The organism is Kitasatospora sp. NPDC057904, assembly GCF_042887925.1.
GTDB lineage: Bacteria > Actinomycetota > Actinomycetes > Streptomycetales > Streptomycetaceae > Kitasatospora.
Window position 1 is genome coordinate 442,553 of record NZ_JBHVOL010000001.1, and the last position, 113,801, is coordinate 556,353.

Below are 113,801 nucleotides of genomic sequence, written 5' to 3' on the forward strand. Positions count from 1 at the left end.
TGGTGGCACTGAGGCTCACCTTACCGGGCAGTGGATCACCCCCGGCCCCGCACGGGGGCCCGGGACCGAATCCCAATGAACGCTTAATGCTCCGTTCACGCCCGATCAATCGGCGCGGCAGGCCCGGAATCCGTCCCACAAGTCTGGGATAGGAACGGCCACGGCCGCCGCCGCAGAATGACGGTGCACGTCAAACCCCTTGAGAAGGAGCCCAGTTGATGAAGCGCTTGCACCGCTCCCTGGTCGTCGGCGGCTTCGCCGCGGCCGTCGTGCTCTCGGGCGTCGGCGCCGCCCAGGCGGCAGAGGCCGCGCCGGCGGGCACGCACGCGGCGGCCCTCGCCGGCGCCGCCGACTGCGACGTCGAGTTCACCGTCACCTACTACCACTACCGCGAGAACGGGTACTCCCACGGCGGGGCGCTGCGCCGCGCCAACAAGGCGTACGCCAAGTGCATGGCGAGCTGATCGGCTGATCCGCCGGCCCGTCGGTGCCCGGACCATCGGGGGTGGGCACCGGCGGGAGGCGGGGCCGGGGGCCGGGGGGCACCCGATTGGTGCGCCCTCTGATAACGCTCCGGAGATGGCTGGGGACCTGCGCCGGCCCACGGCCGCGTGACGCGGCGGTGACCGTGGACGGCCAGGGTCGTTGGCCGGGCATGACCATTTCCAAGCGCATCACCGCCGCCGCCTTCCTCTCCGCGGTCGCCGTCTCCATGGGCGGTCCGGCCTTCGCCGCCGAGCACGCCGGGGCCGCCGGGCACCCCGCACACGTCCGGCACACCGAGCCGCCCGTCACCGCCCTGCAGTGTGAGGAGGGTGGCGGCTGGGTGGCCACCGACATCCGCGAGCGCCGGGAGTTCTGCCTCGGCGGGGAGTTCAACGACCGCTACGTCGTCTGGATCTGACCCACGGGTGAGGGCGGAGCGCCCCGGGCGACCGGGGTGCTCCGCCGTGTCACGCCGCCGGGCCGTAGGCGCCGAAGCCGCGGCAGACCAGGCCGTCGCGGAAGGTCAGGACCTCGGCGACGGCCTGGCCGCGCTCGTTGCGGTAGTTGATGACGAGGGTGTCGACCGAGGCGCGGACGTCCTCGACGGTGAAGTGTAGGTCCGGCAGGTGGTCCAGGCCCTTGGCCCAGTAGGCGCGCAGGGCGTCCTTGCCGCGCACCTCGCCGGACGGGTCGCCGATGACCTCCAGGATCCTGGGAGAGGCGAAGACGACGTCCTCGGTGTAGTGGGCGAGGATGCGCTCCAGGTCGCGGGAGTTCCAGGCGGCGGCCCAGTCCTGGGCGAAGCGGGTGGCGAATTCGAGGTCCATGGCCCCGGACGGTACGACAACCACGCTGCGGTCGCGCGCAATTCCACGATCCGGTCACCACACCACGGGCAGGTGCGACGGGCTGCGCGTCGTGCCGCCGAGCTGCCAGTCGATCGGTGCGCCGGGGTCGGCGAGGCGCAGACCGGGGAGGGCGGTGGCCAGGCGGTGGAGCGCCTCGCACATCTCCAGGCGGATCCGCCAGGCGCCCAGGCAGTAGTGCGGGCCGGCGCTGAAGGCGAGGGTGGGGGCGGCGAGCGGGGCGGCGAGGTCGGCGTCGAGGCCCCCGTCCGGGAAGACGGCGCCGTCGCGGTTGGCGCTGTTGAGGCTGACGGCGACCACCGCGCCGGCCGGGATCGGCACCCCGCCGAGCTCGACCGCCTCGACGGCGCGCCGGGTCGTGGCGTCGTCGTCGCCGAGGGGGATGTGGTGCAGGAGCCGCTCGGTGGCGCGTTCGGCGACGGCGGGGTCGGCGAGGCGGGGCCAGCAGGCGGGGCGGTCGCCGAGGAGGTGGACGAAGGCGTTGCCGAGGGCGCCGGTGATGCTCTCGTTGCCGCTGCCCGCCAGGCCGCAGACCAGGTAGACGAGCCAGGTCTCGGGGATGCCGCCGTCCTCGTCGGCGGCGCGGACCAGGCTGCTGACCAGGTCGTCGCCGGGTGCGCGGCGCCGCCGGGCGATCAAATCGGCGGCGTAGGAGGTGAATTCGTCCATTACGGAGTCGTTCCGCTGATCGCCCTCGGCCAGGAGGGCCAGGGACCAGCGGTGCAGCCGGGTCTCGTCGACGCCCTCCAGGGCCATCAGCCGACTGGTGACGGCGAACGGCACGGGCCGGGTGAAGGCGGCGACCAGGTCGGCCGGCGACCCGCCCGCCGCCTGGTCGTCCACCGCGCGTTGGACGGCCTCGGCGACCCACGGACGCCAGGATTCGACGGCGCGCGGGGTGAAGGCGCGCTGGACGGTGAGGCGCAGCCGGCGGTGGTCGGCGCCGTTCAGGTTGAAGATCGACGCCGGGTTGCCGGTCGCCTCGGCGGTGCGGCCGTCGCTGCCGACGGCGTTCAGGTCGTCGCGGGTGAAGCGCGGGTCGCTCAGCACCTTGCGGACGTCGTGGTAGCGGGTGACCAGCCAGGCGGGGGTGCCGTCGGCGAGGGTGGTCGGCCGGGGCGGCAGGGCGGGGGCGAAGGTGAGCCGGTGGAGCGGGGGGAGGGCGGGGCCAGTGGCGGTGGAAGTGATGGGAGCCTCCAGGTCCGGGTTTCTCCCAAATATGACGTACACGGAGATTCGGGGCCATTGACGCGCGCCGGTCCGTCACCTCCGCGCGGCGCCCACCGGGTCGGGCTCGTCCTCGACGGGTTCCGGCTCCCCGCGCGTCTGCCGCAGGGGCGCCGGGCGTGACAGGGCGGCGAGGCGCCGGTCGGCCTCGGCCTGGATGGCGTCCTTGTCGCCGATCTCGGCGTCCGGCAGCGCGTCCGGCAGCAGGTCCTCCAGCAGCCGCAGCGGCCGGTACGCGAGGCCGAGCAGGCCCCACACCGTCATGACCGCGCCGACCAGGACGAGCAGCAGGCCCGCGCCGCGGCCGGGGCCGGTGCCGAGCACCGGGCCGACGGAGTCGGCGAGTGCGCCGCCGGGGCGCAGCAGCGGTGCGAAGACGTGGTCGGAGAGCGGGCCCGCGGTGAGGAAGCCGAGCGGCATCATCGACATGGCCAGCATCTGGTTGGTGGCGAGGACGCGGCCCTGGAGTTCCATGCCGACCTTGGTCTGGATGAGTGCCATCCAGTGGGCGTTGAGGATGATCAGCGCGCCCCACAGCACGAACATGCCCGCCGCCGTGAGCGCGGTGTGCGGTCCGCTGCCGGCGACGACGGCGGCGAGGCCGACCACCGACGTGAAGCCGACCATGCCGACCACGCGGCGCCGGGTGCCGCCCCACAGCGCCATGACGAGGCCACCCGCCATCGCGCCGACACCGCCGACGGCGGTGATGACGCCGAGTTCCACGGACGTGCCGTCGGCCAGGACCATCGGGGTGACGAGGACGGTGGCCACCGCGAACAGGTAGTTGAACACGACGAAGAAGACGACCATCGCGACGAGGCTGTGCCGCCGGACGATGTAGCGCCAGCCGGTGACGACCTCGCGCAGCAGCGGTTCCTCCTGCTTGTCGAACATCGCGTCCGGGAAGCGGACGAGCAGCAGGCAGGTGACGCCGGTCAGGAAGGTGGCCATGTCGAAGAGGACGACGCCGTGCAGGCCGATCAGCGACACGAGCACGCCGCCGGCCAGGACGGCCATCATGTCGCCCGCGCCGGTGCCGAGTTGGGCGAGGCCGTTGGCCTGGCCGAGGTAGCGCTTGGGCACGAGCTGGGTGATCGCGGCCAGGTAGGCGGGCCGTTGGAACGCCGTGCAGACGGATCCCGTGCAGGCCACCACGTAGATGTGCCAGACGTGGAGGAGGTCCGTCCAGTGGAGCAGGCCCAGCGCGAGCATGCCCGCCGCGGCGACGGTGTCCGTCACGATCATGATCTTGCGGCGGTCCACCCGGTCGGCCACCGCTCCCGCGATCGGCAGCAGGAGGACGGCGGGCAGCACCGCGACCACCGAGATGAGCGCGAAGTCGAAGGCGGAGCCGGTCTGCTGGTAGACCCAGACGCCGAGCGCGAAGCCGGACAGGCTCGTGCCGATCATCGAGACGAACTGGCCGATCGCCACCTTGGCGAAGGTCGCGAGCTCGGCGCGGGCCGCCGGGCGCTTGGTCGCAACCTGCTCGGCCACGCCGCCCGTCGCCGCGAACCCGGCCAGGACGCGGGCGAGTTCGGCGGCCTGGTGCTTGAGGAAGTAGTGCCCGGCGCGCGGGATCACGGCGAGGTCGACGGTGGCGCCGAAGTGCTCCCACTCGGCGTACCGCTCCTCGTAGAGCTGGGTCGCGCGGTCCTTCTCCCCCACGACGCACAGGATCGGCGCGGCCATGCGCGCGGGGCGCCCGTCCCCGTACGCACGCGTGTAGAAGTCCTCGGCCTGCCGCACGTCGTGGCGCAACGCCCGGACCAGGAAGTCCTGTTCGGCCCGGTCGTAGACGTCGGTGAAGCCGCCCATCGCGCGGAGGTAGTCGAGGTAGGAGCGGTTGGAGAGCATCCGGTCGCCGGGCATGCGGCGGGCGAACCACTCGGCGAAGCGGCCGGGCAGGCGGGCCGCCGGGAACGTCCCGCCGAGGGCGAGGCCGCGCAGGTCGACGCCGGCCGCCTCCAGGCGGGAGCCCAGGGCGGTGGCCAGCGCGCCGCCGAGGCAGTGGCCGTACAGGAGCACCGGGCCCTCGATCCGCTCGGCGACCTCGGCGGCCAACCGGTCGGCGAGGCCGTCGAGTTCGGCGAGCTCGTCGTGCGGGCGGCTCGGGTCGTGGCCGGGCAGCTCGACGGCGTAGAGCCGGTGCCCGGCGGGCAGGGCGTCGGCGAGCGGCTGGAACGTGATCGGGCTGCCGCCGCCGTACGGGACGCAGACGACGGTGACCCCGGCCGCCTCGCTGCCGCGCGTGAGCTTGTGCAGCAGGCGGCGCGGACCGTCCTGGGCCGGGCCGCCGCCGGCCCGGGCGTCGAGCAGGGCGGCCAGGGCGCGGACGGTCGGCTGCTGGAACAGGTCGATCACCGACAGGCCGCGGCCGATCAGCCGGACGGTGCGCACGGCGGAGAAGGAGTCCCCGCCGAGGGCGAAGAAGTCGTCCGCCGGGCCGACGTCCTCGACGTCGAGCACCTGCCGGTAGACGGCGGCCACGGCGTGCTCGGCCTCCGTCTCCAACTCTCCCCCGCCGGAGACCTGTTGGACCGGCGACGGCTCCGGCAGCGCGTGCCGGTCCACCTTGCCGTTGGCGTTCAGCGGCAGCGCCTCCAGCAGCACCACGGCCGCCGGCACCATGTAGTCGGGCAGCCGGGTGCGCAGCGCGGCCCGCAGGTCCCCCGGGTCGGGGACGGCGGGCACGACGTACGCGACGAGGCTGCGGGCGGCGCCCTCGCCGCGCGCGACCACGACCGCCTCGCGGACCTCGGGGCGGGCGGTCAGCTCGGCCTCGACCTCGCCGGTCTCCACCCGGAAGCCGCGGATCTTCACCTGGTGGTCGATCCGGCCGAGGAACTCGATCGCGCCGTCGGGGCGGCGGCGCACGAGGTCCCCGGTGCGGTAGCAGCGCCGGCCGTCGACGGTGACGAACCGTTCCGCCGTCAGGTCGTCGCGGCCCAGGTAGCCGCGCGCCACGCCGCCGCCCGACACGTAGAGCTCACCGGGCACGCCCACCGGCACCGGGCGCCGCCGGGCGTCGAGGACGTGGGCGCCGACGTTGCCGAACGGCAGGCCCAGCGGGACAGCGGCATCGGGCTCGGCCGGGACGGGCGCGCCGAGCATCGAGACGGTCGTCTCGGTGGGCCCGTAGTGGTTGTGCAGCGGGAGGTCCGGCCGGGCGGCGCGGATGCGCGCCACCAGGTCGGGGCGCAGCGCCTCGCCCGCGCAGATCAGCAGGCGTGCGGGCAGCACGCCCGCGAGGCCGTCGCCGTGCGCGGCCAGGCCCTCCAGGTGGCTGGGGACGAGCTTCATCGCGTCGATCCGGTGCTCGGCCGCGTACCGGGCGAAGGCGGCCGGGTCGGTGGCCTGTTCTCGCGTGAGCAGGTGCAGGCAGCCGCCGCCGGTGAGGGCGCCGAACACGTTGGTGGTGCCGAGGTCGGCGGCGAAGGTGGAGACCAGCGCCCAGTTCCAGCTCTCGCTGCCGGGGCCGATCCGCTCGCGCAGGCCGTGCAGGTAGTTGCGGTAGTTGCGGTGCTCGACGGCGACGCCCTTGGGGGCGCCGGTGGAGCCGGAGGTGAAGATCAGGTAGCACAGGTGCTCGGGGCGGACGTCCACCTCGGGCGGCCCCTCGCACGGCTCCGCCGGGGTGGTGAGCGGCGGGACGACGACGGCCTCGCCCGGTACGCGGGCGCGGAGGTCGTCGGTGGTGACCACCGCGGCGGTGCCGGCGGCGGTGAGGAGTGCGGCGATGCGTTCGTCCGGGTAGACGGGGTCCAGCGGCAGGTAGGCGCCGCCCGCCTTGAGGATGCCGAGCATGCCGACGACTAGGGCGGCCGAGCGCTCGGCGAGCAGGCCGACCGGGCGGTCCGGGCCGACGCCGAGGGCGCGCAGCCGGTGGGCCAGCGCGTTGGCGCGCCGGTCGAGCTCGGCGTAGGTGAGGACGCCGTCGGTGCCCCGGACCGCCGGCGCGTGCGGGGTGCGGCGGGCCTGTTCCTCGACCAGGCCGTGCAGGGTGCCGGTGAGGTCCCAGGTGCGCGCGGTGTCGTCCCAGGCGTCGAGGCGGCGCCGCTCGGACGGGGTGAGCAGCGGCAGTTCGGCGAGCGGGCGGTCCGGGTCGGCGGCCATCGCGTCGAGGACGGTGGTGAGGTGGCCGAAGAACCGGCGGACCGTCGGCTCGTCGTACAGCTCGGCGCGCCACACGAGGTCGGCGAGCAGGGCGTCGTCCTCGTCCACCACGGCGACGGAGAGGTCGAACTTGGCGGTGTCGGTGCCGACCGGGTGCCAGGCCACGTCCAGGCCGGGCAGCTCGGGCCTGGCCCGGTCCTGGTTGTGGACGTTGAGCAGGACCTGGAAGAGCGGGGTGTGGGAGAGCTCGCGCTCGGGCGCGAGGGCGTCCACCAGCCGCTCGAAGGGCAGGTCCTGACGGGCTAACGCGCCCAGGGCGCCCTCGCGGACGCGGTCGAGGAGCGCGCGGACGGTCGGCTCCCCGGAAAGGTCGGTGCGCATCGCGAGCGTGTTGACGAAGCAGCCGACCAGCGCCTCCGTCTCGCTGCGGGTCCGCCCGGCGACGGGCGTGCCGACCACGACGTCGTCGCTGCCGGTGTAACGGCCGAGGACGGTCTGGAGGGCGGCCAGCAGCACCATGTACGGGGTCGTGGCGGTGCGTTCCGCGAGGGTGCGGATGCGATGGGAGCGCTCGGCGCCGAACTCGGCGGTGATCCGCGCGCCGCGGGTGCCGGCGACGGCCGGGCGGGGCCGGTCGGTGGGCACGGTGACGGTGGTGGCGGCGCCGCGCAGCCGCTCCAGCCACCACGTCTCCTGCGCGGCGAGTTCGGCGGCCTGCTCGGTGCGCTGCCAGTGCGCGACGTCCGCGTACTGGACGGGCAGCGGCGCCCACGCGGGCGCCCGGCCCTCGCGGCGGGCCGCGTAGGCGGCGCCGAGGTCGGCGAACAGCACCCCGAGGGACCAGCCGTCGGCGGCGATGTGGTGCAGGACGAGGCTGAGCACGAAGCCCTCGCCCGTGCGCAGCAGGACGGCCCGCAGCGGCGGGTCGGCGGCGAGGTCGAAGGGCCGGGCGGCCTCCTCGGCGAGCCGGGCGTCCACGGCGGCGGCCGGGACGTCGGCGGTGGCGAGGGCGAAGGCGCCCGCCGCGAGCGGTTCGGGCCGGACCTCGCCCTCGGACGCCGGGTAGACGGTGCGCAGCACCTCGTGCCGGTCGACGACGTCCGCGAGGGCGGCGGCCAGGGCCGCCTCGTCGAGTTCTCCGGCGATGCGCAGCGCGAGCGGGATGTGGTAGGCGGCGCTGTCGGGCTCGTACTGGGCGAGGAACCACATCCGCCGCTGCGCGGAGGAGAGCGGCATCGGCTCGTCGGCGGGGCGCGGCGCGATGGCCGCCCTGGCCGGCGCCGCTGCGGCTCTGGCGGCTTTCGCCTTGGCGAGGCGCTGCCGCAGCAGTTCCTGGCGCCGGGCGTCGGCGGCGCCTTCTCTTGGTCGGTCGGTCATGCGTCGTCCCCCATGGTGGTGTCCCCCACTGCGTGCTCGCCCGCTGCGTGATCGCCCGCCGCGTCGCTTCCGAGTGCGGCGAGCTCGTCGTCGAGGTCGGCGAGCAGCAGGTCTTCGATGCGGCGGGCCATGGCGGCCAGGGTGCGGTCGCCGAAGACCGCGCGCAGGGGCACCTCGATGTCGAAGGTGTCCCGGATGCGGGCGGTCAGCCGGGTGGCGAGCAGCGAGTGGCCGCCGATGGCGAAGAAGTCGTCGTGGCGGGAGACCCGGACGGCGCCCAGGACCTCCTGCCACACCTCGGCGAGGATCTCCTCGCAGTCGCCCTCGGGCGGTGCGCCGAGGCCGCCCAGTTCCGGAGCCGGCAGCGCGGCCCGGTCGACCTTTCCGCTGGGCGTCAGCGGGAGGGCGTCGAGCAGCAGGAGCCCCGCGGGGACCATGTAGTCGGGCAGGCGGGCGGCCAGGGCGAGGCGCACGTCGTCCTCGGTGAGCGTGCCGTCCGTGACGGCGTACCCGGCGAGGACCGGGCCCGCGGGCGTGTCGACGAGCCGGGCGGCGCCCGCCGTCACGCCGTCCACGGAGGTCAACGCGGCCTCGATCTCGCCGAGTTCGATCCGGAAGCCGCGCAGCTTCACCTGGGCGTCCGCGCGGCCGTGGTACTCCAGCCGGCCGTCGTGGCGGCGGCAGGCGAGGTCGCCGGTGCGGTACATCGGCGCGCCGTCGGGGCGGCCGGGTTCGGCGACGAAGCGGTCGGCGGTGAGGTCGGGCCGGCCGTGGTAGCCGAGGGCCACGCCGGCTCCGGCGATGGCGAGTTCGCCGATGCCGTTGACCGGGACGGGCCGGCCGGCGGCGTCGAGGAGGTGCAGGCGGGTGTTGGCGATCGGCTCGCCGAGGGCCACCACGCCGTCGTGGGCGGCGAGTTCGGGGGTGACGCGCAGGGCGGTGGACCAGACGGTCGTCTCGGTCGGTCCGTACAGGTTCCAGAGCGTCCGGGTGCGGGTGAGCAGGGCGCGGGCGAGGTCGGTGGTGAGCGCCTCGCCGCCGCACAGGGCGGTGAGTCCCGGATGGCCGGTCCAGCCGGCCTCCAGGAGCATGCGCCAGGTGGCGGGGGTGGCCTGGAGGTGGGTGACGCCGGTGCGCTCCAGCCAGGCGGCGAGGGCGGCGCCGTCGGTGGCGGTGGCCCGGTCGGCGATCTCGACCCGGGCGCCGACGGTGAGCGGCAGCCACAGTTCGAGGCCGGCGATGTCGAAGGTGACGGTCGTGACGGCGGCCATGACGTCCTGCCCGTCGAGGCCGACGAGGTCCTCCATCGCCCGCAGGAAGTTGACGATCGCCCGGTGCGGCACCGCGACGCCCTTGGGCGTGCCGGTCGAGCCGGAGGTGTACAGCAGGTAGGCCGGGTCCTCGGGGCCGACGGCGACGGGCGGGGCGACCGGGGCCGCGTCCACGTCCTGGCCGTCGGCCGCCACGACCGTCCGGCCCGCGAACAATTCGTCGTGCCGGTCGGCCTGTTCGGCCAGGACCAGCGAGACGCCGGCGCCGTCCAGCACGGCCCGGTTGCGGGCGAGCGGCTGGTCGAGGTCCAGCGGCAGGTACGCGGCGCCGCTGCGCAGCACGGCCAGCAGGGCGGCGGGCAGCAGGCGCCCGCGGCGGACGGCCACCGCGACCAGCCCGCCGGGTCCGGCGCCGGCGGCGGCCAGGACGGACGCCAGCCTGCCTGCGGTCAGGCCGAGTTCGCCGTAGGTCAGACTGCCGTCGGCGGCCGACACGGCGACGGCCGAAGGGTCCCACCCGGCGTACAGCTCGTGCAGGCGCAGGTCGGCCACCGGGGTGTCCGCCCGGACCAGGCCGTCCTCGGCGGCGGCGATCTCCGCGGCCGACAGCATCGCCAACTCCGAGAGCGGGCGGTCCGGTTCGGCGATCCCGGCGGCGAGCACGGCGAGCAGGTGGTCGAAGACGGCGCGCACCGAACGCTCGTCGTAGCGCGAGGTCCGGTACTCGGCGGACAGCAGCGGCCCCTCCGCCGGGAACTCCAGGAACAGCGACAGGTCCGTCTTCGCCGTCCCGTTGCACACCTCGGAGACGAACTCCAGGCTCAGGCCCGGGAGTTCGGCCCCGGCCACCGGGTGGTTCTGCACCGCGACCAGCACCTGCGAGACCGGGGACGAGGCCCGCCCGGACGCACCGGCCGTCCGGCGCGCGTGCTCGACGAACGGCAGCACGCTGTGCTCGGCCGCGTCGAGCGCCGCCGGACGCACCCGCCCGACCAGCTGCCGGAAGGTGTCCGCCCCCGCGACGCCGAAGCGCAGCGCCACGGTGTTGATCAGTGAGCCGAGCACCCCCTCCAGCTCCGGCACCGGCCGGACGGCGAACGGGCTGAGCACGGCGACGTCGGTGCGCCCGGTGTAGCGGTGCAGCACCCCGCCGAGCGCGGCGACCACCGCCATGTAGAGGCTCGCGCCCTCCTCCGCCGCCCACCGCTCGGCGGCGCGCAGCAGCTCGGCCGGGACCCGGCGCTCGATGCGGCGGCCCGCGTAGTCCTGCGGGTCGGGGTGCGGGCGGTCGCCGGGCAGGTGCTGCTCGTGGTCGAGGCCGAGGAGGCCCTCGCCCCAGCGCAGCGCGTCCTCGCGGGCGGCGGCGTGGGCGCGCCGCTCCCAGCGGGCGACGTCGGACAACTGGAGCTCGGGCTCCGGGAGTTCGCCGTCCCGGTAGGCGCGGTCGAGCTCGGCGAGGAGCAGCCCGGTGGCCCAGCCGTCCATCGCCGCGTGGTGCACGGTGATCAGCAGTTCGTGGGCGTCCTCGCCGGTGCGCAGCGCGAGCACGCGCAGCAGGCGCCCGGTGGCGAGGTCGAGCGGGCGGGCCGCCTCGGCGCGGAGCGCGGCGTCCAGCAGCGCCTCGTCGGCGCCGGTGAGGTCGTGCACGGGCACGTCGACGGCGTAGGGCGGGCGGACCTCGACGGCGGGTTCGCCGGCGCGGCCGATCACGGCGGTGCGCAGCGCCTCGTGGCGGCGGACGACCTCGGTGAAGGCGCGGCCGAGCGCGGCGGCGTCCAGGGTGCCGGTCGCGCGGACGCGCAGCGGGACGTTGTAGAGCGACGTGCCGGCTTCGACGTTCTCCTGGAGCCACAGGTCGCGCTGGAACGCCGTCGGTTCGGCGGGCAGTCCGGGCTCGCGGACGGGCGGCGCGACCGAGGGGCGCCCGCCGCCGTGCGCGACGCGCAGGGCCAGGGCGGCGACGGTCGGCGCGGCGAAGAACTCGGCGAGCGGCACCCGGACGCCGTACGCGCGCTCGACCCGGGCGAGGACGCCCGCGGCGAGCAGCGAGTGGCCGCCGAGGTCGAGGAAGACGTCGTGCACGCCGACCCTGGGCATGCCGAGGAGCTCCTGCCACAGCCCGGCGACGCGCTCCTCGACGGGGGTGCGCGGCGCGACGAACACGCCGTGGCCGTCCCGCCCGCGCGCCACCGCGGGCAGGGCCGCGCGGTCGGTCTTGCCGTTGGGGGTGAGCGGCAGGCGCTCCAGCACGCCGATCGCGAGCGGCACCATGTAGCCGGGCAGCGCGGCGGCGCAGTGGGCGCGCAGCCCGCCGGGCGCGAGCTCCCGGGAGGACTGGACGAAGGCGGCCAGGTAGGCGCCCGCGTCGTCGTGCTGGACGACGGCCACCGCCGCCTCCACCGCCGGGTGCGCGGTGAGCACGGCCTCGATCTCGCCGAGCTCGACGCGGAAGCCGCGCACCTTCACCTGGTGGTCGGCCCGCCCGTGGTACTCCAGGCTGCCGTCCGCGCGCCGCCGGACGAGGTCGCCGGTGCGGTAGCAGCGCTCGCCGCCGACGGTCACGAACCGCTCCTCGGTGAGGTCCGGGCGGCCGTGGTAGCCGTGCGCCAGACCCTCGCCCGCCAGGTACAGCTCGCCGATCCCGCCGTCCGGCACGGGCGCGCGCCGCTCGTCCAGGACGTGCGCCGTCGTGCCGTCGACCGGGCGGCCGATCAGCGGTTCGCCGGTCTCGTCCCGGCCGACCAGGGCCCAGGTGGAGTAGACGGTGTCCTCGGTGGGCCCGTACAGGTTGTAGAGCCGCTCGACGCCGGGCTGCGCGTGGACCTGGTCGGCGAGCCGGCGCGGCAGCGCCTCCCCGGCCAGGTTGACGACGCGGACGCCGGCGGGCAGGCCGCCGCCGCGCAGCAGGGCCGCCATGGCGCTGGGGACGGTGTTGACGAGGGTGACCGCGTCGCGCGCGGGCAGGTCGGGCAGGGCGAGGGCGTTCTCGGCGACGACGACCGTGCCGCCGACGGCGAGCGGGAAGAAGACCTCGTACACCGAGATGTCGAAGCAGACCGACGTGGCGAACAGCACGCCCGCCACGTCCTCGGGCCGGTAGGTGGCGGCGGCCCAGCGCAGCAGGGCGTTCACGCCGCGCTGCGGGACGACGACGCCCTTGGGGCGGCCGGTGGAGCCGGAGGTGTACAGGACGTACGCCGCCGCGTCGGTGCTGCCCACCGGCGCGACGGGAGCGGTCGGACCCTGCTCGTCCGAACCCTGCTCGTCCGGACCCTGCTCCTCCGGACCCGCGTACAGGACGGCGGCCCCGGCCCCCGCCACGAGGTGCTCGTGCGCCCGGTCGGTGAGCACGACCGGCGCCCGCGCGTCGCCGATCACCAGCTCCAGCCGGTCCTGGGGGTAGGCCGGGTCCAGCGGCACGTACGCGCCGCCGGCCCGGAGCACCGCGAGCAGGGCCACGACCAGATCGGCCGAACGCGGCAGGCACACGCCGACCAGCGTCCCGGGGCCGACCCCTGCCCCGGCGAGGCGGGCGGCGGTGGAGGTCAAGCGCTCGCCAAGTTCGCGGTAGGTCAGGCGGCGCTCGCCGTCGATCACGGCGACGGCGTCCGGCGTGCGTCTCACCTGGGCCTCGATCAGGCCGGCGAGGGTGGCCGTGGGATCCAGTGCGGGGAATTCCGTCGAACTCATCCACTACTCCTGAGGGGTGGCCCGCGCACCGGCTCGTGGCCGGTGCGGATGGGCGGTGTACCTCCGGAGATGATGGGGTAAAGATGTTCGCACTACCAGCACAATTCCACCACGTGTTCGATATGCCGGAAAGGTCACCTCCGATTCGACCCTGAGCGGTGCGGGATCATGACGCGGCGTCGTTCCTCTACTTACGGAACGTCAACAGCCGTGCAGTGCAGGTCAGTTGACATGCACACTTGGCGCCGGGCGCTCCCAGGGGCGGGAGCTGCCCGGCGTGAACCCGGCGTCCCGGGCGTTGTCGAGCGCGTCGGCGAGGTTCAGCCGCCCCGGCTCCTCCAGGAAGCCCAGGACGGGGGCGAGCTCACGCTCGGTCAGGCGCTGCTCCCTGGCCGCCTCGACCAGCTCCTCCAGCTTCCGCGTGAACTCGTCCAGGTACGCGTCCTCGTCCACCTCTTCGTCGTCCTCGTCCTCCGGCTCCGGGATCCGCTCCATCACCCGGTCGGTCAGGAGGGACTCCACCCGGTCCAGCGAGTCCGTGATCCCCACGCCGCGGTCGTCCTCGACGGGAGCGCAGTCCCACGCGCCGGCGCCGCTCTCCCACCAGTAGCAGAAGGCGATCCGGTCGGTGAGCCCGGACCACCGCAGCGGCAGCCAGTCGGGCGCGCCCTGCAGCAGTTCGTCGAGTTCGCGCTCGGTGCTGTAGTCGACGTCGAAGCCGGTGAGCACCGCGCGGCCGCCGTCGACCCAGCGGAGCTGCCAGCGGTTGCTGCTGCCGTCGTCGTGGCTGAGCTCGTCCTCGCCCGCCCAGTAGCCGAGCTGGACGTCGATGCCGGTCTGCAGGACCGACATCACCCCGCCCATCAGCCAGGACTCCTCGGGGTTCGGCGGGCAGTACGACATGAACGCTCCTTCATCGCGTGATCGTTACCGGACGACAGACGCCCCGGCCCCCGCGAAGGTTCCCCGGGTGCGGACGCCCGTCACGGCCGCGTCACGCGACGCGTTCCGCGCCGTGCGGCCGCGGTGACGCCGCCGTGATGGCCGACCCGGACGCTGGGCGGTGTCCGCGGGCGCAGCCGTTGCCCTCGCGAAGGGAGCCACGATGCCCATCAGCCCCACCTATCCGGGCGTGTACATCGACGAGCTGCCGAGCGCCGTGCGCACGATCGTCGGCGTGCCGACGTCGATCGCCGCGTTCGTCGGGACGGCGCCGCGCGGGTCGGTGACGGACCCGGTGCACATCACCAGCTGGGCCGACTACGAGCGGGAGTTCGGCGGCCTCGACCGCACCTCCGACCTGAGCTACGCGGTCTACCAGTTCTTCCAGAACGGCGGCGCCGAGGCCGAGATCGTCCGGATCACCGCCGTGAAGCCGAAGAACCCGCCGGCCGACGGGCCCAGCTACCCCGCGCCCGCCACGCTCGTCCTGCCCGCCGCCTCCGGCGCCGCCGCCGACGCGGTCACGCTCACCGCCGTCAGCCCCGGCGACTGGGGCAACCACCTGCGGGCCCGGGTCGACCACCAGACCCGCGACAAGGCCGCGAGCGCCGCCGACCAGAAGAGCTTCAACCTCACCCTGCGCGACGCCGTCACCGGCGTGACCGAGAGCTACCTCAACGTCAGCTCGCTGCCCGGCAGCCCCGACCGGCTGAGCGTCGCCCTCGCCGCCTCCGCCCTCGTCACCGTCCCGGCCTCGGCGGACGGCAGGCTGCTCGCGGCCGACACCGATGTCCCGCCCGGCCAGGACCCGTTCCCGGACGGCAAGGGCCCCGGCCAGGGCAACTGGTACGTCACCGCCGGCGGCGGCCTGGACGGGACGGCGACCCCGGTCGCCGCCGACTACCTGGGCGACAGCTCCCCGGTCAAGGACGGCAAGCAGGGCATCTACCAGCTGCTCAAGACCGACATCTTCAACATCCTCTGCCTGCCCGGGCCGCCCGGCCAGAACGGCCCGGCCGGGATCCTCCCCCAGGCCGCCAGGCTCTGCCTGGACCGCCGGGCGATGCTCGTCGTCGACCCGCCGGACGCGTGGCACAGCGTGGCCGACGTCACCAAGGCCGCCGCCCCCGGCGGCACCGGCCTGCCGCTCGCCGGCGACCCGGGCGCCCGCAACGCCGCCGTGTACTTCCCGCGCGTCCTGCTCGCCGACACCGAACAGCAGAACCACGTCCGCGACTTCCCGCCCTGCGGCGCCGTCGCCGGGGTGTGGGCCCGCACGGACGTCGCGCGCGGCGTGTGGAAGGCCCCGGCGGGCACCGACGCGGGCCTCGCCGGCGTCGTCGCGCCGCTCGTGCCGATGACCGACCCGGAGAACGGCATCCTCAACCCGTACGGCGTCAACTGCCTGCGCCGGCGGCCGGTGTTCGGCAACCTCGTGTGGGGCGCGCGGACGCTGGTCGGCGCCGACGTCCTCGCCGACCAGTGGAAGTACGTCCCGGTGCGCCGGACCGCCCTGTTCATCGAGGAGAGCCTGTTCCGCGGCACCCAGTGGGTGGTGTTCGAACCCAACGACGAACCGCTGTGGTCCTCGATCCGGCTCAACGTCGGCGCGTTCATGAACACGCTGTTCCGCCAGGGCGCCTTCCAGGGCCGCACGCCCAGGGACGCCTACCAGGTGGTGTGCGACGCGACGAACAACCCGCAGAACGACATCGACCGCGGGATCGTCAACATCCAGGTCGGCTTCGCCCCGCTCAAGCCCGCCGAGTTCGTGATCATCCACATCCAGCAGCTCGCTGGCCAGATCCAGGTCTGAGCGCACCCTCACGGAGAGGCAGGCCATGGCCGACAGCAGGACGAAGCGCCGCGACCCGTACAAGAACTTCCGCTTCCGGGTGAAGTTCGGCGGCGGCACCGACTACATCGCGGGCGTCAGCAAGGTCACCGGGTTCAAGCGCAGCACCGAGGTGATCAAGCACCGCAGCGGCGGCGACCCGGCCACCAGCACCAAGCTGCCGGGGCGCACCGAGTACGACGCGATCACCCTGGAGCGCGGGGTCACGAGCGACAAGGTGTTCGAGCAGTGGGCGAACCGGGTCTGGAGCCTGACCAACGCGAGCGGCGGGCTGGAGTCCTCGCTCAAGGACTTCCGGCGGGACATCATCGTCGACGTCTTCAACGAGGCCGGCCAGAAGGTGCTCTCCTACCAGGTGTTCAACTGCTGGGTCTCGGAGTACCAGCCGGTCTCCGACCTCGACGCCAACGCCAACGCGGTCGCCATCCAGCACATCAAGCTGGAGAACGAGGGCTGGGTGCGCGAGGACCTGCCCGAGCCGGTCGAGCCGTCCTTCGAGGACCCGGCCTGACGATGGACGAACTCACCGGAGCCCCAGCCGATGTCACCGCGCTGACGGAGGAGGGCCTGCTCGCCGTCTGGGAGGCCGGGCGCGGGCAGGACCCGGTCCGGCGCGCCCTGGTGCTCGCCGCGGCGGGCGGCGGCGATCCGGCGGCCGTCGCGGACCTGGCCGTCGGGCGGCGCGAGGAGCTGGTGCTGGGCCTGCGCGTGCGGTGCTTCGGCCCCGGCCTGCCGTGCGCCGTCACCTGCCCGTCCTGCCGGACGGAGCTGGAACTCGAACTGACCGCGCAGGACGTGACCGCCGCGGCGCCGGAGGGCGAACGCGTCGTGCGGGCCGGGGGTTTCGAGCTCGCGTTCCGTCCGGTCACCACCCGGGACCTGCTCGCCGTCCGGGGCGCGCCGCGCGCCTCCGCCCGGCGGGCCCTGCTCCGGCGGGTGCTGACCTCGGCGGTCGCGGACGGACGGCCGGTCGCCGCCGACGCGCTCCCGGCGGACGTCCTGGAGGCCGTGGCGGGCGCCCTGGCCGGGCGGGATCCGCAGGCGGACGTCCGGCTGGACCTCGACTGCGCGGAGTGCGGCCACGCCTGGACGTCGCCCTTCGACGCCTCCGGCTACCTGTGGGCCGAACTCGACGCCCACGCCAGGCGGTTGCTCCACGACGTGCACGCGCTCGCCACCGCCTACGGCTGGACGGAGGCCGAGGTGCTCGCGGTCGGGCCCGAACGACGGCAGCTGTACCTGGAGTTGGTGACGGCATGAACGACTTCGTGAGCCGCCTGCTCGGCGGCGCGGACGGGCCACCGGTCCGCCCGCTGATCGGGTCGCTCTTCGAGCCCCGGCGGAGGACGCAGCCGTGGCTTCCGTTCACCGAACCTTCCCCTCTCCCCGCGGAGTCGGAGGTCGCTGACGCCAACCCTCCGGCCGCCCAGCAGGAGCTGCCCGTCGGCGCGCCGCCCGGTCTCCCCCTGGCACAGCGCGCCTCCACCGGGCGCGCACCCGAACCTCCGCAGGCCGTCCGGGCGGAGCCCCCCACCGGCCCCGGACGGCCTGCGGAACCCACCGCCTTCGCCCTCCCGAAACCCCGCCGTGCGGACGCCCCGCCCGGGGAACCCGCGCAGGAGGAGGGCCCGTCGGAGCAGCACGCCACACCCGAGGAGCACGCGGAGGACGCCCCGGCGGCGCCCGCACCCGACCCCGTCCGCGCGCGCCCCGTGCCGTCCTCCCCCATCGACGCGTCGCTCGTCGACCCGCTCCTCACGTCCCGGCGCGAGCGCGCCGCCGCGGTGCCGACCGTGCGCATCACCATCGGCCGCGTCGAGGTCCGCACCGGCCGCCAGCCGCCCGTCCCGCAGCCGCCGCGCCGGATCCCCGGGCGGCGCCCGGCGATGAGCCTGGAGGACTACCTGCGCACCCGCTCCGAGGGGGGCGGCGGGAGGTGAGCGACGAAGAGGCCATCGCCGCCGTCACCAAGACCCTGAGCGGACTCGTGCTCGGCGCCCTGGCCGACGTGCCCGGCGCGGGCGTGGACACCCGTCCCCTGGACGAACTCGTCGACGGCACCCGCGACAAGCTCGTCAACCTCTACCTCTTCCAGGCCGACGTGGACGACGCCCTGCGCAACGCCGGCCAGCCCGACCTCGCCCCCGGCGAGAGCGGCGGTCCGCCGTTCCCGCTCACCCTGCACTACCTCGTCACGCCGTTCGTCAAGCGCGACCCCGGCCTCGACGCCCAGCGGCTGCTCGCCCGCGCCGTCCGCGTCCTGAACGACAACCCGGTGCTCCAGCGCGGCGAACTGGCCGCGTTCGCGCCGGAGAGCGACGTCGCCAAGCAGCTCGACCGGATCCGGATCACCTGGCAGCCGTTCGGCGAGAAGGACATCTACTCGCTCTGGACGGCGTTCCAGACCCCGTACCGGATGTCGGTCGCCTACGAGGTCGGCGTGGTGCTGATCGACGGCCACCGCCCGCCGACCGTCCCCGTGCCGGTGCTCACCCGGGGCGCGGACGACCGCGGGCCCGTCGCGCAGGGCTTCCTCCCGCTCGGCCTGCCGGCCCTCGACGCCGCCGTGCCGCCGGGCGGGCAGCCCGCCGTCCGGGGCGGTGAGACGGCGGTGCTGCGCGGCAGCGGGCTCGCGGCCCCGGCCGAGGTGCGGCTGAGCCATCCGCTGCTCCCGGCGCCGGTCGCCGTCGCCCCGGACCACGTCACCGGTACCCAGGTGCAGTTCACCGTCCCCGTCGGCACGGCCGCCGGGCTCTGGTCGGCCGGGCTCTCCCTCGCCGGGCAGCTCACCAACGAGGTCCCGCTCGCCGTCGCGCCCCGGATCACGCACCTGCCCGCGCAGGTCGGGCGGCACGCCGACGGGAGCGCACAGATCGACGTCCGCTACTCCCCCGCCGCCCTGCCCGGACAACCGGTGCTGCTGGTCCTCGACGGCCGCGCCGTCCCACCCGACCCGCTGCCGCACGGCGTGCCGCGCCCGCCCGGCCACGCGCGGTTCACCGTGCCGGACGCGGCCCCCGGGCGGCACCTGGTGCGGTTGCGGGTCGCGGGCGTGGACAGCCTCCTGGTCGACCGCTCGGGCACCCGGCCGGTGTTCGACCCGAGCCAGGCGGTGACGGTCCTGTGAGCGGCGGGACGGGCGAGGAGAAGGAAGCCGCCAACGGCCGGTTCCTCGCCGCGTCGCTCGCGTGGTTGCGGCTGCTGCTGCACCGGGCGATCGCGGACGGTCCGGCGCGGACGGAACTCCCGCGCACCCGGGGGTTCCGCCGCGCCGCGGCCACTCCGACCGTCACGAAAGTGACCGATCGTCAACTCGCTTCAGCTGCAATGAAGATCAGCGATGTCGAGGCCGTCGCCACCCCACCCCTCGCCGAACTCGCCGGCCGCCTCGGCCTCACCCGCTTCGAGCGCGACACCCTGTTCCTGTGCGCGGCCGTCGAACTGGACCCCTCCATCACCCGCCTCTACGCCCTCGCCCAGGGCGACGAACGCCTCACCCACCCCACCTTCGGCCTCGCCCTCGCCGTCCTCCCCGACCCCGCGTGGGACGTCGTCTCCCCGCAAGGCGGCCTGCGCTACTGGCAGTTGGTCGAGATCGCCCGCCCGCCCGGACAGAGCCTGGTCGGCAGCGTCCTGCGCGCGGACGAGCGGATCGTCAACCACCTCAAGGGCCTGAACGACCTCGACGACCGCCTCACCCCGCTCGTCGAGCGCTTCCGCCCCGGCTCCCCCGCCGACCTGCCGCCCTCCCAGCAGGCCGTCGCCGACGAGATCGCCCGCACCTGGCGGCGGCCCGGCGCACCCGTCGTCCAGCTCGTCGGCGCCGACGCCCCCGGCAAGCGGCTCGTCGCCGCCCGCGCCGCCGCCGAGAGCGGACTGCTCGTCTGCCGCCTGCCCGCCGCGCTGCTGCCCGCCGAACCCGCCGCACTCGACCACTTCGCCCGGCTCTGGCGCCGCGAGGCCGCCCTCCTGCCGCTCGCGCTCTACCTCGACGCCGAGGACACCGACCCCGCGGACCCGCTGCCCGAACGCTTCCTCGCCCGGGCCGGCGGCGCCCGCCTGCTCGCCGCCCGCGAGGGCCGCCCCGACCCGGACGGCGAGGCACTGCTCCTCGACGTCGCGCCGCCGACCCCGGCCGAACGGGCCCGCGCCTGGCGGGACTTCTACGGCCCGGTGCCCGAAACGGACGCGCTCGCCGCGCAGTTCGGGCTGGAGCTGCCCGCCATCCGCGCGGCCGCCGCCGTCGCCGACGGGGACCCGGCGGCCGCCTGGCGGGCCTGCCGGATCCGCACCCGGCCCCGCCTGGACTCCCTCGCCCAGCGCCTCGAACCCAAGGTCACCTGGGACGACATCGTGCTGCCCGAGGCCGGCCGGCGCGCGCTGGAGCGGATCGCCGACCAGGTGGCGCACCGCACCACGATCTACGAGACCTGGGGCTTCGGGGAGCGCATCACCCGGGGCCTCGGCGTGGCCGCGCTGTTCGCCGGCCCGAGCGGCTCCGGCAAGACGATGGCCGCCGAGGTGCTCGCCCACCACCTGCGCCTCGACCTGTACCGGATCGACCTGTCCGCCGTCGTCAGCAAGTACGTCGGGGAGACGGAGAAGAACCTGCGCCGCCTGTTCGACGCGGCCGAGGACGGCGGCGCGATCCTGTTCTTCGACGAGGCGGACGCGCTGTTCGGCAAGCGCAGCGAGGTGCGGGACGCGCACGACCGCTACGCCAACATCGAGGTCAACTACCTGCTCCAGCGCATGGAGGCCTACCGGGGCCTCGCCGTGCTGGCCACCAACCTGCGCTCGGCGCTGGACGGCGCGTTCCTGCGGCGGCTGCGGTTCGTCGTCGAGTTCGAGTTCCCCGGCCCCGAGCAGCGCCAGGCGATCTGGGCGAAGGCGTTCCCGGACCCGGCCCCGCGGGGCGGTCTCGACCTCGACCGGCTCGCCCGGCTCCAGGCGAGCGGCGGCATGATCCGCAACATCGCCGTCAACGCCGCCTTCCTGGCCGCCGCCGCGGGCACGCCGATCACCATGCCGCACGTCCTGTCGGCCGCCCGCAGCGAGTTCGAGAAGCTCGAACTGCCCATGACCGAGCGGGACTTCGCCTGGGAAGGAGAGCGGCCGTGACGATCGAGCTGCACATCGACCACCTTGTTCTCGACGGCCTCGACGGCTTGGACGGCCTGGACGGTCCCGACGGCCCGGACGGCTCGCGCGGCGCCACGGAGGCGATCGCCGCCGCCCTGCGCACCGAGCTCGCCCGCCTCCTCTCCTCCGCCCCGGCGGCGACGTGGCGCCCCGCCCGGGCCGGCGTGCTGCGCGGTCCCGAGGTGACCGTCGGCGGCGCCGAGTCGACCGGACGCGAGCTCGCCGGATCCGTCTTCCGGGCGGTGCGCGATGGGCGCTGAACACGTCCACCGTCCGGCCGACCGGGCCCGGGGGAAGGCCGAGAACGCCGGCGCGCCCCTGCCCGCGCCCACCGCCGAGCGGATGGGCGCCGCCCTCGGCCAGGACTTCAGCGAGGTCCGTGTCCACACCGGTGCCGACGCCGACCGGGCGGCCCGCGCGGCCGACGCCCAGGCGTTCACCGTCGGCCACGACGTCGTGTTCGCCAACGGCGACTTCGCCCCGGGCACCGAGCACGGCGACCGGCTCCTCGCCCACGAACTCGGCCACGTCGTCGAGCAGCGCACCACCGGCCCCCGGCTCGCCCGCCAACCCGCCGGGCAGCCGGTCGCCCCGCCGGAGACCGACCGGGGGCTCTTCGTCGACGAGGCGACCCGGTTCCTGCGCGGCGCCGCCGAGTACTACGGCCTCTCCGGCCCGCCGGGCCCCGGTGGAGGGCCGCTGGTGCGGGTCCAGCCCGCCGCCGTCCCCGGCCGGCTGAAGGACTTCCTGCGGATCCGTGACGACGCCTCGACCGCGATCACCGCGGTGCTGGGCGGCGACCCGACGCGCACCGGCACCCTCCGCAGGGCCTACGCCGACGCCGTCCGCACCCTGCTCACCGCGGCGGCCGCCGCCTCCCCCGGCACGACCACCGACGCGCTCTACCTCCGGCACCAGCAGCTCATCCACGCCTGGGGCTGGCCCGAGACCCGCCCCGACCCGCAGCGGAACGTCCTCCTGGACGCCCTGCCCGCCGCCGAACGGACCCGGATCCGGGTCACCACCGACGACGTGACCCTCGCGGGGATCGCCACGGTCTTCGGCCCCAATCCGCCCATCCGCCCGCTGCCGCCGGACACCGCCGTGACGCTCGCACCCACCATCCCCGCCGGACAGCGGACGGGCCTCGCCAACCTGGCCCGCTACCTCGTCACCGACACCCCGCCGCTCCTCGCGCCGAACCGGAGCACCACGCTGCGCCTCGACCTCACCGCCCAGGGCGGCGGCCGGGGCACCTACCGGTTCACCGAGGTCGAGCACCCCGGCCCGCCCGTCCGGCGCGAGGTGCTCGTGGAGCACCTCGCGACCCTCGGGCCGGAGCGCGACCAGGGCCAACCACGGCCGGGCGGCGACGAGTTGTTCACCCGGCACCGGTTCGTCCGCGGCACCGCCTGGACCGACGGCGAGTACGCCCAGCTCCTCGGCGCGCTGGCCGCCGTCCCCGACGGCGTCCTCGGCCGGATCGAGCAGATCACGTTCGTCCGCGTGGCCTCCCTGCCCTCGGGACACGACGCCGAGTACTCGCTCGCGGACCACACCGTGTCCGTCGCCGACAGCGCCTTCCAGGGACGGGCCGGCTCCCTGCGCGCCTTCCAGGGCCCCGACCAGCCGGGGAGCGGCTTCCAGCGGCTGATCGCGCACGAGCTCGGGCACGCGTACGACTGGGCGGCCCTGCGCGCCGCGCAGACCGCCGCCGCCCAGGCCACCACGGCGCGCAACACCTTCCTCCAGCAGAACGGGCGGCCCCGGCGCGGCGGACGGTTCTCCATCCCGCCCGGCCAGACCGCCGCCTGGGACCGGGTCCGGCACGCCGACGACGACGCCCGGGCCGCCGTCGGCACGGCCCGCGGCGGGTCCGGCGCCCGCTTCGTGCGCGACCCGCGCACCGGGACGAACACCCTCACCGACGCCCTCCCCACGGGCGAGGCCGCCGCCTTCCGCACCGCCGCCGCCCAGGACGGCGACACCCGGATCACCACCTACGCCGACCGCAACTGGCGCGAGTTCTACGCCGAGTCCTTCGCCCTCTACCTCACCGACCCGGAGACCTTCCAGCGCCTGCGCCCCCACCTGTACCGGCACTTCGCCGACCGCCTGCCCGCCCCGGGGAGGCAGCCGTGACCGCCCGCGAAGTCGCCGAACCCGCCGACCGCACGCCCGTCCTCCGGCGCTGCGGCACCGAGGCCTGCGGGTGCGAGACCGACGAACCGCAGCTGCGGCGCCACGCCACCGGCGAAGGCCCGGCGCTGGCACCGCCGGAGGTCCGCGCGGTGCTCGGCTCCCAGGGGGCGCCGCTCGACGCGGAGGCCCGCGAGCTGCTCGAACCGCGCTTCGGCCAGGACTTCAGCAGTGTGCGGGTGCACACCGACGACCGCGCGGCGGCGTCGGCGGAGGCCGTCCGCGCGCGGGCCTACACGGTCGGCACGGACATCGTCTTCGCGTCCGGCCGCTACGCGCCGCACACCACCGAGGGCCGTCACCTGCTGGCCCACGAGCTCGCGCACGTCGTCCAGCAGCGGCAGGCCGCCCCCGGGCTCGCCGCCGCGCCGCTGGAGGTGGGCGCGGCGGACGCTCCGGCCGAGCGCGAGGCCGAGCAGGTGGCGCGCTCCGTCACCGCCGGGGCGGCCACGCCGGTCCTGGCCACCGCGCGCACCAGCGGGGTGGTGGCGCGCCAGACGCCGCCCGGCGGTCCGGCCCCGGCCCGCGTCGTCTTCCTCGACCCGAGCGTGTTCGACCAGATCGCCCGCGGCAACACCGGGGCCGCGAACGCCCTGCGGTCGATGCTGTCGTCCGGGGTCAGGGTGCTGGTGTCGGACCAGGCCTACCAGGAGCTGATCGTCAACCGCGCGATCCCCCGCCAGGCCGTCGCCAATCAGCTGCTCCTCGACGAACTGGGCATCGGCCGCGCCCCCGCGCTCCCCGCCGGGGGCGCGCAGTCCTTCCTCCAGCAGGTGAAGGCCGCCAAGGTCCCGATCGCACCCGCCGACGCCATCATCGCGGGCGAGGCGGTGGCGGGCGGGGGCGAGTTGTGGAGCTTCGACCGCGTGGTGCGGAACAACCCGGGCAACCTCAAGCCCGTCGGGGTCCGCGTCGCGCCCGAGAGCACCAGCGTGCCCCTGGTGGCCGGCACCAAGGACTACCGGGTGGCGCGTCAGCTGCTGAACCTCCGGCCCGTGGACATCTCCCTCACCGGGACGATCACCCGCGGACCGGGCGGCGGGCCGGGCGGCGGAACGCCACCGCCGGGCGGCACACCCCCGCCCGGCGGCGCGGCGCCTCCGGCCCCTGGCGCCCCTCCCGCCGGTGGAGCGCCTCCCCCCGCCGCCGGCGGGCCCACCGCGGCCGCCCGCGCCGTCCCCGCGACCACCGCCGGTCGCGTGCCGCCGACGGGCCGTGCGGCGACGGCCCCGTCCGCCGAGGCCCTCGAACTCGCCGCCGAGACCGGCCGGGCCGCCCGCACCAACCTGCGCCTGCTGGCCGCCGCCCGGGTCTTCGTGATCGCCACCCAGGTGCTCCAGGTCAAAGGCGCGCTCGACCTCCTGGACAAGTTCACCGCCATCGCCCAGCGCGGACTCTCCGGTCAGGGCCTCGTCCTTCCCGACGAGGTGGCCGCCGCGGCCAGGATGGCCACCGAGGCGGAGGCCTGGCGGGACGCGGCCGCCGACTTCTCCGGCCGCTTCCAGGGCGAGTCCTTCCGGCTGCTCGGCGCCGCGGCCGATCCCGTCTCGGCGGGCCGCACGGCCGGCCGGCTCTCCGAGCGCGTGGACCAGCTCACCTCGTCCCGCTGGGACCTGCCCGCCCGGATCGCGAAGGTCGAGGGCGCCCTGACCGCCGTCCGGGCCAAGCACCGGGCCGCGATGGCGATCCTGGAGTCGCAGTCGGCCCGCGTCGCCATCGCGACCGCGACCCAGGGCACCGGCGAGCTCGCCGAGCTCTTCGCCGCCTCCGTGGACCTCGAACGGATCAGGAACTCCCTGGAGAACACGCTCACCGCCCTGCGCGCCGTCGACGCGACGGTCTCCGCCGACATCGCCTTCGGCACCGCCTGGAGTGACGCCCTGTTCGACACCTGCGTCCGCGGCGGGGCCTGTTCCCGGGCCACGCTGGAGATCCCGTTCGTCGGCACGTCCAGGATCCGTTTCCTGCCAGGAGAGGAGGGGCCGTGACCGCGTTCCCCGAGGCGTTCAACCCGGTGCGCGGCGGGTTCGTGCTGGTCGACCCCGACCGCGGCACCGTACAGCGCACGATCCCGTTCCAGTACAACCCGGACACGCTCACCCGCACGCTCACCCCACAGGGCATCGGCAGCGAGCCCGGCGACCGGCTGGAGGTGCTGCGGCTCAAGGGGCCGGCGCACGAGCAGTTCCGGTTCGACGCCGAGTTCGACGCCGCCGACGCCCCGGAGAAGTACCCGGACGGGCTCCACCCGGTGCTCTCCGCCCTGGAGTTGAGCATGTACCCGACGGTCGAGCAGCTGCGCCACGAGGACGCCCTCGCGCGGGCCGGGCAGATCGAGGTGGCGCCGATGGAGTCGCCGCTGCTGGTCCTGGTGCTCGGTCCCAAGCGGGTGGTGCCGGTGCGGATCACCGAGTTCACCGTCACCGAGGAGTTCTTCGACCAGGCACTCAACCCGGTGCGGGCGAAGGTCGGGGTCGGCGTGCGGGTGCTCACCGTGGACGACCTCGGCCACCAGCACCACGGCGGGGTGCTCTACCTGACCTACCAGGGCCGCAAGGAGGGCTTCGCGCAGTCCGTCCGCAATCCGGTCTCCGACGTCGGCACGCCGCGCGTCTGACGATCCCGCGCGTCCGACCGACCCCGCGCGTCCGACCGACCCCACGAGGAGACAGCCGTGTTCGCCCTCACCAGCCGCTACCGCGCCCTGCCGACCGCCACCCACCGCCTGCCGGACGGGCGGACGGTGACGTACGTCCGCCGGCGCTTCCTGCCGCACCCGGAGGACCTCACCCTCCTGCGCGAACACGTCGTCGCCGCGGGCGAGCGGGCGGACCGGATCGCCTTCGCCGAACTGGGCGACGCCGAGCTCGCCTGGCAGCTCGCGGACGCCAACCGGGCCGACGACCCGGACGAACTCGCCGTCACCGGGCGGCGGTTGCGCGTGACACTGCCCGCCGTGCCGGGGCCGGGCGCCGCCTCGCTGCTCGTCCCCGGAGCGCTCCATGGCTAGGAGCGTCCAACTCCTGCTCCGGATCGGCGACATCGTCACCGCGCCCGCGCCGCAGCCGCTCATGGACGCGCTGCAGTCCGTGCAGGTGACGTCGAGCGCCGGGGCCCGCAGCGGCTTCCAGCTCACCTTCGCCGTCAGCAAGAAGTCCGTCATCACGCGGACGCTGCTGCCGGCCGGCCTGCTCGACCCGCCCGCCCGGGTGGTGATCGCCGCGATCGTCGCCGGTTCCACCGAGGTGCTGATGGACGGCGTGATCACCCGGCACGAGCTCAACCCCGGCGACGCGCCCGGCACCGGCACGCTCACCGTCACCGGCGAGGACCTCACCCTCCTCATGGACCTGCGCACCGAGCACGCCTGCTACCCGGCCATGCCGCACAACGTCCGCGCCACGCTCGTCCTGCTCAAGTACGCGCTGTACGGGGTCGTTCCGGTCGCCGTCCCGCCGATCGTCCCGACCGTCCCGAACCCGCTCGACCAGATCCCCGTCCAGTCGTCCACCGACCTCGCGTACCTGCGCAGCCTCGGCCAGGAGGTCGGGTACACCTTCTACCTCGTGCCGGGACCGGCGCCCGGCACGAGCATCGCCTACTGGGGCCCGGAGGTGCGCATCGGCGTGCCGCAGCCCGCGCTGACCGTCAACTCCGGTGCGGCGGACAACGTCGAGCACCTGTCCTTCTCCTTCGACGGGCTCGCGCGCACGCAGTACACCGTCCGCATCACCGAACCCACCACCAAGATCGGCATCTCGGTGCCGATCCCCAGCCTCAGTCTCCTCAAGCCGCCGCTCGCCGCCCGCCCGGCCGTCGCCCTGCGCGAGGAGCCGCTCGTCAAGGTCACCGACCGCTCGCTCACCGACGCGATGCTGCGCGCCGTCAGCGTCACGTCCCAGGCCGCCGACGCCGTGTCCGGGCAGGGCAAGCTCGACGTCCTGCGCTACGGCCGCGTGCTCGCCGCGCGCGGCCTCGTCGGCGTGCGCGGCGCGGGCCCCGCGTACGACGGCCTGTACTACGTCGGCAGCGTCACCCACGACATCAAGCGCGGCGAGTACACCCAGAGCTTCACCCTCGCCCGGGACGGCTTCGTCCCCTTCACCGACCGGGTGGCCCCGTGACAGCGCCCAGCGCCAACCAGCAACCCGACTTCCGCGACCTCTACCGCGGCGTCGTCGTCTCCAACTTCGACCCGCTGCAACAGAACCGCGTCATGGTCCGGGTCGACGACGTCCTGGGCAACGACCCGTGCATCTGGGCCGTCCCGCAGTACGCGACCGCCGGGATGCACGTCGTGCCGGCCGTGCAATCCGGCGTGTGGGTCAAGTTCGAGGACGGCGACGTCAACCGGGCCGTGTGGACCGGGTTCTGGCGCGGCGGGACGATCGAGCAGCCGCCGGTCGCCGCGCTCGTGCCGCCCGAGGTGCCGCAGGTCGTGCTCAGCACCCCGGGCGGCACCTACGTGCTGCTCACCGACGCCACCGAGCCCACCGGCGGCATCCGGCTCCAACTGCACGGCGCCGCAGGGCCGTACATCAAGCTCAGCGAGGCCGGGATCGAACTCTCCTGCGGGCCCGGCCTCGCGAGCATCCGCCTCGTCGGCACCTCCGTGATCATCAACAACGGCACGCTCGTCGTACCGCAATAGCGCTTGGGGGACCACATGCCCGGCCTCGCCCTCCACACCGGAGCGACCATGACCTGCCCGCACGGCGGCACCGTGACCATCCTGCCCGCCGGGCCGCCCGGGGCGCTGGTCCAGGGGATGCCGGTCGCGACCAGCGCCGGCCGGCTCGTGATCGCGGGCTGCGCCGTGACGCCGCCGTGCGCGACCGTGCAGTGGGCGAACGTGTCCTCCGTGCTCGTCAACGGCGCGCCGCTGCTGGTGCAGGCGCCGCCGCCGACCCCGCCGCCCGTGCCCGGCGGCGGGGTGTGCATCGGGTCGCCGACTCCCGCTCCTCCGCTGGTCCTTGCGATGCAGACCCTCGTCACGGGGCTGTGAGCCATGGACCCGGCCTTCCCCTTCCGCATCGACGGCCGCGGCCGCACCGCCGAGGCCGCCTACCCGGACCACGTGCGCGACATGATCGAGCAGCTCCTGTTCACCACCCCCGGCGAGCGCGTCAACCGCCCCGACTTCGGCTGCGGCCTGCTCGACCTCGTCTTCGAGCCCGACAGCGTCGAACTCGCCGCCGCCCTCCAGGTCTCCGCCGAGGGCGCCCTGCACCGCTGGCTCGGCGACGTCATCGTCGTCGACTCGCTCCGGGTGACGGCCGAGGAGAGCACCCTGCGCATCGAGCTGCGCTACCTGCTCATCGCCACCGGCGAGGTCCGCACCGACGTCCTCGAAGGGAGCGTGGCGCCGTGAGCGAGCGCAGCGAGCGAACCATCAAGAGGTGCCCATGGGTCACAGCCTCTGCCGAGCGTAGCGAGGTGGGGGCATGACCTGCTCCGACGAGCGGCGGCGCGCCAAGCTGCGCTCCTCCGACCTCAACGGCATCGACAGCGTGGACGTCCTCGACGACGCCCTCGTCGTCGTCCTCTTCGGCAAGGCGCCCGCGGGCCTCACGCCCGCCAACTTCCGCATCGACGGCGGCGAGCGGATCACCGGCATCACCGTCACGGCGGTGCGCCGGGAGGCCGACGCGGAACGGGAGTTGGCCGACCGGCTGGTCCTCGCCGTCGACCGGCCCGGCGATCTCTCCGCCTACCGTCTGAGCGTCGTCCGCGCCGACCCGCACGGCAGGCCGAGCACCGACCCATACCCCGGATTCGACCCCCGGCACGCGAGCGCCGCGTTCACCTTCCGGCCCGAATGCGCGACGCTCGACTGCGCCCCCGCCGACACCTGCGCGCCCGCGCACCCGCCCGCGCCCGAGATCGACTACCTCGCCAAGGACTACGCGAGCTTCCGCCAACTCCTGCTCGACCGGCTCTCGTTGACCATGCCCGCCTGGACCGAGCGGCACGTCCCCGACCTCGTCATCACCCTCGTCGAACTCCTCGCCTACGAGGCCGACCGCCTCGGCTACCGCCAGGACGCCGCCGCCACCGAGGCCTACCTCGACACCGCCCGCCACCGCGTCTCCGTGCGCCGCCACGCCCGGCTCGTCGACTACGCCATGCACGACGGCTGCGCCGCCCGCGCCTGGGTCTGCCTGGAGACCGACGAGGAACTCACCCTGCCCGCCGGGGACTTCCGCTTCCTCACGCTCGCCCCCACCGTCCTGCCCGAGCTCGGCCCCGCCCTGCTCGCCGCCGACCTCCAGCAGCGCCGCCACCTGCCGCCGTACCAGGTCTTCGAACCCGTCCACGCCGAACCCGTGCCGCTGCGCCCCGCCCACAACCTGATCCACGTGTGGACGTGGGGCGACGCCGAGTGCTGCCTCCCGGCCGGTGCCACCTCGGCCTCCCTCGCCGACGGTTCACCGGACCGCCGGGCCCTGTGCCTGCGCCCCGGCGACGTCCTGGTCTTCGAGGAGGTCCTCGGCGCCAGGACGGGCGCCCCCGCCGACGCCGACCGCACCCACCGCCAGGCCGTCCGCCTCGTCTCCGTCACCGAGGACCTCGACCGGCTCTACGACCAGCCCCTCCTGAACGTCACCTGGGCCCACGAGGACGCGCTGGCCTTCCCGCTCTGCGTCAGCGCGCGCGGCGGCCCCGACTGCACGGACCTGGAGGTCGGCGTCGCGCGCGGCAACACCGTGCTCGTCGAGCACGGCGCGAGCATCGACTGGTGCCGCCAGCCGGCGGAGCCGATCGACGTGCCGGTCGCGCCGGCGCAGGAACCCGGCTGTCCTTCGTGCTGCGCAGACGACACCGTCGGCCGGCCGGCCTACCCGCCGCTGCCCGTCCGCTTCTCCCCCGCGCTGCGCCTGCTCCCCGTGACGCAGAGCGCCCCCTTCCCCACCGACGCCGTCATCGCCGCCGCCCAGGCCGCGCGCCTCCTCGGCCTGCCCGACCGCGCCCGGCAGCGCCTCACCGCCATCTGGCACCGCCTGCCCCCGCACGACGGCACGCTCACTCCCGCCGAACGCGCCTATCTGGTCGTGCTGTTCGGCGAGGCCGTCCTCCAGCGCCTCGGTGCCGACGACCACCCGCGCGAGGCGCTGCGCACCCTGCTCGCCCGCTTCGACGACCTCCTCGCGGCCAAGCTCGCCCGCCTGCGCGAGCTCGTCCGCCGGGCGAGGGCCGGCCAGGTGCTCCGGCACGACGCCGAGGGCTGGGAGCTCGGGCAGAGCTGGGGCGAGGACGAGGCCGCGCACCTCCGCGAGGACGACCCCGCGTTCCGCGGCCCGGCCGCCCTTGCCACCACCCCCGACCCCCGCGCCGCGCTGCCCGCCGTCTGCCTCACCGACCAGGACGGCCACGACTGGCACCCCCGCCGTGACCTCCTCGACAGCGGCCCGGCGGACCGCGACTTCGTCGGCGAGACGGACGACGACGGCGTCCTGCTGCTGCGCTTCGGCGACGGCCTGAACGGCGCGGCGTTCCCCCTCGCCGACGCCCCAGGCGCGCAGTGCGCCGCCCGCTACCGCGTCGGCAACGGCACGCCCGGCAACGTCGGCCCCGAGGCGATCAGCCGGATCGTCCTCTGCGCCACCCACCAGCACGGCATCCGCGCAGTCCGCAACCCACTGCCCGCCGCCGGCGGCGTCGATCCCGAGCCCGTCGACGACGTCCGCCGCCTCGCGCCGGTCGTGCCGACCACCCGGCTCCTGCGCGCGATCACCGCGGACGACTACGCGGCGCTGGCCGCCGCCGTCCCGGGCGTCCGCCGGGCGGCGGCGGACCTCCGCTGGACGGGCAGCTGGTACGAGGCGCAGGTGGCCGTCGAGGCCTTCGGCACCGAGACGGCCCCCGACGCGCTGCTCGACGCCGTCCGGGCGGCGCTGTTCCGCTACCGCCGGATCGGCCACGACCTCGCGGAGTCCACCGCGACGCTCGTCCCGCTCGACGTCGCGCTCCACGTGCGGGTCGAGCCCGACCACGTCGCCGGGCACGTCCGCGCCGGGCTGCTGGCCGCCTTCGCCGCGCTCTTCGCCCCGGACGCGCTCGTCTTCGGCGACCCCGTCCGGGTCAGCCGGCTGGTCGCGGCGGCAGCGGCCGTCCCCGGCGTGCAGCACGCCGAAGTCACCCGCCTGCACCGCCTGTTCGCCGATCCGGCCGACCGCGGCGACGCGCTCACCAGCGGGGTGCTGCCGATCGGGCCGCTGGAGGTCGCGCAGCTCGACAACGACCCGTCCCGGCCCGAACACGGCCGCCTCGCGCTCGACTTGGAGGGCGGCCGATGACCTGCACGTCCGGCTCCTGCGCCGACACCTGCTGTACAGGCGTGGAGGCCGTCACGCCGACACCCGTCTTCAACCCGCCCGGGCAGCCCGCGCTCGCCTACCGCGCGGGCACCTACGCGACCTTCCGCGCGTCCATGCTCGCCCGGCTCTCCAGCCGCCGCGCCCTCGACCCGCTCACCACCCGCGAACCGGACGACCCCGCGATCGCCCTGCTCGACTGCTGGGCGGTGGTCGGCGAGGTGCTCACCTTCTACCAGGAGCGCATCGCCGACGAGGGCTACCTGCGCACCGCCACCGAGCCGGAGTCCCTCGACCACCTCGGCCTGCTCGCCGGCCACCGCCCCCGCCCGCCGCTCGGGTCGAGCACCCACCTCGCGTACACGCTCGACCCGGGGGCGCACACCCTCGTCCCGGCCGGGTCCGGGGTGAAGAGCCAAGCGGCGGCCGGGCAGCTGCCGCAGACCTTCGAGACGAGCGAGGACCTCGTCGCCCGCGCCGAGTGGAACACCCTCGCCGTCCGCCTCGCCGACCCGCCGGACATCACGCGCGAGAACATCGACTCGGCGCTCGTCACCTTCGCCGTGGACGGGACGACCGCCAACCTCCGCAAGGGGGACCGGCTGCTGTTCACGTTCGCCCCGACCGGCCTCGCCCCCGACGTCCACGCCCGGACGGTCGCCGAGTCCGCCGTCGACTTCACCGCCGGACGGACCGAGGTCACGCTCGTCTCCGCCACCACACCGCTCGGCGCGTTCACCGCCGCCGTCGCCGCCCTCGCCGACGCCGTGCGCACCGCCACCGGGGACGCCGTGACCCGTACCGACCCGGTGGCGGCACGCATCGTCAGCGACATCCTCACCCCGCTGGCGGCCCTGCTCCTGCCCACGCTCACCCCGGCCGGCGCCCTGTTCGAGGTCGCCCCCGAGCTCCAACGGCTCACGGAGGCCGTCGCGTTGGCGGCCCGCGGCGCGAGCTGCGCCCTCGCCGACTGGCTCGGGTCCGACTCCACCACCACCCCGAGCGCCGTCGCCACCGTCCGGAGCGACGGCGCCGCCCTGCTCGTCCTCGCCGCCCGACTGGCCCGCCGGACGGACCCCGAGCTCACCGGACTGCGCTCGCTCGCCCGCTCGCTGGTCTGCCCGGTGAGCTGCGAAGCCGACCCCACGGACGGCGGCGACGACTGCCCCGACCCCTACCAGGCCGTCGGGCTGGTCGCGTTGACGCCCGTCCTGCCGGCCCTGCGCCGCCCGCCGTCCCGCCCGCCGACGTCGGCGCGCGCCCTGGACACGTCCGTCCGGCAGCTGTTCCGGCCCGACGCGGACGCCCACCTGCGGCTGCTCGCCGCCGCCGACCCCCGGCTCAGCGGGCTGTACGACGCGTGGCGGCGCGAGCGGATCACCGACCCGCCGCCGCTCGCCGGGCTCGTGGTCCTGCGGGTCCGCGCCGCCGTCGCGCTGGCCCGGCGGAAGACGCCCGCCTCCGACAACCGCGTCGACCAGGTCCTCCTCGATTCCGTCCACGACACGGTCCTCCCCGGGCGCCCGGTCCTCGTCGGCACCGGCGACGGCACGGACACGCTCGTCCTCTTCCCCGACCGCGTCCTGCCCGCCCAGCTCGACGTGACCGACCCGAGCGGCCGGAAGATCGGTGAAGTCACCGTCACCATGCTGGAGTTCGACACCCCGGTCGAGGCGTCGAAGCTCGCCAGGGGCACCCCGCTGTGGGCCCAGGGCGAGCCGCTCACCCCCGTCGGCCCGCCGATCCCCGACGACGTCGGCGCCGCCGCGATCGACCTCGCCCAGTGCTACGACGGCCTCAAGCCCGGCCGCTGGATCGTCGTCTCCGGCGAACGCACCGACGTCCCGCACACCAGCGGCGTGCAGGCCGCCGAACTCGCCATGATCGCCGGCGTCGGCCAGCGGCTGGACCGGACGGTCGACGGCGAGCCGGTGCTCCAGCGCGGCCAGGGCCCGCAGACCCGCCTCCTGCTGGCCAACGACCTCGCCTACACCTACCGCCGGTCCAGCGTCACGGTCTTCGGCAACGTCGTCGCCGCCACCCAGGGCGAGACCCGCGACGACGTCCTCGGCAGCGGCGACGCGAGCGTGCCGGGCCAGGCGTTCCCGCTGCACTTCGTCTCCGACTCCACCCCGCTCACCTGGACCGCCGCCGACAACCCCCTCGGCGCGCAGAACTCCCTCACCCCCCGCGTCAACGGCGTCGCCTGGCACGAGACCCCCGCCCTCGCACTCAACGGCCCCAACGACCACGCCTACGAACTGCGCGGCGCCACCGTCGCGTTCGGCGACGGCGTGCACGGCGCCCGGCTCCCCACCGGCACGCAGAACGTCACCGCCCGCTACCGCACCGGCGCGGGCGCCTCCGGCAACCTCCCCGCCGGCAAGGTCAACCAGCTCGCCGCCCGCCCGCTCGGCGTCAGCGCCGTCACCAACCCGCTGCCCGCCACCGGCGGCGCCGACGGCGACGGCCCCGACGACGCGCGCACCGTCATTCCGCTGCGGCTGCGGGCGCTCGACCGGCTGGTGTCCGTCCAGGACTACGAGGACTTCACCCGGGCCCGGGCGGGCATCGGCAAGGCGAGCGCCGCCAAGCTCTTCGACGGCACCCGGGAGGTGGTGCACGTGACCGTCGCGGCGGTCGGGGACGCGCCGGTCGACCCGCTGTCCGACCTGTTCACCACGCTCGAACGCTCGCTGGTGGACTTCGGGGACATCGGCGTCCCGGTCCGGGTGGCCGCGCGGGAGCTGCGGCTGATCGTGCTGGACGCCGGCGTCAAGGTGCTGCCCGACTACGCGTGGGAGCTCGTGGAACCCGCCGTCCGGGCGGCGCTGGCGGCCCGGTTCGGCTTCGCCGCGCGGACGCTCGGGCGGCCCTCGTACCTGAGCGAGGCGATCGCGACGATCCAGGGCGTCGAGGGCGTGGACTACACGGACGTGCACGTCTTCGCGGACGTGCCCGGCGACGTCACCCCGATCCAACTGGCGCAGCTGGCCGACGGATTGACCACGGCCAGCGCCTGCCTCCCGGCACTGCCGGCCCACTTCGAGCAGATCCGGCACCGGATCGTCCGCGGCGACACGCTGACCACGGTCGCCCAGCGGTACGGCCTCGACCTCGCCGAACTCGCCGCGCTCAACCCGGCGTTGGACTCGCCGAAGCTCGACATCGGCCGCCACCTCACGGTGTACCGCGGCATCCGCCCCGCCCAACTCGCCGTCCTCCCGGCCGACGTCCCCGAGGCCCTCACCCTCCGGAGGCTCCCGTGATCGCCGACCGCCTGTACGACCTCCTCCCCGCCGTCGTCCGCACCCGGGACGCCGAACAGGGCTGGCCGCTCCGGGCGTTGATCGGCGTCATCCAGGAGCAGGCCGACGTCATCGAGGCCGACATCGACCAGCTCGCCGACGACTGGTTCATCGAGACCTGCCAGGCCTGGGTGGCCCCCTACCTCGGCGAGCTCGTCGGCTACCGCGTCCTGCCCGGCTCCGCCGAGGCCCTGACCACCCCGCCCGGCGGCACCCCCACCGAGGCCGCCCGCCGCCTCCTCGCCGCCGTCGCCGGCCGCCGCGACGTCGCCCACACCGTCGCCAACCGCCGCCGCAAGGGCACCCTCGCCCTCCTGGAGCAGCTCGCCGCCGACGTCGCCGCCTGGCCCGCGCACGCCGTCGAGTTCCGCACCCTCCTCGGCCTCACCCAGCCCGTCCGCCTCCTCGGCCGCGACCCCCGTGCCGACCGCCGCCGGCTCGCCCGCGGCCGCACGGCCGACCTCCACGCCGTCGACGAACTCGACCGCCTGGGCGGCCCGTTCGAGCGCACCGCCCGAACCGTCGACGTCCGCCGCATCGACTCGGCCCGCACCCAGGGCCGTTACAACATCCCCGAGGTCGGCCTGTTCCTCTGGCGGCTGCGCCCGTACCCCGTCACCCGCGCGCCCGCCCACTGCGACGACCGCGCCCGCACCCGCTTCACCTTCAGCGTGCTCGGCAACAGCGCGCCGCTGATCGTCAGCCCGGTCAACGCCCCCGGGGCGCGCCTCGCCGACGAGAGCGCCGTGCCCGCGTTCATCCGCCGCCGCGCCTTCGCCGAGCGCACCGCGCAGTTCTACGGCCCCGGCAAGAGCCTGTGCGTCTACGTCGGCGACGAGCCCGTGCCCCTGCACCGGATCGTGCCCGCCGACCTCACCGGCTGGCGCCACCACCCCGCCAACGACCAGGTCGCGGTCGACCCCGTCCTCGGCCGGATCGCCTTCCCCGCCCGCCACGCACCCACCGAGGGCGTGTGGGTGGACTACCACTACGGCTTCAGCGCCGACCTCGGCGGCGGCGAGTACGTCCGCCCGGTCGATCTGCGCCGCCCGCCCGCGTTCTACCCGGTCGGCAAGGGCCACCAGCTCACCGGCATCGACGCCGCGCTGCGCCGCTGGCAGGCCGACAAGGCCGCCGACCCGGGCGGCAGGCACGAGGCCGTCATCGAGATCACCGACAACGGGGACTACCTGGAGCACCTCGCCGTCACCCTCGACCCCGGCGACCGCCTCACCATCCGCGCCGCCCAGCGGACCCGGCCGCTCGTGCGCATCCTCGACTGGAGCAGCAACCGCCCCGACGCCCTGCACGTCATCGGCCCCGGCCCTGCGCCAGGTGGGAAGCCCCCGTGCATCACCTTCGACGGCCTCCTCATCGCCGGCCGCGGCCTGCGCGTCTCCGGCGGCGTCGGCGCGGTCACCGTCCGCCACTGCACGCTCGTGCCCGGCTGGTCGCTCGACCAGGAGTGCAACCCCGAGCACGTCGAGGAGGCGAGCGTCGAACTCGCCGACACCCCGGCCTGTCTGCGGATCGAGCACAGCATCCTGGGCCCGGTCGTCGTCAACGCCGACGAGGTCCACGCCGAGCCCAACCGCGTCTCGCTGCGCGACAGCGTCCTCGACGCCACCGCCCACGGCCTCGCGGCCCTGTCCGCCCCGGACCGCCGCCCGGCGCACGCCGTCGTCGACCTGCGCCGCACGACCGTCCTCGGCTCGGTCCTCACCCACGCCGTCGGCCTGGTCGAGAACACCATCGTCACGGGCTGCCTGCACGTCGACCACCGCCAGTCCGGCTGCGTCCGCTTCACCCGGCTCGGCCCCGGCTCCCGCACGCCCCGCCGGTTCCACTGCGTCGACGGCCCGCCCCTCCCCCGCTTCACCAGCACCCGCTACGGCACCCCCGGCTACGCCCAACTCGCCCAGGACTGCCCCGACGTGATCCGGCGCGGCGCCGACGACGGTTCCGAGATGGGCGCCTTCCACGACCTCTTCCAGCCCCAGCGCGAGGACAACCTGCGGCTGCGCCTGGCCGAGTACACCCCCGCCGGCTGCGACGCCGGCCTCGTGATCGTCACGTGACCGCCCCTTAGGAGCCCGTCCATGCAAGGCGACTTCTCCCGCACCACCTTCGACCCGGGCAAGCACTACTCCGCCGTCCTCACCCAGCAGGGCCGCGTCCAGCTCGACGCCGACCTGAACGAACAGGGCGCCCTCCTCCTGCACCAGCTGCGCACGACGATCGCCGACCTCCTCGGCCCCGCCGTCGCACCCGCCGTCGGCGGCGGCTTCGCGATCGACGCGGTCACGGGCAGGAAGCCCCAGGAGGACCTGAAGATCCCGGCGGGCCGGATGTACGTGGACGGCATCCTGGTCGAGAACGAGCTCGACACCACCTACTGGACCCAGCCGGACCTGCGCCTCGACCCGACCGACCCCACCGCCCAACTCCCCCAGGACAAGCCCTTCGTGGTGTACCTGCGGGTGTGGGAGCGGCTGATCACCTCCCTCCAGGACCCGGCGATCCGCGAGGTCGCCCTCGGCGACCCCGGACCGGACACGGCGGCCCGCGCGAAGACCGTCTGGCAGGTCGCCGCACTCCCGGTGGCCGCCGCCACGACCGCCGACGCGCTGACCGAGTTCGCCACCCGCCTCGCCGCCTTCCGCCCCACCGGGCAGCTGCGCGCCAGCGCCAAGCAGCCGCCGACCGTCTCCGAGGACCGCTGCGAACTGCCGCCGGACAGCCGGTTCCGCGGCCCGGAGAACCAGCTCTACCGCATCGAGGTGCACACCGGCGGCCCCGCCTGGCCCGCCACCACCGGCCCGAAGTCACGCCGCGGCTTCCTCCCCGGCGCCACCTTCAAGTGGTCCCGGGAGAACGCCTCCGTGGTGTTCCCGGTCACCGCCCTCCACGGCGCGGTCGCCACCGTCTCGGCACTCGGCCGGGACGGCAAGCTCGGCCTGGAGGTGGGCGACTGGGTCGAACTCGTCGACGACACCACCACCGGGCACGTCGCCGACGACACCGTCATCACCGACCCGCCCCGGCCCGCGCCCCGCCTGCGCCAGGTCCTCGCGATCGACGCCGTCGACCTCCTCGTCACCCTCGACCGGCAGGACGGCGACAACGACTGCGGCCTCGGCCCCCACCCGTTCCTGCGCCGCTGGGACCACCTCGCGGCGGCGGACGACGGCGCACTCCCCCTGGTCGAGAACACCTGGCTCGACCTGGAGGACGGGGTCCAGGTCCGGTTCCAGCCCGCCCCGGGCGCCAAGGCCGGCACCTACCGCCGAGGCGACCACTGGCTGGTCCCCGCCCGCACCGCCATCGGCGACGTCCTGTGGCCCCAAGGCGCCGACGGCCCCGCCGCCCAGGCCCCGACCGGCGTGCAGTACCACTACGCGCCGCTCGCCTACGTCAACGGCGCCACCATCGACGCGTCCCCCCGCAAGACCTTCCGCCCCCTGGGCAGTTGAGCCCTGCCGACCGGCAGTCCCGGACGCACCGGCGAGTGGGCCGGCAGCCGGTCGAGGGCTGTCGGCCCACTCACCGCACAGGGGCCTCGCGGCTCACAGGGCCTTGAGGGTCACAGGGCCATGAGGGTCACAGGGCCTTGAGGGTCACAGGGCCTTGAGGCCGCTCAGCAGGGCCGTGCCGACCGGGCTGCCGAATCCGGTGCAGGCGTCCCAGCCGGGCCCGGCATCGTAGGCGCCGTTGCTGCCCTGGGTGATGTCGCGCAGGATGCCGGTGGAGAGCTTCGTGTAGAGCAGCGGGTTGAGGAAGCCGACCGGTGCGCTGAGGCCCTCGTTGACGCGGCTGAGCAGCGCGGCCCAGAGCGGTGCGGCGGCGCTCGTCCCGCCGATCGGGTAGAGGCCCTGGCCGTCGACGGCCGGGATGACGACGCCGGTCACCAGGTCGGCGTCGGCGGCGACGTCCGGGACACCGCGGCCGGCGCTGTGCGGCGGGTTGGCCGAGTGCGGCACGTGGGCGCCGGACTGCCACGGCGGCACGGGGAACCAGCGGCTCACGCCGCCTCCCGTGGCGAACCCGGGGCCCTGGTCCCAGACCGTCTCGCTGGCGATGCCGCCCGTGTTCGCCACCAGGCTGGTGCCGCCGACACCGAGCACGTGCGGGCTGGACGCCGGGAAGTCGGCGTGGGCCTTCAGGTCGTTCGCGTCGTCCCTGGTGCCGTCGTCGCCGGAGGCGCAGCAGATGCTGATGTTGCGGGCGCCGGCCTGGGCGAAGGCCTGGTCGGCGGAGGTGATGGCCATCCGTGTCCACGCCGAGTTGGCGGAGTCCTCGGGGTTGCCGTAGCTGCAGGAGATCACGGTGGGCTTGTTGACGGTGTCGGTCACGATGGTGTGGATCGCGTCGACCCAGCCCTGCTCGGTGAAGACCGTGAAGTAGACGACGATCTTCGCCCCGGGGGCCAGGCCGCCGACCATCGCGAGGTCGAGCATGATCTCGGGCGTGCTGTCGGCCGGGTCGCTGCCGTCGTCGCTCCCGAGGTCGTTGCCGGGGCCGGCCACCACCACGTCGGTGATGTCCGGCATCGGGTTGCCGAGCACGTTCACGAAGTAGTTGCGCAGGGCGTCGAGGCTGTAGCCGCCGGAGGGCCGGCCGGGCTGGGTCATGCCGTTGAAGGCGAGCACGGCGATGCACTGGCCGGCGCCGGTGGTGCCCGCGGGGAACGAGTAGTGGCGGCCGAGCTCGGTCGGCAGGAAGGTGCCGGCCGGGATGCGGGCGCCGGCGACGGCCGGGATCGTCGTACGGGCGGCGGTGGCCTGGCGGGTGCGCAGGTCGGCGCCGATCGGGCGGTTGTCCAGGCCGAGGACGCCGGTGACGATCCCTTCGAGTTCGGCGGGTACGTGGACGGCGCCTTCGCGGCCGCGGTAGGTGTGCCACCGGCTGTCGCGGCCCTGGTAGCGGTAGCGGGCCAGGGTCACCTGGAACGCGTTCGAGATCTGTTCCACGGTGCCGGTCAGCTGCACGCTGCGGGCCGGCTCGTTGACCGTGCCGAGCGTCAGCCCGTGGTCGAGGGCGAAGGCCTTGACGGCGGTGATGTCGGCCGGGGCGGCCCGGTAGGCCCGGTCGACCTCGCCGTGGTCGGCGGGCTTGCGCTTGGCCGGTGGTGTGAGCGCGAATTCGAGGAGGTCGGGCGGGGCCGGCGCGGCCGGGTCGCGGCGCAAGTAGACGGTGACGGTGAGTGGTTCGGAGAGGTTGGCCGGGCCGACGACGCTCGCCCCGGCGCGCGGGGTGCGGTCACTGTCCGGGATGGGGAGGTACGGGCTGCGCGGCATGATCGCCTCCAGATGCTTCCACACGGAGCTCTGTACGTGTATCGCGCATATGTACTTTGTATACCCAGCTTCATCCTCGCCCGCATCAGGCGTCAAGCGTTCCCGCCAGGGAGTCCGGCCGGGATAGGCCGGATGTTTACCCCGTATCCCTACCGTGCATTCTCCCGCGCCGTGCCCCCGGTACAGGCCCCACAGGATCAGCGGAGCCGGGCGCGCGCGATCCCGTCGTCCGCGCCCGGGGCCGCCTGCACCGCCGCGTCCAGCAGGCGCCGCATCCCCGGAGAGGGGTTCACCCCCAACTCCCTTTGGAGCAACAGGCGGTAGGCGTGGTAGGTGTGGATCGCCTCGCTGTAGTTGCCCTCGGCGAGGTGGATCTCCAGCAGCAGCCGGTGCGGACTCTCCCGCAGGGGCTCGGCGCGCAGCGCGGCGTGGACGGCTTCGAGGGCGCCGCCGTAGTCGCCGGCGCGGAGGTCGCGCAGGGCGAGCTTCTCCATGGTGTGGAGGTAGAGCTGGCGCAGCCGTTCGCGCTCCAGCAGCACCCAGTCGTCGTACCAGCCGGGCAGGAGCTCGCGCGGGCCGCCGGCGAGCAGTACGCGCGGGTCGCCCGTCCCGGACTCTCCGATGCCGCCGAGCAGTTCGTCGACGTCGAGGCGCACCGAGGCGTGCAGCCGCAGCGTCTCGCCGGCGGCGGCGAGCACCGGGGCGGCGAGCACGGGCGCGCCGGACTGCTGGAGGCGCCACAGCGCCGTCCGCAGCCGGCCGGAGGCCTTGGCCTCGTCGGACTCCGGCCACAGCGTGCCGGCCACGAGGGCGCGGTGGGCCTCGCGGCGCAGGGCGACGAAGGCGAGGAGGCGTTGGAGCGTCCTGGTCAGGTGGACGGGTTTCGCCCCGCAGTCGAGCGCGAAGCCGTCGAGCAGCCTCAGCCGAGCGGAAACAGCCATACACCCGCCCCCTCATGCCCTCATGGATGTCCGCGTACGATCATGCCCCGCTGCGGCGCCCTCACCCCGAACGTCACGAATTCACCCTTTCGAGCGATTCCGTCACTCCGGGCTGACGTCGGGCCCGCGCCGGGCCCGCGCCTCGCCGTACGCGGCCAGGACCCCGAGGTAGCGGCGGCGGACGTCGTCCCGGTCGGTGGCCTCGGCCACCGACTCCTGGTTGAGGCGTTCGATCATCTCGGCCTGGGCGATGAGCACCCGGCACTGCTGCTCGGTCCTGGTCTCGGTCATGATCTCGGCGAGCGCGTCGAGCTGGCGGATCAGGACGGCCGGCATGCCGGGGGCGGCCTGGCGGATCTTCTCGAAGCTCCGCTGCACGAGCCGCTCGTAGCTGACGGGGACGGTCATCACCCGGATGTAGCCGTCCTCGTCCCGGTGGACGGGGTTCGGGCTCCAGTGGGCGGCGATCCGGCACAGGCCCTCGCCGAGCCAGTCGATGCAGGTCAGGGCCGTGAAGGTGTCGTTGACGGCGGTGGACAGCGCCCGGATGGCGATCTCCACGAGCTGGTCGACGGCGAAGGCGATGTCCTGGGCGAGGGTGCGGGTCGAGCCGGTGATGTGGGCGCGGGCGAAGCTGCGGGCCACCTCGGGCGCCGCCTCGGCGGGCCAGACGGTGGCGAGCTGGTGCCCCTGCACGAGGAAGTGCCCGGGCCGGTGGTCCAGCCGGATGACGGCGTCCAGTCCGGCCGCCATCCGCACGAGCGTGCGGTGCCGGACGAACTGGAGGTACCCGCTGGCGGGCGCCGGGACGGCGGCCCCCGAGGTGTCCAGCCGGACGTTCAGCTCCTCGACCGTCGGCCCCTTCGCCGCGACCCCCGCCGCCGGCCCCGGCCCGCCCGCACTCGCCTCGATGGCCTCGGACAGCTCCGTCGCGATGCTGGCGATCACCCGGGGCAGCTGGATCGACGTCGCGATGTGGTGGATGAAGAAGATCAGCACGGCGAGGTCCGCCATGACGAGCACCATGCACACGGTGATCGACAGGTGCGGCACGAAGTCCCCGTGCGTCCCGGGCCCGATGACGACGAGCGCGAGGATCGCGTACACGAACGTCCCGACGAAGGTCCCGAGGGTGAGCTGCGTGGTCCGGTCCCGGATGAAGGTGCGCAGCATGCGCGGCCCGAACTGGGTGGAGGCCAGCGTCAGCGTCACGATCATGATGGAGAACACCACGCCGACGACGGTGATCAGGGCGGCCGCGATGGCCGCGAGGATCTGCCGTGCCGCGTCCGCGGTCCCGCTGATCACCCAGGTGGGAAGCCCCAGGTCCCCCCGGTAGGCGGCCTTGTCCAGCGCGAGCGTGACCACGAACAGCACCCCGGCGAGGCCGACCTCCAGGATCGGCACGACCCACAGGTTCGTCCGCAGGGCCTCCCGCCGCCACTGCGCCTCCAGGTGGACGCCGCGGATCACCTCGCCCACCTCCCGACACCCGGCCCAGCGGAACATTTCCACCCTAAAGTGAACGGACCGGGAGCACAGCGCCGAGACCGCCCCGGAGCTCACGCCCCGGGCGGCCCGACCCGACCGTCCGCGTCAGCGGTACCAGGTCCGGATCACGGCGGCGATCTCGCGGATGTCGGCCTGCCCGTCCCGGATGCGGGCGGCGAGTTCGGCCGCGGACTTCGGTTCCACGGTGACGATCACGCCGGAGGCGCTCAGGTAGGCGGCGGCGACGACGGCCGCGAAGTGCTCGTTGGCGAACTCCAGCGGCGGGACCCGGATGAGCTGGTGCATGAGCGCGGCCGCGCGCTGGTGCGCGCCCGCGTAGACCGGCACCTCCATGACCTCGTCGACGTGGCGAGCCACAGCGGCGGCGAGGGTCCCGTAGTCGGTGACATCCGGATCCGCCGGGAGGAAATGGTGGGCGATGTCCAACAGCCACGCCCGGTCGATGCGCAGGATCACGCCGCGTCCGCCGTGCCGGGTCGGCGCGCAACGCTCTCGGGGTAGGGGCCGAACTCGGCCTCGAAGGCCGGCGCCCAGGCCTGGGAGAAGTGCGCGGCGGCGGTCAGGAAGCGCTCGCGCTGCTCGTCGGCCTCCTCCGCCAGAACCTTGCGGGCGTAGTCCGGCAGGCTCATCCCCGCCGCTTCCGCCCGCCGTTCGAGCGCTTCGTGGACCTGGTCGTCCAGCCGGACGTTCAGCTGCTTCATGCCGGACAGCGTAGCGATCCGTACAAGGCGCTACAAGCGGTGCGCCCGCTACGCCACGCGCCGGACGGCTCCCTCCCGGCGCGAACCGGGAGGGAGCTGTCGTCAGACAATGACACCTATCACTAGGGCAGTTGGCGCTTCAGGAGGAAGTTCCAGCGGTCACCGGAGTAGGGGTTCACGGGGGCGACCACCTCCCAGCCCTCCTTGCCCAGCTTCTCCAGGTCGCCGACGTTCTTGCCGCCGGGCTGGGCGATGGCCCAGCGGTACTCCCAGTGCGGGGTGGCCACCTGCGGCTTGGCCGTGGCCGCCGGGGTGGTGTCGGCGGTGGCCGCCACCGTGCCGGCCGCGGCGAGCAGCACGGTGGCCGCGGCGCCGATGGCGGCCCGGCCGAGGTAGCGGCGGGGCAGGCGGTTGACTGTTGCGTTCACGTGGTTCGGGGCTCCTAGGCGATGGTGATCGAGAAGGCGACCTGGGCCTTGGTGCCCGCGCTCGCGGTGACCAGGTCCGGCCCGGCGTGGCCCGCGGCGGTCAGCTGGGGAGCGGTGGCGTAGCCGTCCTGGTCGGTCGTGACGGCGGCGTCGTCCTTGCCGTCGGGGAACTTGAGACCGGGGCCGGGGGTGGAGAAGGCGATGGTCGCGCCCTTGACCGGCTTGCGGTCCTTGTCGACGGCCCGGACCTTGAGGCGCACCGGCACCTGCTGGCCACTGGGCACCTTCTGGTCGTCGCCGTCGACGGCCCACAGGCGTTCCACCTTGGCGGTGGTGGCGTCCACGCCGCCGGCACGGACGCTGGGGGCGGATGGGGCGGGCGCGGACTGGGCGGCCTGGCCGGCGGTGGCGGTCAGGACGACCCCGAGCACGGCGGTGGCCACGGCCGCCGCCGTGCGCTTGAGGGGCAGGCTCACGAGCGTTCCTCCTTTGAGGAGTCGGACGGGTCCGGGGTCAGCACGGCTTGAACGACTTCAGCGCGTCGTTGGGCTTGATGTGGTCTTCCTTGCCGAGGGACGCGAACTCGTGCGAGGCGCCCGTGAATCCGGCTCCCTCGTACCAGCAGTAGTGCACCGGGGAGTTGTTGACCCAGGACGAGACTCCCTCGCCCCCGGTGAAGGACCTGCCGTTGGTGAACTTGATCCGCTCGATGTTCTCGACCTGACTGCCGGGCAGGACGGCGATCGCGCCCCACGTGTAGTCGAAGCCGCCGTAGATGCAGAGCCACCCCGCCGGACACGGCGTCGCCTTGCTCTCCTTCATCTCCGGGTTCAGCAGGTGCACGCCGGGCGGGTTGGCGGTCTGCGGCCCGTCCGCGGCGGCTGCCGTTCCGCAGGTGAGTGCCGCGGCGCCGGCCAGGGCGAGGGCGGCCCTGGCCAGGCGGGCGCCCCGGCGGTTGACGGTCATGACGGTCATCTGGCTGGTCCTCACTTCGAGTCGGGCAGGGTCTCGGTCCACACGGCCTTGCCCTTGAGCGGCGCCTCCTCCATGACCGGTCCGATCCGCTGGTAACGCTGGGACTTCTTGTCGCAGTCCAGAATCCGCTCGTAGTAGCCGGTGACCTGCACGGTCTCGATGCCGACGTACCGGGTGTAGCCGACGCCGGGGCCGGCGACCAGCCGGATCTCGGTCTCCTTCTCCACCGAGTTGGTCTCGGCGAAGGCGAAGCCGTAGGAGGCGGAGAACTTGCTCTGCACGCTGGCCGAGAAGATCCCGAAGCTGGCGCTGGCCTCGGTGCTGATCTCGTAGCCGAGGTCGACCTTGTGGGAGAACTTCTTGGTCACCGACTCCTTGGTCTTGACCGTCTCGTCCAGCGGCTCGGGGCCCTTGCGGTTGTCGAGCGTGAACTTGTCGGCGATCTCGCGCTTGAACACCGGGTCGCCGACCGGCTCGAAGTGCCACTTGCCGTCGCACTCGACGGTGGGCTGCTGCGCGACTGCCGCCTGGGGCACCGCGAGCAGTGGGACGGAGGTGGCGAGCAGCGCGGCGGCGAGGGCGGCCGCGCGGGAGCGGTTCAGGAATTCCACGGCGTCCCCAGGAGCTTCATGTCGGTGGCCTTGTCGGTGCCGTCGGCGGTCCACCAGACCTGGGCGTTGGAGCCCTTCTGGATGTCGAAGTCGGCGTGGACGCTCTCCTTCGACTTGACCTGCCGCCACTCGATGTCGTTCATCCCCTTCATCGACGCGGCGCACTTCTTGAGGTCGGCCGAAGTACCCTTTCCGCCGTCGCAGTTGTAGACGACGAGCGACAGGTCGCGGTACGCGCGGCCGGTGTTGGTGAAGGTCAGCCGGCCGCCCGCGGCGGTCGGGCACCACGTGACGGTGCCGCCGGTGACCTGCATGTCAGACCCCGCCGCACCGGTGCAGGCCGGTTCGGCGGTCGGGGTCTGGGCGCCGACCGCCGGGGCGCCGGCCGAGATGGCGAAGACGGCTGCGGCTCCGGCCGCCGCGGCGATGATGCGGCCGCGGCGGGCGGGCGCGGGTGGTGAGTGGAACACGGTCCTCCCAAGTCACAAGTGATCCCCGGAACTTGGCTCCCGGGGTCGAGCACCGTGCCTAAGTGGGAGGAGCTGCTCGGAGTAACGGATGATCACCCTCCCGGTGATCATCGGACGAACCGATGTTCCCGTCGATCTTGGCCGACCTGCCGCTTTGTGATCTTCGTCGAATGCGCGTCCGAGACCTTGGAGTCGTCTCCGTCGGACCACTCACCCCCCGACCTCCGCCAGCCGTCGCCGGAGGTAGCGCCGCTCGGCCGCGCTCGCCGTCAGGCCGAGCGCCTCGCGGTACGCCGCCGCGGCCTCCGGCCGGCGGCCCAGCCGGCGCAGGAGGTCGGCCCGCGTCGCCGGCAGCAGGTGGTACCCGGCCAGCCGGGGGTCCTCGGCCAGCCGCCCCACCAGGTCGAGGCCGACCGCCGGGCCCTCGGCCATCGCCCGCGCCACGGCCTGGTTCAGCGCGACCACCGGCGAGGACGTGAGCTCCGCGAGCAGCCCGTACAGCCGTGCGATCAGCGCCCAGTCGGTGTCCGCGGCCGTGGGGGCGGTCGCGTGGCAGGCGGCGATCGCCGCCTGGAGCTGGTAGAAGCCCGGCCGGGCGGCCCGGCGCGCGGCCGTGTCGAGGACGGCGCAGCCCTCCGCCACCGACGCGGCGTCCCACCGACGGCGGTCCTGTTCCTCCAGCGGCACGAGCTCCCCGGCCGCGTTGACCCGGCCCGCGCGGCGGGCGTCGTGCAGCAGCATGAGCGCGAGCAGGGCGAGGGTCTCCGGCTCGTCGGGCATGAGTGCGGACAGCAGGCGGGCCAGCCGGATCGCCTCGGCGCAGAGGCCGGTGCGGATCAGTTCGGCGCCCTCGGTCGCGCTGTAGCCCTCGTTGAACAGCAGGTACAGGACGGCGAGGACGCCGGCGGTGCGCTCGGGCAGGAGGGGGCCGGGCGGCACCCGGTACGGGATGCCGGCGTCGCGGATCTTGGCCTTGGCGCGGACGAGCCGTTTGGCCATGGTCTGCTCGGAGACCAGGAAGGCGCGGGCGATCTCGGCGGTCGTCAGCCCGGCGAGGGTGCGCAGGGTGAGCGCGACGCGGGCCTCCAGGGGCAGCGCCGGGTGGCAGCAGGTGAAGATCAGCCGCAGCCGGTCGTCGGCGATGCCGCTCTCGTCCGCCTCGTCCGCGCCGCCGCCATCCACCGGGGCCGGCCCGGGGTCCGGGTCCATGGCGACCTCCCGGAGTTTGGCGGCCTCGGTGCGGGCGCGGCGCAGCCGGTCGACGGCCCGGTTGCGGGCCGTCGTGATCAGCCAGGCGCGCGGGTTGTCGGGGACGCCGTCGCGGCCCCAGCGCTCCAGCGCCTTGGTGAAGGCGTCCTGGGCGCACTCCTCGGCGAGGTCCCAGTCCCCGGTCCAGCGGATCAGGACGGCGACGATGCGGCCCCACTCGGAGCGGAAGGTCTCGGCGACGGCGTCCGCCGCGCGGTCGGTCAGCGCTCCCAGATCGGTCTCACCTCGATCGTCCCGTGCCGGGCACCGGGGATCTTGGAGGCGATCTCGATCGCCTCGTCGAGGTCCCGGGCGTCGACCATGTAGTAGCCGCCGACCTGCTCCTTCGTCTCCGCGAAGGGGCCGTCGGCCACCAGCACGTCGCCGTCGCGCACGCGGACGGTGGTGGCGTCGGCGGTCGGCCGCAGGCGCTCGCCGCCGAGGAGGACGCCGCGGCGGCCCATCTCCTCGCCGAAGGCGGTGTACTCGGCGAGCATCGCCGCGCCCTCGTCGGGGCCGAGGGCGCCGATGGCGTTCTCGTCGGTGCAGATGATCAGCAGGTATCGCATGTCGTCCTCCTCGCAACAGTCCTTGGACCGAGTGGACCGGAGTCCCGAAATCGGTCGGTCACAGATGGGACGAACGGGACGAAGCCGGATGGACCACTCCATCCTCCGACGTCACCGCGCACCCGGCCATCGCTGTCCTCCGGACGCGTTCCCGTTCGTCCCACCCGTGCAAGCCACCCACCCCGAGGAGGTGCGTCCCGATGACCACCGCCACCGCACAAGCCGCCCCCGCGCGGCCGGCCCGGCAGGCCTGGACCCTGGTCCTCGCCTCGCTGGGCGTCTTCATGACCGCCCTCGACACCCTCGTCGTCACGACCGCCCTGCCCGCGCTGCGGATCTCCCTGCACGGCGGCCTGTCCGACCTGGAGTGGACGGTCAACGCCTACAACCTGTGCTTCGCCTGCGCGCTGCTCACCGGCGCCGCGCTGGGCGACAGATTCGGCCGGCGGCGGATGTACGCCGTCGGGCTGGCCGTGTTCACGGCGGCCTCGGCCGCGGCCGCGCTCTCCCCGACGGTCGGCGCGCTGATCGCCGCCCGGGCCGTGCAGGGCGCGGGTGCGGCGCTGGTGATGCCGCTGACGCTCACCCTGATCAGCGCGGCGTTCCCGGCCGGGAAGCGCGGCATGGCGATCGGCCTGTGGGGCGGCATCGCCGGGCTGGCGGTGGCGGCCGGTCCGGTGGTCGGCGGCGCGGTCGTGCAGGGGATCAGCTGGCACTGGATCTTCTGGCTGAACGTGCCGATCGGCCTCGCCCTGATCCCGCTCGCGGCGACCCGCCTGCGCGAGAGCTTCGGTCCGCGGCCGCGCCTGGACGTACCCGGGTTGCTGCTCGCCGGGGCCGGGTTCTTCGGCCTCACGTGGGGGCTGGTCCGTTCGAACACCGTCGGCTGGGCGAGCGGCGAGGTGCTCGGGTCGCTGCTCGCGGGCGCGGCCGTCGTCGGCGCGTTCCTGTGGTGGGAGCGGCGGGCCCCGGCGCCGATGCTGCCGCTCGCGATGTTCCGGCGCCGCAGCTTCTCCGCGGCCAACGGCGTGAGCTTCTTCCTCTACGCGGGCCTGTTCGGCGCGCTGTTCCTGATGGCGCAGTTCTTCCAGACGGCGCAGGGCCTCACCCCGATGCAGGCGGGCCTGCGCCTGCTCGCCTGGACGGCGGCGCCGGTGGTGGTCGCGCCGCTCGCCGGACGGCTGGCCGACCGCTACGGGAACCGGCCGTTCATCGTCCTCGGCCTGCTGCTCCAGGCCGGCGGGCTCGCCTGGGTCGCCGGGATCGCCCAGCCGGCCTCCGGCTTCGCCGCGCTGGGCGTCGCCCTGGCGATCGCCGGGACCGGCACCTCCCTGGTGTTCCCGACCGTGGCCAACGCCGTCGTCGAGTCGGTCGACGACCGGGACGTCGGCATGGCGGCCGGCGCCAACAGCGCGATGCGCGAGCTCGGCGGCGTCTTCGGCGTGGCCGTCCTGGCCTCCGTCTTCGCCCGCCCCGGCGCGTACTCCTCGCCCGCCGTGTTCGTCGACGGCTTCACCACGGCGCTGTGGGTGGGCGTCGGATTCTCCGCCGTCGGCGTCCTGGTCGGCCTGTTCGGCCTCAAGGGCAAGGCCCCCGCGCCTACTCGGCGTGGATCACCGACAGCGCGTGTTCCCGCGCGCCCGTACTCAGCATCGCGTTGAGCTCGTCGAACAGGGCGCCGGCGCTGACCCCGTTCCAGCCCGGGGGGAGCAGCGAGAGCGGCAGGCCGGGGTCCCGGTACGGGAGGCGACGCCACTGGGTGAGCATCGGGACGTAGACCCGGAAGGCCTCCAGCGGGGTGACGCCGGAGGTCTTCACCCGGTCCAGGACCGGGCGGTGGCGGGCGAGGAACTCTGCGTACAGCTCGGCGAGTTCGTCGAGGTCCCACCAGCTGCGCACCTTGGAGCGCAGGTCGCCGAAGGCGTAGTGCTCGCCGCTGAAGATGTCGACGTAGGCGGCGAGCCCGCGGCGCTCCAGGGTGCGGCGGGTCTCGGCGGCGAGGTTGCCCGGCGCCACCCAGACGCCGGGCGCCGCGGTGCCGAGGCCGAGCCGGGTGAGGCTGGTGCGCAGCTCGTGGCGCTTCTGGCGCTCGGACTCGGGGACGGAGAAGACGACGACGATCCAGCCGTCCTCGGGCACGGCGCGCACGCGCTCGAAGATGCGGGCGTCGCCCTCGGCGAGCGTCTCCAGCACCGACGGGACGAGCGCGTACCCGGCGGCGCCCCCGTGCCGCCCGCTCTCCAGGACGCCACGCCGCTTGAGGCGGGAGATGGACGAGCGGACGGCGGGCGGCTCGACGCCGAGGTCGCCCATCAGGCGGACCACCGACGCGACGGAGAGCCAGTTCTCCTCACCGCGCGCGTACAGGCCGAAGGTGGTCGTGATCAGGGGGCCGTGCCGCGCGTCGCGGCCGGCCGCGGGGGACTCCTCGTGCCCGGCCGTCACAGGTGCGCTCTCCTCGTCTCGGGCCGGCATCGTGGATCAAGCCCGGTGTTGATCAAGCTCGGCCGCGGGCAGCCTATCGCCTCTGCGGGTCATCACATCAGCGACGTCCGCACGACCCGGTTGCGCAGCTCGCCGAGCCCGTCGACGCGCGTGACGACGACGTCCCCGTCGCGCAGGAAGACCTGCGGGTCGCGGGCGCTGCCGATGCCGCTCGGGGTGCCGGTGAGCAGGACGTCGCCGGCGCGCAGCGTCATCCCCAGGCTCAGCTCGGCGATCAACCGGGCGATCGGGAAGGCCATCCGGGCGCTGGTGGCGTCCTGGCGCGGCTCGCCGTTGACCTCGCAGCGCACGCGCAGGGCGCCCGGGTCGGGCACCTCGTCGGCGGTGGTGAGCCAGGGGCCGAGGGGCATGGTGGCGTCGATGCTCTTGCCCTTGAGCCACTGGCCGCCGTGGGCGCGCTGGAGGTCGCGCTGGGAGACGTCGTTGGCGACGAGGTAGCCGAAGACGTGGCCGAGGGCCTCGGACTCCGGGATCGACCGGCCGTCGCGGCCGATGACGAGGGCGATCTCGGCCTCGTAGTCCCACTGGGCGGAGAGTTCCGGGTCGTAGGCGATGTCGTCGGCCGGGCCGATGACGGTGTCCGGGCCCTTGGTGAAGAAGGTGGGCCGGTCGGGCCGCCCGGCCGGGTCCTGGCCGCCGCGCTTGCCGCGGGACTCCTCGAAGTGGTCCCAGTAGTTCCACCCGGTGCACAGGATGTCGCGGTTGAAGTGCTGCAACGGCGACTCCAGTCGGACGTCCGCGAGCGCGACGACCGGCGCGTGCGCCACCGCGGCCCGCGCCGCCGCCAGGCCCTCCGGCCCGCCGCGCACGAGGACGTCGACCGTGCCGAGCCACTCGGGCAGCAGGGCCAGGGCCTTCGCGTCCTCGTCGACGGCCCCTGCGCGCGGCCGGCCGTCGACCGTCAGGGCTGCGAGCTTCATCGTTGCGGTACCTCCGTTGCGACCGTCAGGGAAGATCGATCCACCGTGCACTCGTCACGGCGCCCGGTTCAGGTGCCCGATTCACGGCGATCCACTCGCGCTGCCCGATGCGCGGTGCTCCACCCCCGCAGATCGGCTCACGCCGCGGGCCGCACCAGCCGCTCGTCCGGGATCACCGCGACCCCGAGGATCTCGATCAGCGCCTCCGGCTGCCACAGCGCGGTGCAGCCGATGCCCGCCATCGCCGGGTAGACCGGGCCGGCCAGTTCGCGCCAGACCTCGCCGATCTCCTTGCCGTGCGCCTGGTAGTCGGGGATGTCGGTCAGGTAGATCGTCACGCTGACCAGGTCCTGCGGCTCGCCGCCCGCCTCGCGCAGGGTGGCGAGGACGTTGCCGAATGCCTGCCGGAACTGCTCCACGATGCCGCCCGGCACGATCCGCATGCCGGCGTCGAGGGCGGTCTGTCCGCCGAGGTGGAGGATGTTGCCGGCCAGCGTCCCGTGCGAGTAACCGCTCGGTTTCGGCAGGGAGCTCGGGTTGACGGGCACCGGCGTCATGCGGCCTCCATCGTGTGTCGGGGCGAGATGTATTGACACTAGATGACGGTCGTGAAAAAAACGAGATACCGATCCCGAGAAACGGAGCCGTCCGCATGGAGCCCGATCTCAGCAAGTACCAACTCGACGGCGACAATTCGATGTACCGCCTCCCGAGCGGTCTGGTCGCCCCCGTCGTCACGCGCCGCGGCATGGAGGACCCGGGCACCGCCGACTCCGGCGGCGCCGTGCGGATCTCGGGCGTGAGCATCCAGCACACCCCCGCCCGCCGGCTCTGGTTCGGCCAGGTCAGCAACGAGCCCGGCTACCGCTCGGTGACCCACCACCACGGCGAGGCCGAGACCGGCGGCTACGTCCTGGAGGGCCGCGGCCGCATCTACTTCGGCGAACGGTTCGAGGACTACGTCGACATGGAGCAGGGCGACTGGGTCTTCGTGCCCCCGTTCATGCCCCACATCGAGTGCAACCTCTCGCGCACCGAGCGCCTCGTGTGGATGACCACCCGCACGCCCGAGAACATCGTCGTCAACCTGCCGGACGTGGCCGACGACGACCTGCGCGACTGGACGGACCGCTGATGGCCGCCGATCCCACCTCCGAGGCCTTCACCTCGGCCGTCACCCTCAAGCCCGCCGAGCCCGAGCACTTCGACCTCGCCTTCACCGCCACCACCCAGCCCTGTCCGTGGCCCAAGGCCTACGGCGGCGACCTCGTCGCCCAGGCCGCCGCCGCCGCGATGCGCTCGTTGACGGACGGCAAGTCGCTGCACTCGATGCACGGTTACTTCCTGCGCCCGGCCGACATCGGCGCCGACGTCCGCTACGAGGTGGAGGTCCTGCGCGACGGCCGCGGCTACAGCACCCGCCAGGTGCGCGGCTACCAGAACGGCAAGCCGCTGTACGTCTGCCTGGCCAACTTCGCGGCCGGCGAGCCCGGTGGCACCTTCGCCGCCGGCTTCGACGGCTCGCTGCCCGCCCCCGAGGACCTGCCGAGCTCCGCCGCCTACCTCGCCGACCGCACCGGCGGCACGATGACCGACGCGTCCAAGGCCTACTGGTCCGGCGGCCGCAGCTTCGACATGCGCCACGTGCCGGGCCCCGTCTACCTCACCGTCGAGGGCGAGCGGACCCCCCACCAGGCCGTCTGGATCAAGCCGTTCGACCACCTGCGGCCCGTCGAGGGCCTCACCGACGCGCAGCGCGACCAGGCCGCCCTCGCCTACGTCTGCGACTACACGATCCTGGAGCCCGTCCTGCGCGTGCTCGACCTCGCGTGGGCGCGGCCCGGGCTGGTGACGGCGAGCCTCGACCACGCCATGTGGTTCCACCGGCCGGGACCGGTGGACGACTGGCTGCTGTACGTGCAGGAGGCGGTCGCCGCCGACAGCGGACGCGGGCTCGGCACGGGCAGGTTCTTCACCCGCGACCACCGCCACCTCGCCACCGTCGCCCAGGAGGGCATGATCCGCACCACCTGATCGTGCCTGTCTTCGAACCCCCGCCTGCGTGGCGGCGTCTGGGCACGCACCTCGCCGCGTTGTCGTCGGTCGCCGATGTCCCCCAGCCTGACGGCCGGGAGGTGCCCCCACCGCATGGAACTCCCTCCTCCGCCTTGCGATGCACGCACCCAGACGCCGCCACGCCCGCCCTCCGGGCGGACGGCGGGGGTTCGAAGACAGGCCCGCGGCGCCCCCACCGCCCGCGAGTTCCCCCGGAAGGACCCGTCCGTTGTCCCTCTCACCCTCGGCCCACCAGGACACCTTCACCCGCGACCACCTCCCGCCGGCGGACCACTGGCCGACGATCGAGTTCACCACGCCGGAACTGCACTACCCGGACCGGCTCAACGCCGCCACCGAGCTGATCGACCGCCCGGTGGCGGAGCACGGCCCCGACCTCCCCGCCCTCCGCACGCCCGACGGCGAGACCTGGTCCTACGGCCTCCTCCGGCGCCGCGCCAACCAGGTCGCCCAGGTGCTCACCGAGGACCTCGGCCTCGTGCCCGGCGGCCGCGTGCTGCTCCGCTCGCCCAACAACCCCTGGGCGGTGGCCGCGTGGCTCGGCGTGCTCAAGGCGGGCGGCGTGGCCGTCACCACGATGGCCGCGCTGCGCGCCCGCGAGCTCGCCCCGGTCGTGGAACGCACCAGGCCCGCCGTCGCACTCGTCGACCACCGCCACACCGAGGAGGTCGAGCGGCTCCAGAACGCCTCCCTCGTGATCGTCACCCACGGCGCGGACACCCCGGACGACCTCCTCGCCCGCACCGCCGCCAAGTCGGGCGAGTTCACCAACGTCCCGACCGCCGCCGACGACGTCGCCCTGCTCGGTCCGACCTCCGGCAGCACCGGCGTCCCCAAGATCACCATGCACTTCCACCGCGACGTGCTCTCCATCGACCACACCTTCGGCCGCCCCCTCCTCGGCCTCGGCCCCGGCGACACCGTCGCGTGCTCCGCGCCGCTCGCCTTCACCTTCGGCCTCGGCATGCTCGTCGTCTTCCCGCTGCGCGCCGGCGCCTGCGTGCTGCTCACCGAGACCGCCACCCCGCTCCAGCTCGCCGAACACGTCGAGCGCCACGGCGTCACCGTCCTCGCGACCGCCCCCACCGCGTACAAGGCGATCCTGCGGGAGGAGCAGGAGCACCGGCTCGCCGGGCTGCGCGTCGCCGTCTCGGCCGGCGAGCACCTCCCGCAGAGCACCTGGGAGCAGCTGCGCGACCGCCTCGGCCTGCGCGTCATCGACGGCATCGGCGCCACCGAGCTGCTGCACATCTTCATCTCCGCCGCCGGCGACGACATCCGCCCCGGCGCCACCGGCCGCCCGCTGCCCGGCTACCGGGCCACCATCCTCGACCTCGACGGCCACGAGCTCGGCCCCGGCGAGCCCGGCCGGCTCGCCGTCATCGGCCCGGTCGGCTGCCGCTACCTGGACGACCCGCGCCAGGACGAGTACGTCGTGGACGGCTGGAACGTCACCGGCGACCTCTTCCACCGCGACGCCGACGGCTACTTCTTCTACCAGGCCCGCAGCGACGCCATGATCGTCTCCTCGGGCTACAACATCGGCGGCCCCGAGGTCGAGGCCGCCATCGACACCCACCCGGACGTCGTCGAGTCCGGCGTCGTCGCCAAGCCCGACCCCGAACGCGGCTCCGTCGTCTGCGCGTTCGTCGTCCTGCGCGACGGCGTCCCGGACGGCGAGGCGGCCGCCGCCAAGGCCAGGGAGATCCAGGACCACGTCAAACAGGTCCTGGCCCCCTACAAGTACCCGCGCGACGTGCGGTTCTGCGACGCCCTGCCCCGCAACACCAGCGGCAAGCTCCAGCGCTTCGTGCTGCGCCGGCTCGTCGCGGACGGCGAGCGCAGCGGCGGCCAGGCCCCTGCCGAGAAAGGAACCCAGTGAAGATCGCGATCGTCGGCGGCGGCCCCGGCGGCCTGTACCTCGCCGCGCTCATGAAGCAGCTCGACCCCGCCCACGAGGTCACCGTGTGGGAGCGCAACGCGCCCGACGTCACCTTCGGCTTCGGCGTGGTCTTCTCCGACGAGACGCTCGGCGGCATCGAGAACGCGGACGCCGAGTTCGCCGCCGCCATGGCCGACCGCTTCGCCCGCTGGACGGACATCGACATCCACGTCGGCGGCCGCACCCACACCGTCGGCGGCCAGGGCTTCGCCGCCATGAGCCGCCGCGAGCTGCTGCACCTGCTCCAGGAGCGCTGCCGCGGCCTCGGCGTCGACCTGCGCTTCGGCACGCCCGCGCCGGACACCGCCGCGCTGCGCGCCGGGCACGACCTGGTCGTGGCCGCCGACGGCGTCAACTCGGCCGTCCGGCAGGCGAGTCCGGACGCCTTCCGGCCCACGCTCGACACCCGCCGCAACAAGTACATGTGGCTCGGCACCGACCTGGTCTTCGAAGCCTTCCAGTTCTTCATCAAGCAGACCGAGTGGGGGACCATGCAGGTCCACGGCTACCCCTACTCCGCCACCGGCTCCACCTTCATCGTCGAGATGCACGAGGACGTGTGGCGCCGGGCCGGCTTCGACACCGGCCCCGACCTCCCGCCCGGCGCCTCCGACGAGCCCGCCGTGGAGCGGATCCGCGCCCTGTTCGCCGACGAGCTCGACGGACACCGGCTGTTCGCCAACAACTCGCGCTGGCTCAACTTCACCACCGTGCGCAACGAGCGCTGGCACGACGGCGGGCTCGTCCTGCTCGGCGACGCCGCGCACACCGCGCACTTCTCGATCGGCTCGGGCACCAAGCTCGCCATGGAGGACGCCCTCGCCCTCGCCGCCTGCCTGCATGAACACCCCACGCTGGACGGGGCGTTGACGGCCTACGAGGCCGAGCGCCGCCCGGTCGTCGAGTCCACCCAGCGCGCCGCCCAGGCCTCCCTGGAGTGGTTCGAGAACATCGGCATGTACACCGGCCAGGAGCCCGTGCAGTTCTGCTTCAACCTGCTCACCCGCTCCCGCCGCATCACCTACGACAATCTCCGCACCCGCGACCCGCGCTTCGCCGACCGCGTCGACGAGGCCTTCGCGAAGGCGCAGGGCGCCGACAGCGTCGTCCCGGCGATGTTCCAGCCCTTCCGGCTCGGGCCGCTGGAGCTCAAGAACCGCGTCATCGTCTCGCCCATGGACATGTACTCCGCCGTCGACGGCCTCCCCGGCGACTTCCACCTCGTCCACCTCGGCTCGAAGGCGATGGGCGGTGCCGGCCTGGTCATGACCGAGATGGTCTGTGTCTCCCCCGAGGGCCGCATCACCCCCGGCTGCACGGGCCTGTGGAACGACGGGCAGCGTGACGCGTGGCAGCGCATCGTCTCCTTCGCGCACGCCAACTCGACCGCCCGGATGGGCCTCCAGCTCGGCCACTCCGGCCGCAAGGGCTCGACCCGGCTCATGTGGGAGGGCATGGACGAACCGCTGGAGCAGGGCAACTGGGACGTCGTCGGACCGTCCGAAGTCCCCTACGGCCCCGCCTCCGCGACGCCGCGCGAGCTTACCCGCGCCGAACTCGACCGGATCACCGCCGAGTTCGTCGCCGCCGCCCGGCGCGGCGCGGAAGCCGGCTTCGACCTCCTCGAACTCCACTGCGCCCACGGCTACTTGCTCTCGTCCTTCCTCTCCCCGCTGGCCAACCACCGCACCGACGAGTACGGCGGCCCGCTGGAGAACCGCCTGCGCTACCCCCTGGAGGTCTTCGACGCCGTCCGCGCGGCCTGGCCCGCCGACCGCCCGGTGATCGTGCGCATCTCCGCCACCGACTGGGCCCCCGACGGCAACACCGAACACGACGCCGTCGAGATCGCCCGCGCCTTCATCGCCCACGGCGCCGACGGCATCGACGTCTCCACCGGCCAGGTCACCAAGGACGAACGCCCCGCCTACGGCCGCTCCTACCAGACCCCGTACGCCGACCGGATCCGGCACGAGGTCGCCGCGGTCACCGGCACCGCCGTCATCGCCGTCGGCGCCATCGCCTCCTACGACGACGTCAACTCCATCCTCATGGCCGGCCGCGCCGACCTCTGCGCCATCGGCCGCACCCACCTCTACGACCCGCAGTGGACGCTGCACGCCGCCGCCGAACAGGACTACCGCGGCCCGGCCGCCGACTGGCCCCTCCCCTACCGCGCCGGCAGCCGCAAACCCCCCACCTCCCGCACCGACGCCATCCGCCCCCGCCTCACCCTGCTGCGCGCCGAGGACCCCGACCGGGCCGTCCACCTCCGCTGGACCCCGCCCCGTGAACCGGCCCCCGTCTCCTGAGCCGGTGGACGGTGCGCGCTTCGCGAGCGCCGTCCACCGCAGCCGCGTCGAGTGGATGGACACCGACGCGGCCGGCCACCACCACAACACCGCGATCGTGCGCTACGTCGAGGCGGCGGAGGCCGAGTTGATGCGCACCCGCGGCATCACCGGCTACTTCGGCGCGGCCCCGCGCGTCCGCTACGAGGCCGACTTCAGCGCGCCGCTGTGGTTCGGCCAGGAGGTGACGACCGAACTCACCGTCGAACGCATCGGCACGACGTCCATCACCCTCCGCTTCGAGATCCGCGCGGAGGACGGCCGACTCGCCGCCTCGGGACGGTACGTGGCGGTTCACGTCCCCCGCGGCGAGCGCACGAGCACCCCGTGGCCCGCCGCGTGGGTCGAGGCCTGGTCGTCAGGGAAGGGGGATCACGTGTAGCCGCGCCTGGTAGCCGCCGTTGGACCCGCCGGCGACGAGGGCGTCCGGCCCGACGGCGAGGCCGCTGAGCTGCTCCTCGGCGACGGTGACGCCCTCCTCCGGGACGGTCTCGCCGGTCGCGGCGTCCACGGAGAGGATCTGCGCCTTGTTCGGGGCGTTGTCCTTCACCGCGTAGAACCGGCTGCCGTCCGCCCCGGCCCGGGCCGTGTTCACGGTCGAGCCCTCGGGGGCGAGCGTGACGTGCCGGCTCACCGTGTCGGTCGCGGGGTCGATGAGGTCGCCCCGGCCGGACGAGCCCCCGTCGACGGCGAAGAGCCGCGTGCCGTCCGGGGAGAAAGCCAGGTCGAACTCGGCGGCCGAGACCGTCCCGGCCACCGTGCCGACGAGGGCCGGGCCGGCCGTCCTCCAGTGCTGGATGCCGCTTGAGGTGCCGATGTACAGGTCCCGCCCGCCCGGCCGCACCACCGGGGCACCCACACCGCTGGAGGGCAGCGGGACGGAGCCGGTGAACACCCGCCGAGCGGTGTCGAAGGTGAGCATCCGACCCGGACCCGGCTTCTGCTTGTAGTGCATCGGCCCGCGCTGCGACACGTACACCGTGCCGCCGTCCGCGCCGACGGCCAGGCCGAGCGCCGGGCCGGCGCTCCAGCGGGCCGGGCGCGGCTGGTCGGGCAGCGCGACGGTCGCGAGCACGGCCCTCCCCGCGGTGTCGACGACGACGAGCCGCTGCCCGTCCGCGACGTACAGCCGCGAACCGTCCGCGCTGAGCGCGGCGTTGACGCCCCACTCCAGCGCGCCCAGCCCCACCCGCCCCCGCGTCGCGCCCGTCCGGACGTCCACCGTCTTGACGCTCACGCTGCGGTCGCTCTCGACGGCGACGACGTACAGCGTGCCGCCGTCCGGGCTGACGAGCGGCACCGGCCGCTCGCCGCTCACCGTCACGACGGTCTCGCCCGCGGGCGCGGCCTGCGCCGCCGCAGTGCTCGTCGGTCCGAGCACGACGACGGCCGTCAGAGCCGCGATGCGCATCCTCCTGGACATGCTTCTCCTCCCCTTGCTGCGTATGCGATCCCCCAACGGGCACGCTAGCGGACGGAGTTGACATCTGTCAGTCAATTCTCCGCTTGCGGAGAAGATGTGATGGACGGTCAGGCCTGCGCGGTGGGCCGGACGACGATCTCGCTGACGTCGACGCCCTCGGGCTGCCCGATCGCGTAGCCGATGGCCGAGGCGATCGCCGACGGCGGCATGGCGATCTCGTCGCGCTGCCGGGTCATCGCGGCGGCCGCCTCGGGGCTGGCACCCTTGCCGACCCCTTCGGTATTGGTGAAGCCGGGCGAGACGAGGGTGACGCGCAGATCGGGCCCGGATTCCTGCCGCAGCCCCTCGGTGAGCACCTTCACCGCCGTCTTGGTCGCCGCATAGACGCCCTGCGGCGACTTGACGACATAAGCGGCGGTGGAGGCGACGTTGACGAACTGGCCGGAGCACTGGCGACGGAAGACCGGCAGGGCCGCCCCGATGCCGTTGAGCAGGCCGGTGATGTGGGTGGCCACCATCGCGTCCCAGTCGTCCTGACGCAGGTCGTCGAACGGCGAGACGGCCATCGTGCCCGCATTGGAGACGAGGACGTCGAGCCGGCCGTACCACTCGACGGCGGTGTCCGTCAGCCGCTGGAGGTCCTCGCGGCGCGTGACGTCGACGATGACACCGACGGCGGTGCCGCCCTTCGCCGTGATGCCGTCCACGACGGCGGCCAGACGGTCCTCGCGCCGGGCCCCGAGCACGAGCCGGGCGCCTTCCTCGGCGAGGTACGTCGCGGTCGCCTCCCCGATGCCGCTGCTGGCTCCCGTGATCGCGATGACCTTGCCCTGGATACCCGACATGATCGGTCCCTTCCCCTGGCTGCGTGCGGGTCGTCACCACGACCCACAGTGAAAGCGGAGACGCCCCCACTTATTCTCACGCTAAGTGGGGATGCCTCCGCTTAGCAAGTCGATAGGCTGCCGCCAGACTTCCGGGAAGGGATGGCGAACACCGATGAGCGACGTAGCGCCGCGACCGCTGCGGGCCGACGCGCAGCGCAACAGGGAGAAGATCCTCACGGCCGCCGTGCGCGTCTTCACGACGGAGGGCCTGGACGCCCACCTGGAGCGCATCGCCAGGGAGGCCGGCGTCGGCAGCGCGACGCTGTACCGCAACTTCCCCACCCGCGAGGCCCTCGTCGAAGCGGTCTACCGCAACGAGGTGGCCCACCTGTGCGAGGCCGCCCCCGCCCTGCTCGCGCAGGAGCCGCCCATGCAGGCCCTGCGGGCGTGGACGCGCCTCTTCCTGGACTACGTCACCGCCAAGTACGGCATGATCGACGCCCTGCGGGCGATCGCCGCGACCGGGAGCAGCCCCTACGGGCACAGCCGGGAGATGATCCAGGCCGCCATCACGTCGCTGATGGACGCCTGCACGGCCGCCGGGGCGATCCGCACCGACATCCGGCCCACCGACGTCTTCGCCGCCCTCGAAGGCATCGCCCTCACCTCGGCGGGCGCCGAACACCGGCCGCAGGCGGAGCGCCTGCTCGACCTCGTGCTGGACGGCCTCACGGTCCGTCCGTAACGCCTCGCGGCCGGACTCAGGCGGCGACCAGTGCCAGCCGGATCCAGCGCTCGGCCTCCGCGGTCGCGGCCGTCACGTCGAACGCGTCCGGGTCGGTGGCGCCCTGGACGACGAGCCCCTTGACCAGGCCCACCATGGCCAGCGCGAACGCCCCGGGGTCCAGCGCCGCCCGCACCTCACCCCCGGCCACGCCGTGCCGGACGACGTCGGCCACCCACGCCCGCGTACGGGCGTCCAATTCCGCGACCGCCGCCGTCAGCTCGGACGCCCCCGCGAGCGCCTCCGCCCCGAGGACGACGAACGCCCGCCCCAGGTCGGTGGGCTTCCGCACCCCCTCCAGGCACCCCCGGGCGAACCCGCACAGCTCGTCCACCGCCCCGGCACCGCTGCGCTCGGGCGCGGCGGCGGCCATCGCCTCCGCCAGCGCCTCCTCCTGCAGCCGGGCCAGCAGGGCGGCCTTCGAGCCGAAGTAGTGCGAGGCCAGCCCCCGGCTGAAGCCCGCCTCCTCCCCCACCCGCGCGAGCGTGACGCCGGCACTGCCGTGCTGGGCGATCAGCCGGGCCGCGGCGGCGATCAGGGCGGCCTCGGCCTGGGCGCGCCGCTCGGCCTGGGTGCGGCGGGACGGGGTGCCCGGAGAAGCGGCGTCCGGACCATCGTGCGTGGGCATGGCACCATGCTAGTGTCGAACTTGCTTGTTGACCAACAAGTAAGTGCGCGGGGCGGGCCCGGAGACGATCCCCCGGCCGCGCCGCCCCCGTCGGAAGGGAAGATCCGGATGACCGCCACGATGCTCGCCGGCCGCCTCGACGTCACGAAGGGCACGTTCGCCGTCGAGGAGGTGCCCGTCCCGGTGCCCGGCCCCGGCGAGGTCCTGATCAAGGTCGAGGCGGCGGGCGTCTGCCTGTCCGACGTCCACCTGATCGACGGCACCCTCAAGCCCTTCTACCTCCCCGGCGACAAGGTGACCCTCGGCCACGAGGTCGCCGGCACCGTCCACACCCTCGGCGAGGGCGTCACCACCGCCGCCGTCGGCGACCGCGTCCTCCTCCAGGCCGGCGAGCACCGGGGCGGCGTCGTCTTCACGCGCGGCGTCGACTACGACGGCGGCTGGGCCGAGTACAGCCTCGCGACCGCCACCACCCTCGTGCCGATCCCCGACGAACTCCCCTTCGAGCAGGCCTGCTTCATCCCCGACGCGGTCTCCACCCCGTGGGCCGCCATCACCGCCACCGGCGCCGTCCGCCCGGCCGAGGCCGTCGGCGTCTGGGGTGTCGGCGGACTCGGCGCCCACGGCGTCCAACTCCTGCGCGCCATCGGCGCCTTCCCCATCGTCGCCGTCGACCCCCTCCCCGCCGCCCGCGAACGCGCCCTCGCCTTCGGCGCCGACGCCGCCCTCGACCCGCTCGACCCCGGGTTCGCCGCCCACCTGCGCGAGGCCACCGGCGGCCGCCCGCTCGCCGCCGCCTTCGACTTCGCCGGCGCGGCCCCCGTGCGCGAGCAGGCGATGGCCGCCCTCGGCGAACGCGGCCGCCTGGTCCTGGTCGGCCTCACCGACCAGCCCCTCACCATCACCAAGGGCACCATGGTCAGCTTCCTGCGCCAGGAGATCCGCGGCCACTACGGTTCCCAGTCCCAGGACGTGATCGACCTCGTCGCCCTCACACGGGGCGGCCGCCTCGACTTCTCCCGCTCGGTCAGCGGCACCTTCCCGCTCGCCGACGCCGCCAAGGCCGTCGAAGCCCTGGAGCAGAAGGCGGGCAACCCGATCCGGCTGATCCTCAAGCCCTGAGGGAATGTCATCATGACGGCGTGACTGACTCGGTACACAACAACCTTGACGGACAGGTCACGGGGAATGTGATCCAGGCGCACACCGTCAACAACTACGCGCCCCCTTCGCCCGCCGAGGACGAACTGGCCAGACACGTGCTCGTCCAATGGGAAGACGAGGCCAACGCCCGCCGGTTGACCGGTTCCGTACGCATGCCGGTTCGCTGGGACGCACGGCAACTCGGCGCCCTCGAAGAGTCGATCGACACTGATGAGGCACTCTCCCGGATCCGGACGCTCGACCCCGCCCGGCTGGTCATCACCGGACCCGCCGGAGCGGGGAAGTCGTCCCTGGCAGTGCTCCTCGTCCTCGACCTGCTGCACCACCGGAAGTCGGGGGATCCCGTTCCCGTCCTGCTGTCGCTCTCGGGCTGGACGCCCAAGAAGAACCTTCAGGACTGGGTCATCGAGCGCATCCAGCAGGACTACCGGGCCGCGGCGCGCCCTGCATGGAATCACGAGGTGCAGTCGTTGGTCACCGGGAAGAGAGTCATCCCCATCCTGGACGGCCTCGATGAGCTCATGTCCCTCTCCGGCCAGGAGGTCGTCCTCGGAATCGACGGCTGGCGCGCGAACACCAAGGTGCCCCTGGTCCTGCTGTCGCGGCCGGAAGCGATCGAGAAGATTCCCCCGGACTCCGAACTCCGGCACATCCCGGTGATCCAGGCCTGTCCGATGTCCCCGGAAGCCGGACGGCACTATCTCACCGGGAAATGCCGTGAGGACCAACTTCCCCAGTGGGAAGAAGTCTTCGAGCAGATCACACGAAGTCCTGACGGACCCGTCGCGGCGGCCTTCTCCTCACCCCTGATGCTCTGGCTCGCGACGAAGGTCTACGCGAGCGGGGCCCGAGATCCTCGCGCACTCCTCGACTCCGCAAGGTTTCCGACACGCGCGGACGTCGAAGGCCACCTCCTCGACGAGTTGATCCCCGCCGTTTACTCGCGGGCCCCGGCATCCGCCTCCAAATCCAAGCCCGTCCGCCGGTGCGGTGTGAAGGACGCCCGGACGTACCACGACTTCCTGGCCCGGCAGTTGATCCGCCGCCGGACACAGGACATCGCGTGGTGGCAGCTGCGCGGCGTGGTCACGCATCCGCTCGCATGGGGCGGCATCGTCCTCACGGCCGTCCTGGCGCTCCTCTCCCTCGACCGGCTCCTGTGGCCCGGCACCACCACCGAAGCGATCGACCTCGTCGCCGAGTTGGCCACCATCTCCACGGTCCTCGGACGCACCACCGCCCGGCACCTGTTCCCCGGCCTCGACGGCCGCCCCCGCCGGCCGGCCGCACCCAGGATCCAGGTCATCATGGCCCTGCTCGCCGCAAGCCTCGTCGGTGCGGCAACGGTCGTTCCGGGCGGCGTCCCCGCGGTCGTGCCCACCGTCGCCCTGCCCACGCTGTCGGGCCTCCTCCTCACGCGGCGGGCCGAGTACGACACGGCCACGAAGCCCAGGATGCTGCTCGCCGACGAACGGCGGATCGCCCTGATCGAGGCGGCGGTCGTCGCACCCGCCATCGCCGGGCTCTCGATGGCGGTCTTCTCGCAGACCCACGACAGTCCCCTCATCCCCACCGTGTCCTTCCTCACCGCCTGGTCCTGCTCGGCCCTGGCCCTCGTCGCGATGAGCCGATGGGGGCGCTGGACCGCCACGCGGGTCGAACTGTGGCTGTTCGGGCGCCTTCCGTGGGACGTGATGGGTTTCCTGGAGGACGCACACGGACTGGGCCTGCTGCGCCAGGTCGGCGGCGTCCACCAGTACCGGCACACCGAACTGCGCCGGCGCCTCGCCGGAGCGGACGCCGACCGGTCCGCGGCCGAGGCGTGGACACCGCGCACCGTCCTCATGCGCAGCAGCGCCCACACCGTCCGCACCGTGTGGTTCCTCGCCCTCGACCTCGCCATGCCGGTCCTCGCGTACCTCGCCGTCGCCTCGCCGCTCACTGCACACGACGGCCCGAGAGCGGACTGGCAGCAGAGCTGGGACCTGTTCCGCAGGCACCAGTTCCAGTTCGTGGGGGTGACGGTCACGCTCGTCCTGATGGCGGTCGCCCTGTGGGCCGTGGCCACGAGGCTCCGGATCGACGCCGAGACGGTCGAGATCAACCGGGGCCGCAAACTTCGAGTGCGGTGGGAGGACGTGACTGCGGTGCGGGTTCACGGGACCGACGGCGACGTCCTGCCGAACCAGTACCACGTCGCCTTGGAGCTCAAAGAGGGCCTGATTGTCCCGAAGGCCCTCACTGACTCGAAAGGCTGGGCCCGCATCTGGGACCTCGGCCCGACCAGCGCCCTCCCCCTCGACCTCGAAGCCGCCCTCGTCTACTTCGCCGGCGACCGCTGGAAGGGCAGCGGTGACGGGTGGGACCACCGACAAGGTCCCTCTGACGCCCTGGAGGAAGCCGGCCGTCGGGCCCGGCCCTGAGCGGGCGGGGCCCGAAGGGCTGGGGCGTCAGCGGTTGTCGTGGAGGTCCTGGTGCATCTGCGGCTGGTCGTCCTGGTCGTGGGTGAGGGCGTACCGCTCGACCTTGCTGAACGCCTCGGACACGGCTCCGAGGATGTCCTTGTACGGGTTGACGCCCGTGACCTGCTTCGCGGCGCCGCCGAGCAGGCCGCCACCGATGCCGCTGACGATGCCGTGGCCGGCGGCCGCGACCTTGCCCGCCTCCGACAGCGGCGTCCGGTCCAGGCCGGCCATGTCGGCGTACTTGTCGGTGAGGGCGACGCGGGAGAGGGCGAGGTAGGCGTCGCTCATTCCCGGCTTGAGGAAGTCCCGGTAGAACCTGACGGCCTGGGCGGTCATGAAGACGCCGTCCTCCGACTTCCGCCATTCCCGGTCGCGTTCCTGGTTCCACAGCCGTTCGAGCTCATCGGCGTCCTTGGGCAGCTGCCACCTCTCCGGGGTGCCGAGGTAGTGGTTGACGTAGTGCCAGGCGCAGACGAAGCCGCGGGCGTCGTCCTTCGACACGTCGATCCCGAGGTTCCGCATGGCCTGCAGGATCTGGGTGCTGAAGACGCAGGCGGCGCCGGTCGTGTACTTCTGCGAGACCGGCTCGCCCCACTTCGCGTAGTCCCACTCCCCGCTCTTCTTGTGCAACTGCCGCACCGAGGCGTGGACCAGGCGCACCTTGGTGACGTTCGCGGCCAGGGTGCCGTTGCGCAGGGCGTCCTTGTCGCCCATGTCGATGAACAGCCGGCTGGACTGCGAGAGCCGTCGGCCGGGCCCTTCCACGCCGCCCAGGCGGCCGGTCGAGCGCAGGGTGAACGCGCCGGTCGGGGAGAGGTAGGTGCCGATGAGGCCGACGGTGCCCTGCAGCATGGACGCCTCGCCGTGGTGGTGGGCGAAGAAGCCCTCGGCGGCCTTGACGTCGGCCTCGCTCCAGTCCGGCGGCGGCGCCGCCGCCTCGCGCAGGAAGTCGGCCAGCCGGTCGGGCAGTCGGGTGAGGTCCTGCCCGGGCTTGAGGGTGCCCACGGTGCGGAAGAGGGCGTTGACCCCGTCGATCTCCCTCTTCTCGATCAGCTCCGAGACCAGGGCGTCGGCCTCCGGGTCGCCGACCGTGCTCGCTGCCTCGAGTTCGGCCGTGACCGTTGCGGCTGTCAGTGCCACCAGCAGTACCTCGTTTCTGGGGTTCGGGTGCGTCCCGCGCCACGAGGCAATCGAGTTCGTGCTCGCATGATGCCCTGGCGGCAGCGGGTGTGCGCGAGCGTACTGTTCATCAGGCATACGGACGATCGCTCGAATGGGGGACCCCGGCGCGCGCCCTGTCCGCAGGGGGCGCACACCTGGGAAGCGCGAACTCGCGCTACCCCGCCGGGACCGGGCGGTGCGGGAGGTCGGTGGGGTTGTCGGGGCCGAGGGAGAAGGTCGGGGCGGGCGTCGGGCGCATGGGCGGCGGGGTGGTCACGGCCGTGCTCGGGGCGGTCGGCATCGTCGTGGGCCGTCCCGTGGCGGTGGGCGTCGGCGCAGCAGGCGAGCTGGACGGGCTCGACGCCGTGGACGGGCTCGGCGCCGTGGACGGCGTGGACGGCGTGCCCGTGACGGCCGGTGTCGGCGACGGAGTCGGCGGCGCGGCCGTGGAGTTGCACGCGGCGGTGGCCAGCGCGAGGAGCAGGGTGCCGGCGGCGATGGTGGCGGCGGGTCGCTTCACGGGGCGGGGTCTCCTGATCGTCGGGGGTCGCCGCTTGGACGGTGCGGCCCCCGAACCGGTTCCGCAACGCCGGTTCCGCAACGCCGGTTCCGCAACACCGGTTCCGCAACGCCGGTGCCCGGCCCGCCGACGTTCGGCGGGCCGGGCCTCAGTGGAACGCTCAGTCCTCCTGGTCCCCGGCCACGTCGCCGACCACGTCCCTGTAGTCGAAGCGCCGCAGGTCGACGGCCCAGATGCCGCGCCCGAAGGTGGCCGCGTACAGCTTGCCGTCCGGGCCGGTCTTCAGCTGCTGCACGGACGTCGTCGGCAGGTTGCGGCCGAGGACCTTCCAGTCCGTGGCGCCCGGCGCCCGGTAGAACGCCGCGAGGTCGGTCCCGAGGGCGAGGCCGCCGTTGGGCAGGATCTTCACCGAGTCCGCGGGCACGTCGGGCAGGTTGGCCGAGATGTCGGTCCAGGTGACGCCGCCGTCCCGGGACTCGAAGACGTGCCCGATGCCGGCGCCGGGCCCCTCGGTCCAGGACCGCGAGAAGCCGTTCATGGCGACGAACACGTGCTGCGCGTCGTTCTCGTCCACGGCGAACGACGAGATGTACCGGTTGGGCAGGGTGCCGTCGACCGGCAGGTTGAGCTGGTGCCAGCCCGTCCCGTCCGTGTTCCCCACCGCGATGCCGCGCGTGAAGCCCTGGTTGTTGCAGGGCCCGCACCACCCCGCGTACACGGTGCCGTTGACGGTCGAGACGGCGGTGGCGAAGTGCCCGGCACCGAGGTCGTAGGCGCTGGTCCACTCGCTGCCGCTGCGGATCGCGTAGCCCTTGTGCTGCACCCAGATGTGCCGGCCGCCGGCGATCCAGGTGTTGACGTCCTTGGGGTCGGCGGCGAGCGGGGCGATGAAGCGGGCGGAGTTGGTGGCCTTGTCGGGCGGGGCGACCTCGTAGGACGTGGCCTTGCTGGGGTCGGAGTTGCCGGAGCCGTCGTTGACGGCGCAGTTCTGGGTGACCCATACGTCCATGTAGACGTATTCCTGGGCGATGTTGCACCCGTTGCCCGGGTCGACCAGCGTGTCGCCGCCGTCGCCGCCGAAGTTGGAGCCCATCACCTTGTCGTGGGCGCGCAGGATCGATTCGCCGTTGTCCTGGAGGCCGCCGCTGACGCTGACGCCCCGCCCGGAGCGGTCCGAGAGGTCCTTGCCCACGCCCACCGAGTAGTACTGCAGGGTGTCGATGGTGCCGTCGGCGAGGGACTTCCAGTCCTTGGCGTGCCCGCCGGAGTCGACGGCGCCGTTGACCGGGCGGGTGTAGATGCCGCCGTCGTTGCCGACGTACACGCTCGCCTTGCCGTGGTAGGTGCCGATGGCGACGGCGTGCTGGTCGGAGTGGGTGGTCGGCGAGCAGTCGCCGGTCTGCTTCGTCGGGTCGATGCTCCAGCAGGGGAACGGGAAGTTCCAGTAGGGGCCGGGGACGATCCAGGAGGCACCGCCGTTCTTGGTCTCCAGCACCTCCTCCAGACCGGCGTAGACGTGGTCGGGGTTGGCCGGGTCGACCTGGAGGAACTGGTTGTACCAGGACTGGATGCCCGGCTGGTAGCCGGCGCCCTGGAGGGCGGAGCCCGAGTTCTTGATCTTGTCCTTGTCCGCGATGAGCGTCCACGGACCGGACGGTGAACCGGACTTGGAGACGTAGATGCCCTTCAGTCCGGAGTCCGGGTTGTGCGCGGTGAGGTCCGGCGACTGGTCGATCGCGTAGTAGCGCGAGCCGTCCGCCGAGCGCGCGAAGGTCACGTTGCCGACGTTCGCCGCGTCCGTCGGCAGGTCGCCCAGTGACGCGACGCGCTGCCAACTCCCGTCCGCGGCCTTGCTGTAGAAGCCGTTGTACGTGTCGCCGCCGCGCCAGCCGACGGCCAGGACCACCTTGGACGGATCCTTGGGGTCGATCGCGATGTCGTTGGCGATGTTCTTGTACGGCGCACTCGGGTCGCCCGCCTTCGAACCCCCGGGCAGGTACTCGGGGTTGGGCACGAACTCCTGCGTCCACGGGCCCGAGAGGTCCGTCGTCGAGTGGCTCCACACACCCCGGCTGGTGGCCGCCCACACCTTGTCGCCCGCGAAGCGCAGCGCGTGGATCGTCGTCGACTCCAACTCCGCCCCGCCGACCCGGTTCCCGGGCTGGAACTGGCCGCGCTTGGGGTCGGCGAGCACGTAGACGCCGGTGCCGACGTAGGAGACCGCGCCCGTGTTCGACTCACCGGTCGCGTACCAGAGCCGCCCGGTGCCGTCCAGGTCCAGCGTGCCGGTGGACAGCGACGGCAGCTTCTCCGAGATCGACTGCCACTGCCCGCCGCCGGTCCGGGAGCGGAACACGCCGCCGTTCGCACCGCCCGCGTACACGTACCCGTCGTCGTCCGCCGCGATGCCGGTGATCCGGCCGGTGACGAAGCCCGCGCCGCCGCTGGAGTTGGAGTTGACGTCGCGGTAGCGCGGGTCGTCCGCGTTGTACGGCTTGCTCGTCACCTGCTCCCAGCGGCCGCCGGCGCTCGGCATCGACTTCAGCTGCGCCCAGGCCGCGCCGTACGCGCCGGGGGCGACGACGCCGGGGGCCGTGCGGGCCTCGGTGTACTGCGCGGTGCCCTCGGCCGCGTTCTCGGCCTCGTCCGCGCCGCCGTCGTCCCCGCCCCGGTCGGCCTTCGCCGAGAACGCGGGCCCGGCCGCGCCGCGGCCCTCCTGGACCTTTCTCGCGTGCTGCTGCCCGATCTCCTGAAGGTGCTGCGCCTGGTGCGGGCGGGGCCTGGGCGGCTCGGAGGCGGCGAGCGCCTGGGTGGTGGTCAGTCCGAGGGCGGTCAGGGTGACGGCCGGAAGCAGCAGCCGTCGACGTTGCCTGTTGGGCACGATGTCGGTCCTCCCCATGCGACGGGCCGCGCGGTCGCGCGGCCCGGTGGCAGTCCGAGCGGAAGCCTCGCGGGTCCGACCGGCCGGTGTGAAGGGAGTGTGCACGAGGGAGAGCCGAAACTACGTCAGATGAGAGAGTCGACGCGCGACGGATGACCCGCCCGGACGCCCGTGGTGCTGCGTGCTGCGTGCTGCGTGCTGCGTGCGACGCACGCCGCACGCCACACCGTCGGTTGCGGCTCCCCGCTTCAGCGAATCCTCAGGTACCCCCCGCAACACTCTGTTCCGTAGTCGGACGGTAGGCGGACGGAGCAGTCGATGTCGGAATCCATACGCGGCTCGGCGCGGGCCGGGGGGCTCCTGCGCCGGGCCGGGTGGTCGGCGGTCGCGCTGGCGGCGGTGGTCGGCGCCGGAACCGCCGCGCGGGAGATCGCGAGCGCGGACGTGCGGCCGCTCCACGTGGTGTGCGAACACGCCGCCTCCGCCGGGCACCACCGGCTCGCGATGCGCTTCTGCCGCGGCGGCATGGACCGCTGGACGACACCGGCGGGACGGCCCGGGCCGACCGGCCACCACCGGGCTCATGAGTTCCTCAGGTTCCCGCTGTCATGATCCTCCGCAGACGGCGCGCCTCCCGGTCCCCCACGGACGCGGAGGCGCGCCGCCCCTCGACCCTCCCCGGAGGCGCGTTCGTGCCCGCAGGACCGCCGACGGCCCCTCCCCGGGCCGTGGATATCCTGGCCGGCATGCGCATATTGGTGGTCGAGGACGACGAGGACCTGCGGTTCGCCGTGGCCGCGGCCCTGCGGGGCGGCGGGCTGGCGGTCGACGAGGCCGGGGACCTCCCGGCCGCCGACGAGGCGCTGTTCGTCACCGGCTACGACTGCGTCGTCCTCGACCGCATGCTGCCCTCCGGCGACTCCGCCGACTACGTGCGCCGGATGCGCGCGGACGGCCGGACCGTCCCGGTGCTGTTCCTCACCGCCCGCGACACCGTCGCCGACCGGGTCGAGGGCTTCGCCACCGGCGGCGACGACTACCTGGTCAAGCCCTTCGCCGTTCCCGAACTGGTCGCCCGGGTGCACAACCTGTGCCGCCGCACCACCGTCGCCCGCCCGCCCGTGGTGCGCCTCGACGGCCTGGAGATCGACACCGCCCGCCGCACCGTGCACCGCGACGGCGTCCGGCTGACCCTCACGATCAAGGAGTTCGCCGTCCTGGAGACGCTCGCCGCCCGCCCGGGCCAGGCGGTGCGCCGCGCCGAGCTCATCGAGCGCTGCTGGGACGAGCTGACCGAACCCAACTCCAACGTCGTCGAGGTGCTCGTCTCCCAGCTGCGCCGCAAGCTCGGCGAACCGGCCCTGATCCACACCGTGCGCGGCGTCGGCTACCGGCTGGAGTCGCACGCGTGAAAGCCGCACGCGTGAAAGCCGCACGCGGGCGGACCACGGGCTGGAAAGCACTCAAGAAGGACGTCCCGCCCACCCCGGCCGGCCGGATCCGCCGCCTGCGCCGCCGCATCGCCCTGCTCTTCGCCCTGGTCAGCGCCCTCGCCCTGGTCGGCATGGCGGTCGTCGCCGTGCACGCGGACGACGACGCCTGGCGCTCCCAGGTCGACTCCGACCTGAAGCTGCGGACCAGCGAGTTCGCCGCCGACCTGCACTACGACGAGCAGGGCGCCCTGGAGTACCCGGACCCCAAGGAGGGCGGCTACGACTGCCCGCCGGTGACGCTCTTCACCGGCACCGCCGAGCAGATGACCGTCGCCGCCCGCCCGCACCGCGCCTGCCTGACCGTCCCCGCGGACGCCTACCAGGCGGCCGCCGACGACGCCGCGCGCGAGGGCGACGTCGTCCGGCTCACCACCACCGCGCCGAACGGCCACCAACTCCGGCTCTCCGCCCAGCCGTTCACCGGCCCGAACCAGGACACCACGGACCCCGTGGCCGTCGCCGCCGTCGACATCTCCGGCAACCTGGCCGACCACGACCGCCTCGCCCTGCTCCTCACCGCCGCCTGCGCCGTCCTCGTCGCCCTCTCCGCCCTCGCCGGCCACTGGCTCGCCGGCCGGGCCGTGCGCCCCGCCCTGGACGCGCTCGACCAGCAGGAGGCGTTCCTCGCCGACGCCGCCCACGACCTGCGCACCCCCGTCGCCTCCGTCCGCGTCCTCGCCGAGACCGGCCTGCGCGGCGAGGCCGACACCACCGAGATCCTGCGCCGCACGCTGCGCCAGTCCACCCGGATGAGCGAGCTCGTCGACGACCTGCTGACCCGCGCCCGGCTGATGGCCGGCGCCGTCCCGCTCGACCGGGAACCGCTGCGGCTCGACCAGCTCGTCGACGCCGTCGTCGCCGACACCCCGGCCGACGGGCACCGCGTCGCCGTCCGCGCGGAGCCCGTGATCGTCCTCGCCGACGCCGGGCTGCTGCGCCGTGCCATCGCGAACCTGCTCGGCAACGCGCTCGCCCACGGGCACCGGCCGGGCCAGCCGGCCGACGTCGAGGTCACCGTCACCGCGGACGGCACCGTCGCCGTCGACGACGCGGGCCCGGGCATCCCGCCCGAGCGGGCGGCCTCCCTGTTCGAGCGCTTCCACAGCGGCGGTGGTTCGAGCGGCCTCGGCCTGTCCATCGCCGCCTGGGTGGCCCACGCCCACGGCGGCTCCCTCACCATCGACCCGAGCACCCGCGGCGGCACGCGCTTCCTGCTGCGCGTGCCCGTGCACAAGCCCCCGCGCTCATCCGGGTGAGGGCCCGCGAGCCGGGGGCACCGCGCCGCAGGGAGGTGCGACCGTCGGTCGCATGCCGCTGATCGCACGCTCCGACCGCCGCGCCGTCCCCGTGCTGCTCCCCCTGCTCTGCGTGTGCGCCGCCCTGGTACTCGTCCCGGCACCCGCCGCGCGCGCATCGGCTCCTTCCGACCCTGTGCGCGCATCAGCCCCCTTCGACCCCGCGCCCGCCGTCGCCGCCCTCACCCGGCTGCTGCCGGCCCACGCCGCGCAGATCAGCCTCGTCCCCGAGGCGCAGGCCGCGCCCGGCGTCGACGCGTTCACCGTCTCCGGCGCGCCCGGCGCGATCCGGGTGCGGGGCACCTCGCCCGCCACGCTGCTGACCGGCGTCGGCTGGTACCTGCGCAACGTCGCCCACGCCGACATCGGCCTGCCCGGCGACAGCACCGCGGCGCTCCCGGCCACGCTGCCGCCGGTGCCCACCCCGCACACCGACTCCGCCGTCGTCCCGCACCGCTACGCGCTCAACGACACCGACAACGGCTACTCCGGCCCCTACCGGAGCTTCGCCGACTACCAGCACGAGGTCGACGTCCTCGCGCTGCACGGCTTCAACGAGGTCCTGGTCACCGTCGGCGCCGAGGCGCCGTACCTGCGGGCGCTCCAGGGCTTCGGCTACTCCGCCGACGACCTGCGCGCCTGGATCCCGGCGCCCGCACACCAGCCGTGGTGGCTCCTGCAGAACATGTCCGGCTTCGGCGGCCCGGTCTCCGAGCAGCTGGTCGCCGCCCGCGCCGCCGTCGGCCGCCGGGTCTGCGACCACCTGCGGGCGCTCGGCATGACGCCGGTGCTGCCGGGCTACTTCGGCACCGTCCCGACCGACTTCGCCGAGCGCAACCCCGGCGCCGCCGTCGTGCCGCAGGGCACCTGGACGGCGTTCGCCCGCGACTCCTGGCTCGACCCCACCGGCCCGCTGTTCGCCGAGGTCGCCGCCGCCTACTACGCCGCGCAGCGCGACGCGTTCGGCGACAGCGCGATGTACAAGATGGACCCGCTCCACGAGGGCGGCACCGCGGGCGGCGTCGACGTACCCGCCGCGGCCGGCGCGATCCAGCGCGCCCTGCTCGCCGCGCACCCCGGCGCCGTCTGGGCGGTCCTCGGCTGGGAGCACAACCCCACCACGGCCCTGCTGGCGGGCGTGGACCGCAGCCTGATGCTGATCGTCGACGGCCTCTCGGACCGCTACGACGGCCTGGACCGCGAGTCCGACTGGGGCGGCACGCCGTACGCGTTCGGCACGATCCCCAACTTCGGCGGCAAGACCACCTTCGGTGCCAACACGGGCGTCTGGACCACCCGCTTCCGCCAGTGGCTCACCAGGCCCGGCAGCGCGCTCAAGGGCATCGCCTTCATGCCCGAGGGCACCGGCACCGACCCGGCCGCCCTCGCCCTCTTCGCCGACCTCGCGTGGTCGCCCGCCGGACTCGACCGGGCGGCCTGGTTCACGGCGTACGCGACGGCCCGCTACGGCCGCCCGGACGCCCACGCGGCGGCGGCCTGGGCGCAGCTGCGCGAGGGCCCGTACGGCATGCCGTCCGACGGGTGGAGCGAGCCGCAGGACGGGCTGTTCACGGCCCGGCCGTCGCTGACCGCCTCGACCTCGGCGTCCTGGTCGCCGAAGGCGCTGCGCTACGACCCCGCGACCGTGCGCGGCGCCCTCGCCGAGCTCCTGGCGGTGGCGCCGGAGCTGCGCGCCACCGACGCCTACCGGTACGACCTCGTCAACGTCGCCCGGCAGGCGCTCGCGGACGAGAGCCGCCGGCTGCTCCCGGAGATCGCCGGGGCCTACGGCGCGGGGGACCTCGCCGCGTTCCGGTCGCTGGTGAGCCGCTGGACGGCCGCCGGGGACGACCTCGACCGGCTGGCGGCCACCGACGCCCGCTTCATGGTGGGCACGTGGCTCGCCCAGGTGCCGTCCTGGGGAGCCACCGACGCCGAACGCGACCAACTCCAGTACGACGCGCGCTCGATCCTCACCACGTGGGGCGGCACCCGGGCCGAGGCCGAGGACGGCGGCCTGCACGAGTACGCCGCGCGCGAGTGGTCCGGCCTGGTCGCGGACCTCTACGCCAAGCGCTGGGCGGCGTTCTTCGCCTCGCTGGAGGTCGCGTTGACGCAGCACACCCGCCCGGCGCCCGTCGACTTCTTCGCCCTGGACGACGCGTGGGCGCGCTCGACGTCCGCCTACCCGACCGCGCCGGTCGGTGACCCGGTCGACGTCGCGACCGCCGTCGCGGCCGCTGTTGCGGCGCCGCTGGAGCAGCCGTCAGAGTCTTCGCGTTGACAACCCGCCCACGGTACGGCGACCGACTACCCGGTGCCGTGGGTGGCCTACACCCGAGGAGTGGGCATGAGCCACGACCGTCCGGCAGCGCACCCCCCGCAGCGGCCCGGCCGGAGGCAGGTCCTGCGGCTCGCCGCCGCGCCCCTCGCGGCGGCGGCGCTCGCCGCGTGCGGCGGGCCGAAGCCGGAGCCGTCGCCGGACCCGTCGACCTCCGCGAACAGCCCCACGCCGTCGCCGACCCCCACCCCCGTCGGCCCGCCCGACTGGGCCGCGCTGGCGAAGGACCTCAGTGGGACCGTCATCGGCCCGCAGGACGGCCGCTATGACGACGCGAGCCACCTCTACCAGCCGCAGTTCGACGGCCTGCGCCCCGCCGGGATCGTCTACGCCGCCACCCCCCAGGACGTCGCCACCTGCCTCGCCTTCGCCCGCCGGTACGCCCTCCCGGTCGCGGCGCGCAGCGGCGGGCACAGCTACACGGGCTGGTCGTCGGGCAGCGGGATGGTGCTGGACGTCGGGTCGATGGCGGCGGTCTCCGGTTCCGGCGGCACGGCGACGGTCGGCGCCGGCGCCCGGCTGATCGACGTGTACGCGGGCCTGGCGGCCGACGGCGTGACGGTCCCGGCGGGCTCCTGCCCGAGCGTGGGCGTCGCCGGGCTGACGCTCGGCGGCGGCATCGGCGTCACGTGCCGCGCGTACGGTCTGACCTGCGACAGCCTCACCGGCGCCCAGATCGTGACGGCCGACGGGCGGGTCCGCCAGGTGGACGCTTCGACGGACCCCGACCTCTTCTGGGCGCTGCGCGGCGGTGGCGGCGGCAACTTCGGCGTGGTCACGTCCTTCACCTTCCGCACCCACCCGGCGCCGACCTGCGCGTACGCGTTCCTCTCCTGGCCCTGGTCGTCCGCGGCGCCGGCCGTGGCGGCCTGGCAGACATGGGTGGCGAGCGCGCCGGACCCGCTCTGGGCCAACCTCCACCTCGACACCTGGCCGGACGGCCGTCAGCGCCTCACCAGCACCGTCAACTACCTCGGCCCGAAGTCCGAGCTCGCCGGCCTGATCGACCGGCTGACCGTCGCCCCGGCCACCGCCTCACTCCACACGGCGCCGTTCCTGGACACCATGAAGGAGATGGGCGGCGTGGCCGGCTGGTCGGAGGCCGCCGCCCACCTGCCCGGCAGCCTCCCCGGCCAGAACCCCGACGGCAGGCTGACCCGGGGCTCGTACGCGGCCCGGTCCGACTTCTACACCCGGCCGATCGACCCGACCGGGATCGCGGCGCTCGTGGCCGCCGTCGACCGGTACCCGCAGAGCGTGCCCCAGGGCGGGAGCGCCTCCGTCTCCTTCGACGCCCTCGGCGGCGCCGTGAACCGGGTGGCCCCCGGCGACACCGCCTTCGTCCACCGGAACGCCCTGTTCGGGGCCCAGTACATCACCAACTACCCCGCGCCCGGCGCCGGTTCGGGACCCGCCGTGGACCAGTCCCAGGCCTGGCTGAAGGACGTCTGGACGACCATGCGCCCGTACGCGAGCGGCGAGGCCTACCAGAACTACCCCGACCCTACCCTCGCCGACTGGGCCCAGGCCTACTACGGCAGCAACCTCGCCCGCCTGCGCCAGGTGAAGGACGCCTACGACCCGGACGGACTGTTCCGCTTCCCCCAAGCCGTGTAGTCCGCCAGAAATCTTCCGGACGCGCGACGGTTTTCCGGGGTCCCGCCGGTCTTGATTGGCGACCGTGTCCCACCAGCCCTCCCCGGGAGCCCCCGATGTCCGACACCATCCCCAGCGCCGTCCCCACCACCATCCCCACCGCCGTCGTCACCGGTGCCGGCCGCGGCTTCGGCCGCGCGATCGCCGGGGCGCTCGTCGCCCGCGGCACGCACGTCATCGGCATCGCCCGCACCGGGGCCGACCTGCTCGCCGTCCGCGAGGAGCTCGGCGAGCGCTTCACGCCCCTCACCGGCGACGCCACCGACGAGGCGCTCGCCGCCGAGGTGATCCGCACCCACCGCCCCGGCCTGCTCGTCCTCAACGCCGGGACCGTGCCGCCCATGGCACCCGTCCAGGAGCAGACGTGGGAGAGCTTCGGCCGCGCCTGGGAGGTCGACACCCGGCACGTCTTCACCTGGACCGGCGCCGCCCTGCGCGAGCCGCTGGCCCCGGGCAGCGTCGTCGTCTCCATGTCCAGCGGCGCCGCGCTCTTCGGCTCCCCGCTCAGCGGCGGGTACGCGAGCGCCAAGGCCGCCGTCCGCTACATCCGCTCCTACGCCGCCGGGGAGTCCGAGCGGGCCGGGCTCGGCATCCGGTTCGTCGCGCTGCTGCCGAACATGACCCCGGTCGGCGGGGTCGGCGACGCCGGGGTCACCGGATACGCCGCGCAGGCGGGCCTCGACCGGGAGACTTTCCTCGCAGGGCGCGGGCCGATCGTCACGCTGGAGCTGATCGGGAAGGCGGTGACCGAGGTCGCCGACGACCCCGACGCCGCTGCCGAGTACCGGGTCGAGGGCACCGGGCTCGTCCCGCTCGCCTGAGACCGCACCCGAAAGCCGTTCCGGAAGGACCCCCCCGCGATGCCGTCGAACGCCGAGTTCACCGCCCTGGCCGAACCGTTCCGGCCGGAGCTCCTCGCCCACTGCTACCGGATCCTCGGGTCGGTCCACGACGCCGAGGACCTGGTCCAGGACACCTACCTGCGGGCGTGGCGGGCGTTCGACGGCTTCGAGGGCCGTTCCTCGGTGCGCCGGTGGCTCTACAAGATCGCCACCATGGCCTGCCTCACCGCCCTGGAGACGCGCTCCCGCCGCCCCCTGCCGTCCGGGCTCGGCGCCCCCGCGGACGACCACCGGGTGGCCGTGGCACCCCGCGAACCGTCCGTCCCGTGGCTCCAGCCGGCGCCGGACGCGCTGTTCGGCGCCGGCGACCCGGCGGTGACCGTCGCCGCCCGGACGGGCGTGCGCCTCGCCTTCATCGCCGCCCTCCAGTACCTCTCCGCCCGCCAGCGCGCCGTGCTCACCCTGCGCGACGTCCTCGGCTTCCGCACCGCCGAGGTCGCCGCGATGCTCGACACGACCACCGCCGCCGTCGACAGCGCGCTGCGCCGCGCCCGGGGCCGCCTGGCCGAGGTGGGCCCGGTCGCGGACGACCTGGCCGAGCCGGACGAACGCGTGCGCCGCGGCCTCCTCGACGACTACGTCGACGCCTTCACCCGCGCCGACCCCGACGCCCTCGTCGACCTCCTGCGCGTCGACGTCGAGATGGAGATGCCCCCGACGCCGACCTGGTTCACCGGCCGCGAGGCCGTCCTCGGCTTCCTGTCCGCCCGCATCCTGCGCCCGTCGCTGTGGCGGATGACCCCGACGACGGCCAACGGCCAGCCCGCCTTCGTCGTCCACCGCCACGCCGGCGCCGGCCGCTACGAACCGTACGGCGTCCAGGTGCTGACCCTGGTCGGCGCGCGCGTCGCCCGCATCACCGCCTTCAACGACCCGGCCCTCGTCCCGACCTTCACACCGGCCGGCGTCGGAGGCCTTGCCACGAGTTAGTGCATGTCGCACTCTGGCGCGAACGGGACGGCGGAACAGGGGCCGCGAAGAGGACGACGACGGGGACACCCGGCGGATCGCCGCCTTCCAGAACACCCGCGCGCCACAGGGCTGACACCCCCTAAGCGGCCCGCACCTGCTGCTCGTCCAGGTACCGCTCCTCGATCTCCTTCGGCCCGAACGGCCAGACGCCCTCGACCCGCGACCACCCGAGGTACGCGACGAGGCCGAGACCGACCCACCCGACCGACCACTCGATGGGGTGCAGCCCCGGGTTGGCCTCGTCCGCGTACCCGTAGACGACCAGCCAGCCGACGGCGGCCACGATGCCCGGCAGCGGGTAGAGCAGCATCCGGTACGGGCGGGCGAGGTCCGGCTGGCGCCGCCGCAGCACGGTCACGGCCGCGATCTGCGCGAGCGCCTGGATGATCACCATCACGGTGGTGAGCAGCGTGATCAGGACCGTCAGCGGCGGGTGCGCCGCGGAGTCGCCCGCGTGCCGCGCGGCGAGGAAGGCCCCGGCGGTGATGACGCCCATCGCCACCAGGCCGGCCACCGGGAACCGGTGCTTGGAGTGCAGCCGCGCGAAGGAGCGGAAGAAGAGCCCGTCCCGCGCGGCGTCGTAGGGGACGCGGGACCCGCCGAGCAGACCGGTGAAGACGGAGGCGAACGCGGTGACGAGGACGAGCACGGTGACGACGTCCGCCGCGCGCTTGCCGAGCGTCCGTTCCAGCACGGCCGAAGCCACCGACTGGGACGCCGTGTTCGCGGGGTCGAGCATGTCCTGCCACGGCACGACGCCGAGCACCCCGATCTGGAGGAGCAGGTAGATCCCCATGATCGCGACGACGGAGCGGATGATCGCCCGCGGCATCACCCGGCCCGGGTCCTTGATCTCCGCCCCCATGTAGGCGGCGGTGTTGTACCCGAGGTAGTCGTAGATCCCGATCGTGAGCCCGGACGCGAAGCCGAGCCAGAAGCTGCCGCTGGTCAGTCGCACCGCGTGCGCGGGCCAGGTGAACGCGAGCGAGGGGTGGAAGTGGGTGAAGGCTGCGAGGACGACGGCGGTGACGGCGAGGATCATCACCGCCCACATGGCGACGGTGACCCTCCCGACGTTCTCGACCCGCCGCCACAGCAGCAGGACGACGAGCACGACGACGCCGACCCCCACGAGATCGCCCTGACCGCCCGTGATGTCCGGCCACAGGTAGCCCAGGTACTGGACCAGCCCCTGCACCCCGGTCGACATGATCAGCGGGATGAACAGCATGGCCGTCCACACGAAGAGGAACGGCATCAACCGCCCGGTCCGGTACTGGAACGCCTCCCGCAGGTACACGTACGTCCCGCCCGACCCCGGCAGCGAGGCCCCGAGCTCGGCCCAGACAAGCCCGTCCGCGAGCGCCAGGACGGCCCCGGCGACCCACCCGATGACGGCCTGCGGCCCACCGAAGGCGGCGACCATGAGGGGAATGGTGACGAACGGCCCGATGCCGCACATCTGGCTCATGTTGATGGCGGTGGCCTGGAACAGGCCCACCCGTCTGGACAGTTGAGGAACGGAATCGGTGGTGGCCAACAGGCACCTCCTGGGGGCGAGAGGTCGACCGGCGGAGAAAGTAAAGTTCCTTAACTCACTCGGGGTCAAGGCCCGCGCAGCACCGGACCGCGCCGATTGGCGTGCCGCCCCGCGCGCCGGCCCCCGCGCGTGGCAGGATGCGGGCGACCGCACCGCGCTCGGACAGCACCGCGCTCAGACCGCACCGCACTCTGGAGGGACGCTCATGTCACAGGCCGTCGAGGGTGTCGATCCGGCGGTGCCGCCCAGCGGGACGGGCTGCGTCGAGTGCGAGGCGGTGCAGGGCTGGTGGGTGCACCTGCGGCGCTGCGCCCAGTGCGGGCACGTCGGCTGCTGCGACACGTCTCCGGCGCAGCACGCCACGCGGCACTTCGCCGAGACCGGGCACCCGTTCATCCAGACCTTCGAGCCGGACGAGGACTGGTTCTGGGACTACCGCAGCAACGACTACTTCGAGCAGGGCCCGGAGCTGGCCGCGCCGCACCACCACCCGCGCACGCAGACGGTGCCCGGGCCCCAGGAGCGCGTCCCCGCCGACTGGCAGGACCACATCCACTGAGGGGCACGGCCACCAGGAGGCTCGGGACCGTGGTTTCGGCCCTGCAGAACGTGGCGGTCGACTACGCGGACGCCTACGGGTCGGCCCGCTTCCGGAGCGCGGTGACCGACCGTCCGCTGCACCCCGACGGCTCCGGCCGGGCCGTCCTCGCCGACCCCGAGGGCAACGAATTCTGCGTCCTGCGCGGCGGGTCGGACCGGGCCGCCCCGCCGTCCTGATCCGCGCTACAGCGGCGGGAGCGCAGGTGCAGGGCCCAGCGTGGTGGTGCCCGGGGTGGCGCGGTGGGCGAGCCCGGCGCGGTAGGCGTCCAGCGCCTCCTCCGGGCGGCCGGTGCGGCGCAGGAGATCGCCGAGGAGGCGACACAGGTCCGCCGAGTCGGCCGTGGCTCCGGCGTGTTCGAGGAGGGCGAGGGCGCTCCGGTAGTGGTCCTCGGCGTCGGAGTCCTCGCCCCGGTCCTCCGCGATCAGGCCCAACAGCCGGTGGGCCGCCCCCGCGTGGACCGCTCCGCGGCTCGGGTGCAGGGACCCGAGCAGGTCGGCGAGCAGCGCGGCCGCCTCCGTGCCGCGGCCCGACCGCCGCAGCACGTCGGCGAGTTCCACGTCGATCTGCTGGACGTACAGCACCGCGCGGCGCTCGGTCAGTATGCGGCGGGCGGTGCGGAGTTCGCGCTCGGCGGCGGGAAGATCGCCGTCCTGCGCGCGCAGGTAGCCGCGCATCCAGTGGCAGTGGGCGAGTTCGGTGCGGATGCGGAGCTGCTGGTAGAGCTCCTGGGCGCGGGCGAGGGAGGCGTCGGCCTCGGCGGCGCGGCCCTCGGCGAGGAGGGTGCGGGCCACCGAGCGGTGCAGCCGGGCCACGGCGGCGGGGTCGTCGACCTGCGGGGCCAGGGCGAGGGCGAGTTCGGCGGCCTGGGCGGCGAGATGGTGGGCGCCGAGGTCCAGGTAGGGGGCGGTGATCGCGGAGTAGAGGAGCAGCAGGGCCTGCGGGTCGGGCAGGCCGGCGGCGTTGAGCTGGTCGATCGCGCTCTCCAGGAGGTAGCAGGAGTAGCGCAGGTCGCCGGCGAGGAGGTGGGCGACGGCCCGTCCGCGCAGGGCCGGTATGCGCTGCGGGAGCGGGGCGTCGCGGAGCAGGTCCTCGGCGGCTCTGAAGTGCCCTATGGCCTGGTCGAGTTCGCCCGCTTCCAGGGCGCAGTCACCCGACCCCACCAGGGCTGCGGCGCGTTCGTCGGCGAGGCCGTAGCGGTCGGCTTCGGCGGCCAGCGCGGTGAACTGCGCTGCCACGTCCGCCGGTTCGCCGGTGCACAGGGCTTGCCGGGCGTCGGCGAGCCGGGACCGGAGGTCGGTGGCGAGGTGGGCGGGCCGTCCGGTGGCGAGCTGCTCGGCGCTGACGCCGAGGCGTCCGGCGAGGTAGCGCAGCGCGGTGTCGGAGGGCCGGGCCTTGCCGGACTCCAGCGTCGACACGTACGCCGCCGTGTAGGCGGGTTCGGCCAACGCGCGCTGGGTGAGTCCGCGTTCGGCCCGCAGCTGCTGGATCCGCCGCCCGATCAGCAGTCGGTCGTCCCCGTCGTTGCTCGTCATCGCGCCCCCGCCTTCCCGTCGCCACCACGCCGCCGCCACGCGCCGTCACGTCGTCACCTCGTCGACGCGCACAGGCTATTGCGTGCCGGTGCGGCCGCCGCTAGCTTAACCCCACACGTAAGCGAGCTTAAGTCAGGATTTAACTCCCCTTCCCCCGGCCGGACTTCACTCACGGCCACCACCCCCGCTGAATGGACCCCCACATGCGTATTCGGCGTACCGCCGCCGCCCTCGCGGCCGCACTCGGCATCCTCACCGCCGCCCCCGCGACCGCTTCGACCACCGCAACCCCCGCGGCCACCGCGTTAGCCCCCGTCGTGCCGTCCGCCGCGCCCCTCGCCGACGGCACCGGCCCCATCTGCTGGTTCGGCGCCTGCTACGACTACGTGTCGGGCCGCCAGCAGACCGACGCCACCGGCGCGAGCATCCGGATGCTGCAGTCCTCGCCCACCCTCAAGTCCGGTGACACCGACGCGCATTCGCTCCAGGAGCTGGCCGTCCAGTCCACCGACCGCAAGTCCACCGTCGAGGTCGGCTGGACGGTCGACCTCGGCCTCAACGGCGACCTCCTGCCGCACCTGTTCGTCTACCACTGGGTGGACGGCAAGGAGAGCTGCTACAACGCGTGCGGCTTCGTCCAGGTCTCCCCGGTCTACACGGCCGGCATGGCGCTCCAGCCCGGCGACGCCGCCCGCTACGGGATCCGGAACCTCGCCGGCGACTGGTGGATCTTCTACGACCAGCACGCCGTCGGCTACTTCCCCGGCTCGCTCTGGAACGGCACCTACACCCGCACCCAGGTCATCAGCGCGTTCGGCGAGGTCGCCCACGGCACCGGCAGCACGTGCGAGTCCATGGGCGACGGCCGCTTCGGCAGCGCACCGGGTTCCGGCTGGATCCGCGACTTCCAGCTCTTCGGCTCGGCCGACGACGCCCGCCTGACCGTCACCTCCACCAGCCCTGCCCTCTACGATTCGGGCCGCGTCACCCCGACGTCCTTCCACCTCGGCGGCCCGGGCACCGGCCCCTGCTGACGGACGCCCGCCAGCGGCCGGCCCACCCCCGCGCCCGACCCGCGCCCGGCCCGCGCCTGCGCGTCACACCCCCGGCAGGTCGCGGGCCGTGCGCAGCGGGGAGCAGTAGATCGGCACCCACACCACCATCAGCCCCACCGCCCCCGCCCACAGCGCCGTCCGCACCGACGTCAGCGAGGCGAACGTCCCCGCGAACGCCGCGCCCACGGTGAGGGCACCGGTGAGCAGCACGCGCATCGTGGCGTTCATGCGGCCCAACAGGTGGTCGGGGGTGGCGTGCTGGCGGAAGCTCACCTTGATGACGTTGTCGACCCCGACCTTGACCGTCGTCAGCAGCCACGCCCCCGCCGCACACCACAGCGCCGGGCCGCGATCGGCGAGCGCGACGACGACGCCGAGCGGCGCGATCGCCAGGCCCATCAGCCACAGGACGCGCCCCGCGCCGACCCGGCGGGCGAGCGGACGGGCGAGGAGCGAGCCGCTGAAAACGCCCACGCCTCCGGCGGCGAGGAACAGGCCGGTCACCGCGTCCGGCAGGTGGAGCGTACGGACGAACAGGACGGGCAGCAGCGTCTGGAACACCTGGATCGACAGGTTGGTGCAGGCGCCGGCCAGGGCGATCGGGCGCAGCAGCGGATCGCCGAGGACGAACCGCAGCCCCTCCCGGATCTCCGCCACCAGCCGGCCGCCGCTCCCGGCCGCGACGGGCGCCGGCTCCGGCCGCCGTATGCGACGCAGGAGCAGCGCGGACGCGAGGTAGCTGACGGCATCGACGAGGACGGCCACGGGCGCTGTGAGCAGCCCGACGAGGAAGCCGCCGACGCTGCGGCCCGCGGTCATGGTGACGGCGTCGATGGTGACCAGGTGGGAATTGGCCCGCGTGAGGTGTCCGCGCCCGACGAGCGCGGGCAGGTGGCTGAGCGCGGCGACGTCGGAGAAGAGGGTGGCCGTCCCGGTGAGCAGGGCGACCACGCACAGGTGGGGGAAGGTCAGCCGGCCCAGGGCCCAGGCGGCGGGAACGGACGCGAGCAGGCCGGCGCGGGCGAGGTCGGCGGCGATCATGACGGGCCGCTTGCGCAGCCGGTCGACCCAGGCCCCGGCCGGCAGCCCGAGCAGCAGGAACGCGACGGTGCTCATGGCGGCCAGCAGCCCGACCTGCCACGGCGGGCTGTGCAGCGCGAGGACCGCGGCCAGCGGCAGGGCGAGCGAGCCGACGGCGGTGCCGGTGCGGCTGACGGCGTTGGCGGCGAGGAGCAGGCGGTAGTCGGCGCCGACGGGGTGCGGCGCCCTCGTGATCACGGTGGTCATGGCGGTAGACCCTGGCGGGTGACACCCGGGACGGGCCACGGATTCAGCAGGAGCTGAATCCTCACCAGCCGTGGCCGGCCCGCCTCGCCCCGCCCCGCCCCGCCGGATCCTGCCCGGAACAGTGACGCGCCCCCGGTGAGATCATCGGCACGTCACAGAGAGGAGAGACCAGCGGCGGACCGCCCGCCCCACGGAAGACCACCGCATGCTCGAACTCGAATTCACCACCAGGGACCTGGCCCTCACCCGCTTCGCCCTCTCCCCGCTCTGGGAGGCGGTGGCCGCCGCACGGGTCCTCACCCTGCCCGCGCCCGACCCGCTCCACCGCCCGTGGGCCGAGGCGGCCCGCGCCCGGCTGACCGGCGCCGGGCTGGACTGGGGCCTCCTGGCGGATCTCGTGCCGCCACCACCCCGGACGATCCCCCTGTTCCTCGCCCCGCCGCCCACCACGCCCGTGGCGGACCTCCACCTGGAACTCGACGCCCTGCGCGCGACCCCGCCCGAGGACGTCCGGACCGCCCTCCGCTCCCCCCGGGCACCGCAGTCGCCACGCATCGACGCCCTGCGCGATGACCCGGTCACTCGGCTCGCCCGACTCGCGGTCACCATCGAGGCGTTCTGGGACCTCGCCGTCGCACCGCACTGGCCGAGGATCCGCGCCCTGGTGGAGAGCGACATCATCCACCGCGCCCGCCTCCTCGCCCGAGGCGGCGCCCAGCAGTTCCTCAACGACCTCGCCCCACAGGTCAGCTGGGACTCCGACACGCTCTCCATCGGCCACCACCACACCCGCGGCGGCCACCGCCTCGGCGGCCGCGGCCTGCTCCTCGTGCCGTCCGTCTTCGTGTGGCCGCAGGTCTTCTCGATCAGCGCCCCCGCCTGGCAGCCCACCCTGCGCTACCCGCCGCGCGGGATCGCGACCCTCTGGGAACGCCGCCGCCACGAGCCCTCCCGGGCACTCGCCGCCGTCCTCGGCCGCGGCCGGGCCCTCCTGCTCACCGAACTCGACGAACCCGCCACCACCGCCGAACTCGCCCACCGCACCGGCATGACCCCGGGCGGCGTCTCCCAGCACCTCACCACCCTCCGCACCGCCGGCCTCCTGACCGCCCACCGCACCGGCCGCCACGTCCTCTACGCCCGCACCGAGGCGGCCGAGGCGCTCCTCGGGGCATCGCAATCGCCGCAGGGCTGAGGACCCCGCGGCCGGCGCCGGGCCCCGGTCCGGACCGACCGACCGGACCCATCGTCGAATAGTCGCGAATCATCTTTGTTCACGTAACAGTTGATCCCAAACTCTTCCTAAAGGTTCGGTCGAGCCGCTACACCTTCAGTCCTAAGCCACAACGAGACGAGCGGGACGATGACCAACGAAACCCCTGGCTACGGCTACCCGTCAGAGCCGAACCCCCAGAACCCCTACGGCCAGCAGCCCCCGCAGCAGCCCGGTTACGGCGTCCCGCAGGGCCCGTACGACCCCCAGCCCGGCGGCCCCGGCACCCCGCCGCCCGGCTACGGCTACCCGCCGCCGCCCCAGGGCGGCTACCCGCAGGGCGGCGGCTACCCGACGAGCGGCCCCCAGCTCCCGCCGTGGCTCGGCGCGCCCAACCCGTACGGCCCGACGGCGCCCGGCACCCGCGTCCTGGCCAACCCCGGCGACCGCTTCCTGGCCCGCCTGATCGACGCCCTCGTCCTGCTGATCCCGTTGCTCATCGTCCAGTTCGCCGTCGCGGCGGCGATCGGCGCGATCATGTCCAGCATCGTCAGCGGCATCGTCGTCTTCGGCTACGAGGCCCTGATGATGATGACCCAGGACCAGCAGACCGTCGGCAAGAAGGTCATGAAGCTGCGGGTCGTCTCGGTCGAGCACGGCGGCCGCCCGGTCGACAACGACCTGTGGATCCGCAGCGCCGTCTACGGCCTGCCCCAGGCCGTCTACTGCATCGGCTCGCTGTTCTACCTGGTGAACGTGCTCTCCCACCTCTGGGACAAGCCGCTGCAGCAGTGCTTCCACGACAAGGCGGCGAAGACCCTCGTCATCAAGGAGTCCTGAGCCCGGAGCACCACCCGGACCGGACCGGACGAAGCCCGGTCGCCCCACCCGAGAGGGGGCGACCGGGCTTCGTCGCTGCCGCCGGTCCGACGGCTCCCGGCTCAGCGGGAGCCGAACTCCGCGTTCCACGAGGCGTTGCCCGTCCGGGCCAGCCCGACCTCGGTGTGGTTGGGGTCGAGCATGATGTCGCGGTGGCCGGACGAGTTGATCCACCCGTCGACGGCCGCGTCGATGTCCGTGGGGCCGTAGAACGCGATCTCGCCCCAGCTCCGGAAGTTGTAGCCGAGGCCCCTCAGGATGCCCGGCGAGTCGCAGAAGTGCCCCGAGACACGACGCTGGTTCATCTGGTCGGCGTTGCACCGGGCGGCCTGGGCGAGGGTCTCGTTGTAGCGGAGCGCCGGCCGTCCGTACTGCGCGCGCAGGTCGTTGACCCGCTGGAGGAAGCGCTGCTCGACGGACGTGCCGTTGTTCTGGCCGCCGCTGCCGACGAGGTCGAAGCGCTGGGACGCCGTGCCGTTGCAGTTCTCCACCGTGGCCTCCCGGTCGAGGCCGTTGAAGGTCAGGCAGCGGCTGTCGAGCGCGTTGTGGATGTAGGTGCCGCCCTCGGCGGCGTTCTCCAGGGTCCACTGCTGGTTGGCACCCGCCCACCAGTGGATGAACTGGGTGGTGCGGCTGTCCCTGGTGTCCATCTCGACGACGCGCTCGGTGCCGTTGACGTTGCGGACGAAGTCGACCCGCCCGCCCGGCTTGTTGGAGATCCAGAACGAGGTCGAGGCGTCCCGGTAGTTGCGGGCGACGATCCGCGAGCCCTCGCCGTCGATGGTCGCCAGGGCGTAGCCGTTCTGGTGGTCCTGGATCGTGACCGTCTGTTCGACCACGTCCGACGTGGCGGCGCTCGCGGGCGCCGCGGCGAGCACGGTGAGGCCGGACGCCGATATCGCGGACACGGCGAGCGCCACCGCCGCCAGGCGGGAACGGCGGCGGACGGTGGAAAGGGCGATGTGCGACACGGGACTCTCCTGCCTCGGGGCGGCCCGCGCGCGGCTGCGATCGCGGGGCGGGAGACAGGACACCAAGCGTGCGTAGACAATCGATCAACAACGCGTCAGCGCACGCCCCACCCGGCACACCCCCTGCCTGGCCTGGCAGGATGTCCGACCGTGACACACAGCGAGAGTCCCCGGCCCGCCAGCGGGCAGCGGCGCCGAGGCCGCGGAGGCCACGGGAACGACGTCCCCTGGCCCAGGCGCCCCCTGCTGACGGCGCTGTGGATACCGGCCGCCGCCGTCCTGCTGCCGCTCGGCGGGGCCCTCGGCGCGTTCGGGCTCTGGATGCTGGTGCCCTCGCTGGCGCTGGTCCTCACCGGGATGACCGGCCTGGTCGTCGCGCTCTGGGGCCTCTGCCCGTCCAAGGCCCTGCGGAAGGTCTCCCTCGGCCTGCTCCTCGCCCCGCTCATCGCCGTGCCGCTGCTCAGCATGAACACCGCGCAGGCCACCGTGCTGACGATCCGCGGCACCGAACACCCGGGCACGGTCGCCGACATCCGCGTCATCCACGGCAAGACCACGACCTACGACTGCGACGTCCGCTACGACGACGCCCCGGCCCGCACCCACGCCGTCGACTGCGGTGCCGCCGACACGGCCGGCGAGCGCGTGGCCGTCACCGAGGACCCGGGCGGCCTGGTCTCCCCCGAATTCTCCGGCCAGGCCGCAGGCGGGCGCTTCGACCTGGTCATGGCCGCCTTCTTCGACACGGTCCTCGTCGCCGTCGCCGTCGTCACCGCGACGATCGGTGTCCTCGTCCACCACCACCGCACCCGCAGGGCGCAGTCCGGCGCAGGACCTACCGCGCCGCGCGCATGATGTCGGCCACCGTCGCCGCCTTCAGCTCCGAGTAGGCCAGCAGGCTGCCCGCCGCCAGCGCCGCCTCGCGCTTCACGCGCGCGTACCGTGCGGCCGCCTCCGGGTGTGCCCGCAGGTGGTCGCGGAACGCGAGGTTGGCGGCCCACAACGGCCCGTCCAGCGCCATGACGTGGACGTTCGCCGCCTGGCCGGTGCGCCGCCGCAGGTACGCGCGGCCCGGGACGCCGGCCTCGCCCAGGTGCTCGAACCCGAGCGCCCGCACGCGCGCCACGGCGACGCCGAACTCGCCCGCCACGCACCCGACCTGGACGTCGATCACCGGTTTGGCGTCCAGGCCGGGCACCGCCGTGGAGCCGATGTGCTCGACCTCGCAGACGGTCAGGCCGCGCAGCGCGCCCCGCACGCGCGCGACCAGCGCACTCCCCAGCTCCACCCAGGCCGGGTCGTACGCCACCACGTGAACGGGCTCATCGACGGAAGTCACACCCGGAAGGCTACCGAAGCGGAATCAGCAGATCCGCGGCAGCTGCTCCCCCATCGGCAGGTCGACGACCCGCGTCCCGCCGAAGCCGGTCCGGGCGACGACCATCCCGGGGTGGTCCTCGACGCACTCGCCGATCACCACGGACTCCGCGCCGAGCGGGTGGGCCCGCATGGCGGCGAGGACCGCGTCCGCCTCGTCGCGCGGCACGAAGGCGACGAGCTTGCCCTCGTTGGCGATGTACATCGGGTCCAGGCCCAGGACGGAGCACGCGTTGGCCACCGCCTCCGGCACGGGGACGGCCCGCTCGGTGATCACCACGCCGACCCCGGCCGCCGCGGCGATCTCGTTGAGCGAGGCCGCCAGGCCGCCCCGGGTGGGGTCGCGCAGGACGTGGACGTCACGCGTCACCCTGAGCATGGCCTCGACGAGCCCGCCGAGCGCCGCGCTGTCGCTGCGCACCTCGACGCCGAACTCCAGGCCCTCCCGCACGCTCATGATCGCCACGCCGTGCAGCCCGATCGGCCCGCTGAGGATGACCACGTCACCCGGTTCGGCCCGCTGCGGCCGGATGTCGACGCCGGCCGGGACGAGACCGATGCCGGCGGTGTTGAGGTAGATGCCGTCGCCGTGCCCGGCCTCGACCACCTTGGTGTCCCCGGTGGCGACCTCGACCCCGGCAGCGCGGGCGGCCGCGCCGAGGGCGCGGGCCACGCGGTCGACGACGGCCATCTCCACCCCCTCTTCCAGGATGAAGCCGCAGGAGAGGTAGGCGGCGCGGGCGCCGCTCATGGCGAGGTCGTTGACGGTCCCGTTGACGGCGAGGTCGCCGATGCAGCCGCCGGGGAAGAACAGCGGCCGCACGACGTAGGAGTCCGTCGAGAAGGCGAGCCGGGCGCCGCCGAGGTGGAGGACGGCGGAGTCGCCGAGTCCCTCCAGCGCCTGGCCGCCGAACGCGGGCGCGAAGATGTTCGCCACGAGCTCCGCGGACATCGCCCCGCCGCCCCCGTGCCCCATGACGACCCTCGGGTGATCGCGCAGCGGCAGCGGACAGCTCCAGCCGGAGAAGTCCAACGCGCCGGTGTCCGTGAGCAGTTCGACGTCAGCCAACGCGACTCGCCTCCTGAGCGGAAAGGGGCACGACCGGCACGCTCAGCCGCCGGTAGAGGTAGTACGCCGCACAGGCGCCCTCGCTGGAGACCATGGTGGCGCCGAGCGGGGTGCGCGGGGTGCAGACGGTGCCGAAGGCCTCGCACTGGTGGGGCTTCAGCAGCCCCTGCAGCACCTCGCCGCTGCGGCACGCGGCGGGCTCGCAGGTCGTGATCCCGCCGACGTCGAAGCGGTGCTCGGCGTCGTGGTCGCGGTAGCGCGGCGACAGCCGCCAGCCGCTCAGCGGGATGACGCCGATGCCGCGCCAGGCGCGGTCGGCGACCTCGAAGACGTCCTCCAGCATGGCGCGCGCCGCCGGGTTGCCCTCGGGCCGGACGGCTCGCGGGTAGGCGTTGTCGACGGCGTGTTCGCCGCGCTCCAGCTGGCGGACGGTGCGCCGGATGCCCTCCAGGATGTCCAGGGGCTCGAAGCCGGTGACGACGATCGGCACCCGGTGGCGCTCCGCGAGCGCCGGGTACTCGTCGGTGCCCATGACGCTGCACACGTGCCCGGCGGCGAGGAAGCCCTGGACGCGGCAGTCCGGCGAGTCCATGATCGCCTCGATGGCCGGGGGCACCCGGACGTGCGAGACGAGCATGCTGAAGTTGCGCAGGCCCTGCTTCCTTGCCAGGTGGACGGCCATGGCGTTGGGCGGGGCGGTGGTCTCGAAGCCGATGCCGAAGAAGACGACCTCGCGGTCCGGGTTCTCCCGGGCGATCTTGAGCGCGTCGAGCGGCGAGTACACCACCCGGACGTCGCCGCCCTCGCCGCGGACGCGGAACAGGTCGCGGTCCGTCCCCGGCACCCGCAGCATGTCCCCGAAGGAGCAGAAGATCACCTCGGGCCGGGCGGCGATCGCGAGCGCCCGGTCGATCACCTCCAGCGGGGTGACGCACACCGGGCAGCCCGGACCGTGGATCAACTCGACCTCCTCCGGCAGGAGTTGGTCGATGGCGTGCCGGATGATGCTGTGCGTCTGGCCACCGCAGACCTCCATCAGCGCCCATGGCCGGGTGACCGTCGCCCTGATGTCGGCGAGCAGGCCCTCCGCGAGCTCGGGGTTGCGGAACTCCTCCAGGTACTTCACCGTCCGGCCTCCTCAGCCCCGCGGTCCGTCCCCACTGCCTCCACCGCCCGCGCCGCTTCCCACGGGTCGCCGAACTCCTCCTGCAGCAGCCCGAGTTCCTCGAACAGCTCCAGGGTCCGCCGGGCCGACTCCTCGTCCAGGCGCTGGAGCGCGAAGCCCACGTGGACGATCGCGTACTCCCCCACCGCCAGGTCGGGCAGGTACTCAAGGCACACGTCCTTGACCACTCCGCCGAAGTCCATGACCGCCATCCGGGTCCCGTCGCGTTCCTCGATCTCCGTCACCCTGCCGGGCACCGCCAGGCACATGCGCCCTCACTCCTCCCGGGTGGCCGCCGAGCGGGCGGCCACCATCAGCTGGCCGAGCGCCAGCCCTCCGTCGTTGGGCGGCACCCGGCGGTGCCGCAGCACGGTGAAGCCGTCCTCCCCGAGGCCGCTCGCGCAGGCCGAGGAGAGCAGCGCGTTGGCGAAGACGCCACCGCTCAGCGCCACCGTCGAAATCCCGTACTCCTCCCGGGCGGCCGCGCAGATCCGCCGGACGAGCGAGGCCACCCCGGCGTGGAAGCGCGCGGCGATCAGCCCGGCCGGGGCGCCCGCGGCCAGGTCCGCCAGCACCGCTGCCAGCACCGGCCCCGCTTCGGCGGTCCAGCCGCCCGCCCGCTCCGACAGCCCGAAGGCGTACCCCTCGACCGTCCCGAATCCGTCCGCCCCAGGCCCGACGGCCGCGGCCTCCAGTTCGATGGCCGCCTGGGCCTCGTACCCGGCCCGGTGGCAGACGCCGGCGAGCGAGGACACCGCGTCGAAGAGCCGGCCCATGCTGGAGGTCGGCACGCAGTTCAGTCCGCGGTCCAACTGCCGCTCCAGCAGCCGCAGTTCCTCTTCCGGGCAGGCCTCGACCGGCGGCAGTCCCGCCGCCCACGGCAGCCCGGCGGCGCGCAGGTGCGCGAGCGCCGTCCGGTACGGGCGCTCGACCGCCGCGTCCCCGCCCGGCAGCGGCACGTACGCGAGGTGGGCGAGGCGGCGGTAGCCGTCGTAGTCGGCGAGCAGCACCTCGCCGCCCCAGATCGCGCCGTCGTCGCCGTACCCGGTCCCGTCGAAGGCGACGCCGAGCACCGGCCGGCGGCCGTCCAGGCCGTGTTCGGCCATCACCGCGGCCACGTGCGCGTGGTGGTGCTGCACCCGCCGGACGGGCCGGCCCTCGGCGGTCCGCTCGGCGTGGTGCACCGAGCGGTAGCCGGGGTGGCGGTCGGCGACGAGCAGGTCGGGCCGCACGCCGCTGACGACGCCGAGCTGGTCCACCGCGTGGTCGAAGGCGCGCAGCGTCGCGAGGTCGTCCATGTCCCCGATGTGGCCGGAGAGCCAGGCGTAGCCGTCGCGGGCGAGCGCGAAGGTGTTCTTGAGGTCGCCGCCGACGGCCAGTGCCGGCCGGACGGGCACGGGCAGCGGGAGCGGGAGCGGCGCGTAGCCGCGCGAGCGCCGCAGCGGCAGTTGCTCGCCGTCGACCACGCGCACGACGGAGTCCTCGCAGGGCACGTGGATCGGGCGGTCGTGGGTGAGCCAGCCGTCGACGAGCGGGGCGAGCGCGGCGAGCGCGTGCCGGTCGTCGGTGACGATGGGTTCGCCGGAGAGGTTGGCGCTGGTCATCACCAGGAGGTCGGTCCCGGGCGCGGCGAGCAGCAGGTGGTGCAGCGGCGTGTACGGGAGCATCACGCCGAGGTCGGGGCTGCCCGGGGCCACCGCTTCGAGCCCGGCCGGCGCCGCGCCCCGCAGCAGGACGATCGGCCGCACCGGGCCGGTGAGGAGCTCCCGCTCGACGGGGTGGAGGGGCAGCAGGCCCTCGACGGTGGCGAGGTCACGGGCCATCAGCGCGAACGGCTTGTCGCCGCGCCGCTTGCGCCGCCGCAGCAGTGCGACGGCTCCGGCGTTCCGCGCGTCGCAGGCGAGGTGGTAGCCGCCGATGCCCTTGACGGCGAGGATCGCGCCGCCCGCCAGCAGCCGCCGGGCCTCCGCCAGCGCGTCCTCGCCCGTCCGCCCGGCCCGTCCCGGCACGGCGAGTGCGAGCCACGGCCCGCAGGCGTGGCAGGCGACGGGCTGCGCGTGGAAGCGGCGGTCGGCCGGGTCGGCGTACTCGCGGGCGCAGTCCGGACAGAGGGGGAAGCCGGCCATGGTGGTGTTGGCGCGGTCGTACGGCAGGCCGGTCACGATGGTGTGCCGGGGGCCGCAGTTGGTGCAGCTGATGAACGGGTGGCGGTGGCGGCGGTCGGCGGGGTCGGCGAGTTCGGCCAGGCAGTCGGCACACACGGCGACGTCGGGCGGGATCAGGGTGGCCCGGGGGCCGTCGGCGCGGGACGGGGCGATGGTGAAGCCGGTGGCGCCGGTGGCGGCGAGCGCCGCGTGCTCGACGGAGGCCACCTGGGCGAGCGGTGGGGCGTCGCTGGCGATCCGCCGACAGAAGGCGTCGACGGCCTCGCGGCTGCCCTCGACCTCGGCCAGTACGCCCTCGCCGGTGTTGGTGACGCTGCCGGCCAGCCCGAGCTCGCCGGCGAGCGTGAAGACGAACGGCCGGAAGCCGACGCCCTGCACGAGCCCGCGGACGGCGACCCGCCGCCGCTCGCGGTCGAGCGCGGTCACGGGGTCTCCTGCACCACGTGCACGTGCCCGCCGTGCGAATGCCCCGAAGCCATCACCGGCCGGTGCACCGCCGCCCCGTCCAGCACGCCCAGTGCCCGGTCCAGCAGCGCCCCGACGCCGTCCCCGGTGCGGGCCGAGGTGTGCACGACCTCCACACCCGGGTTGACGCGCTGGACGTTCGCCAGGAACGCGGCCTCGTCGAACTCCGCCGCCGCCGCGAGGTCCGCCTTGGTCACCAGCACGAGGTTGGCGAGGCCGAACGCGGTCGGGTACTTGAGCGGCTTGTCCTCGCCCTCGGTCACCGAGGCGAGCACCACCCGCAGCGACTCGCCGAGGTCGTAGGAGGCGGGGCAGACGAGGTTGCCGACGTTCTCGACGAACAGCAGCCGGCAGTCCGCCGGCAGCCAGCCGTCGAGGTGCCCGGCGAGCATCCGCGCCTCCAGGTGGCAGAGCCCGTCGGTGAGCACCTGCTTGACCGGCGCGCCCGAACGCGCCAGCCGCAGCGCGTCGTTCTCGGTGGCGAGGTCGGCGGTGAGCGCGGCGACGGCGACGCCGCGCTCCTTCGCGAGCCCCAACTCGGCTTCCAGCAGGGCGGTCTTGCCGCTGCCCGGGCTGGAGAGCATGTTCACCACGACCGTGCCGCGCGCGCTCAGCGCCGCGCGCAGCTCGCGGGCGCTGTCGTCGTTGCGGGCGAGGACCGCCTGGCGGAGGTCGACCGTCTGGCACATCGGCGTCAGCCTTTCTGTTCGGCCCGGACGCCGGGGCGCTCGGCCCACTCGACGCCGAGGATCTGGAGCTCGCGCCCGCACAGCAGCTCGACGCCGCCGCCCGAGCAGCTCGGACAGCCGAGGTCCGGCGGCATGCCGACGGCCCACTCGACCTCGCAGGGGGTGCAGCGGGCCCGCGCCGCGACGGCCTCGGTGTCCAGTACCGCGCCCGCCACCAGCGTTCCGGCGCAGGCGAGTTCGAAGCAGAAGTCGAGCGCCTCGGGCACCACGCCGGCCAGCTCGCCCACCTGCAGCCGCACCCGGGCCACCCCGGGGGCGCCGTGTTCGCGCGCGGCCGCGTCCACCTGCTCGACGACGGCGGCGGCGATCGACATCTCGTGCATCGGTCCCTTCCCACGCCCGGCGGCAACGCGCCCCATTACAGGACGCGGTGGCGGCGCCGACCCGTAGCCGCGCCGCCACCGCGTCCGGGGCTGCACCGTTCGCAGCAATCCGCGCCCCGCGCGCAGCTCACGTGCGCGTCACATGCGCGAGATCCTCAGGTACCGCTTGAGGTCCGGCAGGCTCTGCCAGACCAGCGCGCCGATCCCGGCCAGCAGGGCGGCGCAGAACAGTTTCCTCAGCATGGTGTCGTCTCCTTCTCCGGCTGCGCGGCCTCGTCCACGACCCGCAGGACCACTTGGACCGCCTCTTCCACGGCGGCGGCGACCGGGGCGCTCAGCCCGATGCCCTCTTCCAGCGACGCCGGCTCGCAGCCGACCACCAGCACCCGTCCGGGCGGCTCGCCGCCGGTGCCCGCGGCGAGCGTGGCGAGCAGGCCGAGCACGGCGTCGGGCCCCATCCGGTGCCCGTCCAGCAGCGGCGCCTCCAGCGGCTCGGCGGCCGCCTCGATGAGGTAGACGGTGCCGGGCACCCCGCCGCGGCAGGTGGCGTCCACCAGCACGGCGGTCCGGTAGCCGTCGAGCAGCCGGTAGGCGAGGTCCACGCCGCGCACGCCGACGTCGACCACCTCGACGCCGTCCGGCACCGGGTGGGCGGCGAGCCGCCGGACGGTCTCGACCCCGAAGCCGTCGTCGCCGAGGAAGATGTTCCCCACCCCGGCCACCAGCACCTTCGGGCCGCTCACGACTCCTCCAGCGGGGTGACCTCGTCGGGCTGGAAGTAGCGGAAGCGCCCCTGCGCCCGCCACAGGTCCGCGCCCGGGTCGTCCTCCACCGTGACGGCCAGGTGCACCGAGCCGTCCACGTCGTGCAGCACGGCCTCGACGACGCCCGTCCGCCCGGCCAGGAACAGGTCCTGGGCGTCGGTGCGGCGCCGTCCGGGCCGCAGCAGCACCCGGCTGCCGGCGGCGACGGCACGGCCGTCGACCAGCACCTCGTCCCGCTCGGGGTCGACCGCCGGATCGTTGCCCGGGTCCCACCAGGGCTGCTCCGCATCGGCGGAGGAGATCTCGCGCAGCCCGCGGATGGCCCCGTGCAGGCGCTCCAGCACCTCGGGCGGCATCGACTCGGCGAGGTCGATCACGGCACCGGCCCGTTCGTCGGTGCCCCGCGCCTCCCGCTTCTCCTCGTCCGTGAGGGCCGCGGTGCGCAGCGCGAGGATCTCGTCGATCTCGGTCGCGTCGTACAGCGTGCCGAGGCTCTCCGGGGCCACCCGCGGGTGGTCCTCCAGGATGATCGGCGAGGAGAGGATCACCTTGCACCCGCCGTCCGCTCCGGCCAGGACGGGCCACGTCTGCTCGTTGCGGCACCGCTCGACGGCCGCACGCGCCCACTCGGGCGGGTCGGTGACCGACAGGAACCGGCCGTGCTCCAGCCCGAGCAGCAGGTGGGCGGAGACCAGGGCGCGCGGCAGCGCCTCCTCACGCGGTGTGCGCCGGCGCGGCATCCAGGTGGACGCGTTCTCCACGACGGCCGTGAGGCGCTGCGCGCGGTAGGGGCCCGGCAGCTCCTCGGTCCTCAACCGCACGACGCCGTCGACCTGTTCGCGCCGCCGGACGAGGCGTCCGACGGCGGTGCCGTCCTCGCGCAGCAGCTCGGTCTCGCCGACGCCCGGCAGGCGGAACCCGTGCTGTACCCCCTCGCCCATCAACTCCTCGACCGGCACGAGGAGTTCGATCCGCTCCTCGACGGCCTCGTCCCACTCGACGAGCACCCGGTCGGCCAGCTCCAGCCGCTCCACCGGTTCGAACCCGCCGGTGGCGGTGGCCTGTTCGACGGTGCGCCGCTGGACGCGCAGGAAGCGCAGCTCGACCGCGAGCCGGTCGTCCTGCCGCGCCTCCATGACGCACTCGGTGCGCTGGTGGGAGTGCTCGCCGCCCTGCGCGGTGTACTCCGGCGGCACCAGGACGCCGAACTGCCAGCGCAGCCGGTTCTTGGCCGCCGAGGCGCGGTACGGGTAGAGCACGTAGCCCTCCAGCAGCACGGCGTCGGCGATCTGCCGCGCCCCGGCGAAGCCGCTCTCGATCGATTCCGGAAACCCGCTCACCGGAGCGCCTCCTCGACGGCCGCCGCCGCGAGCAGCTCGCGCACCGTCGCCTCCCACGAGGGCAGGGCCCGCCGGGAGCGGTAGGCCAGCAGGTCGTCCATCACGTCGTCGGGCAGGCGCAGCCAGGCGCAGCCGGGGAAGTGCTGGTCGATCGCCTCGCGCCAGACCCGCACCGGCATCCGCACCCGGGCCTCCTTGTCCCAGGGCACGGGGGTGACCTGGAAGCCGCCGGGGCCGGCGAAGGCGGTGCCGGAGAAGAGCAGCAGGAGCGGCACCTCGCCGCCGTCGAGCGCCCGGAAGTAGCGGGCGGAGGCCACCTCCAGGTCGTAGCTGCACGGCACGGCGAGATCGGCCTCGGTCTCGCCGGTGAAGCCGGGCACGAGCAGCGGCACGGTGGCGAGCTGGATCGGGTTGAGCGTGGTCGCCCAGCGCTCCCGCTCGCCGAACAGGTCGCCCAGCCGCCCGCCCTCGGCCTCGGCGTACGACCGGCGGCCCGGTTCGATCCGCAGCTGGCACTGGAGGGCGAGGGCGTGCACCCGGGTGTCGGCCGGCGCCGTGATGCGCAGCCGGAACACCAGTGTCGGCGCGGCCGCGTACGGGTCGGAGCGCACACCGGTGCACGCGAAGCCGAGCGGCATCATGCCGTCACCTCCGTGGGCAGCGGGCGGGCCCGGTCGGCGAGCCGGCCGAAGAACGCGTCGAGTTCGGCCCGCGCCTCGGCGCCGCCGTCGAAGCCGTGCCAGCACAGCCGCAGCCGGCCGACCAGCTCGTAGCAGACGTCGATCGGCACCAGGTAGCACTCGACGCGGCCGTCGGTGCGGCGCAGCAGCAGCGCCTCGACGTCGGGTTCGAGGGCGGCGGCCAGTCGGCTCCCGCCGAGGACGCGCTCCCAGGCGTCCTCGTCCAGCTCGCTCTCGGTGGCGCCGGCCGGGCCGGGGTAGAAGGCGAGGAGCTGGTCGAGCACGGCGTTGCGGAACAGGAACGCGGTGCCGACGGGGATCCCGAGCACCGACCACAGCCGCTCGTCGACAGCGCCGTCCGGGTCGGCGAGGTAGCGGTCGGGCACGGTGCGAAAGCGCCCGCCGGCCGCGCCGGGCTGCTGGAACAGCAGGCCGCACGCGGTGCAGGTGCAGGCCAGGGCGCGCTCCTCGACGTCCACCAGGTGGCGGTGGCCGGGCGGCAGGTCGCGGCCGCAGAAGCCGCACTGCTCGGGGCGCGGCGGCGCCGGCTCGCGCAGCCGGCGCAGCAGGGCGGTCCCGTCCCGGGAGACCCTCCGGGTGTTCATCGCGCCTCCGCGGGCTGCTGCGGGCGGGCGCCGATCTGGAGCAGCTGCGGGGCGCGCTCCAGCTCGACGGCCGTCACCTCGGGGGCGTGGCAGGCGAGGACGGCCTCGACGTCCTGGTCGGAGCAGCCGCAGCCGGAGGCCGTCCGGCGCAGCCGCAGGGCGCCGGTGGCCGGTTCGAAGCCGAGCACCTCGACCCGCTCGGGCAGGGCCGCGAGCGCCCGGTCGATCCGGGCGGTCACGTCCTCGGGGTGCAGGTCGTGCAGGAGCAGCAGCCCCGCGACGGCGGGGTCGTCCAGCATCCGCTCCAGGGCGGGCGGGGCGAGCGCCGGCACCAGCCTGGCCAGGCCCTCGCCGTAGAACTCCATGAGGTCGCGCACGAGTTGCTCGCCCGCCTCCTCGGCGCCGCTGCCGGCCAGGGCGTCCAGGGCCTCCTGGATCCGCAGCCCGGTCTGCTCGGCCGTCATGCGGTGAGCCCGCTCAGGCCGGTGGGCACGTGCATGGTCTGCACGGTGCGCCCGCCGCCGACGTACATGTGCACGCCGCAGGGCAGGCAGGGGTCGAAGCTGCGCACGGCGCGCATGATGTCGATGCCCTTGAAGTTCTCCGGGGAGTTCTCCTCGAAGATCGGCGTGTTCTGCACCGCGTCCTCGTACGGGCCGGGCGTGCCGTAGCTGTCGCGCACGCTCGCGTTCCACGGGGTCGGCGGGTACGGGTGGTAGTTGGCGATCTTGCCGTCGCGGATGACCATGTGGTGCGAGAGCACGCCGCGCACGGCCTCGGTGAAGCCGCAGCCGATCGACTCGTCCGGCACCTCGAAGCGCTCCCAGGTCTGGCTGCGCCCGGCGCGGACCTCGTCGAGCGCCTTCTCGGCGAAGTGCAGGGCGGCGGCGGCCGCGTACGCCTGGAAGTAGGTGCGGGCGCGGTTGCGCTCGATGGCGTTGCTCCACTGCGGGATCTTCCACTCGAAGGTGACCTCGGGCTTGGTCATCGAGCGGGGCAGGTTGATCTTGACGCTGTGTCCGGTGGCCTTGATGTAGCCGATGTCGACGAGGCCGGACAGCGCGGTGGACCACAGGCGGGCGATCGGGCCGCCGCCGGTGTCGAGGGCGAGGTGGTCCTTGCCGTCGAACCAGCGCGGGGACATCACCCAGCTGTACTTGTCGTCGAAGTTCCGCTTCTGCGGCTGCGGGATGGTGTGCTGGTTCCACGGGTGGCGCGGGTCGACCGGGTTGCCGAGCGGGTCGTGGGTGACGAACAGCTCCTTGCCCTGCCAGTCCTCGTAGTAGGAGCTGCCGAGCAGGATGCGGATGCCGAGGTTGATCTGGGTGAGGTCGTTGGTGACGAGCTTGCCGTCCACGACGACGCCGGGGGTGACGAACATCCGCCGGCCCCAGTCCGTCATGTTGCGGTACGTGAAGTCGCAGTGGTCCGGGTCGTTGAGGCTGCCCCAGCAGCCGAGCAGGACGCGGCGGCGGCCGACCTCCTCGTAGCCGGGCAGCGCCTGGTAGAAGAAGTCGAAGAGGTCGTCGTGCAGCGGCACGACCTTCTTCATGAACTCGACGTAGCGCATCAGCCGGGTCAGGTAGTCGGTGAACAGCTGCACCGTCGCGACGGTGCCGACGCCGCCCGGGTAGAGCGTGGAGGGGTGCACGTGGCGGCCCTCCATGAGGCAGAACATCTCCCGGGTGTAGCGGCTGACCTGCAGCGCCTCGCGGTAGAACTCGCCCTCGATCGGGTTGAGCGAGCGCATGATGTCGGCGATCGTCTTGTAGCCGTGGTCGCGGGCGTGCGGGGCCTCGGTGCGCTCGGCCAGCTCCAGGACGCCCGGGTTGGTCTCCTTGACCATCTTCTCGCAGTAGTCGACCCCGACCAGGTTCTCCTGGAAGATGTTGTGGTCGAACATGTACTCGGCGGCCTCGCCGAGGTTGATGATCCACTCGCCCAGGTGCGGGGGCTTCACGCCGTAGGCCATGTTCTGCGTGTAGACCGAGCAGGTGGCGTGGTTGTCGCCGCAGATCCCGCAGATCCGGCTGGTGATGAAGTGCGCGTCGCGCGGGTCCTTGCCGCGCATGAAGACGCTGTAGCCGCGGAAGACGGACGAGGTGCTGTAGCACTCCGCGACCCTCTTCTGCTTGAAGTCGATCTTCGTGTGGATGCCCAGGCTGCCCACGATCCGGGTGATCGGGTCCCAGGACATCTCGGTCAGGCCGCTGCCGTCGCCGGAGGCCCTGGTCGTCGGTGTTGCCATCGTGTGTGTCGTGCCCTTCTGTCGTGGCCTGCTTGGGTGGGGAGGTGGGCGGGGCGGCGACGGGCCGCGCACCCCGGGCGGGGTGCGCGGCCCTCCGGCGTCACCAGGGCGGGCGGTAACCGGTGGTCAGCTGGCGGCCGGTGTGGCGCCACTTCGGTTCCTTGTCGACGGTGCTCTGCGTGATCGCGCGCAGCCGGCGGATCACCGTCCCGTACACGCCGCTGGCGCCGGTGGAGACGCGCGAGCCGGGCGGCGGGTCCATGAAGGGCATGAACTTGTCCGGGAAGCCCGGCATCGTGCAGGCGATGCAGATCCCGCCGACGTTCGGACAGCCGCCGACGCCGTTGATCCAGCCGCGCTTGGCGACGTTGCACTTGACGACCGGTCCCCAGCAGCCGAGCCGCACCAGGCACTCGGGCGTGCCGTAGTCGGTGGCGAACTGGCCCTGTTCGTAGTAGCCGCCGCGGTCGCAGCCCTCGTGCACGGTGGCGCCGAACAGCCAGGCGGGCCGCAGCTTGTCGTCGAGCGGGATCATCGGCGCGGAGCCGGCCAGCTGGTAGAGCAGGTAGGTGAGGGTCTCGGCGAAGTTGTCGGGCTGGATCGGGCAGCCCGGCACGCAGACGATCGGCAGCCCGGCCTTGGACTTCCAGTCCCAGCCGAGGTAGTCCGGCACGCCCATGGCGCCGGTCGGGTTGCCGGCCATCGCGTGGATGCCGCCGTACGTGGCGCACGTGCCGATGGCCACCACCGCGGTCGCCTTGGGGGCGAGCCGGTCCAGCCACTCACTGGTGGTGATGGGCTGGCCGGTCGCGGGGTCGTCGCCGAAGCCGCACCAGTAGCCCTCCTTCTTGATCTTCTCGTTGGGGATGGACCCCTCGACGACCAGCACGAACGGCTCGATCTCGCCGCGCTCGGCCTTGAAGAACCACTCGACGAAGTTGTCCGCGCCCTGGACCGGGCCGCACTCGAAGTCGATCAGCGGCCAGTGCACCGCGACCCTGGGCAGGCCGGGCAGCGCGCCGGTGACGATCTCCTCGATGCTCGGCTGCATCGCGGCGGTCAGCGAGACGGAGTCGCCGTCGCAGCTGAGGCCCGCGTTGATCCAGAGAATGTGCACCACGTCGGTGTCGGTTGATGCAGCTGTTGCAGCACCCATGAGGATGCCTCCTCGGGGATGGGAGCCGGACGAAATGGCTCAAAGACAGTCATAGCAACCGTTCGGATCGAACGCCGGTCCGGAGAGCCGTGCGGGTCGCCCGGTGGACGCAAGCCGGCTGGGCCGTTCGGGTCACGTCCGGGCGAGGAGGCCCGCGGGCGCGGGGCGCTTGCGGACGAACGCGGAGCGCAGCGCGTGGTACGGCGATTCGGGTGTGAAGAACTGCCGGTGCATCACCGCGAGCTCCTCGGCCCGGTAGGCGGCCAGCGGCTTCTTCCGCTCGTCGGCCTCGCGGACGGCCTTCTTCTCGGCGATCCGGCGCTGCGTGCCCGGCGAGGCGGCGAGCAGCCCGGCCAGGTGGGCCGCGGTCGGCCCGAACTCCTGCGGGCCGCAGGCGAGTACGCGGTCGACCAGGCCGGCCCGCTCGGCCATCGCCGCGGACAGCGGGAGCGCCTGGCGGGTCAGCCGCTCGGCCTCGGGGGCGCCCACCCGCCGGGGCAGGGTGTACGTCCAGTACTCCGACCCGTACAGGCCCATCAGCCGGTAGTGCGGGTTGAGGACGGATCCGCCGCGGCACCACACCTCGTCCGCCGCCAGGGCGAGCATCAGGCCGCCGGCCGCCGCGTTGCCCGCGACGGCGGCGACCACCAGGCGGTCGGTGGTGGTGAGCACCTCGGCCACGAGGTCGTCCATCGCGGTGATGTTCGCCCAGGACTCGGCGGCCGGGTCCGGGGCGGCCTCGATGACGTTGAGGTGGATGCCGTTGGAGAAGAAGTCCCGGCCGCCGCCCAGCACCAGCACCGAGGTCGGCCGCCCGAGCGCGAAGCGGTACGCCTCCCGCAGGCGGCGGCAGTGCTCGGCGGACATCGCGCCGCCGGGGAAGGAGAAGCGCAGGAAGCCCACCGGGCCTTCCTCGCGGTAGCCGATGTCCGACCAGGCGGGCTCGTCGTCCCCGCCCGGCATCAGCGGCGCCGGCACCTCGGGCAGCGCGGGCAGCAGGGCGCCGAGCGCCGTCACGGCCGGGAGCTTGAAGGTCGCGGGCCCGCCGGGTGTGCGCCGCCGGCGGAGTTCGGGGATCCACACTGCGCCGTCCGGAGTAGCCCGGCACACCGCCCCGGCCCGGGTCGCGAGGAGGTCGCCGGGACGGCCGCGCAGCTCCGGCTCGGGGTGCCCGCCGTGCAGGTACCACTCGCCGCCGCACAGCTCGTCGAGCACGCCGGGCTGCGAGTCCGCGGCGCGGAGCCGGCGCAGCACCTCCTCGGTGGAGTCGTCCGCCCAGTCGATCCGGCGCTCCTCCTGGCGCAGGACGGACCGGGTGCGCACCGGCGCCCGCCAGCCGGACCCGTGCTGCGGCTGCGGCGCGTACGTGCCGGAGGCGACGCGTTCGACGGCGAGCAGCGCGGCGGCCACGGCCGCGTCGGAGACCTCGTTGCGGTACAGGTCGCTCTTGCCGCGCGCGGGCAGGCGGCACGGCGCCCAGGCCCAGACCGGCCCGGCGTCCATCTCGGCCTCGGCCTGGAGCACCGTGACGCCCCACTCGGTGACGCCCTCCTGGACCGCCCGGTCGAGCGAGGACGGGCCGCGGTCGCCCGGCGGGCCCGGATGGACGATCAGGCAGGTGGTCTCCGACCAGACGTCCGGCGGGACGGCGGTGCGCAGCATGGGCGCGAGGACCAGGTCGGGCCGCAGGCGCCGAACGGCGGCGCGCAGGTCGTCGTCGTCCCCGGCGAGGTGGACGTCCACGGTGTGGCGGCGGTCGCGCAGTTCGGCGTGGAGCCGCTGGCTGAGGCTGTTGAACGCGCTGGCGAGGAGCAGGATCCGCATATCCGCCTCCGGTGGGGTGAGCGTCCGGGAACCCGGCGATCATCGCCCCGGCCCCGTCCGCCCCCGGCCGCGCGCCCGCCGCCGCGCCGCCCGTTCACCCGAACCGCCGCCGTCGCCGCCGCTGCCGCCCGGCCGACGTGGAGGTGGCCCACCCCCGGGGAGGTGGGGCGGGCCACTGGTCGGCTGATTGCGGGGTTAGTGACGGGTGTGCACCTCCGCGGACGGGTTTCATGAACATGTACAGACAACGTGTACGGACAAGAAGCCTCATCGCGGTCGGCCCGGCCCACAACGGCGTGCGGAGGCGGGCAGGGCGCACTGGGGCGCGGCGGGGCGCCTCCGAAGCGCGCGCCGGCGTGGGGCGCGGCCCTCACGACCGGGGTCGGGGGCGGCGTCGTCGGCGGTCCAGCAGCAGCACGGTGAGGGCCGCCGTGGCGACCCCCTCGGCCCAGACGGCGAGCGTCTTGTCGGTGAACCACACGGGCTCGTACATGTTCGGCAGCGGGCCGATGGCGCCGACGTCCACGTAGCGGTAGAGCAGCAGCGCGCCGAGCCCGGAGGCGGCGACGGCCCACGCGAAGGCGTCGCCGGTGCGGTGCCGCCACAGGAGCAGGAGCAGCGCGGCGAGGCTCGCGGCGGCGGATTCCAGGCGGAACAGGGTGCCCTGGCTGAGCGAGTCGCCGATGGCGTCGTACTGGTCGGCCAGCCGGGCGTGGACGGCCGCGTCGATCGCGAGTCCGGCCGCCGCCGCGAGGCGCAGGACGAGGTGGGTGAGGCTCCGGCCGCGGCGGCGGCCGGGTGCGGGGGTGTCCATGGTGCATCAGCCAACGGTGAGGGTGCCGTGCATGAACGGGTGGATGCTGCAGATGTACGGATGGTCGCCCGTCTGCTGCGGCGCGGTGAAGGTCGCGGACGCCCCCGGGGCGATGTTCCCGGTGTCGAAGGACTTGTCGGAGGCGGTCAGCGTGTGGGTGGTGGAGTCCTGGTTGACGACCGTGACGGTCTGACCGGGCTTCACGGTGAGGGAGGCCGGCGCGAACGCGAAGTTCTTGATCGTGACCTGGAGCGCGCCGGTGCTGGTGGGTGCGGGCGTGGCGGCGGAGGCAGACGCGGTGGCACTGGCGGTCGCGGTGGCGCTCGCGGTCGCGGTCGCGGTGGCACTGGCGCTGGCACTTGCACTGGCGGCCGGGGAACTCGCCGCGCTGGTGGTGGTGTTCGCGGGCTTGCTGGAGCTGGAGCAGGCCGCGAGACCCACGGAGAGCAGCAGGGCGGCGGCAGCAGCCAGGAGGGGCCGGGTTCTGGTCACGTACGGGCTCCGTTTCGGGTGGGTCGGGTGGAGGGGTGGGGCGCGCGCCCGGGGTGTCGGGTGGGCGCGCGCCGGCTCGTGGTGTCGTCAGACGGTCAGCAGGTCCGGGCTGGCGGCCTTGTCGGTGGGCAGGAAGTCGTCGGGCACGGGGTACTGGCCGAGCACGTAGTTCAGGATCGCCGCGTGCATGGCCTCGACGGGGGCGATGCTCGCGGCCGTCGCGATGCCGGCCGCACCGGTCACGTTGTACGTCGCGAAGAGGTAGGTCTGGGCGGCCTGGTCCTCCAGTTCGAGCGCGAGTTTGGCCACGTCCCCGACCGAGGCCGCCTTGCCGAGGGCCGCCATCGTGTCCGCCTGGTTGGACAGCGGCACGTCGTTGATCGCGGGCAGTCCGGCGCCCGTGAGGACGGCGTTCCAGGCCTTGGCGTGGTCGGCGTGCTGGTTCATCGCGGTGGTCACGAACGTCGCGACCGCCGGCGGCACCGTGCCGAGCTTGCCCGCGCCCGCGGCGTCCAGCGCGGCCTTGTAGGCGCCGACCGCCTGGTTCTCCAGCGCGACGGCCAGCGCGACGACCCGCAGGTCCCCGGTGTAGCCGCCGGACGCCGACGGCGAGCCGGACACCGCACTGGCCGAGCCGGCCGGACTGGTCGGCGCCGGCTCCTTGACGCTCTTGCTGCCGGAACACGCCGCCAGCGTGAGGGCCGCGGCCACGCCGCCAGCGCCGAGCAGGAACCGGCGCCGGCCAGGATCGGCCGGGACCGAGGCGCGGAGCTCTTCCCCGAGGTCGCGCGCGGAGGCCCGCATCAGCGGCAGCGTGGCCCGGTGGGCCTCGTCCATCTCCCGGGTCAGGCGGGCGAGTTCGGCCTCGCCGAGGGCGGGCTCCCAGGTGCGGTCGGCGGTCACTGGACGGCCCCTTCGGTGATCGGGGAGGCGCTGTCGGTCTTGTAGAAGGCGTCGGGGAAGCCCACGCTGCCGGCCGCGGCGGGCAGCTTCGCCGGGTCCACCGGGATCGTGATCAGATCGGCGGCGTTGCCCGCCAGCAGCGCCTGCACGGCGAGCAGCACGGCACGGTGCTGCGCCTCCACCGGGGCGACGGAGGCGAAGAGCTTGCGCAGGTCGGCGCCGGAGACCTGGCCGACGTTCTTGGTGTACGTCTGGGCGGCGACGTCCTCCAGCGTGATGGCGAGCTTCACCACGTCGGCCGGCGTCTTGATGGTGGGCAGCGTCTGGTCGACCACCGCCTTGTACTTCGGGTCCGGGCCGGTCTGCGCCTTGCCGCCGCCGGCGGTCGCGGCGGCGTTGAAGGCCTGGGCGTGCGCCTGGTGCTGCTCGGTGGTCTTGGCGATGAACGCGGCCACCGTCTTGTTGCCGTCCTTGATGAACGGCAGGCCGGCGGCCGTCTGGTAGACGCTCACCGCCAGGTTCTCCAGCGCCGCGGCGGTCTGGAGCGCGCGGATGTCGTCCGCCGTCACGGCGCCGGAGGCGGATCCCGACGGCGACGGCGACGCCGAGGGCGACGGGGAGTCCGCCGCCGCCCGGGCCGTGCCGAGCAGGCCCGCCCCGCCCACCAGGGCGGCGAGCGCGCCGCCCCGCCACCACGGCCGCGACGGCCCGGCGGCCTCCGCGAAGCCGCTCAGCGCGCCGCGGGTGATCCGCATCGCGTCGCTGTTCAAGTCCTGTGACTGCTCGGTGAGTTCGTCCAGCAGTCGGGTGTCGATGCGCTCGTCGGCCATCATGTCCCGTCTCGGTCCGGCGACCCGGCCGGATGCCGGACCGCTTTCCCCTGCCCTTCGGTACGAGCGCGGCCGCGGCTCGGTTCAACGCCCCGTTTGGCCCGTCTTTTCCTTCGTGCGGGTGGGGGCGAAGGAGCGCGGTTGACGGTCATCGCCGCGTGCCGCCGAGCCACTCGGCGAGGACGGCGGCCTGGCTGTGGTCGACGTCCCTGGTCGCGGTCAGGAGCGTGAGACCGCCCCCGGCGGCGAGGTCGCGCAGGTGCCCGGCCGCCTCCCGGTGCTCCGTGTCGCGCAGCTCGGCGCGGTAGCGGCGGCGGAACTCGGCGAACCGGCTCGGCTCGTGCCCGTACCAGCGGCGCAGGCCGGTCGACGGGGCGACGTCCCGCAGCCACTCGTCGAGGTGCGCGTCCTCCTTCGTCATCCCGCGCGGCCAGACCCGGTCGACGAGCACCCGCCGCCCGTCCTGGGGCGAGGACTCCTCGTAGATCCGCCGGTAGGCGACTCGTGCGGCCATGACGGGACCCTCCCGGTTCTGTCCGGACACCGGTCTCCACGAGAACCCGCGACCACGCCCGTCCACAAGCGGGGCACACCCGCGCGGGCGTACCGCGCGCCCGTCAGCCCCTCACCGGACGTCCTTCGGCGCCGGGCGGACGGACAGGCCGGGGCGGCGGCGGTGGACGGTGAGGTAGACGAGGCCGTCCGGGCCCGCCGAGACGGCGCGGCGGGCGCCGTGCGGCAGCCAGGCCGTGCAGCCGGGCGCCAGGACCTGCCGGCCGGCGGCCGTCTCCAGGTGGCCGCTGCCCTCCAGGACCTGGACGAGGACGTCGAGGTCCGGCTCCACGTGGGCGGCGACCTCGGCGTGCGGGAGCAGGCGGATGACGTTCGCGTCCAGCTGGCGGCCCTCCTCCGCGAGCCGCCACAGGGCGCCGCCGCGGTCGGCGGGGGCCCGGTCGAGCAGGCCGTCCAGGCAGGTGAGCACACCGGGCCGCGGGTCGGACGTCAAGGCTTCCTCCTGCGGACGGGCGGGCGCGACCGGATGGGCGCCCGTGGATTCTACGGAAGCCCGCAGGTGGCAGGTGGACGTCGTCGCCCTAGGCCTGTGCCCCCTCGGCTTCGGTGACGACGAGGACGACGTGCCGCGCGTCGTCGCTGTGGACGGCGCTGGACCGGTAGCCGGGCGGGACGTACAGGGCCTCGCCGCTCAGGGTGGAGACCTCGGCGGCGGGGTCCCCCGGCGAGCGGAGCGTCCAGCGGCTCGATCCGGCGGACTGGATCACCAGGAGGTGGCCGGAGGGCGGCCGGGGGCCGGCGGCGTGCTCGACCCGCCAGCCCAGCAGGGCCGTGAGGCCGTCGGCGACGTACCTGGCCAGCACGGTGTCCGGCGGTCCGCCCGTCCCCCGTGGAACGACGGGCTCGTTCTCGGGCCAGACCAGCCCGAAGGTGCGGGCGAAGTGGGCGTCCAGGAAGAGCGCCAGCTCCTGGAGGTAGGGATCCTGCCCCGGGCGCTCGCTCAGGCGTTCCCAGTCCACGTGTCGTCTCCTTCGGCGGTACCGCTCACCCCGCTGATGTCGGGATGTCAAGCATGGTGCATCGGCGTGTCGGACGGCATCACGGTTTTCGGGTATCCGGCCCTCGGGTATCCGGCTCCCGGGTGTCCAGCAGGCCCGCCCGGCTGGCGGCGACGCCCGCCTGGAAGCGGCTGTCGGCGCCGAGCCGCTCCAGGATCTCGGCGATGTGCCGGCGCGCGGTGCGCAGCGACATGCCCAGCCGGCGCGCGATCGCCTCGTCCTTCATCCCGTCGGCGAGCAGGCGCAGGATCGTGCCGTGCATCTCCCGGGCGACGGCCTCCATCTCGCGTCCGGTCGACTCCTGGAACGGGGTGGCCTGGCCCCAGGTGAGTTCGAACATCTCGTACAGGTAGGCGACGGTCGACGGTTCGCGGATGACCGTGGCCCCGAGGCCCGGGCCGGTGGAGGGGAGGAAGGCGGTCTCGCGGTCCATGATGATGACCCGCCCGGCCAGTTCGTGCGTGGTGCGGTACTCGGCGCCCAGGGCGGAGGCGGCGGCGACGTAGGCCTGGCTGGGGCCGTTGAAGCGGGCGGTGTGGTGGTAGAGGGTGCGGATGCGCACGCCGCGCTCCAGCATCGCCCGGTCGCGCACGAGGGCCTCGGACATCGCCTCGGGGAGCCGGGCGCCGCCGCCGGGCTGGCAGGAGACCACTTCGGTGGTGCACTGCTCGCCCAGCCGGTTGAGCAGGAAACGCACCTCCGCGAGCGTGGGGATCACCTCGATGCCCGCACCGGTCTCCCGGCTCTCCGGGAAGAGCGTGGAGAACTCGTCGTACCGGCTGCGCATTCGGGCGATGTCGTCCTGGCGCTGCCGGATCTCCGCCTCGACGGGCGCGGCGCGCCGGAAGAAGGCCGCGTCGGGGGACACCACCCGCAGCGCGTCCTGCCGGGCGCCGGCCGGCGCCAGCAGTCCCGTGTCGAGGAGTCTCTCGACCGCGGCCGCCACTCCGGACGGGGCCAGTCCCGTCGCCTGAGCGACGACCACCGGATCGTGGGCCCCGGCGAACCGGTTCTCCGCGAACCATGCGTAGACGGACAGGTCGGATTCCTGCCCCTGACCTGGTTCGGCCCGACGCCCTGTCACATCGTGATCACTTTTGTCCATGTTTACACCCACACCCCTTTGTTGCCAGGCACGTTGATGAACGGCTCCAAGCATGTCGGCGATCTTCGATGCCCGCCAGAGTGAGGCCACCGCCCCTTCAGCGGATGGGGCGAATACCAACGAACCACGGGAGACACCCCATGAAGCGCATCGTCCTCACCACCGTGGCGCTCCTCGCCGCCGTCGCCGCCTGGCTCCCGCCGACGGCCTCGGCACGCGCCCACGACGGCCACACCACGACCGCCCAGCGCAGCGGCCCCACGCCGTCCGCCCCGTTCACCTGCCCGCCGCGCACCCGCTGCAACGACACCTCCTGGGGAGGCTGAACCCCTTGTTCACGACGCGGGAGAGGGAGATCCTCGACCACCTCGCGCACGGCCACACGTCGCGGGCGATCGGCCGCCTGCTGCACCTGAGCCACCACACCGTCGAGACCCACATCCGCAACATGCGGGCCAAGAGCGGAGCCAGCAGCCGCACGCAGCTGCTGGCCATCGCCCTCGGGCTCGACACCGCCGGGCCCGCCGGGCCCGGTACGGGCTGATCCGGTCCGCATCCGAAGCACCGACCGGCGGGACGCCGGCGTGCCGGGAGGACCACTCCGGAGAAAGGGGATGTCACGGACCGATGGAGATACCGATCCTGATTTGTGCGGGCCAGCCGCTGATGCGCAGCGGACTCTCCTCGGCCCTCGTGGCCGAGCCGGACTTCCGGGTGGTCGGCGAGACCGCGGACGGGAGCACCGCCAGCGCGCTGGCCCGGGAGCTGAACCCCGCCGTCGTCGTGGCCGACTACGAACTCGCGGACATGACGGGCATCGAGCTCGTCCGCGACCTCCAGGGGCCGAGCCGGCCGGCCCCCCGCACGCTGCTCATGACACCGGCCGAGGACGACGCCGTCCTGGAGTCCGTCCTGGCCGGCGCGACCGGGATCGTCACCCGGAACACCCTGGCGGAGGACTTCCCCCAGGCGATCAGGGCCATGGCCGCCGGCCACTCCTTCCTCTCCCCCGACATCGCGGCCCTGCTCCTGAGCTGGGTGCGCGACAGACGGCCCGCGCTGTTCCCGGCGCTCGGGCTCAACCTCCTCACCTTCCGCGAACGCGAGATCCTGGCGCTGCTGGCGAACGGGATGTCCAACGCCGAGATCTCCAAGCGGCTCTGCATCGTGCAGTCGACGGTCAAGTTCCACGTCTCCCAGCTGCTCAGGAAACTCGGCCTCCGGGACCGCCTCCAGGCCGCCGTGTTCGCCCACCAGAACGGTGTCATCTGATGCTGCGACAGAACCGTGACCACGGCGCCCGCTGGCTGCCCTGGACCAGGACGACGACAACGGGTTCGCCCCGCCTCTACTGCCTCCCCTTCGCCGGCGGGGCGGCACGGTTCTTCCGCCCGTGGACGGCGGCCGCCCGGCCGCTCTCCGTCGAGGTCGTCCCGGTCGAACTGCCGGGCCACGGCACCCGGTTGCTCGATCCCCCGCTGACCGACATGGCCGCCGTGGTGGACGCGCTGTGCGAGGAGGTCCTCCGGCGGGAGAGCGGGCCCTACGCGATCCTCGGGCACAGCATGGGCGCGAAGATCGCGTACGCCGTGGCCGAGGAGCTGGAGCGGCGGCCGGGGGCCACCCCGCCGGCCCGGCTCTTCGTCTCCGGGGCCCTGCCGGCCTCGGCCGCCGAGCCGAAGCCGCTGCACGGACTGCCGGACGCGGAGCTCCTGGCGGAACTGTCCGCGATGGGCGGCACGCCTCCCGGGATCCTCGCCAACGCCGAGCTGATGGAGCTCATGCTGCCGGTGATCCGGGCCGACCTGACCCTGTTCGAACGGTGGCGGGCGCCGGCCGGGAGCCGGGTCGCCTGCCCCATCACGGCGTTCGCCGGCCGGGACGACCGGGTCGTCCCGGTGGAGCCGACCGCGGGCTGGGCCGATCACACGTCGGCGTCGTTCGCCCTCCACGTCCATCCCGGCGGGCACTTCTTCCTCCGGGAGGAGATGGACCGGATGCTCGGCCGGATGGCGGCCGAGCTCCACGGACGGCCCGCGCCGGAAGCGATGTGACGGATCGTCACTCCTCTTCCACGCCGACCTCGATCAGTCCGGTCACCTCGGTCAGCGCGCGTCCGACCTCCTCCGGCGAGGAACCCACCGCGATGACGTGGCCCAGCCGGTCGTAGGCGCTCTGCGGCGGCCGGACCTCGCGCCCCGGCGTCCCGCTCACCACGACCCGCTCCACGCCCGGCACCCGCCCGGCCAGCGCGACCCCGTCCACGCCGGTCAGTCGGCCCGGCCTCGGCGCGGTCAGGAACCGCAGGCCGGCCCGGCGCGCGTGACCGGCCGACAGGTTCAGCGGCAGGCCGGCGGCGGCGCGGATCTGCTGCTCCAGCAGGTCGATCCCGGTGGCCGGGCGGATCAGCTCCGGGATCATGCCGCCGGCCAGCCGTCCGTTGACCTCGATGACGGCCGGGCCGTCGGCGGTCAGCCGGAGCTCGACGTGGGCCGGGCCGCGCTCGAAGCCGAGCGCCTTCAGGGCTTGCCGGGCGGTGTCGGCGATCCGTCCGGCCAGCGCGTCGTCAACGTCGGCGGGGAAGAGGTGACCGGTCTCGACGAAGTGCGGCAGCGGGCTGACGGTGCGCTGGGTGACGCCGACACAGCGCGCCTCGCCGTCCACGCCGAACATCTCCGCGCTGAACTCGGGCCCGTCCAGGTACTGTTCGACCAACACCGCGCCCGCCGTCCGCTGGCCGCGGACGTTGTGGGTGACGGCGAGCAGCCCGGTGGCGTGCGCGACGGCCGTGGCGGCGTCCTCGCACCACAGCACGGACTGCGAGCCGGACTCCCCGACCGGTTTGACGACGCAGGGCAGCCCCACGGCGGCGACGGCGGCCGCGGCGCCGTCCGGGTCGGTGACGACCGCGAACCCGGGCTGGTGCACCCCGGCCTCGTCCAGCGCGGTGCGGGTCAGCGCCTTGTCGCGGCAGCGGGCCATCGCCTCCGGCGGGTTGCCGGGCGTGCCCAGGGCGGCGGCGGCCCGGGCGGTGTGCTCCAGGTAGAACTCGCTGGTCGTCGTGACGCCCGCCACCCGGCGTCCGGCGCTCACCCGGGCGACGGCCTCGTCCAGCGCGGCCTCGTCGTCGGTGTCGCAGACCTCGACCCGGCAGCCGGTGGCGGGCAGGTCCGGGTAGCGCGCCGCGTCCTTGGTGAACAGCACCGGCTCCAGGGCGAGCCGGACGGCGGTCCGCAGCGCGATCATCCCGGTGCCGGTGGTGTTGGACTCGACGAAGAGCAGCAGCCGCCGGTCCCGGCGGGGGATCCGGGCGAACGACCAACTGGACACCGTGGCGCCGTACTCCACCTCCTCGGGGGCCTCGGCCACGGCACCCCCGGGGGCGCTGTCGGCGTAGACGCTGTCCACGTAGCGGTCGCCGCGGTCCGGCATGATCCCGACCAGCCGGGTGCCCGGCTCGGCGCGGGCCGCGAGGTGGGTGAGGACCCGGTAGACCGAGCCCGAGGTGTTCCCGCCGAAGATCTTCTGCTCCCGGGCGAGCCGGCGGGTGGCGTCGAAGGCCTCGTCGTCGGAGAGCCAGTGCACCTCGTCGAGGACGCGGTAGTCGATGTTGTCCGGGAAGAGGCTGTTGCCGAGCCCGCCCTGCCGGCGGGTCGGGCGGTCCGGCTGGCCGAAGAGCACGCTGCCCACGCAGTCCACGCCCACCACCGCGACGCCGGGCAGGCGTTCCAGCAGCGCCTTCGACGTCCCGCAGAGCGAGCCGCCGCTGCCCACCGCCCCCACCAGGACGTCCACCGTCCCCAGGTCGGCGAGCAGTTCGCCGGCCAGGCCGCGGTAGGCGGCGGGGTTCTGCGGGTTGCTGTACTGGCGCGGCCAGAACGCGCCGGGCAGGCCGGCCATCAGCTCGGCCAGGCGCTCCAGCCGGGCGCTCTGCCAGCCCTGGCCGGTCATCGTCTCCACGACGTGGACCTCGCAGCCCAGGGTGCGCAGCTTGGCCAGCGTGACGGGGTCGATGCGCGGATCGGTGACGATGTGCACGGGATGGCCGAGGTAGGTGCCGACCAGGGCCACCCCGAGCGCCATCGTGCCCGAGGAGCTCTCCACGATCGGCCCGCCCTCGGCCAGCGCGCCGGTGCGCCGGGCTTCGAGGATCACCTGCCGGGCCACCCGGTCCTTCATCGCGAAGAGGTTCTGCATCTCCAGTTTGGCGAAGACCTCGACGCCGTCCGGGGCGTCCACCCGCAGCCGCACCGCCGGGGTGTGGCCGATGCCGTCGATGACCGATTCCTGCCGCATGTCGGTACGTCCTTAGGGTTCGTGGGAAGGGCGGGTGAGGGTGCGGAACAGCAGGACGTCGTCGCCCAGGGCTTCGCAGGCCGCGTGCGCCTCGGCCACCTTGGCGGCGCGGTCCGGGTCCGCGTCGTCGAACAGCAGACCGAGCATGGTGCCGCTGTGGGCGCACACCACGCCGAGCGCGCCGGTCCGCCGGGCGACGGCCAGCATCGCGTCGAGGTGCCGCTTGGGCGCGAAGCGCTGGTTGAGGACGGCGCTGCGGGTGGTCACCCGGCCCACGGCGGCGAGGTCCCCGGCGCGCACGGCGGCGGTCAGGGCGTCCAGCAGTCCGGTGAACTCGGCGGTGTCGGCCGGCGAGTAGCGCTTGGGCCGCTTGTTGAAGGCGACGGTGTCCAGCCGACCGCCCTCGTCGACCGCCACCACGGTGGCCGGCGGCAGCCCGCCGAGGGCCTCGCGCAGGCGCACCTCGCGGTGCTCGAACACGACGACGCCCGGGTGCATCACCCCGTCGGTCGGCTCGATCGGGCGCAGCCAGCGCTCCACCTCGGCCGGGCCGGTGTCCAGGCCCAGCGCGCCGCCGACGGCGCGCGCGGTGGCGACCAGGTCGGCGGAGGAGCTGGCGAGGCCCTTGCCGATGAGCAGGTCGCTGTCCAGGATCAGGGTCCCACCGCCTCCGGGCTGGTGGGCCGTCAGCATGGCCTCGGCCAGCCGCAGGGACTTCGTCTTGTGGGCGGGGAATACGCGTAGCGGGCCGGCCGGGTCGAAGCGGAACCAGGCCCGGGAGCGGAGCGTGATCGGCAGGGTGACGAGGAAGTCCGTGCCGTCGGGCAGCCGTCCCTGCAGGAGCTCGCCGAAGGTGCCCGAGGCGTCGGCCCGGCCGCTGCGCAGGTCCGCGCCCGGGCGGCGGGTGATGAGGCCGGAGCCCGTCAC

Annotated in this window: 104 protein-coding genes (1 of these 104 cut by a window edge); 47 read left to right on the forward strand and 57 right to left on the reverse strand. The window is 74.1% G+C overall.

The window, feature by feature from the left end; all coding sequences use genetic code 11:
- Positions 1-218: 218 nt before the first annotated feature.
- Positions 219-464, forward strand: a complete 246-nt coding sequence (locus ACFVSN_RS02205) for a hypothetical protein (RefSeq protein WP_387592435.1) — start codon at positions 219-221, stop codon at positions 462-464.
- 191 nt (positions 465-655) lie between these two features.
- Positions 656-904, forward strand: a complete 249-nt coding sequence (locus tag ACFVSN_RS02210; RefSeq protein WP_387592433.1) for a hypothetical protein — start codon at positions 656-658, stop codon at positions 902-904.
- Between the two features lie 49 nt (positions 905-953).
- Here the strand turns inward: ACFVSN_RS02210 and ACFVSN_RS02215 are convergent, their stop codons facing one another.
- The 5 genes from ACFVSN_RS02215 to ACFVSN_RS02235 all read right to left on the reverse strand — a co-directional run bounded on the left by ACFVSN_RS02215 (position 954) and on the right by ACFVSN_RS02235 (position 13,939).
- Entirely contained in the window at positions 954-1,313 is a 360-nt protein-coding gene (locus ACFVSN_RS02215) for a nuclear transport factor 2 family protein (protein ID WP_387592430.1), read from the reverse strand.
- A 54-nt stretch (positions 1,314-1,367) separates the two neighbouring features.
- Positions 1,368-2,573 carry a cytochrome P450 gene (locus ACFVSN_RS02220; RefSeq protein WP_387953717.1) on the reverse strand — a complete coding sequence of 402 codons (1,206 nt, stop codon included), beginning with the start codon at positions 2,571-2,573 and terminating at the stop codon, positions 1,368-1,370.
- A gap of 42 nt (positions 2,574-2,615) precedes the next feature.
- Positions 2,616-8,075, reverse strand: coding sequence for an amino acid adenylation domain-containing protein (locus ACFVSN_RS02225; protein ID WP_387599564.1), 5,460 nt, complete (start codon positions 8,073-8,075; stop codon positions 2,616-2,618).
- The gene (locus ACFVSN_RS02230; RefSeq protein WP_387599561.1) at positions 8,072-13,036 is read right to left on the reverse strand and encodes an amino acid adenylation domain-containing protein; all 4,965 of its coding nucleotides are present in this window, start codon (positions 13,034-13,036) and stop codon (positions 8,072-8,074) included. Before ACFVSN_RS02230 ends, ACFVSN_RS02225 begins: the two co-directional genes overlap by 4 nt.
- A gap of 222 nt (positions 13,037-13,258) precedes the next feature.
- On the reverse strand, positions 13,259-13,939 hold the full coding sequence (locus tag ACFVSN_RS02235) for a hypothetical protein (protein WP_387599559.1): 681 nt from the start codon (positions 13,937-13,939) through the stop codon (positions 13,259-13,261).
- 202 nt (positions 13,940-14,141) lie between these two features.
- Here ACFVSN_RS02235 and ACFVSN_RS02240 point away from each other — a divergent pair, with 202 nt between their 5' ends.
- From ACFVSN_RS02240 to ACFVSN_RS02330, 19 genes are all read left to right on the forward strand, one after another.
- On the forward strand, positions 14,142-15,794 hold the full coding sequence (locus ACFVSN_RS02240; protein WP_387599556.1) for a phage tail sheath family protein: 1,653 nt from the start codon (positions 14,142-14,144) through the stop codon (positions 15,792-15,794).
- A gap of 25 nt (positions 15,795-15,819) precedes the next feature.
- Positions 15,820-16,344, forward strand: a complete 525-nt coding sequence (locus tag ACFVSN_RS02245; RefSeq protein ID WP_380447968.1) for a phage tail protein — start codon at positions 15,820-15,822, stop codon at positions 16,342-16,344.
- A 2-nt stretch (positions 16,345-16,346) separates the two neighbouring features.
- A complete protein-coding gene (locus ACFVSN_RS02250; protein WP_387599553.1) occupies positions 16,347-17,093 on the forward strand; it encodes a hypothetical protein in 747 nt (248 codons plus the stop codon).
- Complete coding sequence (locus tag ACFVSN_RS02255; RefSeq protein WP_387599550.1) at positions 17,090-17,773, forward strand: hypothetical protein; 684 nt, start codon at positions 17,090-17,092, stop codon at positions 17,771-17,773. The genes ACFVSN_RS02250 and ACFVSN_RS02255 overlap by 4 nt, the downstream gene beginning before the upstream one ends.
- Positions 17,770-18,960 (forward strand): DUF4255 domain-containing protein, encoded by a 1,191-nt coding sequence (locus ACFVSN_RS02260; RefSeq protein ID WP_387599547.1) that lies wholly within the window; start codon positions 17,770-17,772, stop codon positions 18,958-18,960. The genes ACFVSN_RS02255 and ACFVSN_RS02260 overlap by 4 nt, the downstream gene beginning before the upstream one ends.
- A complete protein-coding gene (locus ACFVSN_RS02265; protein WP_387599544.1) occupies positions 18,957-20,954 on the forward strand; it encodes an ATP-binding protein in 1,998 nt (665 codons plus the stop codon). The genes ACFVSN_RS02260 and ACFVSN_RS02265 overlap by 4 nt, the downstream gene beginning before the upstream one ends.
- Positions 20,951-21,235: a hypothetical protein gene (locus ACFVSN_RS02270; protein WP_387599542.1), complete on the forward strand. Its 285-nt coding sequence runs from the start codon at positions 20,951-20,953 to the stop codon at positions 21,233-21,235. The genes ACFVSN_RS02265 and ACFVSN_RS02270 overlap by 4 nt, the downstream gene beginning before the upstream one ends.
- Positions 21,225-23,117, forward strand: a complete 1,893-nt coding sequence (locus ACFVSN_RS02275; protein WP_387599539.1) for a DUF4157 domain-containing protein — start codon at positions 21,225-21,227, stop codon at positions 23,115-23,117. The genes ACFVSN_RS02270 and ACFVSN_RS02275 overlap by 11 nt, the downstream gene beginning before the upstream one ends.
- Positions 23,114-25,162 carry a DUF4157 domain-containing protein gene (locus ACFVSN_RS02280; protein WP_387599536.1) on the forward strand — a complete coding sequence of 683 codons (2,049 nt, stop codon included), beginning with the start codon at positions 23,114-23,116 and terminating at the stop codon, positions 25,160-25,162. Before ACFVSN_RS02275 ends, ACFVSN_RS02280 begins: the two co-directional genes overlap by 4 nt.
- Entirely contained in the window at positions 25,159-25,791 is a 633-nt protein-coding gene (locus ACFVSN_RS02285) for a hypothetical protein (protein ID WP_387599533.1), read from the forward strand. The genes ACFVSN_RS02280 and ACFVSN_RS02285 overlap by 4 nt, the downstream gene beginning before the upstream one ends.
- 57 nt (positions 25,792-25,848) lie before the next feature.
- Positions 25,849-26,184, forward strand: coding sequence for a LysM domain-containing protein (locus ACFVSN_RS02290; protein ID WP_380440826.1), 336 nt, complete (start codon positions 25,849-25,851; stop codon positions 26,182-26,184).
- Positions 26,177-27,298: a hypothetical protein gene (locus tag ACFVSN_RS02295; protein ID WP_380440828.1), complete on the forward strand. Its 1,122-nt coding sequence runs from the start codon at positions 26,177-26,179 to the stop codon at positions 27,296-27,298. Before ACFVSN_RS02290 ends, ACFVSN_RS02295 begins: the two co-directional genes overlap by 8 nt.
- Positions 27,295-27,825 (forward strand): phage baseplate assembly protein V, encoded by a 531-nt coding sequence (locus ACFVSN_RS02300; protein WP_387599530.1) that lies wholly within the window; start codon positions 27,295-27,297, stop codon positions 27,823-27,825. Before ACFVSN_RS02295 ends, ACFVSN_RS02300 begins: the two co-directional genes overlap by 4 nt.
- Positions 27,826-27,828: 3 nt before the next feature.
- Positions 27,829-28,179 (forward strand): hypothetical protein, encoded by a 351-nt coding sequence (locus tag ACFVSN_RS02305; protein WP_380440832.1) that lies wholly within the window; start codon positions 27,829-27,831, stop codon positions 28,177-28,179.
- 3 nt (positions 28,180-28,182) lie between these two features.
- Positions 28,183-28,545, forward strand: a complete 363-nt coding sequence (locus tag ACFVSN_RS02310) for a GPW/gp25 family protein (protein WP_387599527.1) — start codon at positions 28,183-28,185, stop codon at positions 28,543-28,545.
- A gap of 73 nt (positions 28,546-28,618) precedes the next feature.
- Positions 28,619-31,471, forward strand: coding sequence for a putative baseplate assembly protein (locus tag ACFVSN_RS02315; protein WP_387599525.1), 2,853 nt, complete (start codon positions 28,619-28,621; stop codon positions 31,469-31,471).
- The gene (locus ACFVSN_RS02320; RefSeq protein WP_387599522.1) at positions 31,468-34,758 is read left to right on the forward strand and encodes a putative baseplate assembly protein; all 3,291 of its coding nucleotides are present in this window, start codon (positions 31,468-31,470) and stop codon (positions 34,756-34,758) included. The genes ACFVSN_RS02315 and ACFVSN_RS02320 overlap by 4 nt, the downstream gene beginning before the upstream one ends.
- Complete coding sequence (locus ACFVSN_RS02325) at positions 34,755-36,875, forward strand: hypothetical protein (RefSeq protein ID WP_387599519.1); 2,121 nt, start codon at positions 34,755-34,757, stop codon at positions 36,873-36,875. Before ACFVSN_RS02320 ends, ACFVSN_RS02325 begins: the two co-directional genes overlap by 4 nt.
- A 21-nt stretch (positions 36,876-36,896) precedes the next feature.
- On the forward strand, positions 36,897-38,270 hold the full coding sequence (locus ACFVSN_RS02330) for a DUF6519 domain-containing protein (RefSeq protein ID WP_387599516.1): 1,374 nt from the start codon (positions 36,897-36,899) through the stop codon (positions 38,268-38,270).
- 144 nt (positions 38,271-38,414) lie between these two features.
- On the opposite strand, the gene ACFVSN_RS02335 is transcribed toward ACFVSN_RS02330, so the two are convergent.
- The 12 genes from ACFVSN_RS02335 to ACFVSN_RS02390 form a co-directional block, all read right to left on the reverse strand.
- Positions 38,415-40,094 carry a protease pro-enzyme activation domain-containing protein gene (locus tag ACFVSN_RS02335; protein ID WP_387599513.1) on the reverse strand — a complete coding sequence of 560 codons (1,680 nt, stop codon included), beginning with the start codon at positions 40,092-40,094 and terminating at the stop codon, positions 38,415-38,417.
- A gap of 197 nt (positions 40,095-40,291) precedes the next feature.
- Complete coding sequence (locus ACFVSN_RS02340; RefSeq protein WP_380491123.1) at positions 40,292-41,035, reverse strand: BTAD domain-containing putative transcriptional regulator; 744 nt, start codon at positions 41,033-41,035, stop codon at positions 40,292-40,294.
- Between the two features lie 102 nt (positions 41,036-41,137).
- On the reverse strand, positions 41,138-42,517 hold the full coding sequence (locus tag ACFVSN_RS02345) for a DUF2254 domain-containing protein (RefSeq protein ID WP_380440847.1): 1,380 nt from the start codon (positions 42,515-42,517) through the stop codon (positions 41,138-41,140).
- 114 nt (positions 42,518-42,631) lie between these two features.
- Complete coding sequence (locus tag ACFVSN_RS02350) at positions 42,632-43,003, reverse strand: fic family toxin-antitoxin system, toxin component (RefSeq protein ID WP_387599510.1); 372 nt, start codon at positions 43,001-43,003, stop codon at positions 42,632-42,634.
- Positions 43,000-43,248, reverse strand: coding sequence for a plasmid mobilization protein (locus ACFVSN_RS02355; protein ID WP_380440851.1), 249 nt, complete (start codon positions 43,246-43,248; stop codon positions 43,000-43,002). Before ACFVSN_RS02355 ends, ACFVSN_RS02350 begins: the two co-directional genes overlap by 4 nt.
- Positions 43,249-43,370: 122 nt before the next feature.
- Complete coding sequence (locus tag ACFVSN_RS02360; RefSeq protein ID WP_387599507.1) at positions 43,371-43,676, reverse strand: hypothetical protein; 306 nt, start codon at positions 43,674-43,676, stop codon at positions 43,371-43,373.
- 14 nt (positions 43,677-43,690) lie between these two features.
- Positions 43,691-44,152: a hypothetical protein gene (locus ACFVSN_RS02365; RefSeq protein WP_387599504.1), complete on the reverse strand. Its 462-nt coding sequence runs from the start codon at positions 44,150-44,152 to the stop codon at positions 43,691-43,693.
- A 37-nt stretch (positions 44,153-44,189) separates the two neighbouring features.
- On the reverse strand, positions 44,190-44,651 hold the full coding sequence (locus ACFVSN_RS02370) for a peptidase inhibitor family I36 protein (protein WP_387599501.1): 462 nt from the start codon (positions 44,649-44,651) through the stop codon (positions 44,190-44,192).
- Positions 44,652-44,662: 11 nt separating this feature from the next.
- Positions 44,663-45,262, reverse strand: coding sequence for a hypothetical protein (locus ACFVSN_RS02375; protein ID WP_387599498.1), 600 nt, complete (start codon positions 45,260-45,262; stop codon positions 44,663-44,665).
- Complete coding sequence (locus ACFVSN_RS02380; protein WP_387599495.1) at positions 45,250-45,732, reverse strand: hypothetical protein; 483 nt, start codon at positions 45,730-45,732, stop codon at positions 45,250-45,252. The genes ACFVSN_RS02375 and ACFVSN_RS02380 overlap by 13 nt, the downstream gene beginning before the upstream one ends.
- A gap of 210 nt (positions 45,733-45,942) precedes the next feature.
- Complete coding sequence (locus tag ACFVSN_RS02385; protein WP_387599567.1) at positions 45,943-47,205, reverse strand: RNA polymerase sigma factor; 1,263 nt, start codon at positions 47,203-47,205, stop codon at positions 45,943-45,945.
- Positions 47,202-47,549, reverse strand: coding sequence for a YciI family protein (locus ACFVSN_RS02390; RefSeq protein WP_380440910.1), 348 nt, complete (start codon positions 47,547-47,549; stop codon positions 47,202-47,204). The genes ACFVSN_RS02385 and ACFVSN_RS02390 overlap by 4 nt, the downstream gene beginning before the upstream one ends.
- Positions 47,550-47,749: 200 nt before the next feature.
- Here ACFVSN_RS02390 and ACFVSN_RS02395 point away from each other — a divergent pair, with 200 nt between their 5' ends.
- Positions 47,750-49,210, forward strand: coding sequence for a DHA2 family efflux MFS transporter permease subunit (locus tag ACFVSN_RS02395; RefSeq protein WP_387599492.1), 1,461 nt, complete (start codon positions 47,750-47,752; stop codon positions 49,208-49,210).
- On the opposite strand, the gene ACFVSN_RS02400 is transcribed toward ACFVSN_RS02395, so the two are convergent.
- From ACFVSN_RS02400 to ACFVSN_RS02410, 3 genes are all read right to left on the reverse strand, one after another.
- The gene (locus ACFVSN_RS02400) at positions 49,149-50,024 is read right to left on the reverse strand and encodes a PaaX family transcriptional regulator C-terminal domain-containing protein (RefSeq protein ID WP_380440868.1); all 876 of its coding nucleotides are present in this window, start codon (positions 50,022-50,024) and stop codon (positions 49,149-49,151) included. The genes ACFVSN_RS02395 and ACFVSN_RS02400 overlap by 62 nt on opposite strands.
- Before the next feature lie 62 nt (positions 50,025-50,086).
- A complete protein-coding gene (locus ACFVSN_RS02405) occupies positions 50,087-50,974 on the reverse strand; it encodes a fumarylacetoacetate hydrolase family protein (protein WP_387599489.1) in 888 nt (295 codons plus the stop codon).
- A 137-nt stretch (positions 50,975-51,111) separates the two neighbouring features.
- On the reverse strand, positions 51,112-51,531 hold the full coding sequence (locus ACFVSN_RS02410) for a RidA family protein (protein WP_380491098.1): 420 nt from the start codon (positions 51,529-51,531) through the stop codon (positions 51,112-51,114).
- 95 nt (positions 51,532-51,626) lie between these two features.
- Between ACFVSN_RS02410 and ACFVSN_RS02415 the strand changes: the two genes are divergently transcribed.
- From ACFVSN_RS02415 to ACFVSN_RS02435, 5 genes are all read left to right on the forward strand, one after another.
- The gene (locus ACFVSN_RS02415; RefSeq protein WP_387599486.1) at positions 51,627-52,109 is read left to right on the forward strand and encodes a cupin domain-containing protein; all 483 of its coding nucleotides are present in this window, start codon (positions 51,627-51,629) and stop codon (positions 52,107-52,109) included.
- Positions 52,109-53,008, forward strand: coding sequence for an acyl-CoA thioesterase (locus ACFVSN_RS02420; RefSeq protein WP_387599483.1), 900 nt, complete (start codon positions 52,109-52,111; stop codon positions 53,006-53,008). The genes ACFVSN_RS02415 and ACFVSN_RS02420 overlap by 1 nt, the downstream gene beginning before the upstream one ends.
- Positions 53,009-53,258: 250 nt before the next feature.
- Positions 53,259-54,932, forward strand: coding sequence for an AMP-binding protein (locus tag ACFVSN_RS02425; RefSeq protein ID WP_387601068.1), 1,674 nt, complete (start codon positions 53,259-53,261; stop codon positions 54,930-54,932).
- Complete coding sequence (locus ACFVSN_RS02430; protein WP_387601071.1) at positions 54,929-57,304, forward strand: bifunctional salicylyl-CoA 5-hydroxylase/oxidoreductase; 2,376 nt, start codon at positions 54,929-54,931, stop codon at positions 57,302-57,304. Before ACFVSN_RS02425 ends, ACFVSN_RS02430 begins: the two co-directional genes overlap by 4 nt.
- Before the next feature lie 4 nt (positions 57,305-57,308).
- Positions 57,309-57,725, forward strand: a complete 417-nt coding sequence (locus tag ACFVSN_RS02435) for an acyl-CoA thioesterase (protein WP_387601074.1) — start codon at positions 57,309-57,311, stop codon at positions 57,723-57,725.
- Here ACFVSN_RS02435 and ACFVSN_RS02440 read toward each other — a convergent pair.
- Positions 57,702-58,766, reverse strand: coding sequence for a YncE family protein (locus ACFVSN_RS02440; protein ID WP_387601076.1), 1,065 nt, complete (start codon positions 58,764-58,766; stop codon positions 57,702-57,704). The genes ACFVSN_RS02435 and ACFVSN_RS02440 overlap by 24 nt on opposite strands.
- A gap of 107 nt (positions 58,767-58,873) precedes the next feature.
- Complete coding sequence (locus ACFVSN_RS02445; protein WP_387601079.1) at positions 58,874-59,611, reverse strand: SDR family oxidoreductase; 738 nt, start codon at positions 59,609-59,611, stop codon at positions 58,874-58,876.
- 154 nt (positions 59,612-59,765) lie between these two features.
- On the opposite strand from ACFVSN_RS02445, the gene ACFVSN_RS02450 reads away from it, so the two are divergent.
- Positions 59,766-60,338, forward strand: a complete 573-nt coding sequence (locus ACFVSN_RS02450) for a TetR/AcrR family transcriptional regulator (protein WP_387601082.1) — start codon at positions 59,766-59,768, stop codon at positions 60,336-60,338.
- A 16-nt stretch (positions 60,339-60,354) separates the two neighbouring features.
- Here the strand turns inward: ACFVSN_RS02450 and ACFVSN_RS02455 are convergent, their stop codons facing one another.
- Positions 60,355-61,005 carry a TetR/AcrR family transcriptional regulator gene (locus ACFVSN_RS02455; protein WP_387601085.1) on the reverse strand — a complete coding sequence of 217 codons (651 nt, stop codon included), beginning with the start codon at positions 61,003-61,005 and terminating at the stop codon, positions 60,355-60,357.
- A 108-nt stretch (positions 61,006-61,113) separates the two neighbouring features.
- On the opposite strand from ACFVSN_RS02455, the gene ACFVSN_RS02460 reads away from it, so the two are divergent.
- Positions 61,114-62,127, forward strand: a complete 1,014-nt coding sequence (locus ACFVSN_RS02460; protein ID WP_380491081.1) for an alcohol dehydrogenase catalytic domain-containing protein — start codon at positions 61,114-61,116, stop codon at positions 62,125-62,127.
- Positions 62,128-62,147: 20 nt separating this feature from the next.
- Positions 62,148-64,592, forward strand: coding sequence for an NACHT domain-containing protein (locus ACFVSN_RS02465; RefSeq protein ID WP_387601088.1), 2,445 nt, complete (start codon positions 62,148-62,150; stop codon positions 64,590-64,592).
- Between the two features lie 27 nt (positions 64,593-64,619).
- On the opposite strand, the gene ACFVSN_RS02470 is transcribed toward ACFVSN_RS02465, so the two are convergent.
- The 3 genes from ACFVSN_RS02470 to ACFVSN_RS02480 all read right to left on the reverse strand — a co-directional run bounded on the left by ACFVSN_RS02470 (position 64,620) and on the right by ACFVSN_RS02480 (position 69,214).
- Positions 64,620-65,774 carry an oxygenase MpaB family protein gene (locus ACFVSN_RS02470; RefSeq protein WP_387601091.1) on the reverse strand — a complete coding sequence of 385 codons (1,155 nt, stop codon included), beginning with the start codon at positions 65,772-65,774 and terminating at the stop codon, positions 64,620-64,622.
- 196 nt (positions 65,775-65,970) lie between these two features.
- Complete coding sequence (locus ACFVSN_RS02475; RefSeq protein WP_387601094.1) at positions 65,971-66,315, reverse strand: hypothetical protein; 345 nt, start codon at positions 66,313-66,315, stop codon at positions 65,971-65,973.
- Between the two features lie 160 nt (positions 66,316-66,475).
- Complete coding sequence (locus ACFVSN_RS02480; RefSeq protein WP_387601096.1) at positions 66,476-69,214, reverse strand: glycosyl hydrolase; 2,739 nt, start codon at positions 69,212-69,214, stop codon at positions 66,476-66,478.
- Positions 69,215-69,514: 300 nt separating this feature from the next.
- On the opposite strand from ACFVSN_RS02480, the gene ACFVSN_RS02485 reads away from it, so the two are divergent.
- From ACFVSN_RS02485 to ACFVSN_RS02515, 7 genes are all read left to right on the forward strand, one after another.
- Positions 69,515-69,808, forward strand: a complete 294-nt coding sequence (locus tag ACFVSN_RS02485) for a hypothetical protein (RefSeq protein WP_380435225.1) — start codon at positions 69,515-69,517, stop codon at positions 69,806-69,808.
- Between the two features lie 134 nt (positions 69,809-69,942).
- Positions 69,943-70,608 (forward strand): response regulator transcription factor, encoded by a 666-nt coding sequence (locus ACFVSN_RS02490; protein WP_380435226.1) that lies wholly within the window; start codon positions 69,943-69,945, stop codon positions 70,606-70,608.
- Positions 70,609-70,619: 11 nt separating this feature from the next.
- Positions 70,620-71,945 carry a sensor histidine kinase gene (locus ACFVSN_RS02495; protein ID WP_387953594.1) on the forward strand — a complete coding sequence of 442 codons (1,326 nt, stop codon included), beginning with the start codon at positions 70,620-70,622 and terminating at the stop codon, positions 71,943-71,945.
- Between the two features lie 52 nt (positions 71,946-71,997).
- Positions 71,998-74,268: an alpha-N-acetylglucosaminidase gene (locus ACFVSN_RS02500; RefSeq protein WP_387601104.1), complete on the forward strand. Its 2,271-nt coding sequence runs from the start codon at positions 71,998-72,000 to the stop codon at positions 74,266-74,268.
- 66 nt (positions 74,269-74,334) lie between these two features.
- Positions 74,335-75,942, forward strand: a complete 1,608-nt coding sequence (locus ACFVSN_RS02505; RefSeq protein WP_387601107.1) for an FAD-binding oxidoreductase — start codon at positions 74,335-74,337, stop codon at positions 75,940-75,942.
- Between the two features lie 95 nt (positions 75,943-76,037).
- Positions 76,038-76,802: an SDR family oxidoreductase gene (locus tag ACFVSN_RS02510; protein ID WP_387601110.1), complete on the forward strand. Its 765-nt coding sequence runs from the start codon at positions 76,038-76,040 to the stop codon at positions 76,800-76,802.
- Positions 76,803-76,841: 39 nt separating this feature from the next.
- Entirely contained in the window at positions 76,842-77,813 is a 972-nt protein-coding gene (locus ACFVSN_RS02515) for a sigma-70 family RNA polymerase sigma factor (RefSeq protein ID WP_380435231.1), read from the forward strand.
- A 121-nt stretch (positions 77,814-77,934) separates the two neighbouring features.
- On the opposite strand, the gene ACFVSN_RS02520 is transcribed toward ACFVSN_RS02515, so the two are convergent.
- Positions 77,935-79,395: an APC family permease gene (locus ACFVSN_RS02520; protein WP_387601114.1), complete on the reverse strand. Its 1,461-nt coding sequence runs from the start codon at positions 79,393-79,395 to the stop codon at positions 77,935-77,937.
- 205 nt (positions 79,396-79,600) lie between these two features.
- Between ACFVSN_RS02520 and ACFVSN_RS02525 the strand changes: the two genes are divergently transcribed.
- The gene (locus ACFVSN_RS02525) at positions 79,601-79,954 is read left to right on the forward strand and encodes a UBP-type zinc finger domain-containing protein (protein ID WP_387601117.1); all 354 of its coding nucleotides are present in this window, start codon (positions 79,601-79,603) and stop codon (positions 79,952-79,954) included.
- A 29-nt stretch (positions 79,955-79,983) separates the two neighbouring features.
- A complete protein-coding gene (locus tag ACFVSN_RS02530; RefSeq protein WP_387601120.1) occupies positions 79,984-80,172 on the forward strand; it encodes a hypothetical protein in 189 nt (62 codons plus the stop codon).
- A gap of 6 nt (positions 80,173-80,178) precedes the next feature.
- On the opposite strand, the gene ACFVSN_RS02535 is transcribed toward ACFVSN_RS02530, so the two are convergent.
- On the reverse strand, positions 80,179-81,528 hold the full coding sequence (locus ACFVSN_RS02535) for a helix-turn-helix domain-containing protein (protein WP_387601123.1): 1,350 nt from the start codon (positions 81,526-81,528) through the stop codon (positions 80,179-80,181).
- Positions 81,529-81,731: 203 nt separating this feature from the next.
- Here ACFVSN_RS02535 and ACFVSN_RS02540 point away from each other — a divergent pair, with 203 nt between their 5' ends.
- On the forward strand, positions 81,732-82,562 hold the full coding sequence (locus ACFVSN_RS02540) for a neprosin family prolyl endopeptidase (protein ID WP_387601126.1): 831 nt from the start codon (positions 81,732-81,734) through the stop codon (positions 82,560-82,562).
- 63 nt (positions 82,563-82,625) lie between these two features.
- Here the strand turns inward: ACFVSN_RS02540 and ACFVSN_RS02545 are convergent, their stop codons facing one another.
- Positions 82,626-83,870, reverse strand: coding sequence for an MFS transporter (locus ACFVSN_RS02545; RefSeq protein ID WP_387601129.1), 1,245 nt, complete (start codon positions 83,868-83,870; stop codon positions 82,626-82,628).
- Positions 83,871-84,075: 205 nt separating this feature from the next.
- Here ACFVSN_RS02545 and ACFVSN_RS02550 point away from each other — a divergent pair, with 205 nt between their 5' ends.
- The gene (locus tag ACFVSN_RS02550; RefSeq protein ID WP_387601132.1) at positions 84,076-85,065 is read left to right on the forward strand and encodes a DUF5937 family protein; all 990 of its coding nucleotides are present in this window, start codon (positions 84,076-84,078) and stop codon (positions 85,063-85,065) included.
- A 168-nt stretch (positions 85,066-85,233) separates the two neighbouring features.
- Complete coding sequence (locus ACFVSN_RS02555) at positions 85,234-85,923, forward strand: RDD family protein (protein WP_387601135.1); 690 nt, start codon at positions 85,234-85,236, stop codon at positions 85,921-85,923.
- A 101-nt stretch (positions 85,924-86,024) separates the two neighbouring features.
- Here the strand turns inward: ACFVSN_RS02555 and ACFVSN_RS02560 are convergent, their stop codons facing one another.
- Positions 86,025-86,933 (reverse strand): CAP domain-containing protein, encoded by a 909-nt coding sequence (locus tag ACFVSN_RS02560; protein WP_380491053.1) that lies wholly within the window; start codon positions 86,931-86,933, stop codon positions 86,025-86,027.
- A gap of 150 nt (positions 86,934-87,083) precedes the next feature.
- Here ACFVSN_RS02560 and ACFVSN_RS02565 point away from each other — a divergent pair, with 150 nt between their 5' ends.
- Positions 87,084-87,788, forward strand: coding sequence for a hypothetical protein (locus ACFVSN_RS02565; RefSeq protein WP_387601138.1), 705 nt, complete (start codon positions 87,084-87,086; stop codon positions 87,786-87,788).
- Here the strand turns inward: ACFVSN_RS02565 and ACFVSN_RS02570 are convergent.
- The 24 genes from ACFVSN_RS02570 to ACFVSN_RS02685 all read right to left on the reverse strand — a co-directional run bounded on the left by ACFVSN_RS02570 (position 87,769) and on the right by ACFVSN_RS02685 (position 108,557).
- A complete protein-coding gene (locus ACFVSN_RS02570; RefSeq protein ID WP_387601141.1) occupies positions 87,769-88,272 on the reverse strand; it encodes a GrpB family protein in 504 nt (167 codons plus the stop codon). The genes ACFVSN_RS02565 and ACFVSN_RS02570 overlap by 20 nt on opposite strands.
- Before the next feature lie 24 nt (positions 88,273-88,296).
- Positions 88,297-89,379 (reverse strand): hydrogenase expression/formation protein HypE, encoded by a 1,083-nt coding sequence (hypE, locus tag ACFVSN_RS02575; RefSeq protein ID WP_380435242.1) that lies wholly within the window; start codon positions 89,377-89,379, stop codon positions 88,297-88,299.
- Positions 89,372-90,505: a hydrogenase formation protein HypD gene (hypD, locus tag ACFVSN_RS02580; RefSeq protein ID WP_387601143.1), complete on the reverse strand. Its 1,134-nt coding sequence runs from the start codon at positions 90,503-90,505 to the stop codon at positions 89,372-89,374. Before hypD ends, hypE begins: the two co-directional genes overlap by 8 nt.
- The gene (locus ACFVSN_RS02585) at positions 90,502-90,813 is read right to left on the reverse strand and encodes a HypC/HybG/HupF family hydrogenase formation chaperone (protein WP_387601146.1); all 312 of its coding nucleotides are present in this window, start codon (positions 90,811-90,813) and stop codon (positions 90,502-90,504) included. The genes hypD and ACFVSN_RS02585 overlap by 4 nt, the downstream gene beginning before the upstream one ends.
- 6 nt (positions 90,814-90,819) lie before the next feature.
- Positions 90,820-93,135 (reverse strand): carbamoyltransferase HypF, encoded by a 2,316-nt coding sequence (gene hypF / locus ACFVSN_RS02590; RefSeq protein ID WP_387601149.1) that lies wholly within the window; start codon positions 93,133-93,135, stop codon positions 90,820-90,822.
- The gene (hypB, locus tag ACFVSN_RS02595) at positions 93,132-93,863 is read right to left on the reverse strand and encodes a hydrogenase nickel incorporation protein HypB (protein ID WP_387601152.1); all 732 of its coding nucleotides are present in this window, start codon (positions 93,861-93,863) and stop codon (positions 93,132-93,134) included. Before hypB ends, hypF begins: the two co-directional genes overlap by 4 nt.
- Before the next feature lie 5 nt (positions 93,864-93,868).
- Positions 93,869-94,246 carry a hydrogenase maturation nickel metallochaperone HypA gene (gene hypA, locus ACFVSN_RS02600; protein ID WP_387601154.1) on the reverse strand — a complete coding sequence of 126 codons (378 nt, stop codon included), beginning with the start codon at positions 94,244-94,246 and terminating at the stop codon, positions 93,869-93,871.
- Between the two features lie 138 nt (positions 94,247-94,384).
- Positions 94,385-94,489 (reverse strand): DUF6893 family small protein, encoded by a 105-nt coding sequence (locus tag ACFVSN_RS02605; protein WP_380397724.1) that lies wholly within the window; start codon positions 94,487-94,489, stop codon positions 94,385-94,387.
- Positions 94,483-94,989: a hydrogenase maturation protease gene (locus tag ACFVSN_RS02610; protein WP_387603864.1), complete on the reverse strand. Its 507-nt coding sequence runs from the start codon at positions 94,987-94,989 to the stop codon at positions 94,483-94,485. The genes ACFVSN_RS02605 and ACFVSN_RS02610 overlap by 7 nt, the downstream gene beginning before the upstream one ends.
- Positions 94,986-96,350, reverse strand: coding sequence for a hypothetical protein (locus ACFVSN_RS02615; protein WP_387603861.1), 1,365 nt, complete (start codon positions 96,348-96,350; stop codon positions 94,986-94,988). Before ACFVSN_RS02615 ends, ACFVSN_RS02610 begins: the two co-directional genes overlap by 4 nt.
- Entirely contained in the window at positions 96,347-96,991 is a 645-nt protein-coding gene (locus tag ACFVSN_RS02620) for a DUF6084 family protein (protein ID WP_387603858.1), read from the reverse strand. The genes ACFVSN_RS02615 and ACFVSN_RS02620 overlap by 4 nt, the downstream gene beginning before the upstream one ends.
- Positions 96,988-97,635 carry a DUF5947 family protein gene (locus ACFVSN_RS02625; RefSeq protein ID WP_387603855.1) on the reverse strand — a complete coding sequence of 216 codons (648 nt, stop codon included), beginning with the start codon at positions 97,633-97,635 and terminating at the stop codon, positions 96,988-96,990. Before ACFVSN_RS02625 ends, ACFVSN_RS02620 begins: the two co-directional genes overlap by 4 nt.
- On the reverse strand, positions 97,632-98,099 hold the full coding sequence (locus ACFVSN_RS02630; protein WP_387603852.1) for a thioredoxin: 468 nt from the start codon (positions 98,097-98,099) through the stop codon (positions 97,632-97,634). Before ACFVSN_RS02630 ends, ACFVSN_RS02625 begins: the two co-directional genes overlap by 4 nt.
- Positions 98,096-99,883: a nickel-dependent hydrogenase large subunit gene (locus ACFVSN_RS02635; protein ID WP_380435253.1), complete on the reverse strand. Its 1,788-nt coding sequence runs from the start codon at positions 99,881-99,883 to the stop codon at positions 98,096-98,098. Before ACFVSN_RS02635 ends, ACFVSN_RS02630 begins: the two co-directional genes overlap by 4 nt.
- A gap of 100 nt (positions 99,884-99,983) precedes the next feature.
- Positions 99,984-101,039 carry a hydrogenase expression protein HypE gene (locus ACFVSN_RS02640; protein ID WP_387598059.1) on the reverse strand — a complete coding sequence of 352 codons (1,056 nt, stop codon included), beginning with the start codon at positions 101,037-101,039 and terminating at the stop codon, positions 99,984-99,986.
- Positions 101,040-101,171: 132 nt separating this feature from the next.
- On the reverse strand, positions 101,172-102,863 hold the full coding sequence (locus tag ACFVSN_RS02645) for a hydrogenase maturation protein (protein WP_387598062.1): 1,692 nt from the start codon (positions 102,861-102,863) through the stop codon (positions 101,172-101,174).
- Positions 102,864-103,233: 370 nt separating this feature from the next.
- On the reverse strand, positions 103,234-103,677 hold the full coding sequence (locus ACFVSN_RS02650; protein ID WP_387598065.1) for a hypothetical protein: 444 nt from the start codon (positions 103,675-103,677) through the stop codon (positions 103,234-103,236).
- Positions 103,678-103,683: 6 nt separating this feature from the next.
- A complete protein-coding gene (locus ACFVSN_RS02655) occupies positions 103,684-104,169 on the reverse strand; it encodes a cupredoxin family copper-binding protein (protein ID WP_387598067.1) in 486 nt (161 codons plus the stop codon).
- Between the two features lie 87 nt (positions 104,170-104,256).
- Positions 104,257-105,072, reverse strand: a complete 816-nt coding sequence (locus ACFVSN_RS02660; protein ID WP_387598070.1) for a ferritin-like domain-containing protein — start codon at positions 105,070-105,072, stop codon at positions 104,257-104,259.
- A complete protein-coding gene (locus ACFVSN_RS02665) occupies positions 105,069-105,905 on the reverse strand; it encodes a ferritin-like domain-containing protein (RefSeq protein WP_387598073.1) in 837 nt (278 codons plus the stop codon). The genes ACFVSN_RS02660 and ACFVSN_RS02665 overlap by 4 nt, the downstream gene beginning before the upstream one ends.
- 145 nt (positions 105,906-106,050) lie before the next feature.
- Positions 106,051-106,416, reverse strand: coding sequence for a DUF488 domain-containing protein (locus ACFVSN_RS02670; RefSeq protein WP_380435260.1), 366 nt, complete (start codon positions 106,414-106,416; stop codon positions 106,051-106,053).
- Between the two features lie 111 nt (positions 106,417-106,527).
- Positions 106,528-106,908 (reverse strand): cupin domain-containing protein, encoded by a 381-nt coding sequence (locus ACFVSN_RS02675; protein ID WP_387598076.1) that lies wholly within the window; start codon positions 106,906-106,908, stop codon positions 106,528-106,530.
- A gap of 88 nt (positions 106,909-106,996) precedes the next feature.
- The gene (locus ACFVSN_RS02680; RefSeq protein WP_380435262.1) at positions 106,997-107,434 is read right to left on the reverse strand and encodes a hypothetical protein; all 438 of its coding nucleotides are present in this window, start codon (positions 107,432-107,434) and stop codon (positions 106,997-106,999) included.
- A gap of 79 nt (positions 107,435-107,513) precedes the next feature.
- Positions 107,514-108,557: a LuxR C-terminal-related transcriptional regulator gene (locus ACFVSN_RS02685; RefSeq protein ID WP_387598078.1), complete on the reverse strand. Its 1,044-nt coding sequence runs from the start codon at positions 108,555-108,557 to the stop codon at positions 107,514-107,516.
- A 161-nt stretch (positions 108,558-108,718) separates the two neighbouring features.
- Between ACFVSN_RS02685 and ACFVSN_RS02690 the strand changes: the two genes are divergently transcribed.
- The 4 genes from ACFVSN_RS02690 (at position 108,719) to ACFVSN_RS02705 (ending at position 110,632) form a co-directional block, all read left to right on the forward strand.
- On the forward strand, positions 108,719-108,904 hold the full coding sequence (locus tag ACFVSN_RS02690; RefSeq protein ID WP_380491019.1) for a hypothetical protein: 186 nt from the start codon (positions 108,719-108,721) through the stop codon (positions 108,902-108,904).
- Between the two features lie 5 nt (positions 108,905-108,909).
- Positions 108,910-109,122: a response regulator transcription factor gene (locus ACFVSN_RS02695; protein WP_380435265.1), complete on the forward strand. Its 213-nt coding sequence runs from the start codon at positions 108,910-108,912 to the stop codon at positions 109,120-109,122.
- 83 nt (positions 109,123-109,205) lie between these two features.
- Positions 109,206-109,850, forward strand: a complete 645-nt coding sequence (locus ACFVSN_RS02700) for a LuxR C-terminal-related transcriptional regulator (RefSeq protein ID WP_380491017.1) — start codon at positions 109,206-109,208, stop codon at positions 109,848-109,850.
- Positions 109,850-110,632 (forward strand): thioesterase II family protein, encoded by a 783-nt coding sequence (locus ACFVSN_RS02705; protein WP_387598082.1) that lies wholly within the window; start codon positions 109,850-109,852, stop codon positions 110,630-110,632. Before ACFVSN_RS02700 ends, ACFVSN_RS02705 begins: the two co-directional genes overlap by 1 nt.
- Positions 110,633-110,639: 7 nt before the next feature.
- Here ACFVSN_RS02705 and ACFVSN_RS02710 read toward each other — a convergent pair whose 3' ends face one another.
- Positions 110,640-112,874: a pyridoxal-phosphate dependent enzyme gene (locus ACFVSN_RS02710; protein ID WP_387598085.1), complete on the reverse strand. Its 2,235-nt coding sequence runs from the start codon at positions 112,872-112,874 to the stop codon at positions 110,640-110,642.
- 12 nt (positions 112,875-112,886) lie between these two features.
- Entirely contained in the window at positions 112,887-113,801 is a 915-nt protein-coding gene (locus ACFVSN_RS02715; RefSeq protein WP_387598088.1) for a kinase, read from the reverse strand.
- Positions 113,798-113,801 carry the 3' end of an argininosuccinate lyase gene (locus ACFVSN_RS02720; RefSeq protein ID WP_387598091.1) on the reverse strand. It continues 1,508 nt past the right edge of the window, so only the last 4 of its 1,512 coding nucleotides appear in the window; its start codon lies beyond the right edge, outside the window — the gene reads right to left on this strand; it ends in the stop codon at positions 113,798-113,800. Before ACFVSN_RS02720 ends, ACFVSN_RS02715 begins: the two co-directional genes overlap by 4 nt.

What these genes read in the sequence shown, in the direction of transcription:
- ACFVSN_RS02205 (WP_387592435.1), top strand. Translation starts at nt 219, where the DNA reads ATGAAGCGCTTGCACCGCTCCCTGGTCGTCGGCGGCTTCGCCGCGGCC.
- ACFVSN_RS02210 (WP_387592433.1), top strand. Translation starts at nt 656, where the DNA reads ATGACCATTTCCAAGCGCATCACCGCCGCCGCCTTCCTCTCCGCGGTC.
- ACFVSN_RS02215 (WP_387592430.1), bottom strand. Translation starts at nt 1,313, where the DNA reads ATGGACCTCGAATTCGCCACCCGCTTCGCCCAGGACTGGGCCGCCGCC.
- ACFVSN_RS02225 (WP_387599564.1), bottom strand. Translation starts at nt 8,075, where the DNA reads ATGACCGACCGACCAAGAGAAGGCGCCGCCGACGCCCGGCGCCAGGAA.
- ACFVSN_RS02230 (WP_387599561.1), bottom strand. Translation starts at nt 13,036, where the DNA reads ATGAGTTCGACGGAATTCCCCGCACTGGATCCCACGGCCACCCTCGCC.
- ACFVSN_RS02235 (WP_387599559.1), bottom strand. Translation starts at nt 13,939, where the DNA reads ATGTCGTACTGCCCGCCGAACCCCGAGGAGTCCTGGCTGATGGGCGGG.
- ACFVSN_RS02240 (WP_387599556.1), top strand. Translation starts at nt 14,142, where the DNA reads ATGCCCATCAGCCCCACCTATCCGGGCGTGTACATCGACGAGCTGCCG.
- ACFVSN_RS02245 (WP_380447968.1), top strand. Translation starts at nt 15,820, where the DNA reads ATGGCCGACAGCAGGACGAAGCGCCGCGACCCGTACAAGAACTTCCGC.
- ACFVSN_RS02250 (WP_387599553.1), top strand. Translation starts at nt 16,347, where the DNA reads ATGGACGAACTCACCGGAGCCCCAGCCGATGTCACCGCGCTGACGGAG.
- ACFVSN_RS02255 (WP_387599550.1), top strand. Translation starts at nt 17,090, where the DNA reads ATGAACGACTTCGTGAGCCGCCTGCTCGGCGGCGCGGACGGGCCACCG.
- ACFVSN_RS02275 (WP_387599539.1), top strand. Translation starts at nt 21,225, where the DNA reads ATGGGCGCTGAACACGTCCACCGTCCGGCCGACCGGGCCCGGGGGAAG.
- ACFVSN_RS02295 (WP_380440828.1), top strand. Translation starts at nt 26,177, where the DNA reads ATGGCTAGGAGCGTCCAACTCCTGCTCCGGATCGGCGACATCGTCACC.
- ACFVSN_RS02310 (WP_387599527.1), top strand. Translation starts at nt 28,183, where the DNA reads ATGGACCCGGCCTTCCCCTTCCGCATCGACGGCCGCGGCCGCACCGCC.
- ACFVSN_RS02315 (WP_387599525.1), top strand. Translation starts at nt 28,619, where the DNA reads ATGACCTGCTCCGACGAGCGGCGGCGCGCCAAGCTGCGCTCCTCCGAC.
- ACFVSN_RS02320 (WP_387599522.1), top strand. Translation starts at nt 31,468, where the DNA reads ATGACCTGCACGTCCGGCTCCTGCGCCGACACCTGCTGTACAGGCGTG.
- ACFVSN_RS02330 (WP_387599516.1), top strand. Translation starts at nt 36,897, where the DNA reads ATGCAAGGCGACTTCTCCCGCACCACCTTCGACCCGGGCAAGCACTAC.
- ACFVSN_RS02335 (WP_387599513.1), bottom strand. Translation starts at nt 40,094, where the DNA reads ATGCCGCGCAGCCCGTACCTCCCCATCCCGGACAGTGACCGCACCCCG.
- ACFVSN_RS02340 (WP_380491123.1), bottom strand. Translation starts at nt 41,035, where the DNA reads ATGGCTGTTTCCGCTCGGCTGAGGCTGCTCGACGGCTTCGCGCTCGAC.
- ACFVSN_RS02355 (WP_380440851.1), bottom strand. Translation starts at nt 43,248, where the DNA reads ATGAAGCAGCTGAACGTCCGGCTGGACGACCAGGTCCACGAAGCGCTC.
- ACFVSN_RS02370 (WP_387599501.1), bottom strand. Translation starts at nt 44,651, where the DNA reads ATGACCGTCATGACCGTCAACCGCCGGGGCGCCCGCCTGGCCAGGGCC.
- ACFVSN_RS02390 (WP_380440910.1), bottom strand. Translation starts at nt 47,549, where the DNA reads ATGCGATACCTGCTGATCATCTGCACCGACGAGAACGCCATCGGCGCC.
- ACFVSN_RS02395 (WP_387599492.1), top strand. Translation starts at nt 47,750, where the DNA reads ATGACCACCGCCACCGCACAAGCCGCCCCCGCGCGGCCGGCCCGGCAG.
- ACFVSN_RS02400 (WP_380440868.1), bottom strand. Translation starts at nt 50,024, where the DNA reads ATGCCGGCCCGAGACGAGGAGAGCGCACCTGTGACGGCCGGGCACGAG.
- ACFVSN_RS02405 (WP_387599489.1), bottom strand. Translation starts at nt 50,974, where the DNA reads ATGAAGCTCGCAGCCCTGACGGTCGACGGCCGGCCGCGCGCAGGGGCC.
- ACFVSN_RS02410 (WP_380491098.1), bottom strand. Translation starts at nt 51,531, where the DNA reads ATGACGCCGGTGCCCGTCAACCCGAGCTCCCTGCCGAAACCGAGCGGT.
- ACFVSN_RS02415 (WP_387599486.1), top strand. Translation starts at nt 51,627, where the DNA reads ATGGAGCCCGATCTCAGCAAGTACCAACTCGACGGCGACAATTCGATG.
- ACFVSN_RS02420 (WP_387599483.1), top strand. Translation starts at nt 52,109, where the DNA reads ATGGCCGCCGATCCCACCTCCGAGGCCTTCACCTCGGCCGTCACCCTC.
- ACFVSN_RS02440 (WP_387601076.1), bottom strand. Translation starts at nt 58,766, where the DNA reads ATGTCCAGGAGGATGCGCATCGCGGCTCTGACGGCCGTCGTCGTGCTC.
- ACFVSN_RS02445 (WP_387601079.1), bottom strand. Translation starts at nt 59,611, where the DNA reads ATGTCGGGTATCCAGGGCAAGGTCATCGCGATCACGGGAGCCAGCAGC.
- ACFVSN_RS02450 (WP_387601082.1), top strand. Translation starts at nt 59,766, where the DNA reads ATGAGCGACGTAGCGCCGCGACCGCTGCGGGCCGACGCGCAGCGCAAC.
- ACFVSN_RS02455 (WP_387601085.1), bottom strand. Translation starts at nt 61,005, where the DNA reads ATGCCCACGCACGATGGTCCGGACGCCGCTTCTCCGGGCACCCCGTCC.
- ACFVSN_RS02460 (WP_380491081.1), top strand. Translation starts at nt 61,114, where the DNA reads ATGACCGCCACGATGCTCGCCGGCCGCCTCGACGTCACGAAGGGCACG.
- ACFVSN_RS02480 (WP_387601096.1), bottom strand. Translation starts at nt 69,214, where the DNA reads ATGGGGAGGACCGACATCGTGCCCAACAGGCAACGTCGACGGCTGCTG.
- ACFVSN_RS02485 (WP_380435225.1), top strand. Translation starts at nt 69,515, where the DNA reads ATGTCGGAATCCATACGCGGCTCGGCGCGGGCCGGGGGGCTCCTGCGC.
- ACFVSN_RS02490 (WP_380435226.1), top strand. Translation starts at nt 69,943, where the DNA reads ATGCGCATATTGGTGGTCGAGGACGACGAGGACCTGCGGTTCGCCGTG.
- ACFVSN_RS02500 (WP_387601104.1), top strand. Translation starts at nt 71,998, where the DNA reads ATGCCGCTGATCGCACGCTCCGACCGCCGCGCCGTCCCCGTGCTGCTC.
- ACFVSN_RS02505 (WP_387601107.1), top strand. Translation starts at nt 74,335, where the DNA reads ATGAGCCACGACCGTCCGGCAGCGCACCCCCCGCAGCGGCCCGGCCGG.
- ACFVSN_RS02510 (WP_387601110.1), top strand. Translation starts at nt 76,038, where the DNA reads ATGTCCGACACCATCCCCAGCGCCGTCCCCACCACCATCCCCACCGCC.
- ACFVSN_RS02515 (WP_380435231.1), top strand. Translation starts at nt 76,842, where the DNA reads ATGCCGTCGAACGCCGAGTTCACCGCCCTGGCCGAACCGTTCCGGCCG.
- ACFVSN_RS02525 (WP_387601117.1), top strand. Translation starts at nt 79,601, where the DNA reads ATGTCACAGGCCGTCGAGGGTGTCGATCCGGCGGTGCCGCCCAGCGGG.
- ACFVSN_RS02535 (WP_387601123.1), bottom strand. Translation starts at nt 81,528, where the DNA reads ATGACGAGCAACGACGGGGACGACCGACTGCTGATCGGGCGGCGGATC.
- ACFVSN_RS02540 (WP_387601126.1), top strand. Translation starts at nt 81,732, where the DNA reads ATGCGTATTCGGCGTACCGCCGCCGCCCTCGCGGCCGCACTCGGCATC.
- ACFVSN_RS02545 (WP_387601129.1), bottom strand. Translation starts at nt 83,870, where the DNA reads ATGACCACCGTGATCACGAGGGCGCCGCACCCCGTCGGCGCCGACTAC.
- ACFVSN_RS02550 (WP_387601132.1), top strand. Translation starts at nt 84,076, where the DNA reads ATGCTCGAACTCGAATTCACCACCAGGGACCTGGCCCTCACCCGCTTC.
- ACFVSN_RS02555 (WP_387601135.1), top strand. Translation starts at nt 85,234, where the DNA reads ATGACCAACGAAACCCCTGGCTACGGCTACCCGTCAGAGCCGAACCCC.
- ACFVSN_RS02585 (WP_387601146.1), bottom strand. Translation starts at nt 90,813, where the DNA reads ATGTGCCTGGCGGTGCCCGGCAGGGTGACGGAGATCGAGGAACGCGAC.
- hypB (WP_387601152.1), bottom strand. Translation starts at nt 93,863, where the DNA reads ATGTGCCAGACGGTCGACCTCCGCCAGGCGGTCCTCGCCCGCAACGAC.
- hypA (WP_387601154.1), bottom strand. Translation starts at nt 94,246, where the DNA reads ATGCACGAGATGTCGATCGCCGCCGCCGTCGTCGAGCAGGTGGACGCG.
- ACFVSN_RS02605 (WP_380397724.1), bottom strand. Translation starts at nt 94,489, where the DNA reads ATGCTGAGGAAACTGTTCTGCGCCGCCCTGCTGGCCGGGATCGGCGCG.
- ACFVSN_RS02620 (WP_387603858.1), bottom strand. Translation starts at nt 96,991, where the DNA reads ATGATGCCGCTCGGCTTCGCGTGCACCGGTGTGCGCTCCGACCCGTAC.
- ACFVSN_RS02625 (WP_387603855.1), bottom strand. Translation starts at nt 97,635, where the DNA reads ATGAACACCCGGAGGGTCTCCCGGGACGGGACCGCCCTGCTGCGCCGG.
- ACFVSN_RS02630 (WP_387603852.1), bottom strand. Translation starts at nt 98,099, where the DNA reads ATGACGGCCGAGCAGACCGGGCTGCGGATCCAGGAGGCCCTGGACGCC.
- ACFVSN_RS02635 (WP_380435253.1), bottom strand. Translation starts at nt 99,883, where the DNA reads ATGGCAACACCGACGACCAGGGCCTCCGGCGACGGCAGCGGCCTGACC.
- ACFVSN_RS02640 (WP_387598059.1), bottom strand. Translation starts at nt 101,039, where the DNA reads ATGGGTGCTGCAACAGCTGCATCAACCGACACCGACGTGGTGCACATT.
- ACFVSN_RS02645 (WP_387598062.1), bottom strand. Translation starts at nt 102,863, where the DNA reads ATGCGGATCCTGCTCCTCGCCAGCGCGTTCAACAGCCTCAGCCAGCGG.
- ACFVSN_RS02650 (WP_387598065.1), bottom strand. Translation starts at nt 103,677, where the DNA reads ATGGACACCCCCGCACCCGGCCGCCGCCGCGGCCGGAGCCTCACCCAC.
- ACFVSN_RS02665 (WP_387598073.1), bottom strand. Translation starts at nt 105,905, where the DNA reads ATGATGGCCGACGAGCGCATCGACACCCGACTGCTGGACGAACTCACC.
- ACFVSN_RS02670 (WP_380435260.1), bottom strand. Translation starts at nt 106,416, where the DNA reads ATGGCCGCACGAGTCGCCTACCGGCGGATCTACGAGGAGTCCTCGCCC.
- ACFVSN_RS02690 (WP_380491019.1), top strand. Translation starts at nt 108,719, where the DNA reads ATGAAGCGCATCGTCCTCACCACCGTGGCGCTCCTCGCCGCCGTCGCC.
- ACFVSN_RS02700 (WP_380491017.1), top strand. Translation starts at nt 109,206, where the DNA reads ATGGAGATACCGATCCTGATTTGTGCGGGCCAGCCGCTGATGCGCAGC.
- ACFVSN_RS02705 (WP_387598082.1), top strand. Translation starts at nt 109,850, where the DNA reads ATGCTGCGACAGAACCGTGACCACGGCGCCCGCTGGCTGCCCTGGACC.
- ACFVSN_RS02710 (WP_387598085.1), bottom strand. Translation starts at nt 112,874, where the DNA reads ATGCGGCAGGAATCGGTCATCGACGGCATCGGCCACACCCCGGCGGTG.